This is a genomic window from Kocuria sp. CPCC 205263 (assembly GCF_040981075.1).
GTDB lineage: Bacteria > Actinomycetota > Actinomycetes > Actinomycetales > Micrococcaceae > Kocuria > Kocuria rosea.
In genome coordinates, this window is record NZ_JAVKPV010000009.1 from 1 (window position 1) to 115,343 (window position 115,343).

The following is a 115,343-nucleotide window of genomic DNA, read 5'->3' on the forward strand; positions in this document are numbered from 1 at the left end:
AACCAATCAACCGAATAAAACATCCGGTATCAACAAACATGGCACACTATTGAGTTCTCAAACAACAGACCGATCAGCCGTGTCTCGCTTGACACCTTGCTGCCGGAGTGCTCTGCAACCTTAGCCCTTCCGGTCGACCCCGGTCAATCTCAGGTGAACTCTTGGTTACCTGATCGTGACGGTGCCGCCTTCCGGCGTAGCTCACAATCTCCCATCCTAACACTTTTCCGTCCCCGTGCAACTCGCTGGCTGCTCGGCTGGGACCGTTCGGTGGGGGATGCCGCCCCGTGGATCTCCCGGAGGAGTTCCTCGCCGCGACGACTTGGACGAAGTTACTCGGTTTCCGCGGCCCGTGCAAACCGGCCTCCCGGACCCACCGCCGTCGCCCGCCGGCGGTTTCTCCGGGCGCCCCGCGTCCCGGTCCCGGGACGGCGGAAGGGCCCGGATCCGAGGATCCGGGCCCTTCCCGTGACTTCGGCCGGCTCCCTCGGGAACGGCCGGGGCCGGCTCAGTGCTCGGCCGGCTTGAGGTACAGGACGGCGAGCGGCGGGACGGTCAGCTCGACCGAGGCGGGGTTGCCGTTGTGGGCGCCCTCGGTGGCGGTGACCTTGCCGAGGTTGCCCACGCCGGAACCGCCGAAGAGCTCGGAGTCCGTGTTGAGCGCCTCGACCCACTCCCCCGCCCACGGCAGGCCCAGCCGGAAGTTCTCGTGCGGGTTGCCGGCGAAGTTCGCCACGCACACGAGCGGGTTGCCCTGCTCGTCCCAGCGCGTGAAGGAGAGCGTGTTGCGCCCGGCGTCGGCCGCGTCGATCCACTCGAACCCCGCGGGGTTGTTGTCCCGCTCGTACAGCGCGGGGGTCTCCCGGTAGATCCCGTTGAGGGTGCGGACCAGCTCCTGGACGCCCTTGTGCGGCGGGGTCTCCGAGAGCCACCAGTCGAGGCCGTGCTCCTGGGACCACTCGGACTCCTGGGCGTACTCCGTGCCCATGAAGATCAGCTGCTTGCCGGGGTGGGCCCACATGAACGCCAGGTAGGCGCGGACGTTGGCGAGCTGCTGCCACCGGTCGCCCGGCATCTTGCGCAGGAGGGAGCCCTTGCCGTAGACGACCTCGTCATGGGAGATCGGGAGCAGGAAGTTCTCCGAAAACGCGTAGACCAGTGAGAACGTGAGCTTGTTGTGGTGGTAGTACCGGTTGACCGGGTCCTCTGCCATGTACTCGAGGGTGTCGTTCATCCACCCCATGTTCCACTTGAGCCCAAAGCCCAGCCCGTCGGCGTCGGTCGGCCGGGTCACGCCCGGGTAGGACGTCGACTCCTCGGCGATCATGACGATCCCCGGGGTGCGCTTGTACGCGGTGGCGTTGGCCTCCTTGAGGAACGCGATCGCCTCGAGATTCTCGCGGCCGCCGAAGACGTTGGGCTCCCACTCCCCCTCGTTGCGCGAGTAGTCCAGGTAGAGCATGGACGCGACCGCGTCCACGCGCAGGCCGTCCACGTGGAACTCCTCGAGCCAGTAGGAGGCGTTGGCCACCAGGAAGTTCCGGACCTCGTTGCGGCCGTAGTCGGGGATCAGCGTCCCCCAGTCCTTGTGCTCGCCGCGGCGGGGGTCGGCGTGCTCGTACAGGGGCTCGCCGTCGAAGCGGGCCAGCGCCCACTCGTCCTTCGGGAAGTGGCCCGGGACCCAGTCCACGATCACGCCGATGCCAGCCTGGTGCAGCTTGTCCACGAGGTAGCGGAACTCGTCCGGGCTGCCGAAGCGGGAGGACGGCGCGAAGTAGGACGTCACCTGGTAGCCCCAGGACCCGCCGAACGGGTGCTCGGCCACCGGCATGAACTCCACGTGGGTGAAGCCCTGCCAGGTAAGGTACTCGACGAGCTCCTTCGCGAGGTCCTTGTAGCCCAGGCCCTTGCGCCACGAGCCGATGTGCAGCTCATAGACGCTCATGGGCGCGTTGTGCGGATCGGTCGCCGCCCGGCGCGCCATCCAGGCGTCGTCCTGGAACTCGTAGTCGGACTCGAAGACGCGGGACGCGGTGGACGGCGGCACCTCGGTGCCGAAGGCCATGGGGTCCGCCTTCTCGCGCCAGCCGCCGTCCCGGCCGAGGATGCGGAACTTGTAGGTGGCGCCGGAGCCCAGGCCCGGGACGAAGATCTCCCACACGCCCGAGGAGCCGAGGGAGCGCATGGCGTGCTCGCTGCCGTCCCAGCCGTTGAAGTCGCCGATGACCCGCACCGCCTGGGCGTTGGGGGCCCACACGGCGAAGGCCACGCCGGTGATGTCGCCCATCGCGGAGGGGTAGCGGCGCACGTGCGCGCCGAGGACGGTCCACAGCGTCTCGTGGCGGCCCTCGCCGATGAGGTGGAGGTCCAGCTCGCCGAGGGTCGGCCCGAAGCGGTACGGGTCGTCCAGCCGCTGCGGCTCCAGGTCCCGGTAGGTCACGTCCAAGCGGTAGTCGGGGATCCGGCCCGGCTCGTGCGCGGGGACCACGCCCGTGAAGATGCCGCCCCACTCGTGCTCGAGCTCGAAGGTGCCGTCCTGCGTCACGACCGCGACCGCGGTCGCGAACCGGCGCAGCGTGCGCACGGTGACGCTGCCGTCCGGGTTCAGGTGGGCGCCCAGGACGCCGTGCGGGTCGTGGTGGCGGCCCTCGGACACGGCGGCCAGCACGTGCTCGGCCACGTGCACCGGTCCCGCAGGGGCCACGTCGTGGCCGGCCGGGACGGCGCGGGACTTCTGGACGGGGTCGGATCGGTCCTGCGGAGTGCTGGCGCTCACTGCGTCCTCGATTTCCGTTCCCGCTGCCGCAGGGATGAGCCGCGCGGAGCGGGAGCTGTCGTCGTCGTGGTCGGTGCCGGGGGCGGGGTCCGCACCGGCGGTATCAGGGTTCACGCTACGCGACCGGAGGCTCTCCAGTGAACGGCGAACCGCCGCTGCCGGGACGTCCACCCAGTCGGGGCGGTTGCGCTGCTCGTAGACGACCTCGTACAGGGCCTTGTCCAGCCACAGCGCCTGGAACAGCGGGGAACCGCGGTCCACCGGGTGCCCGGCGCCCTGCTCGTAGCCGGCCAGGAACGCGTCGCCGGCGCGCCGGCCCCACGCCTCGGCGTCCGCCGCGCCGGCACGGGCGCCGAAGGCGGCAGCGTAGTCGAAGGAGCGCAGCATGCCGACCACGTCGCGCAGGGCGACGTCCGGCCGGGTGCGCTCCTCGATGGCGCGCAGGGGCTCCCCCTCGAAGTCGAGCACTTTGAACTGCCCGTCCTCGGTCTGCAGGACCTGGCCCAGGTGGTAGTCGCCGTGGATGCGCTGCAGCGGGGGCAGCTCCGGCACGTCGCCGAGGGAGGTGATCAGCTGGTCGAGGGCGGCCGAGTGCTCCGAGAACAGGGAGCCGGTCTCCGTGCGGGCCCAGCGCAGGCGTCCGCCGAGGTCGTTCAGGAGGCGGGCGCGGGCGTCGTCGTCGGGGGCGTCCGCGCCGAACGCGCGGCCCAGGTCGCGGTGCACGCGCGCGGTGGTGCGGCCCAGTTCGCGGGCCTCCTCGGAGAAGTCCGTGCCCTGCTCCGCGGCCTCGACGGCCCGGCCCCACGCGTCGGCGGAGCCGGCGAGGAACTCGGTGGCCACGGCCAGCTGGCCCTGCACGGTGCTCAGCCCGGTGCGCCAGCGGGCGTCGAGCCACCCGAAGGTGCTCGGCACCGCGGGGCAGCCGAGCGCGGTGAGCTCGCGGCCCACCTCCACGTCCGGGTTGTCGCCCTCCCCCAGCACGCGGAAGAACTTCACGATCACGGCGTCGGCGTCCGCCCGGCCCGCGGGCGGGGTGAGGATCACCGAGGAGTTCGACTGCTCGCTCGAGATCACGCGGACCTGCGCGGGCGTCTCGACCGCGTAGGGGACGCGCAGCACGTCGGCGTGCGCGCCCGTCACGGTCAGCCCGAGCGGGCCGGAGCTGAGCGGCTCCGCGCGCTGCATGAGCCCCAGGACCGGTCCGACGAACGCCGGGTCCCCGACCCCGTCGTAGACCCAGGGTCCGGCCACGGCGTCCTCCGCACCGGGCAGCGGCAGCCCGGTGCGGTGGGCCACGGCACGGCCGGCGCGGGCGGCCCGGTCCCGGAGGAAGCGCGCGGCCCGGCGCGGGGTGGCGGTCTCCTCCGCCGGGACCCCCGTCCCGGCGTCCTCGGCCGCGGCGGGCGCCAGCTCGCCGACGAGGAAGCGCTCGGCGCCCGCCAGGGGCGCGGCGCGGAAGCTCAGCGGCACCTGGAGCAGCTCGGTGCGCGCCCCCTCCGAGGCCTCGACCAGCAGGAGCCGGGCGCCGGCGCCCTCCTGGTCCGGCAGCGCCAGCTGGGCGACGACCCGCAGCTCCGTGCCCGCACCGCCGTCCGCGAAGGGGAACCACCGCTGCCGCGGCAGCCACCGGCGCAGGAGGTCGAGGAGCTCGTCGGGGTGCTGGTCGGTCATGGGATCGGGTCCTTCCGGGACGGGCGAGGAGGTGGCCGGACGCGCGGACGCGCTCAGGACTTGGTGGCGGTGATGATCGGCATGGCCGTGGTCTGGGGGGACGTGCCGTCGTCACGGGGAGCGGCCCGGAGGCGCAGCCAGAAGAAGTCCTGGCTGCCGAGGGTGATGCGGTACTCCCCGGCCTCGTCCACCTCGCCGAACAGGTCGCCGCCGAAGAGCTCGCGCAGCCCGCGGCCCGCGAACTGGGGCAGGCGGATCCGGGCGCACGCCGGGGTGTGCGCGAGGTTGAACAGGCACAGCACGGTCTCGCCGCGTCCGTCGTCGGCCTCCTCGTCGGGGAGCACGCGCAGGAACGCGAGCACGGAGTCGTGGTCCGTCTCCACGCCGACGTACGAGCCGAGGCCGAACGCCGGGTGCGCCTTGCGCACCGCGAGCATCTGACGCATCCAGTGCAGCAGGGACGACGACGACGCCAGCTGCGCCTCCACGTTGACCTGGTTGTAGTGGTAGACCAGCGACTGCACCACGGGCAGGTACAGCTTGCCCGGGTCCGCCTTGGAGAACCCGGCGTTGCGGTCCGGGGTCCACTGCATGGGGGTGCGGGACGCGTCGCGGTCGTCGAGCCAGATGTTGTCGCCCATCCCGATCTCGTCCCCGTAGTACAGGAACGGGCTGCCCGGCAGGGACAGGAGCAGGGCGTGGATCAGTTCGATCTCGGCCCGCGAGTTGTCCAGCAGGGGGGCCAGGCGGCGGCGGATGCCCACGTTGGCGCGCATGCGGGAGTCGGGGGCGTACCAGCCGAGCATCGCCTGGCGCTCCTCGGTGGTCACCATCTCGAGGGTCAGCTCGTCGTGGTTGCGCAGGAACGTGCCCCACTGGGTGCCGCGCGGGATGTCCGGCGTCTCCCGCATGGTCTCCACGATCGGGGCGGCCTTCTGGTCCCGCAGCGCGTAGAAGATCCGCGGCATGATCGGGAAGTGGAAGCACATGTGGCACTCGGGGTCCTGCTCGCTGCCGAAGTACTCCACCACCTCGTGCGGCATCTGGTTCGCCTCGGCGATCACCACGCGCCCCGGGTACTGGTCGTCGATCATGCGCCGCAGCTCGACCAGGAAGTCGTGGGTGCCGGGGAGGTTCTCGCAGTTGGTCCCCTCCTCCTCGATCAGGTACGGGATCGCGTCGGCCCGGAAGCCGTCGATGCCCATGTCGAGCCAGAACTTCACCACATCGTGGACGGCTTCCACCACGGCGGGGTTCTCGAAGTTGAGGTCCGGCTGGTGGGAGAAGAAGCGGTGCCAGAAGAACTGCCGGCGGATCGGGTCGAACGTCCAGTTCGACTCCTCGGTGTCCACGAAGATGATCCGGGCGTCCTGGTACAGCTCGTCCGTGTCCGACCAGACGTAGAAGTCGCCGTAGGGCCCTTCGGGGTCCTCGCGGGAGGCCTGGAACCACGGGTGCTGGTCGCTCGTGTGGTTGAGCGGGAGGTCGATGATCACCCGCAGGCCGCGGGCGTGCGCCTCGGCCACGAGGCGCTTGAAGTCGCTGATCGTGCCGAACTCGTCGAGCACCGAGTAGTAGTCCGAGATGTCGTAGCCGCCGTCGCGCAGCGGGGACTCGAAGAACGGCGGCAGCCAGAGGCAGTCGATGCCCAGCCACTGCAGGTAGTCGAGCTTGTCGATCAGGCCGGAGAAGTCGCCGGAGCCGTCACCGTTGGCGTCGGAGAACGCCCGGACGAGCACCTCGTAGAACACCGCTTTGCGGAACCAGTCGGGGTCGTGGGAGATGCCGGGGGCGTTGAGCGAGTACGGCGAGATGCTCATGCGGGGGTGCCGCCTTTCGGACAGGTGGGTCGGAGGCCATCGGTGCTTGCGGAGGGGGCCCTCCCGGGGACGTCGCCCGGGAGGGCCCCGACGGGGTGCGGTCGAGCCCCTACTTGACGTTGCGGCGGACGTGCAGGACGTGCGCGGGGTCGTAGTGCGGGTCCAGGCGCACGTAGTTGTGCGTGCCCCACTTCCAGGAGTTCCCGCTGAGCAGGTCGTCCACCCAGAAGCTGCCGTCCTCGTTGAAGTCCGCGTCGTCCAGGCCCAGGGACTCCAGGTCCAGCCACACGGTGCCCTCCCGGGTCGCGTGCGGGTCCACGTTCACGACCACGATCACCGTGTCCTTGTAGCTCGAGCCCCCGTGCCGGACGGTCTTCGTCCTCGAGAAGGCGACCAGGGCGTCGTCGGACGTGGACTGCACCGTCAGGTTCTGCAGGTCGCCGAACGCGGCGTGCCGGCGCCGGATCTCGTTGAGCCGCGTGAGGTACGGGGCGAGGGACTCGCCGCGCTCCTCGGCGCGGGCGAAGTCGCGGGGCCGGTACTCGTACTTCTCGTTGTCGACGTACTCCTCGGCGCCGGCCCGGGCCACGTGCTCGTAGAGCTCGTAGCCGGCGTAGACGCCCCAGAGGGGCGAGCCGGTGGCGGCCAGGACGGCACGGATCTTGAAGGCCGCGGGCCCGCCGAACTGCAGGTACTCGGTGAGGATGTCGGGGGTGTTGACGAAGAAGTTCGGCCGGTACACCGCCGAGGTCTCGTGGCTGATCTCCTCGAGGTACTCCTCGATCTCCTTCTTGGTGTTGCGCCAGGTGAAGTACGAGTAGGACTGCTGGAAGCCGACCCGGGCGAGGCCCTGCATCATGGCCGGGCGGGTGAACGCCTCGGCCAGGAACACGACGTCGGGGTGCTTGGCGTTGACCGTGCCGATCAGCCACTCCCAGAACCACAGGGGCTTGGTGTGCGGGTTGTCGACCCGGAAGATCTTCACCCCGTGGGAGATCCACAGCTCCACGATCCGCAGCACCTCGAGGGACAGGCCCTCGGGGTCGTTGTCGAAGTTGATCGGGTAGATGTCCTGGTACTTCTTCGGCGGGTTCTCCGCGTACGCGATGGAGCCGTCGGCGCGGGTCGTGAACCACTCCGGGTGCGCGGTGACCCACGGGTGGTCCGGGGAGGCCTGCAGGGCGAGGTCCAGGGCCACCTCGAGGCCCAGGTCACCGGCACGGGCCACGAAGCCGTCGAAGTCCTCAAACGAGCCGAGGTCCGGGTGGATCGTGTCGTGCCCGCCCTCGGGGGCGCCGATGGCCCACGGGGACCCCGGGTCCTGCGGACCGGCCACCAGGGTGTTGTTCGGGCCCTTGCGGTGCGCCGTGCCGATCGGGTGGATCGGGGGCAGGTAGATGACGTCGAAGCACATGGCCGCGACACGGTCGAGGCTCTCGGCGGCGGTCCGGAAGGTGCCGGAGGCCCACGTGCCGGACTCGACGTCGAAGACGGCACCCTCGGAGCGGGGGAAGAACTCGTACCAGGACCCGCGGCCGGCGGCGGCGCGCTCGACCTTCAGCGGGTAGCGGCGGCTCTCGGTCACGAGGTCGCGCAGCGGCCGCTCGGCGACCACGGCCAGGACCTCGGCGGAGGTGCCGGCCTCGAGCCGGTGCTCGGCGGGCAGCTCACCGTTGCCGAGCGTGCGGGAGACCGCGCGGAACAGCTCGGCGTCGGAGTCCGGGCGGCCCGGCTCCGCGGCGGCGCGGTCGAAGAGCACGACGCCCTCGGCCATCATGAGGTCGACGTCCTGGCCGACCCCCACCTTGATCTCGGCGGCGTGGCGCCACGTCTCGAACAGGTCGCCCCAGCCCTCCACGGCGAAGGTCCAGGCGCCCTCGGACGCCGGCGTCAGCCACGCCTCGTAGCGGTCGGTGCCGGGGGTGGTGAGGCGCATCGGCACGCGCTCGGCCTCCGCGCCCTGCGGGTCGTACAGCACCGCGGTCACACCCAGGGCGTCGTGGCCCTCGCGGAACACGGTGGCGCCCACGCGGATCGACTCGCCCGGCACGGCCTTCGCCGGGAAGCGGCCGTCCTCGACCACGGGGCTCACGCCGACGACCGGGATCCGGCCGTAGACGAGGTCCTCGCGGGAGAACGCCGAGCCGGCGGCCTTCCGGCGCGTGGTCGTCGACTTCCGCGGCGTGGTGGCCTTCTTGGCGGTGGCCGTCCTCGTGCCGGCGGCCTTGGCCGCGGGCGTCCCGGCGGGCGACTTCGCCGCGGCCGTCCTGGCCGTGGACGTCCGCTTGGCACGCGTCTTGGGCTCCGCCGCGGGGACGACGGCGATGCCGGGCTCGTCGGCCACGGGCGCCGTGACCTCGGGCTCCGGGGCCTTCCGGGCGGTGGACGCTCTGCGCCGCGCCGGTGCCTTCTTCGCGGGCTGCTCGGCCGGCGCCGCGGCGGCACCGGTCCCGGCACCGGGAAGGGCGGGCGTCGTCGTCGTCGAGGGGTCGGGGGCGGGCGCGCCGGCCGGGCTCGAGGCCGGGTCGGACGGGGGCGGCGTGTTGGCTTGGCTCACCTGGACCACGTTAGCGACAAACCCGGCGATCGTTAAGCCCGCTGTCGAACCGTGGGACGGTGTCGCCGTCCCGGTGTCCCGGCCCCGGTCGGGCGGTGCGGCGCGCCGGGGGAAGGATGGGCGGCGGCACCGCCGTCCGGCGCCGCCGCACCGGTAGTCTGACGGCGTGAAGGCAATCCGTAGATTCACCGTGCGCACCGTGCTGCCGGAGTCCATCGCCCCTCTGAGCCGACTTGCGAGGAACCTTCGCTGGTCCTGGCACCGGCCCACCGAACAGCTGTTCGCCGAGCTGAACCCGCAGGCCTGGGACGCGGTCCACGGGGACCCCGTCAAGCTCCTCGGCTCCCTCACCCGGGAGGAGATCCAGCAGATCGCCCAGGACCCGGCCACGGTGCGCCGGATCGAGGAGCTGGACGCCGATCTCGAGCGCTACCTCACCGACGACCTGTGGTACCAGAAGACGCAGGCGGAGGACGCCCCGCGGTCCATCGCCTACTTCTCCGCCGAGTACGGTGTCACCTCCGTGCTCCCCCAGTACTCGGGCGGGCTGGGGATCCTCGCCGGCGACCACCTCAAGAGCGCCTCGGACCTCGGCGTGCCGGTGGTGGGCGTCGGCCTGTTCTACCAGCACGGCTACTTCAAGCAGTCCCTGTCCCGCGACGCGTGGCAGCAGGAGTCCTACCCTGTCCTCGACCCGGACGGCATGCCCCTGACGTTGCTGCGGGAGGAGGACGGGAGCCCGGTCCGGATCACCCTGCCCCTACCCAACGGCCGCTCCCTGTCCGCCCACATCTGGCGGGCCGACGTCGGCCGCGTCCCCCTGCTGCTGCTCGACTCCGACATCCCGGACAACGACGACCACGCCCGCAACGTCACGGACCGCCTCTACGGCGGCGGCGGCGACCACCGGCTCCAGCAGGAGCTGCTCCTCGGGATGGGCGGGATCCGGGCGCTGCGGGCCTTCTCCCGGCTGACCGGGGCGCCCGCCCCGGAGGTCTTCCACTGCAACGAGGGCCACGCCGGGTTCCTGGGCGTCGAGCGGATCGCGGAGCTCATGGACCCGGCGGACGGGACCGAGCCGATGACGTGGGACGAGGCCCTGACCGCGGTGCGCTCGGCCACCGTGTTCACGACCCACACCCCGGTGCCCGCGGGCATCGACCGGTTCGAGCAGGCGCAGATCGAGCACTTCCTCAACGCGGGTCTCGCCCCGTCCGTGCCCACGGCCAAGATCCTGTCCCTGGGCGCCGAGGACTACGACGGCGGCGACCCCTCCAAGTTCAACATGGCGGTCATGGGGCTGCGCCTGGCGCAGCGGGCCAACGGGGTGGCCAAGCTGCACGGCGTGGTCTCCCGGGGCATGTTCCAGGGGCTGTGGCCGGGCTTCGACGTCGACGAGGTGCCGATCGGCTCGATCACCAACGGCGTGCACGTCATGACCTGGATCGACCCGCGCATGGCGGAGCTGGCCCTCGACCCGATGGGCTCGGACCTGAACCGGGCCGCGCGGTGGCGCCGGATCTACGGCGCCGACGACGCCGAGCTGTGGGCCGTCCGACGGGAGCTGCGCACCCGCCTGGTGGAGGACGTCCGGGCCCGGCTGCGGGCGTCGTGGAAGAAGCGCGGTCTCGCGGACGCCGAGCTGGGCTGGACCGACTCGGTTCTCGACCCGGGCGTGCTCACGATCGGCTTCGCCCGCCGGGTGCCCACCTACAAGCGGCTCACGCTCATGCTGCGGGACCCGCAGCGGCTCAAGCGGATCCTGCTGGACCCGGAGCACCCCGTCCAGCTCGTGGTCGCCGGGAAGTCCCACCCGGCCGACGAGCAGGGCAAGCGCCTGATCCAGGACCTCGTGCGCTTCACGGACGACCCGGAGGTGCGCCACCGGATCGTGTTCCTCCCCAACTACGACATCGCTATGGCCCGGACCCTCTTCCCGGGCTGCGACGTGTGGCTGAACAACCCGCTGCGCCCGCTCGAGGCGTGCGGCACGTCCGGGATGAAGGCCGCCCTCAACGGCGGGCTGAACCTCTCGGTGCTCGACGGCTGGTGGGACGAGATGTACGACGGCCAGAACGGCTGGGCCATCCCGACCGCCGACGAGGGCGCGCACCCGGACGAGCGCGACGACATCGAGGCCGCCGCCCTCTATGAGCTCATCGAGAACCACGTGGCCCCGCGGTTCTACGGCGAGACGGCGGAGGGCTCGGACCCGAACACCGACGGCGTGCCCCACCAGTGGCTGGCCATGGTCAAGCACACCCTCGCGACGCTGGGCCCGCAGGTCTCCGCCAAGCGCATGCTCGAGGACTACGTGCGGCACCTCTACGTCCCGGCCGCCGTCTCGGGCCGCCGGGCGGCGCTGGACGGCCACGCGGCCGCCCGGGCGAAGTCCCGGTGGGTCGGGCGCGTGCGCCAGGCGTGGGGCCAGGTGTCGGTGGAGCACGTGGACGCCGAGGGCGTGGCCCAGGAGCCGCAGATCGGGGACGAGCTCACGGTGTGCGCCTACGTGTCCCTCGGCTCGCTGAGCCCGGAGGACGTGTGCGCGGAGATCGGGTACGGCCGGGTCTCGGAGACGGACCACATCCACGAGCGCAAGTACGCGGGCCTGAGCCCCGTCGACGACCTCGGCGGGGGGCGGCACAAGTTCTGCGGCACGATCACCGTGGACCGCTCGGGCCCGTTCGGCTACACCGTCCGGTTGCTGCCCGCCCACCCCGAGCTCGCCGACAAGGCCGAGCTGGGACTGGTGACCAACGCCTGAGCCGCCGGCGCCGCGCGGCCCACAGGAGGGGCCGCCGCGGCTCGGCGCACCGGATGGCTCAGCGCACCGGGACCCTCAGCGCACCCGGGTGCTCAGAGCACCCGGAAGAGCGTCACCGAGCCGGCGGGCACGCCCTGCGCCTGGCCCGCCCGGTAGCGCGCCCCGTAGCGTCCGTGCAGCACGGAGGCCGTGCTGTGCACCAGGGAGTAGACGCCGTCGGCCTTCTCGAGGGGGTGCCCCTGCTCGCCCGGCCGCAGGAGCTCCGCGAGGTTCGGGAAGATGATCGCCATGTCGGCGCTCGCGCCGTTGACCACCATGAGCCCCGCCACCCGGCCGCCGCGGGACCCGATCAGCACCTGGATGGTCCGGGCCCCGGGGGTCTGCCAGCCGGTGGCGGTCATGGCCGACCCGTCGGGGCCGAACCAGTGCATCATCACCTCGTCGGGGCGGGTCGGGAAGTGGGACGGCTGCCCCGACAGGAACTCCCCCCGCACGGCCACCAGGGAGCGGGTGGCCGCGAGCATGGCGCGGTCCGCCGGTGTGAGCCGCCAGTCCACCCAGGACAGCTCGTTGTCCTGGCAGTAGGCGTTGTTGTTGCCGCGCTGGGTGCGGCCGAACTCGTCCCCGGCCGTGATCATGGGCACGCCCTGGGAGAAGAGCAGGGTAGCCATGACGTTGCGCATGGTCTGGGCCCGGTCGGCCCGGATCCGCACGTCGCGCGCCGGGCCCTCCACCCCGTGGTTCCACGAGTGGTTGTCGTTGGTCCCGTCCCGGTTCTTCTCCAGGTTGTCCTGGTTGTGCTTGTTGTCGTAGGAGACGAGATCCGCCAGGGTGAAGCCGTCGTGGGCGGTCACGAAGTTCACGGACGCCAGGGCGCTGCGCCCGGAGGCTGCGAACATGTCCGAGGAGCCGGCGAGCGCCCCGGCGAGCCGGGCGGCGTTGCCCCCGTCCCCGCCGAGGCTCATGCTGCGCGGGCCGGTGAGCCAGAAGTCGCGGACGGTGTCCCGGAAGCGGTCGTTCCAGTCGGCCCACCCCTCGGGGAAGTGACCGGTCTGCCAGCCGCCCATGCCCACGTCCCAGGGCTCGGCGATGAGCTTCGTCCCGAACAGGGCGGGGTCCGCGCCGACGGCCACGAGGAAGGGGTGGTTGCGGGTGAAGCGGTGGCGCTCGTCCCGGGCCAGCTCGGGGGCGAGGTCGAAGCGGAAGCCGTCCACGTGGCAGCGCTCCACCCAGTAGCGCAGGGAGTCCAGCGCCATCTGCACCACCCGCGGGTTGCCGAAGTTCACGGAGTTGCCGCACCCCGTGACATCCACGTAGCGGCCGTCCTCGCCGTGGCGGTAGTAGGCCTCGTCGCCGAGTCCCCGCCAGCAGTAGGCGGGCTCCTCCTGGCCGGCCTCCGCGGTGTGGTTGTAGACGACGTCGAGGTAGACCTCGAGCCCCGCGCGGTGCAGCTCCCGGACCATCGCCTTGAACTCGTCCAGCACGCCCTGCGGTCCCCGGGCGCGGGCGGCCTCGGTCGCGTAGCCGGCGTGTGGGGCGAAGAAGCCCAGGGTGTTGTAGCCCCAGTAGTTGCTCAGCCCGAGGGACGTGAGGTGCGGCTCGTCCAGGTGGGCGTGCACGGGCAGGAGCTCGACGGCCGTGACGCCCAGGGACGTGAGGTACCCGGTCATCGCGGGGTGCGCGAGCCCGGCGTACGTGCCCCGCAGCTCCTCCGGGACGTCCGGGTGCAGGGCGGTCAGGCCCTTGACGTGCGCCTCGTAGACGACGGTGTCCCGCCACGGGGTGGCCGGACGGCGGTCCTCGTCCCAGTCGAAGTCCTGCTGGACGACCACGGAGACGTAGCGGCCCCCGTAGGCGTCGGGGCCGGGATCGACGACGCCGGGCGGCGGTGCGACGCGGCGCAGCCCCTTGCCGTAGGGGTCGAGCAGGATCTGCTGGGCGACCGGGTCCGGGGAGCGGTGGCGGGAGGCGACCGGCGAGTCGGCGGGCACGAACCCGTACTCCGTGCCGGCGGGCAGGGCCGGGGCCTCGTCCCGGTGCCGCAGGTAGTCGAAGCCCGTCTCCGAGAGCCGCTGCTGCTCGGCCGGCGGGATCGTCCCGTGGTGCACGCCGCCGGTGCGGCCGGTGAGCCGCCGCCGCTGCCAGCGGCCGCCGGGCAGGCGGAAGACGATGTCCAGGTCGGGGATCCCCGGGGCGTAGACCGCCACGTTCGCGCTGCCGTCGCGCTCGGGAGAGGGGTGGACCCCGAGGGGGTAGGGGTGGGAGACGTACGGCCGACCGGTGTCCTGCCGCCGGGGCTCAGGAACCAGCACGGCGTCGCGACACCTCGTACAGGGTGATGCCCACGGCCATCGAGGCGTTGAGCGACTCCATCGTGGAGTCGATGGGGATGGAGACGACCTGGTCGCAGTTCTCGGTGACCAGCCGGGACAGGCCCTTGCCCTCCGAGCCGACCACGATGACGAGCGGCTCGGTGGCCAGCTCGAGGCCGGGCAGCTCGACGTCGCCGCCGCCGTCGAGGCCGACCACGAAGTAGCCCATGGCCTTGAGCTCCTCGAGGGTGCGGTTGAGGTTGGCCGCCTTGGTGACGGGCACGCGGGCCGCGGCGCCGGCGCTGGTCTTCCAGGCGGAGGCCGTGACGCCCACGGACCGGCGCTCGGGCACGATCACGGCGTTGCCGGAGAACGCGGAGACGCTGCGGATGATGGCGCCGAGGTTGCGGGGGTCGGTGATCCCGTCGAGGGCGACCATCAGCGGGGGACGGCGGATGTGCCGCTTCTCCCACTGGGTCATGAACTTCCGGGCGGCCTCCACGGCGTCCTGGTACTCGTAGGCCGGCACCTGCAGAGCCACGCCCTGGTGCACGGCGTCGCTGGTGAGCCGGTCGAGCTCGCCCTTGGAGGCCTCGAGGATCGTGATCCCGCGCTCGGCGCAGAGCTGCAGGATCTCGCGCACGCGGTCGTCGACGTCGATCTTGCTCGCCGCGTACAGGGCCTTGGCGGGGATGTCCGCGCGCAGCGCCTCGACCACGGAGTTCCGCCCGGTGACGAGGTCCTCCTGGACCTTGCCGCGGGTGCGGGCCGGGGAGCGGCCGCCCTGGCCCTGTCGCCGCTCGGCGGCATTCTTCATCTTGTGCGCCTTGTGGTACGGGCGGTCCTCGGCCTTGGGGGTGGGGCCCCGGCCCTCGAGGGCCTTGCGGCCGTGGCCGCCGGTGCCGACCAGCGGGCCCTTCTTGTTCTTTCGGATCGCGCCGGGACGCTTGGGGGCTGGCATGGGTTCCTCTGTTCGGTCGTGGTGGGTGGGGCGGGCCGGTCAGGCCACGGACCAGGTGGATCCGCCGGCGGCGTCGCGCACCGCGACGCCGGCGGCGGCGAGCTCGTCCCGGAGGGCGTCGGCCCGGGCCCAGTCCTTGGCGGCGCGGGCCTGGTCGCGCTGGGCCAGCAGCGAGCGCACGAGGGCGTCGAGGGCCGCGTGCTCGGCGGCGTTCCCGGCGGCGTCCCCGAGGTCCATGAGCGCGGTCAGGCCGAGGACGTCGGTCATGGCGCGCACCGCCCGGGCGGGCGCGGCGGCGTCCAGGCCGTCGGCGAGCGCGGAGTTGCCGGCGCGGACGGTCTCGTGCAGGACGGCGAGGGCCTGGGGCACGTTGAGGTCGTCGTCCATGGCGTCGCCGAAGGCGGGCGGCACGTCCCCGGCCGTCCCGTCGAGGTCGGCGCCGGTTTCCCGGGCCGCGCGCAGGAAGGACTCGACCCGTTCGACCGCGGCCGTGGCCTCGGCGAGGGAGGTGGGCCGGTAGTCCAGCACGGAGCGGTAGTGGGCCTGGCCGAGGTAGTAGCGCACGGCCAGCGGCCGGGCCTCGGCGAGCATCTCCGCCGGGGAGACGGTGTTGCCGATCGACTTGGACATCTTCTCGCCCGCGTAGGTGACCAGCCCGTTGTGCAGCCAGAGCGTCGCGAACCGCTGCCCGGCCGCCGCCGACTGGGCCAGCTCGTTCTCGTGGTGGGGGAAGCGCAGGTCCAGTCCGCCGCCGTGGATGTCGAAGTGCTCGCCGAGGTACTTCGCGGCCATGGCCGAGCACTCGAGGTGCCAGCCGGGCCGGCCGGCGCCCCAGGGCGAGTCCCAGCGGGCGGTCTCGGGCTCCCCCGCCTTGTGCCCCTTCCACAGAGCGAAGTCGCGGGGGTCCCGCTTGCCGCGGGGGTCGGCGTCGGGGGCGTCCTGCATGTCGTCGACCGACTGGTGGGTGAGCTCGCCGTAGCGCTCCCAGGAGCGGACGTCGAAGTAGACGTCCCCGGAGCCGTCCGGCGCCGGGTAGGCGTGCCCGGCGTCGACGAGGGTGCGGATTAGGGCGTGCATCTCGGGGACGTGGCCCGTGGCGCGCGGCTCGTAGGTGGGCCGGCCGACGCCGATGGCGTCGTAGGCGGCGTTGAACGCCTGCTCGAACCGGTAGGCGAGCGCCCACCACGGCTCGCGGGGGTGGTCGCCGGCGTAGTCGGGGGCGAAGGACGCGGCCGAGTTCGCGAGGATCTTGTCGTCGATGTCGGTGACGTTGCGCACGGTGGTGACCCGGTAGCCGCGGTGGGCGAGCCACCGGGCGAGCTGGTCGAAGACCAGGGCCGAGCGGACGTGGCCGATGTGCGGCATGCCCTGGACGGTGGCGCCGCAGTAGTACAGACGGGCCTCGCCGGGGTGGGCGGGCGCGAAGTCCCGCACGGTCGCGGTGGCGGTGTCGTAGAAGCGCAGAGTCACACGGCCCATCATAAGGGCGGGCGGTGGCGCCCCGGTCAGGCCCGGCGCGCGTCCGCGGGCACGACCAGCGCGGTGGCCACGGCCGCGAGTCCCTCCCCGCGGCCCGTGAGCCCGAGCCGGTCGGAGGTCGTGGCGCTGACCGTGACGGGCGCGCCGGCCGCGCCGGTGAGCACGGACTCGGCCTCGGCCCGCCGCGGCGCGAACCGCGGCCGGTTCCCGATCAGCTGCACGGCCACGTTGCCGATCTCGAAGCCGGCCTCCCGCACGATCCGGGCCGCCTCCGCGAGGATCCGCGCCCCGGACGCGCCCTCCAGCTCGGGGCGGTCCACACCGAAGTTGGCGCCCAGGTCGCCCGTGCCGGAGGCCGAGAACAGGGCGTCGGCGGCGGCGTGGGCCACGACGTCCCCGTCCGAGTGCCCGGCGAGACCGCGCTCCCCCGGCCACTCGAGGCCCGCGACCCACAGCGGGGTGCCCTCGGGTCCGAAGGCGTGGACGTCGACGGCGATGCCGGTGCGGGGCAGGATCACGGGTCAGGGCTCCTCGGGGTCGAGCAGGTCGGGGTCGGGGGAAGGAGCGGCGGTGACGGGCACCGCCGCGTCCGCGCCCGGTGCGCGGCCGCGCAGGACGGCCTCGGCCAGCACCAGGTCGAGCGGACGGGTGATCTTGAAGGCGTGCTCGTGTCCGGGCACCGTCAGCACGGCGGTCCCCGGGGCGTGCGCCTCCACGAGGGAGGCGTCGTCGGTGACGGACCCGGGGTCCGTCCCGGCCTCCGCGGCGGCGCGGTTCACCGACCGGAGCAGGGCGAGGTCGAAGCCCTGCGGGGTCTGCACCGCGCGCAGCACCGTGCGGTCCACGGTGCCGAGCGATCGTCCGGCGTCGTCGACCCGGCGCATCGTGTCCGCCACGGGCAGCACGGGGACCACGGCGCGCTCCCCGGCGCGCAGCCGGTCCACGACGGTGCGGAAGACCCCGGGCGGGGTGAGGCAGCGGGCGGCGTCGTGGACGAGCACCGCGGTGCAGGCGGGCTCGGACCGCGCGAGCTCGGTCAGCGCCTCGCGCACGGACTCCGCGCGGGAGGCTCCGCCGGTCACGGGTCGCGCGCCGTGCGCCCGGGCGGTCGCGGAGAGCTCGACGTCCCCGGCCGGGACGGTCACCAGCACGGGCCCGGTCAGCCCGGCGCACCGGATGCCCCGCAGCGCGTGCTCCAGGAGGGGGCGGCCGTCGAGGACCACCAGGGCCTTGGGGATGCCGTGCCCGAGTCGTGTGCCGGAGCCCGCCGCCACGACGACGACGGCGAACCCGCCCTCCGGGGAGGGCGGGTTCGCCGTGGTGGACCGTGGTGCGTTCCCGCTCACGGGTCGGTCAGGACGCCAGGATGTCGTCGAGGCGCTTCTCGGCCTCTTCCTCGTCGATCTTCTTGGCGAGCGCCAGCTCGGAGGTGAGGATCTGGCGGGCCTTCGTCAGCATCCGCTTCTCCCCCGCCGAGAGCCCGCGGTCGCGGTCGCGGCGCCAGAGGTCGCGCACGACCTCGGCGACCTTGAGCACGTCCCCGGAGGCGAGCTTCTCGAGGTTGGCCTTGTAGCGCCGGGACCAGTTGCTGGCCTCCTCGGTGTCCTTCGCCTGCAGGACCGAGATGACCTTCTTGAGCCCGTCCTCGTCGACGACGTCGCGCACGCCCACCAGGTCGACGTTCTCCGCGGGTACCTCGATCACCAGATCCCCCTGGGTCACCTTGAGCTTGAGATACATCTTCTCTTCGCCCTTGACGGTGCGGGTCTTGATTTCCTCGATGGTCGCCGCGCCGTGGTGCGGGTAGACAACCGTCTCGCCAACCTCAAAAACCATATGGAAATACCCCTTTCAGAACTCCCATTCTAACACGGTGTAGGATTCGCCGATCCGGGGCGGGCGGGGACTGGGGGCCCGTCGATGCGGACGATCCGTCGGCAAACGGATAAGCTGGTCGGGACATCGTCCTGAGCTCCCGAGGAGTACGCGCCGTGAAGATCGCCGCCCGCCAGAAGCTGCGTCGCGCAGGCCTGAGTGCCGCCGCCGCGGCCGCCCTGCTGACCACCGCCGGATGCGCCTACATCAACCCGCCGGCCACGACCATGGTGTACTCGCCCGCGGACGGCATCGTGGAGCAGGTCGGGGACGTGAAGCTGGCCAACGTGCTGATCGTGGCCACCGGCGCCGACGAGGAGGGTCGCGTGCTGGGGACCCTGGTGAACGACGGCGACCAGGAGGTCACGCTGTCGATGGACGTCGACGGCGCCACCGCCGAGGTGCAGATCCCGGCCGGCGGCACCGTGGATCTCGACCAGGACGACCCGGTCGTGACCGTGGACCGTGCCGGCGCCGAGCCGGGTCTCATGGTCGAGACCGAGTTCATCGCCGGCGGCGAGTCCCTCACCGAGCGGGTCCCGGTCCTGGACCACACCTTCCCCCGCTACGCCGAGTTCGTCCCCGGCGGCGCGCCGAGCACCCCGGCGAACCCCTCCAACACGCCCGTGCCCGTCGAGGAGATGGTGGGCCAGGAGAGCGGCCACTGACGAGTCCCACCGGCGCGCACGAGCGGAAGGGCCCGGAACCCCTCGGGGTTCCGGGCCCTTCCGTCTGCCGGGGCGCCGGCTCAGCCCTCGAACTTGTAGCCCAGGCCCCGCACCGTCACGAGGTGCCGCGGGGTGGAGGGATCGGGCTCGATCTTGGCGCGCAGGCGCTTGACGTGGACGTCGAGGGTCTTGGTGTCCCCCACGTAGTCCGAGCCCCAGACCCGGTCGATGAGCTGCCCTCGGGTCAGCACGCGCCCGGCGTTGCGCAGCAGCATCTCCAGCAGCTCGAACTCCTTGAGCGGCATGGCCACCCGCTCCCCGTGCACGCTGACCACGTGCCGCTCGATGTCCATCCGCACGGGACCGGCCTGCACGGTCGCCGAGACGAGCTCCTCGGGCTCCCCCTGCCGGCGCAGGACCGCTCGGATCCGGGCCACGAGCTCCCGGGACGAGTACGGCTTGGTGACGTAGTCGTCGGCGCCGAGCTCGAGCCCGACCACCTTGTCGATCTCGGCGTCCTTGGCCGTGAGCATGATGATCGGCACGGAGGAGCGCTGCCGCACCTGCCGGCACACCTCGGTGCCGGACAGCCCGGGGAGCATGAGGTCCAGCAGCATCAGGTCGGCCCCGGACCGGTCGAACTCCGCCACGGCGTCCACGCCGTTGTCGACGACCTCCACCTCGAACCCCTCCTTCCCCAGCAGGTAGGAGAGCGGGTCGCTGAGGGACTCCTCGTCCTCGACGATCAGGATGCGGGTCACTGTCGGTCCTCCGTGCTCCCGGCGCGCGCCGCGGGGGCGGCGGGCCGTGGGGTCGATGCGTCTGGGCGGGGTGGTGCCTGCTGCGGCACCGGGCGGGCGGTCGCGCCGGGGGCCGGCTGCGCGGTCCCCCCGGGGTCGTCGGCGCCCTCGATCTGGGGGATGCTGAGGGTGAACGTGGAGCCGCGGCCCGGCTGCGACCACAGGGTGGCCTCGCCGCCGTGCTGGGACATGACGTGCTTGACGATGCTCAGTCCGAGCCCGGTGCCGCCCGTCCGGCGGGAGCGGGCCGCGTCCACGCGGTAGAAGCGCTCGAAGATCCGGTCCTGCTCGTCCTCGGGGATGCCCGGGCCCTGGTCGGTCACCGAGATCTGGGCCATCCCGTCCCGCTCCCGGACGCCGACGCCCACGCGGGTGCCCTCCGGGGAGTAGTGCACCGCGTTGTCGATGAGGTTGCGCAGCGCGGTGACGAGCAGGTCGGGGTCGCCGAACACGGGCCGGGTGACGCGCCCGCCCACCGCGATCTCGATGCCCTTGTTCTCGGCCGGGAACCGGTTGCGGTCCACGGCGTCGGCGATCACCTGGTTGAGGTCCACGGGCCGGCCCTCGGTGACCACGTCCGCGCCCTGCAGGCGGGAGAGCTCGATGATGTCCTGGACGAGGGCGGTCAGCCGGGCGGACTCCTTGTGCAGGCGCTGGGCGAAGCGGCGCACGGCCTCCTCGTCCTCGGCCGCGTCCTCGATCGCCTCGGCGAGCAGCCCGATCGCCCCCACGGGGGTCTTCAGCTCGTGCGAGACGTTGGCGACGAAGTCGTTGCGGATCGACTGCGCCCGGACGATCTCCGTCTGGTCGTCGGCGAGCAGCAGGATGTACTCCTCCGCGATGGGGGCCACCCGGACGTCGAGCACCACCGCGCCCGTCTGGAACGGTCCGCGGGACAGCTCGACCCGCCGCTCCTCGATCACGCCGCTGCGCCGGGCCCGGCGGATCATCTCGAGCATCTGCTCGTGCACCACGGTGTGCCCGCGGACCAGTCCGAAGGCGTAGGCGGCCGGGGAGGCGCGCACCACGCCGTCGACCCCGTCCACCACCACGTAGGCGCGGCCGATCACCGCGAGCACGTCCGCGGTGCCGTCGGGCAGCGTGGGCTCCTGGACGTCGGCGCGGGCGCGGCGGCCCCGTCCGCTCGCCCGGAGGGCGATCAGACCGCTCACCCCGAGGGCGAAGCCGAGCAGACCCGCGGCGACGGCGATGGCAGTTGGACTCACGGAACCAGCTTAGGCACTCGGGGGCGCGGGGACCCCGCGCCGGGCGTCACGGGCTACAGGTTCAACCAACGTTCATCCTAAGATGAGCGAAAGTTCACTCCTGGCTGTGACGGTGGCGGCGGGTGTGCTCGCACCCGGCCCCCACGTCATCCGTCCCGCTCCGCGCCGCACCCCGGCTGCGGCTGCCGCGGACGCCGCCGCATCTCGAAAGGACGCATTCGTGCGCAAGGTTTTCCAGGCAGAACTCCACCAGGTCGGCGAGGAGCTCATCCAGATCGCGACCCTGGTGCGCGAGGCCCTCGCCCGCGCCAAGGACGCGCTCCTCGACGCGGACATCCAGCTCGCCGAGGAGGTCATCTCCAACGACGCCCGGATCGACTTCCTGCAGAACGACCTCGACGAGCGCTCGATCGACATCCTCGCGCTGCAGAGCCCCGTGGCCTCGGACCTGCGGATGATCGTGGGCGCGCTGCGGATGAGCGCCTCCCTGGAGCGTGCCGGCGACCTCGCCCGGCACCTGGCCCAGGCCGTGCGCATCCGCTATCCCGAGCCGGTCATCCCCGAGCCGCTCGTGGGGACGTTCACCCGGATGTTCGACCTCGACCTGCAGATCCTGGACCGGGTCATCCAGGTGCTCCAGACCCGGGACCTCTCCCTCGCCGACGACATCTACTCGCTCAAGGGCGAGGTCAACCAGCTGCACCAGTCCGTCTTCGACGCGCTCGCCGCGCCGAGCTGGGACTCGTCGGTGCCCACCGCCGTGGACGTCACCCTGTGCTCCCGCTACCTCGAGCGCATCGGGGACCACGGGGTCTCGGTGACCCGCAAGGTCTCCTACCTGGTGACCGGGGACTGGGTCCCGGCCAGCTCCGACCGCCCCACCGGCCACGGCCACGTGGGCCGCGACGGGGGCGAGTGAGCCCCCGCCCGGGCGCCGGCCGAGCCTAGCCCGGGCACAGGACAGGGGCCGGGTCCACCAGCACGGTGGACCCGGCCCCTGTCCGTGGGCGGGAGCCTGCCCGGGCTATTTCTTGCCCTGGTTGGCGACCGCCTGGATCGAGCTCGCGGCGGCCTCGGGGTCGAGGTACTCGCCGCCGGCCACGAGCGGGCGGAGGTTCTCGTCGAGCTCGTAGTAGAGCGGGATGCCCGTGGGGATGTTCAGCGCCGCGATGTCCTCGTCCGAGATGCCGTCGAGGTGCTTCACCAGGGCGCGCAGGGAGTTGCCGTGGGCCGCGACGATGACGGTCCGGCCGGCCTGCAGGTCGGGGACGATCTCCTGCTCCCAGTACGGCATGAAGCGGTCCAGGACGTCCTTGAGGCACTCCGTGCGGGGCGCGTCCGGCACGTCCGCGTAGCGGGGGTCGCCGGCCTGCGAGAACTCGGACGAGTCCTCCAGCTCGGGCGGCGGGACGTCGTAGGATCGGCGCCAGGTCATGAACTGATCGTCGCCGTACTCGTCGCGGACCTGGGTCTTGTCCTTGCCCTGCAACGCACCGTAGTGGCGCTCGTTGAGCCGCCACGACCGCTTCACGGGGATCCAGTGCCGGTCCGCCCGGTCCAGTGCGAGGTGGGCGGTGGTGATCGCCCGGCGCAGGAGCGAGGTGTGCAGGACGTCCGGGGCGATCCCCTTCTCGACGAGCAGCTCACCGCCGCGGACGGCCTCCTCCCGCCCCTTCTCGGTCAGGTCCACGTCCACCCACCCGGTGAACAGGTTCTTCTCGTTCCAGTCGGACTGTCCGTGCCGGAGCAGGACGAGCTTGTGCGGTGCTGATTCGGTAGCCATGGGGCCATTCTTCCACCCGGGCGGCGGCGCGGGACAAGCCGGCGTCACGGGCGCCCCGTGTCGCGGGGCCGGGCGCCGCGCGCCCCGGGACCGGCGGTCACCAGTTGTTGGGACCCTTGGACTCCAGCCCCACGGCCGGGCGGACGTCGGCCAGGTAGACCCCCACGGCCGTGCCCGCGATGAGCAGGACGAACAGGCTGGGCCGCAGCAGCATCAGCGTGAAGACCGTGAACGCGAGGGAGCCGCCCGTGAGCGCGAGCCAGAAGCCCTTCGTGCGCTTGAAGGCGCGCTGGAACTGCACCGGCGCCTTGGTCAGGCAGTCCACGAAGGCCCACACGGCCAGGCCGGCGACGACCAGCGCCAGCGCGATGTCGATGAAGCGCACGAGTAAGAAGACCCAGGGAATGTCCACGCCGCCCAGCCTACCGGTCGATCCCGCACAGGACGCGGTCGAGGTCCTCCCAGAGGTCCTCGACGTTCTCGATGCCCACCGACAGGCGCAGCAGCGTCTCCGGGACGCTGGGCGGCTCCTCGTGGTGCCGCCGCCGCCGCTCGATCAGCGACTCCACCCCGCCGAGCGAGGTCGCGGGGGTCCACACGCGCAGGGCGTCCACGGCCGCCTCGACGGCGGCGACGTCCCCCGCGGGCACGATCGCCACGATCGAGCCGAAGCCGTCCATCTGCGCGGCGGCACGCTCGTGCCCGGGGTCCCCGGGCAGGCCCGGGTAGCGGACCTCGCGCACGGCCGGGTGCTGCTGGAGGCGGCGGGCGAGCTCTCCGGCGGTGGCCGCGGAGCGCTCGACCCGCACCGCCAGGGTGCGCATCCCCCGCAGCGCGAGCCACGCCTCGAACGGGCCCGGGACCGCGCCGTGCAGGGAGCGGTGCCCCTGCAGCCGGGCCCGCAGGGCAGGATCGGAGGTGACGGCGGCCCCCAGGACGACGTCGGAGTGCCCCGCCAGGTACTTGGTCACGGAGTGCACCACGATGTCGGCGCCGTGCTCGAGCGGGCGCTGCAGCAGCGGGGTGGCGAAGGTGTTGTCCACGCACGTGAGCACGCCGCGCTCGCGCGCCGCCGCGAGCAGCGCGGGGAGGTCGGCGACCTCCAGCATGGGGTTGGTGGGGCTCTCGAGCCAGAGCAGGTCGGCGGCGTCGAGGGCGGCCACGACGCCCTCGGTGTCCGTGACGTCGACGGTCTGCACGGTGAGCAGACCGCGGGACTCGAGGTCCGCGGCCAGCGCAAGGGAGCCCTGGTAGCTGTGCCGGGGCAGCACCAGGCGGCCGCCCGCCGGGACGAGCGAGAGCACCGACGCGACGGCGGCGAGCCCCGAGGCGTAGGCCAGCCCGGGGAGCTCCGCCCGCTCGAGCCGCGCCAGCACGTCCTCGAGGTCCTCCCACGTGGGGTTGGTGAAGCGCCCGTAGGTGCGGTCCTCGGCGTCGAGCCCGCCGGAGCCCCGGTAGGTGGAGGTCAGGACGATGGAGGGCCCGACCGGCGCGTCGTGCTCCGGTGCGGGCCGCCCGCCCGCGACCAGCACGGTGTCCGGGCGGAGGTCGGTGGAGCCGTGGGCGGGCGGGGTCTCGGAGCGCGCAGTCATGACCCCAGGCTATCGGCCCGCGGCGTCCCCAGCCGCGCGCGCACCGGCGGCGCCGTCCGCGCGGGTGGCTAGGCTGGGACCGTGACCTCCCGACCGGCCCCCGCCCCGCCGCCCGCCTCCGCCGCGGTGCCCTCCCCTGCGCCGTCCGGGCGCGGGCTCTTCGTGGTGTTCGAGGGCGGGGACGGCGCCGGGAAGTCCACCCAGGTCGGCCGGCTCGTGGACGCCCTGCGCGCCGAGGGGCACGACACCCTGCGCACCCGGGAGCCCGGGGGGACCCCGCTGGGCGAGAGAGTGCGCGAGCTCGTGCTGGACCCGGCGCACGGGCCCGTCGACGCCCGCGCCGAGGCCCTGCTCTTCGCCGCGGCCCGTGCCGCCCACGTCGCCCAGCTCATCCGCCCCGCGCTCGCCGCCGGGCGGACCGTGGTCTGCGACCGGTTCGCCGACTCCTCCGCCGCCTACCAGGGCGCCGGGCGCGGCCTCGGCCTGGACCGCGTCGCGGAGCTCAACGAGTGGGCCACGGCCGGGCTCGTCCCGGACCTCACCGTGCTGCTCGACGTCCCGGCCGGCACGGGGCGGACCCGCCGGGAAGCCCGTGACGGCACCGCGGGCGACCGCCTGGAGACCGAGCCCGACGCCTTCCACGACGCGAACCGGGCGGCGTTCCTTGAGCTCGCCGGCCGGGCGCCGGAGCGCTACCTGGTGCTCGACGCCACCCGGCCGGCCGGGGAGCTCGCGGCCGCCGTGCGCGAGCGCCTCACCGGGCTCGCCCGCTCCGCCCGGGCCGCGGAGGTGGGCGCGTGAGCGTGTGGGACCAGCTGCTGGGCCAGGACGCCGTGGTGGCGCAGCTGCGGCGCGCCGCCCAGGAGGAGCGGCCCACCCACGCCTGGCTGTTCACCGGTCCGCCCGGCTCGGGGCGCTCCAACGCGGCACTCGCGTTCGCCGCGGCCCTGCTGTGCGAGCAGGAGGACCCGGCCGAGCGCGGGTGCGGGCAGTGCCACGCGTGCCGCACGGTCCTGGCCAGCTCGCACGCGGACCTCACCCACTTCGTCACGGAGAACCCGCAGATCACCATCGAGGAGGCCCGCGAGCTCGTGGTCCGCGCCCAGGACCGGCCTTCGGTGGGCCGCTGGCGCGTCATGGTGGTCGAGGACGCCGACCGCATGGCGGAGCGCACCTCGAACGTGATGCTCAAGGCCATCGAGGAGCCCCCGCCCAACACCATCTGGCTGCTGTGCGCCCCGAGCCCGATGGACGTGCTCGTGACCATCCGCTCCCGCTGCCGTCCGGCCACGCTGAAGGTGCCCGCCGTGGCGGACGTGGCCGAGCTGCTGATCCGCCGGCACGGGGTGCCCCGGCAGCGTGCGGAGGAGAGCGCCCGGCTGGCGCAGTCCCACGTGGGGATCGCGAAGCGGCTCGCCCTCTACGACGACGCCCGCACCCGGCGGCAGGAGGTCGTGTCCATGCCGCTGAAGCTCTCCGGGGTGCCGGACGCCGTGCGCGCCGCGGACCGGCTGCACAAGATCGCCGTGGAGGAGTCCCAGGCGGACGCCGAGTCCCGCAACGAGGCGGAGCGCAAGCAGCTGCTCGTGGCCCTGGGCGCGCCGGAGTCCGGACGGGTGCCGCCGGCCATCCGCGGCGCCCTCAACCGGCTCGAGGCCGACCAGAAGCGCCGGTCCCGGCGGATCCAGACGGACACCCTCGACCGCTTCCTTATCGACCTCACCACCTTCTACCGGGACGTCCTGACCCTCCAGCTGCGCACGGGCTCCGCCCTGGTCAACGAGCACCTGGCCCAGCAGCTGCGGGACCACGCGTCCAACTCGACCCCCGAGCGGACGCTGCACCGCATCGACGTGATCAGCCGGACCCGGGACCGGATCCGCACCAACGTCAGCGCGCAGCTGGCCTTCGAGGCCATGGCCGTCTCCCTGCTCTGACCCCGCCCCCGACCCCCATCCCCCCACCCCCTCGAGGAGCCCCATGACCCGCCGCGCCGCCCCTTCACGCCGCGCCCTCCTGCCCGTCACGGCCGCACTGGCCGCGACCGGCCTGCTCCTGAGCGGCTGCTCGTCCCTCGGGGCCGGCGCCACGGGCGAGCCGACCTCCGGGGGCGCCACCGGCGCCGTTGTCGAGGGCACCCCCGAGGAGCTCCAGCGCTACTACACGCAGACCGTCGCCTGGGAGGACTGCACGTTCGAGGTGGAGACCAACGGCGCGCAGGACGACCTCCAGTGCGCCGACGTCGAGGTGCCCCTCGACTACGCCGACCCCGGCGGGGCGACCACCACCGTGGTGATGTCCCGCCTGCCCGCCGAGGGGGACGCCCGCGGCAGCCTGCTCCTCAACCCCGGCGGGCCCGGCGCCTCCGGGGTGGACGCGATGCTCTACGCGCAGTACACGGTCACCGGCGACGTGCGCGAGGCCTACGACGTCGTGGGCTTCGACCCTCGCGGGGTGAGCCGCTCCGAGGGCATCGAGTGCCTCGACGACGCGGAGCTGGACGCCTGGCGCGCCGAGCCGATGTTCGACCCCCGGGAGCAGCCGGTCGAGCAGATCCAGGAGGAGTACGAGCAGCTCGGCGCCGCGTGCGTGCAGGACTCCGGCGAGCTCGTGGCGCAGATGGACACCGTGAGCGCCGCCCGGGACATGGACGTGCTCCGGGCCGTGCTCGGCGACGAGCGGACGACCTACCTGGGCTTCTCCTACGGCACCCACCTGGGCGCGGTGTACGCCGACCTGTTCCCCGACCGGGTCGGCCGGCTCGTGCTCGACGGCGGCGTGGACCCCACCCTGAGCGACATGGAGGCCACCGCCGACCAGGCCGAGGGCTTCGAGGACAACCTGCGACACTGGGTGCAGCGGTGCCAGTTCGAGATCCGGGACTGCGTGGTGGCCGACGTCTCCACGGACGAGGCGATGACCCGGATCCAGGAGCTCATCGCCTCGGTCGAGGAGGAGACCGTGACCGCCGCCGACGGCCGGCGGGTCACCGCCACCAACGTGGTCGAGGGCATCCTGGGCCCCCTCTACGCGACCACCGGCTACGAGACGCTCAACGAGTCCCTGGGCGCCGCCTTCGACGGCGACTTCTCCCCGCTGCTCGCCCAGTCGGACGCCACGCACGGGCGCGACGCCGAGGGCCGGTACACGAGCAACACCACCATGGCGTTCACGGCCGTCAACTGCCTCGACCGGCCCGACGGGACGGTCACGGCGGAGCAGATGGCCCAGCACCAGGAGGAGCTCGAGCGGGTCGCCCCGACCTTCGGCCCGTACCTCGGCTACGGCGACGCCGCGTGCCAGGGATGGCCGGTCGACCCGGCAGGCCTGCCGGAGCCGCTCGACGCCGCCGGCGCCGATCCCGTCCTCGTGGTGGGCACCACCCACGACCCCGCGACCCCCTACCACTGGTCCGAGGCCCTCGTGGAGCAGCTCGACAGCGCCCGGCTGCTGACCTACGACAGCTACGGCCACACCGCCTACACGGCCGGCAACCGTTGCGTGCAGAACGCCGTGGACGCCTACCTCCTGGAGGGCGAGCTCCCCGCGGAGGGGACGACCTGCTCCTGATCCGCCGCGACCCGGGCGACCGGTGCCGGCGCGGTGGGCGTCAGCTCGCGCCGGGCACCGGCGTGCGGAGGAGTCCGGGGAGGTCCCGGACCGAGTCGACCACCACGTGGGCGCCGGCCGCGCGCAGGGACGCGGCGTCGTGCGCGCCCGTGCGGACGCCGACGACCGCTGCGGAGCCGGCCCGCAGACCGGCTTGCACGTCCGCCGCGGTGTCCCCCACGACCATGACCCGGCGGACGTCGCCGAGATCGAGCGCCAGCACGGCGGTGAGCACCATGTCCGGCCAGGGCCGTCCGCGCCCCGCGTCCGAGGGACACAGGCTGAGATCGGCAAGGCCCGTCCAACCGAGCTGCTCGAGGAGCGTGTTCAGGCTGTGCCGGTTGTAGCCGGTGGCCAGGCAGACCCGCAGGCCCGCCTCGCGCAGGGCCGTGACGGCCTGCTCCGCGCCCTCCACAGGGGTGACGCCCTCGGTGGCCAGCAGCTCGTCGAGGTGGCGCTCGAAGTCCCGGACCGCCTGCCGTGCCCGGTGCGGGTCGCTCGCGAACAGCTGCTCGAGCACGCCCGCCTTCGACTGGCCCAGCGTGTCCCGGACGTGGTGGAGCATCCGCCGGAACCGCTCCGAGCCGGGGTCGACGCCGAGACCGGTCACGGTGCGCTCGAAGGCCCGCTCCATGATCCCGTTGTCGTGGAACACGGTCCCGGACATGTCCAGGAAGGCCAGCTCGAGATCCGGCGCGATGCCGCCGTCCGGTGTGCGCACTGAGCTGCTCCTGTTCCGGGCGGACCGCAGCGGCCGGCCCCGTCGTCGTGTCCGACCATGCTGCGCTCCCGCCCCGCGGGCCGGTAAGGCCGGGGAGCCGAAGAGCCGGTGAACTCCCGGGGAACGCCCGCACCGCACCCGGCCCCGCCGATTGGGGACGCCCCCGCGCTCTCTGCTACAGTTTCACCTGCACTGAGGCCGTCCCGGACGGCCGCGTGCACGCCTCCTTAGCTCAGTCGGTAGAGCGTTTCACTCGTAATGAAAAGGTCGTCGGTTCGATTCCGACAGGAGGCTCCGACCGGAGCAGGCTCCGGACCCCCTGGGTCCGGAGCCTTCGTCGTCCCGCTCCGAGCTCGTCCCGCCCCGCCGCCGGCCCCCACCCGCCGAACCCCGCGACGGGCGGCGCGGACCGGCCGTCACAGTCGCGTCCCGCCTGGTCACAGTCGTGTTCGGCGGGTGGGGCCCGCCGTACGCTGAGGCTGTTCCGGGCGACCGGCCACCACGGACGACTTTGGCGGTGCACCATGCAATTCCGTTCCCGACACCTGCTCTGCGCACTCGTCCTGGCCGGAGCAGCGCTGACCGTTCCGGCCTGCGGCGCCTCTCCCGGCTCGTTCCCGAGCCCGCCCGCCTCGGACCCGTCCGGGTCCGCGAACCCGTCGGGCTCCGCAGCTCCGTCCGGCTCCGCGGTCCCCTCCCCGAGCGAGTCCGGCGACCCTCCGGTCTCGCGCATCCTGACCTGGCTGCGGATCGGACCCAACGGGGAGGGCACCCCGCTGTGGTACGACCCCCTGAAGGACGGGGACTGCGGCGACGAGCAGCTGCTCGCGTCCCGGGGCCAGCCCATCCCGCGGGCCGGCGCCCTCCTGTGCGAGGCCGCCACGACCAACGACCCCGAGCTGTGGCGGCAGGGCGAGGAAGCCCTGGCCACCGCTCCCGCCCCCGGCAGCTGCTGGGAGGAGGAGACCGTGGCGGGCCTGCGGCGGCTGGTCGAGTTCCACCGCCGGGCGCCGGAGGCGGTCCCCGAGCTCCGGGTCCCAGACGGCACGGCCTGCCCCCTCGTCCTGGAGAGCCTCGTCTCCCCCCTGGCCCCCGGGCTGGAGGGTCTGGAGATCCCCGTCTCCACCTGCGGGGGCGCCCCGGTCTTCCTGCAGGGCAATCTCGAGTGGATGCCGCCCGAGGGCATCCGCGCCGTGACGGTGGGCGCCACGGAGGTGCCGGTGCAGCAGGGCAACGGGAGCCTGTTCTTCCGCGCCCCTCCGTCCGACGTGACCGGCCACGTCCCGGTGTCCGTCACGGACGCGGACTGGCCCGTCGGCGGCCTGGCCCACCTCGTCTACGAGGTGCCGGCGACCGCCTGCCCCGGTCCGCCGACGGCCGGCCCGGCTCCGACCGGCACACCGGCTCCGTCGCCCACGCCGTAGGCGCTCCGGTGGCGGAGGAGAGTCCGGTCACGCCCCCGCTCTGGACGCGCCTGGTCCAGGCGGTCTCGGAGCTGGGCATCTCTGTCGGCCTGCTCACGGCCCTGCTCGTCTACTACGGCTGGGTCCGCGCCGGCGCCCAGGCCCGGGCGATGGGCCTGGACGTGCACCTCTTCGGCTACACCACCCAGGACTACCTGCTGCTGAGCATCAGCTCCCTGTACGGAATCCTCTTCTGGATCGCAGTGGCCCTCCTCGCCGGGCTGTGGGCGGACCGCCTGGTCCGCGAGCGCGTCGACGCCCGCGTCCGGGCGTCCGGGAGCGCGCAGGTGGCGCGGTGGGCGCGCCGGGGGACGTGGCTCTTCATCGGGCTGGCCGTCGCCGGGTGGCTCCTGGAGCGCACCGTTCGGGACAGCAGGGAGGCCTGGATCCTCCCCTTCGTCATGGCGCTGTGCGTCCTGGGCGCCGCGTGGGCCGCCGGGCTCCGGCGGCGCGTCACGGCGCGGGACCGGCCGCCCACCGCGCCGCGCGGCCAGCTCCTGGGCGCCGCCGCGCTGGTGTCGGTGGTCGGCCTCCTGGTCTTCTGGGGCACGACCGCCGCGGCCGAGGAGACGGGGCGGCTCATGGCGCACGCGCTGCAGAAGGACCGGGAGGATCTGCCACAGGCGGTCGTCTACAGCGAGGAGCCGTTGCACGTGGGTCTCCCCGGGGTCGGCACGGAGCAGATGGGCACGCCGGACGATCCGCTCCACCGCTACGACGGTCTACGGCTGCTCACGGTGCGCGGCGGCCGGTACTTCCTGCTGCCCAAGGACTGGACCGTCGAGCGCAGCACGGTCCTGGTGCTGCCCGACGACGGCTCCGTCCGGCTCGAGTACAGCCGCTGAGCCGCCCCGCGCCGCCCGGGCGCCGTCCTCCGCGCCGCTCTCCGCGCCGGCCGGTCCGGCCGCGGGCAGGCTCAGGGTGAAGACGGTCCCCTCCCCCGGCGCGCTCTCGCAGCGGATGGTGCCGCCGTGGCGCTCGACGATCTCGTGCACGACCGCCAGGCCCAGGCCCAGACCCGGGATGGCGCTCATCCGGGCGTTGCTGCTGCGGAAGAACCGGCCGAACACGTGCTCGGCGTCCTCAGGGCGCATCCCCATGCCGCGGTCCGCCACCTGCACCTGCACGGTCGCCCCGGCCCGAGCCACCCGGACCGTCACCGGCCCGCCGCCCGGGGAGTACTTGATGGCGTTCGAGAGCAGGTTGTCGAGCACCTGCCCCAGGCGCACGGGGTCGCAGAGCAGCACGAGGCGGGGCGGGGCGTCGACCCGCAGGTCCACCCCCGCCTCCGCGGCCCGAAGCCCGGCCGCCGCGACGGACTGCTGGACCACCTGAACGAGGTCGGCCTCCGCCGTCTGCAGCGCCAGCACGGGGCCCGCGGTGCGGAGGAGGTCCTCGACCAGGACGAGCAGCTGGTCGGCGTTGCGCTCGACGACCTCCAGCCCGGAGCGGACGTGCCCGGGGAGCCGTTCGTCCATGGCCAGGAGCTCGGTGTAGCCGCGGATGGACGTCAGGGGCGTGCGCAGCTCGTGGGAGACGCCGGCCACGAAGTCGTCCTTGGCCTGCAGCGCCGCCACCAGCTCGGTCACGTCGTTGAACGACAGGACGGAGCCCTCGACCCCGCCGTCCTCGTCCCGGAGCACGCGGGCGGACACGGAGAGCACCCGCTGCAGGGGCGGCTCCCCCGCCCAGACCAGGGCGTCGGAGAAGGACTCGCCGCGGATCGCGCGGCGGGCGGGACGCCGGTCCACGGGCAGCGGCGTCCCGTCCGCGTCCGCGTAGACCCGCAGGTCCGCCTCGGCGCCGTCCCGCACCCCCTCGGGCAGCGAGAGCTCGTGGATCCGGTGCTGGCGGCGGTTCATGAGGATGTCGTGGCCGTGCTCGTCGATCGCCAGCACGCCCACGTCCACCGTGTCCAGGACGGTGTTCAGCAGCCGTTCCCGCTGCGCAGTCACGCCCAGCAGCCGGCGCAGCTCAGCGTCCTTGGCCTCGAGCTCGGCGTTCTGGCGCTCCATGCTGTTCGACAGCACCTGGACGGTGAGCCCGATGCCCAGCAGCATGACCGGGATCAGCAGCGGGGCCGTCAGCAGCTGTGCGCTCAGCGGCCGGGGCGGGACGAGGAGCGGGACCCACACCATGGCGAGGGTCAGGACGAACCCCAGCGGGGCGGACGCCCGGGGCAGCCGCCCGGAGCCGGTGAGCCAGATGACGGGGAACGCGGCCATGACGCCCACCCCGGTCACCGTGCTCAGCGTGCCCTCCCGCAGCAGGGTGATCGGGACGAAGTCCAGGACCGGGACGGCCAGGAACGCCCCGTAGGGCAGCCGGTCCCACGGCACCAGCACGCACAGGGCCGTCAGCGCCACCGTGAGCGCCAGGGCCAGCTGCACCCGCAGGTCGCCCCGCAGCGGCTCGTGGACCACCCAGATCCCGGCGACGAGGACGACGGTCGTGACGAACAGCGGCAGCTGGCTGAGGAGCACGCGCCGGCGCATCGACAGCTCGTGGAAGCTGATCCGGTCGAGGGAGAGGACGGTGAGCAAGCGGTCCACGGGAGAACTCTTCCGACTGGGTGCGTCACCCTCGGGGGGTCGGGATGACAATTGCAAAGAATAGCGGCTTAATGGGTCCATGACCCCCTCCCCCCAGGGTCGCCGTGCCGTCGTGATCGAAGACCACGACGACATCCGCAACCTCCTCGCCCAGACCATCGGCATGCGCGGCTTCACCGTGACGACCGCCGCGACCGGCCTCGAGGGCATCGAGGCCGTGCGCCGCGACGGCGCCGACCTCATCACCCTGGACCTCAGCCTCCCCGACCTCGACGGGCTGGAGGTCTGCCGGCGGGTCCGGCAGTTCTCGGACGCCTACCTGCTCATGGTCACGGCGCGCCCGGGCGAGATCGACCGGCTGGAGGGCCTCGAGCGCGGGGCGGACGACTACATCAGCAAGCCGTTCAGCCCCCGGGAGCTGCAGGCCAGGATCGAGGCGATGTTCCGCCGGCCGCGCGCCCGGGCGGAGCAGGCCGACGCCGAGGAGCTGCGCCGCGCGGCCGAGGTCCAGCGCAGCCTGCTGCCCGCCGCCGCCCCGTCCGTGCCCGGCTACGACGTGGCCGGGGCGTGCCGGCCGTCCCGCAGCGTGGGCGGGGACTTCTTCGACTGGTACACGACCGAGGGCGGACTCCAGGTCTCGCTGGCCGACGCCATGGGCAAGGGCATGGGGGCCGCGCTCATCGCCGCCACCGTGCGCGCCGTGCTGCGCTCCGCGGCCGGGCAGCCGGACATGGCGCAGGCCTTCGGCGACACCTGCCGGCACCTCGAGCACGACCTCGCCCACTCCGACTCCTTCGTCACGCTCTTCCACGCCCGCCTGGACACGGCCGACGGGGTCGTGGAGTACGTCGACGCGGGCCACGGGCTGGGACTGCACGTGCGCGCGGACGGGATCGACCGGCTGCGCCCGGGCGGCCCCCCGGTGGGGGCGGTGCCCGGGACGCAGTGGGTGCCCGGCCGGATCGTGCTCGCGCCCGGCGACGCCCTCGTCGTGGTCAGCGACGGCCTCCTCGACGCGTACGAGGACGTCGACGACGCCGTGCGGGCGGTCGCGGACGTGGTCTCCCGCCACGAGGACGCCTCCTCCGCCTGCACCGCGGTCCTCGACCTCGCCGGCGAGGAGACCCGGACCGACGACGTCACCGCCGTGGTCGTCCGCCGCCTGGCCGCCCCGTGAACCGCTTCCTCGTCCGGCTCCTGGTCGTCCTGACCCTCCTGCTGGGCGTCAACTACATCGCCTGGCGCTGGCTCGAGTCGCTGAACTGGTCTGCGTGGTGGATCGCCGTTCCCCTGGTGCTCGCCGAGACGTACAGCCTGATCGACGTCTCGCTCTTCGGGCTCACCGTCTGGCGGCTCCGGCGGCGCGGGGAGGCCGGCGCCCCGCCCGCGGGCGCCACCGTGGACGTGTTCATCACGACCTACGACGAGCCCCTCGACCTCGTGATGGGCACCGCCCTGGCGGCGCAGGCGATCCGGCACCCGCACAGCACGTGGATCCTCGACGACGGGGCCCGCCCCGAGCTCGAGGCGCTCGCCGCCGAGCACGGGCTGGGCTACCTGACGCGCAGCGAGGACTGGACCGACCGGCCGCGCCACGCCAAGGCCGGCAACCTCAACAACGCCCTGATGCTCACCCAGGGCGAGTTCCTGCTGATCCTCGACGCCGACCAGGTCCCGGCCCCGGAGATCCTGGACCGGACCCTGGGCTGGTTCAACGACCGCAGGGTGGCGCTCGTGCAGACGCCGCAGTGGTTCGTCAACGTGCCGGACCACGATCCGCTCGGCAGCCAGGCCCCCCTGTTCTACGGCCCCATCCAGCAGGGCAAGGACGGCTGGAACGCCGCATTCTTCTGCGGCTCCAACGCGATCCTGCGCCGCGAGGCGCTCATGCAGCTCGGCCTCTCCGGCTACGTCCAGGAGGTCGAGCAGGACGTGAAGGAATCCCTCGCCCGCACCCGGGCCGCCCTGCGAAGGGCGCGACGGTCCCCGGAGGCCGCGAACCCCGTCGTCGCCGGCATGCTCGACGACGTCGAGGCCGCCACCGAGCGGGCCCGCGCCGAGCTGAAGGCCGGCGCCCCCCTGACCGAGCTGACCTACCGCCTGCAGCGCGAGGTGGACGCGGCGGCCCGGCGCACCGTCACGCAGGACTTCTCCCAGATCGAGGCGGACCTCGCCTCGATCGCCGCCCTGGACCTGCCCCCCGAGGACGGCATGGTCTGGCCGGACGAGCTCGCCTCCGCCGTGGACCGGATGTCCCGCCGCGACCTGTCCCCGCTGGCCGCCGTGGAACCGGTGCGGGAGGTGCTCGAGGCGGTCTCCGTGGACCGGCCCGGCGAGGCCCAGCCGGTGATGCCGCTGGCGACGATCTCGGTCACCGAGGACATGGCCACCGCGATGCGCCTGCACGGCCTGGGCTGGCGCAGCGTCTACCACCACGAGGTCCTCGCCCACGGCCTGGCCCCCGAGGACCTGAAGACCATGCTCACCCAGCGCCTGCGCTGGGCGCAGGGCACGGTGCAGGTGCTGCTCCGGGAGAACCCCTTGCTGCAGCGCCGGCTGGGGTGGGGCCAGCGGCTCATGTACTTCGCCACGATGTGGAGCTACCTGTCCGGCTTCGCGGCCGTCGTCTACTTCGCCGCGCCCATCGTGTACCTGGTGCTGGGCATCCTCCCCGTCACGAGCCTCAGCTGGGACTTCTTCGTCCGCTTTATCCCCTTCATGGTGGTGAACCAGCTGCTGTTCCTCGTGGTGGGCCGGGGCATCCCCACCTGGCGCGGCCAGCAGTACAGCCTGGCGCTGTTCCCCATCTGGATCAGGGCGTGCACCACGGCCGCCCGCAACGTCTGGTTCGGCCGCCCCCTCGGCTTCGCCGTCACGCCCAAGGTGCGGCAGGACGCCGGCCCGGCCTGGCACCTCATCCGCCCCCAGCTGGTGGTGATGGGGCTGCTGGCCGCGGCCCTCCTGGTGGGGACCGCCCGGCTGGCGGTGGGGCTGAACGAACCGGTGGGAACCCTGGTCAACGTGGCCTGGGTCGCCTTCGACCTGGTGGTGCTGAGCGTGCTCGTCACCGCCGCGAGATACACGGGCTTCGAGCCCGAGGAGAGGAGTGCCGATGCAGTTCACGATTGAGCAGAAGCCGAGGTTCGCCCACATCACGGGCACCGGACGGCTCAACATGGTGGGAGCGCCCAAGCTCCGGGAGGTCGTGGCGAAGGTCGTCGACGAGGGCAGCAACCACGTGGTGGTCGACCTCGGCGGCACCGAGTTCATGGACTCGTCCGGTCTGGGCGCCCTCATCGGGTGCCTCAAGCTGGCCCGCCAGGCCGGCGGCGACCTGCGGATCGCGAACGTCCGCCCCCAGGTCCGCATGGTCCTCGAGCTCACCAGCATGCACCGCGTCCTGACCCCCTACGACACCGCCGACGCGGCCTTCGCCGATGACTGAGCCCACGGCCCGCCGCTCGCGCCGGGGCCCGGCCACCGCCCTGACGGTGGACGCCCTGCACGAGGACCTGGACGCGCTGTGGGCGGAGGCCGCGTTCGTGCCCGAGACCGACCGGATGGCCTTCACGCTCGCGGTCGTGGAGGCGGCCGGCAACGTGGTGGTGCACGCGGTGCCCGCGGCGGAGGACCCGATCGAGCTCTCCGTGGACCTGGTCGCGGACCCCCACCGGCTGGAGGCGAGGATCTACGAGATCGGCGCCGCACCGGCGCAGGTCGACCTCACGGGGGCCATGGCGCAGGAGCACCGCGAGTCCGGCCGCGGGCTCGCCCTGATCCAGGCGCTGGTCAGCCGGGTGGTGTTCGAGCGGCACGGGGACACGAACGTCTGGAAGCTGTGCCGGGTGTGCGGCCGGGACGAGGTGTAGCGCCCTCGGGGACGCGCTGAACCCGCGTCCGGCCGGGGCGGACGTCCCCTGATTTGCGGATGCAAAGTGTCCGCCGTGGTGCCTAGACTTTGGTCCAGGACAACACGTCAGGGGGCTCACGTTGTCACCGAGAACACTCGTTCAGGGGCCGGTCGGGCGCCCCGCCGCAGGGGGACGTCAGCGGCGGGACGCACGCCGGGCACGCCGAGAGAAGTCGTCATGATCGCCGCGATCATTCCCGCCCATGACGAGGCGGCCCGCGTCGAGCACGCGGTCGTCTCCCTCCACCGCCAGACCCGTCCGCCGGAGCGCATCCTCGTCATGTCGGACGACTCCACCGACGCCACCGTCGAGGTCGCCCTGCACGCCGGCGCCGAGGTCCTGCTCACCGTCGACAACCGGCACCACCGTGCCGGGGCGCTCAACCAGGCCCTGGACACCGTCCGGATGGAGCCGGACGACCTGGTGCTGGTCCTCGACCCCGGCGTCCGGCTGCCGCCGGGCTTCCTGGCCCGCGCCCTGGCCGCCCTCCGGGACCGCAACGTGGGCGCCGTCTCCGCCCGGTCCACTGCCGTGGGGGGCCCGGCCGCGCTGATCCGCTGGCAGGCGCTCGAGGACGTCCACCGGTCGTTCGGCCGCTACTGCGACGAGGGCGCCGTGACCGGCCAGACGCGTCTCGCCCTCGACCTGGAGGCCGTCGGCTGGCGCCTCTGCCCGCCGCTGGAGGCCGAGGAGGACGTGCCCGTCCCGGTCGAGCACCTCGCGCCCGTCCCGGTCGAGCGCGTCGTGCCCGTCCCGGTCGAGGTCCTCCGCGCGGAGCCGGCGGCCGCGTGATCCGCCGCCCGGCCCGCCGGGACGCTCAGTCTCAGTCGCGGACGGCGCGGCCCACGAGGACGGCCGCCGCGCCCGCGAGGACCGTGGTGGTCAGGCACCCGATCGGCAGGGGCAGGCAGCAACCGCCCACCGTGACGTTCGTGCCGCGGCGCGTCCGGGTGGAGTACCCGGGGAAGGGGAGCATCCGGAAGCCGGAGCGGCGCCCGTACCCCCCGCCCCGGTGGCCGGACAGGTCGTAGCCCGGGCCGAAGCGGCCGGGGCCTCCGCGGCCGGGTCGGCCGAGGGGCGAGCGGGACCAGCGGGCGTCGAACTCGCCGTCGGCCGCGCGGTAGTCGAATCCGGAGGAGGTCATGCCACCCATCAAACCATCAGCAGGCTGTCGGGTCCACCCTGTCACCGCCGGGAACGGGCTCAGCCGCGCCGCAGCAGCTCCTCGGCGCGCTCCACGTGCTCCCGCACCGCCTCGGCCCGGCGGACGACCGCGTCCAGCCGGTGGGCCGAGGACTCCTCGTCGGCCCGCACGAACCGGGCCATGGTGAGGGCCTCCGCCGCCTGGGCCATCGCGTTGCCGGCCCGGGAGAGCTCACGGTGGACGTCGTTGAGGTAGCCGCCCGGGGAGGCCGGGATGTCGTGGCTGCTGCTCGGCGCCGTGCGCTGCGCCGCCGCGCACACGGCCCGCACCTCCGGCAGCAGATCGGCGAGCGCGTTGGCGGTGGGCACCACGGACTGCGCGAGCGTCTTGTCCGGGAGGCTCTCGAGGATCTGGTGGAAGCGGTCCAGACCCCGGCGGAACCGGTCGTGGGCACGGCGCCACACGCCCAGACCGAGCTCGGCCTCGTCACGGCGAGCGGCGCGGTAGTCGCGCAGGAATGCCACGGGCGGTCCTTTCGAGTGGAGACAGTCCATCCTACGGCGGCCCGGCCCGCCCTCCGTGCGCGCGGAGGGCGGGCCGGGCGGGGCCCGACGACGCGCCGGGACCGGGCCGTCCGCGGCCGTGCCGAGGGGTGCGCTCAGGGGACGAGCAGGACCTTGCCGATGTGCGTGCCGGAGTCGAAGTACTCGTGCGCCCGCGCGACCTCGTCCAGGGGGAACGTGCGGTCCACGACCGGGCGGACGGCCCCGGACTCGACGTGGGGCCACACGTGCTCCCGCACGGCGGCCATGATGCGGGTCTTCTCCGCCACGGGCCGCGGCCGCAGCGTGGTGCCGATCACGGCGGCCCGCTTGGCCATGAGCTTGCCGAGGTCCAGCTCCCCCGTGCGCCCGCCCTGGGTGGCGATGACCGCGATCCGGCCGTTGGTGGCCAGCGCGTCCAGGTTGCGCCCCAGGTAGGAGCCGCCCACGACGTCGAGCACGATGTCGGCGCCGTGCCCGTCCGTGAGCTCCCGCACGCGCGCCACGAAGTCCTCCTGCCGGTAGTCGATCGCCTCGGCGCCGAGCCGCCGTGCGGCGTCGGCCTTGTCCGGGCTGCCGACCGTGGTGAGCACGCGCAGGCCGAGGGCCCGGCACATCTGGAGGGCGTTGGTGCCGATCCCGCCGGTGCCGCCGTGCACCAGGACCGTCTCGCCCTCGCGGGCGGCGGCGGCCATGAAGACGTTGGAGAACACCGTGGCGCACACCTCCGGCAGGCCGGCGGCGGCGACGAGGTCCACCCCGGCGGGCGCGGGCAGGACCTGGCCGGCCGGGGCGACGACCTCCTCGGCGTAGCCCCCGGAGTCCAGGAGGGCGACGACCTCGTCGCCGGGGGCGAACCCGGCGCCGGCGGGCACCTCGGGGCCGAGCTCCTGCACCGTGCCCGAGACCTCGAGGCCGAAGACGGTCGACGCCCCGGGCGGGACCGGGTACCTGCCCAGCCGCTGCATGACGTCGGCCCGGTTGATCCCGGCGGCCCGGACCCGGATCCGCACCCCGTCGGGTGTGAGCTCCGGGGCGGGGACCTCGGCGACGGCGAGGACGTCCGGTCCGCCGGGGGTGGTCTCGAGCACTGCGCGCATGGTGGGGCCTTCCGGTCGGGGGCGACGGTCGCTCCCATTGTGTCGCGGGGCGGGCACCCGGTCACCCGGCGTCGGCCCGTGGCGAACCGGGGGACGCCGGCGCCGCCCTCAGCGGATCGAGGCGTAGGCGTCGAGGGCGCGTCCGCGGCTGGCCGGCAGGTCCACGACCGGCTCGGGGTAGCCCACCGACGGGCCGAGCAGTCCGGGCTCGTGCGGGTCCACGCCCGCGTCGCCGGCCAGCTCGGGGATCCAGCGGCGGATGTAGCGGGCCTCGGGGTCGAACTTCCGGCCCTGGGTCAGCGGGTTGAAGATCCGGAAGAACGGGCTCGCGTCCGCGCCGGAGCCCGCGACCCACTGCCAGTTCCCGGGCCCGCTCGCCGGCTCGGCGTCCACGAGCGTCTCCCAGAACCACTGCTCCCCCACCCGCCAGTCGACCAGCAGGTTCTTGGTGAGCAGGGACCCGGCGACCATCCGGACCCGGTTGTGCATCCACCCCGTGGCCCGCAGCTGCCGCATGCCCGCGTCCACGAGCGGGAAGCCGGTGCGCCCCTCCTGCCAGGCCCGGACGTCGCCGGCGGCCTCCGCCCGGTCCCGCCACGGGAACGCGTCGAAGGCCGGGCGGACGTGGCGCACGTGCAGGTCCGGCACCTGGTGGAGCAGGTGCCAGTTGAACTCCCGCCAGCCCAGCTCGGCCAGGAACTTCTCCAGCCCCGGGCTGCTCCCCCGCTCGGACCGGTGCCGGACGGCCGCGTCCCAGACCGCGAAAGGGCTGATCTCGCCCCACCGCAGGTGCGGGGAGAGCCGGCTGGTGCCGTCCCGGTCCGGCCGGTCGTGGCCCTCGGCGTAGTCCTCGACGCGGTCCAGGAAGTCGTCCAGCCGCTCCCACGCGGCCGCCTCCCCGGGCGTCCACACCGCGGCCAGCCCGGCCGCGCGCTCCGGGGACGGCAACAGGTCCCAGTCGTCCTGGTCCTCGGTGCCGGCGGCCGCCGCCACCGCCGCGGCGGCCCCCCGGCCCGGCCCGGGCACGGGGAGCGGCTGCCGGATCTCCAGCCCCCGGAGCGCCTTCCAGAAGGGGGTGAACACCTTGTACGGGCCGCCGGCGCCGGTGCGCAGGGTCCACGGCTCGTGCAGCAGCGCGGCCTGGAACGAGTGCGCCTCCACCCCGTGCTCGGCGCACCACTGCTTCACCCCGGCGTCCACGGCGAGCTCGGGCCCGCCGTAGCGGCGGTTCCAGGTGATGCCGCCCGCCCCCGTGCGCTCGAGGACCTCGGGGAGCACGGTCCCGGCGGGACCGCGGCGCAGCACCAGGGGGATGCCCAGCTCCCGGAGCGACTCCCGCAGGGACCGCAGCGACCCGTCCAGCCACCACTTCGCGGCCGTGCCGAGGGGCCGGACCCCCTCGGACTCCTGGTCCAGGACGCAGAGGGCGACCACCGCGCCGCGCCGGCACGCGGCGTCGAGGGCGGGGTGGTCCGTGACGCGCAGATCGTCCCGGAACCACACGATCGTCGTCGTCCCGCGGTCGGGGCTCTCGGGTGCGTCCACGCGCTCACCCTACCGGGGCTTTGGCGGCGTTCCGGGCGCCGTGGAAGAATGGGCGACGCGCTCCGCCGCCCCCGCCGGGGACCGGGCGGGCGCGGGGAAGGTTGTCCGAGCGGCCTAAGGAGCCGGTCTTGAAAACCGGTGTGCGGTGACCCCGTACCAAGGGTTCAAATCCCTTACCTTCCGCCTTCGCACGAGGCCCCCACCGCGAACCGGCCGGTGGGGGCCTCGGCCCGTCCCGGGGCCGGAGAAATGTCGCGGTGTCGTGGTCCGCCGTTCACCTCTGCGTGCTGAAATGGGGACAACGCACCGCCGCATCCCCCGGAGGACCCCCATGGCGCCCCAGAAGCACCGTCCTGCCCTGCTCGCCGCGCTCGCCGCCGGCGCCGTGGTCACCTCGACCGGTCTGGTCCTCCCCGCGGCGTCCGCCGAGGGGACGGCGCCCCCGCCGGCTCCCGCCGCGGGAGCGACCGCGGCCGGGGAGACGGCCGTCGAGCTGCTCTACTTCAACGACTACCACGGCCGGCTCTCCTCCGACCCCCTCCTCTTCGCGGGCGCGATCGAGCAGCTGCGCGCGGAGAACGAGGACGGCACGCTGCTGCTGTCCGGCGGGGACAACGTGGGCGCCTCCGAGTACGTCTCGGCCGTGCAGCAGGACGACCCCACGCTCGACGTGCTCGACGCGCTCGAGCTCGACGCCTCCGCCGTGGGCAACCACGAGTTCGACCGGGGTGCGGACGACCTGACCGGCCGCATCACCGAGCGCGCCGACTTCCCCTACCTGGCGGCCAACGTCACCGGCCCAGACGGCGAGCTCGTCACCGAGGCGTCCGCGACGTTCGACGTCGAGGGCGTGCGCGTGGGCGTGGTCGGCGCCGTCACCCAGCAGACCGCCACGCTCGTCTCGCCCGGCGCGATCGAGGGCATCACCTTCGGCGACCCCGTGGAGGCCGTCAACGCCGAGGCCGAGCGGCTCGAGGCGGACGGGGCGGACGTCGTGGTGGCCGTCTACCACGAGGGCGCCGCCGACGCGGCCGACGCCCTCGGCGACCGGCTGGTGACCGGCACCAGCGCGACCGTGGACGTGGTGCTCAACGGGCACACCCACCAGGTCTACGACGAGGGCGTCGACGTGGACGGCGACGGCGACCTCGACCGCGCGGTCCTGCAGGCCGGCTCGTACGGCGGCAGCCTCGGGCGGATCTCCCTGAGCTACGACGAGGCCGCCGACGACGTCGACCTCACCACCGGCGTGCTGGCCGTCGACGAGGTCGTCACCGCGACCGAGGAGGAGCTGGTCGCCCGGTATCCGCGCGTCGCGGAGGTCGCCGGGATCGTCGCGGACGCCGAGGCGGTGGCCCTGGAGCGGGGCAGCACCCCGGTCGGCGAGATCACCGGGGACATCACCACCGCCTACGGTCTGCGGGACGGCGTGCAGGCCCGCGACGACCGCGGCGCCGAGTCGAGCCTCGGCAACCTGGTCGCCGAATCCATCCGCGACAGCCTGGACGGGTCGGACGGCGTGCAGATCGGCCTCATCAACCCCGGCGGCCTGCGCGCCGACCTCCTCTGGGCGGACGACCCCGACCAGGCCATCGACGGCGAGCGCGACGGCGTGGTGACGGAGTCCGAGGCCAACCAGGTGATGCCCTTCGCCAACAACCTCAACACCGTGACCCTCACCGGCGAGCAGTTCGAGCGGGTCCTCGAGCAGCAGTGGCAGCCCGAGGGATCGTCCCGGCCGTACCTGCAGCTGGGCCTGTCCGAGAACGTGTCCTACACCTTCGACGCCGCCCGCCCGGCCGGTGAGCGGATCACCTCGATCACGGTCGACGGGCAGCCCGTCGACCCGGCCGCCGAGTACGTGATCGGCTCGGTGTCCTTCCTGGTGGAGGGCGGCGACAACTTCACCGCCCTGACCGAGGGCACCGACGTCACCGACACCGGCCGGATCGACCGCGACGCCTGGATGGAGTACCTCGCCGCCCGCTCCGCCGACGCCCCGATCGCCCCGGAGTTCGACCGCCGGTCCGTGTCGCTCGGCGACGCGGCCGCCGAGGCCTGCACGGTGGAGTTCGAGGTCGCGCAGCTCGACATGACCTCCCTGGGCGCCCCGGCCACCACGGAGGTCTCCGTGCGCGAGGGCGGGCCGGAGGGCACCGAGATCGGCACCGCGGCCGTCGCCGAGGGCGCGGCCACGGTCGCCGTGGACGCCTCCGCCCTGGCCGAGGGCGCCCCGGTGTGGCTCGTCGCCGCGCCCTCCGGCACCCGGGTCCGCGTCCCGGAGCAGGTCCTGGCCCTGGCCGAGGGCTGCGCGCCGGTCCCGGCCCCCACGGACGGGACGGGCGAAGAGCCCGCCCCGGCCCCGGAGCCCGGGGCCGGCACCCCGCCGGTGGAGCTGGCGATCCGGGAGATCCAGGGCACTGGGGACGTCTCGCCGGTGGCGGGGCAGGCGGTGACCACCCGCGGCGTCGTCACCGCCGTCTACGCCACCGGCGGGCTCAACGGCTACTACGTGCAGACGCCCGGCACCGGCGGCGACCTCGACCCGGCCGCCCACGACGCCTCTGACGGGGTGTTCGTGCACTCCCCCGACACCGCCGCTGCCGCGCAGCCGGGACAGTTCGTGGAGGTCACCGGCGAGGTTGCCGAGCACCACGGCCAGACCCAGCTCCGCGTGCGGACCGACGGGCTGACCGTCCTCGACGAGCCGGCCGGTACGGTCGAGCCCGCCGCCGTCGGCTGGCCCGCCGGCGAGGCCGAGCGCGAGGACCTCGAAGGCATGCTCCTGGACCCGGCCGGCGCGTTCGTGGTCACCGACAACCACGACCTCAACCGCTACGGGGAGATCGGCCTGGCCGCGGGCACCACGCCGCTGGTGCAGCCCACCGCCGTCGGCGTGCCCGGCTCGCCGGAGGCCGCCGCCCAGGCCGCCGACAACGCCGCCCGCGGCGTGCTGCTCGACGACGGCGCCACGACCAACTACGGCAACTTCGCCAACGCCGACACTGCGCTGCCGTACCTCTCGCCCGAGACCCCAATGCGGATCGGCGCCCCCGTGGAGTTCGTGGCCCCGGTGGTGCTCGGATACGGGTTCGACGAGTGGCGCCTCCAGCCCACAACCCACCTCACCGGCGACAACGCCAGGAATTCACCGATCGTGGCCGAGAACACCCGCACCGCCGCCCCCGAGGACGTCGGCGGGACCGTGCAGCTGGCCACGTTCAACGTGCTGAACTACTTCACCACCACCGGCGAGGAGCTCACCGGCTGCAATTACTACACCGACCGCGCCGGGGACCCGATCACCGTCCGCGGCGGCTGCGAGGTCCGCGGGGCGGCCGAGGACGAGGACCTTCAGCGCCAACAGGCCAAGATCGTCGCCGCCGTCAACGCCCTGGACGCCGAGGTCGTCTCCCTGGAGGAGATCGAGAACTCCGCGAAGTTCGGCAAGGACCGGGACCAAGCCCTGTCCGAGCTCGTCGACGCCCTCAACGCCGCCGCCGGCTCCGCGATCTGGGCGTACGTGCCGTCACCGGCCCAGCGGCCCGCCGTCGGGGACGAGGACGTCATCCGCACCGCGTTCATCTACCAGCCGGCCGCGCTCGGGACCGTGGGCGAGTCCGTGATCCTGCAGGACGAGGAGAACTTCGACAACGCCCGTGAGCCGCTGGCCCAGACGTTCCGTCCCGCCGGCGGGGACGCGGGCGAGGACTTCACGGTGATCGTCAACCACTTCAAGTCCAAGGGCTCCGCCCCCTCCACCGGCCCCAACGCGGACGCCGGGGACGGCGCCGGCGGCTGGAACGCCGACCGCACCGCCCAGGCCCAGGCCCTGGTGGCCTTCGCCGAGCGGCTGAAGTCCACGCAGGGCACCGACCGGGTCCTCCTGACCGGTGACTTCAACTCCTACGACCAGGAGGACCCCATGCGGGTCCTGCACGACGCCGGCTACACGAACCTGGCGCCGGCGGGCGAGCACTCCTACGCCTACGGCGGGATGGTTGGCTCCCTCGACCACGTCCTGGCGTCCCCCGCCGCGGCCGGGACCGTCACGGGTTCGGACATCTGGGAGATCAACGCCCACGAGTCGGTGGGCCTGGAGTACAGCCGGCACAACCACAACGTGGTCGACCTCTACGCGGCCGACCCGTACCGGGCCTCCGACCACAACCCGGAGATCGTCGGCCTGGCCCTCGCCGGCGCCGAGCCCGCCGGCCCGCAGAAGCCGGGCAGGGGCAACTCCGGCGAGCACCCCGGCAAGGGCCTCCGGGAGCACGCCGACGACCGGGCCCGCGAGGTCCTGCACCGCCGCTTCGGCTGACCCGGCCGCGGCGCGCCTGCCCCGGTGCCCCGAGGTCAGTCGCGTGCCGGGGCCGGGCCCAGCACCGCCGCGGCGATGCGGTCGGCGTCCGCCAGGGTCCGGGCACCCAGCTCCGCGGACGCCCCGGCCTCCGCGGCGATCGCCACGCCCCACTGGACGGCCGAGAGCTGCAGGCCGAGCACGAGGACGCCGGGCTCCACGCCGCCGTCGACGCGCACGGCCCGGTACGGGGGCCGGGTGACGTCCAGCCCGGTGCCGGGCACGGTCGCGACGCCGTCCCGGGTCTCCATGGCCCGGACCCGCACCAGGCCCTCCCGGTGCATCGCGGACAGCAGCGGGGAGATGTTGCGCCGGACGTCGTTGGGCGGGGACATGGCCTCCACGAGGTGCTCGGCGCGGAAGGGCTCGTCCTTGACCCAGGGGGAGCTCGCCACGAACCGGCCCTCCTCCTCGTCCACGAGGAACTGCGGGTCCGGGCCCAGGAAGCGCACCACGCCGGCACGGGCCAGCGCCGCCAGCTGCTGGGTCCGCAGCACCGGCGGCCCGGAGGCGAGGCCCTCCACGAAGGGTTCGAACGTGCGGCGCAGCTCGTCGGTCCAGGAGGCGTCGCTGATCCCGAGGTCCGCCAGCACGGCCTTGAGCACGGTGCGCGCGGCGTTGAGCGAGGCGACGGCCATCTGCAGCGGGTCGTCCTCGCCGGCCAGCGCGCCGTGCACGTCCCGGTCCAGGTGGTGGACCAGGGCCGCCGCGTACTCGTCGTGGGACCCGAAGCTGAGCCCCTCGAAGGGGCGGGCCAGCCGGAGGGCGTTGAGCTGCCGTCCCGGGACCACCGCGGACGCAATGAGCCGCTCGGCCCGGGAGGTCCAGGGCCCCTCCGGGTGGTCGTCGCCGGTGCCGAGCACGGCGTCGAAGCGCGCCAGGAACTCCTGCGGGTCGGTCTCGAAGGCGTCCGGGGCGGTCCGTGCCAGGACGGAGTAGTAGTTCCACTGGGCGTCCTTGCGGATCAGCGGATAGAGGTCCGTCTCGAAGGACAGCGGACCCTCCGCCCGCGCCGCGAGCTCCCGCACGGCGTCGAAGGTGAAGAACCGGGTGACGAGGGAGCCGGCGTAGTAGCCCTCGAGCACCGCCTTGGAGCGGTACGGGGCGCCGCGGCGGGAGCCGGCCACGATCACGGGCTCCCGCCCCGAGGGGTGGTAGACGTAGCGCTCCCCGTCCTGGGTGTAGATCCCGCCGCGGCCCTCGGTGACCTGGGCCAGGACGTCGCAGAAGTTCAGGCCCATGCCGCGCACCAGCACGGTCCGCCCGGCGGGCAGGTCGTCCCAGTGCGCGTCGGCGGGCACGGCGGGCGGCCAGTAGGTCAGCCCGAGCTCGGCGGCGCCGTCCACGAGCTCCCGCTGGTCGGGGCGCAGGTCGGCGTCGAGGTGGCCCAGGGCGAGCACCACGGCGTCCGCCGGGAGGTTCTGCCCGCCGCTGATCTCCACGTCGTAGCGGTGCCGGGCGTGCTCCCGCACGTGCACGCCCACGGCCTCGGCCCGGTGCACGGCGAGCTGCACGGTGGCGGGGAGGGCGTCCTGCAGCGTGCGGAAGACCCAGGAGAGGTAGACCCCGTACATCCGCCGGGAGGGATAGGACTGGGGCGTCATCCGGGTCAGGTGCGCGGCGTCGTCGGGGTCCACGGCGATGGTCCCCGCCACGGCGGACAGCCGCCAGTGCTCGAAGCTCATGTTCCGCAGCGGCTCGAGCGGGTCCACGGGCAGCACGCCGTCGTCGGCGATCACCGTGGGGAACACCGAGGGCGTGTTCATGAGGTACAGCGGGGACTGGTTCGTCCGCCACACGTGCCCCGGACCGGGCGGGAAGGGGTCGACGACGTCGATGCGCACCCGGGCGCCCGAGGCCGCCGCACGGGCCGCGAGCCGCTCCACGACCGACAGCCCGCGCGGGCCCGCCCCGATCACCGTGACTCGTCGTTCGGAACCTGGCCTGCCCGTTGCGCTCATGGCCCTCAGGATATCGACCCGCCCGCCGGGCCACGGGCCCGGGGCTGCGCCTACGATGGCGGACATGACCGAGACCGCGCAGACCGCCGCCCGCCCGACCGCCGAGCAGCCGCACGACGAGAACCTGTGGCTGGAGGAGATCACGGGGGACGCGCCCCTGGAGTGGGTCGCCGGGCAGAACGCCCGCACCCTGGCGGCGCTCGAGAGCCCGCGGCTGCGCCGCCTCGAGGCCGACGTGCTCGCGGTCATGGACTCGACCGAGCGGATCCCCATGGTCGCCAAGCACGGGCCGCACTACTACAACTTCTGGCGCGACGCCGAGCACCCCCGCGGCGTCTTCCGCCGCACCACGTGGGAGTCCTGGCTCGGCGAGGACACCGAGTGGGAGGTCCTGCTCGACGTCGACGCGCTGGCCGCCGAGGAGGGCGTCGACTGGGTCTGGGGCGGGGCCCGGCTGCTGCGCCCGCAGTACACCGGCGGGCGGCACCGGCGGGCGCTGCTCAGCCTCTCCCCCGACGGCGGCGACGCGAAGCGGGTGCGCGAGTTCGACCTCGACGAGCGCCGGTTCGTGCCTGGCGGCTTCGACGTCCCCACGGCGAAGTCCACCGTGACGTGGGTGGACGCCGACACCCTGCACGTGGGCTCCGACTTCGGCCCCGGCTCGATGACCACGTCCTCCTATCCCCGCACCGTGCGCGTCCTGTGCCGCGGGCAGGACCTCGCCGAGGCCCGGCAGGTGTTCGAGGTGGCCGAGGACCACGTGCAGGCCGTGCTCGTGCGGGACCACACGCCGGGCTTCGTCCGGGACGTGGCCGTGGACGTGGTCGACTTCTTCGCCTCCCGGACCTACCTGGTGCGCGAGGAGGAGCTCGTGCACGTCGACGTCCCCGACTCGGTGACGGTGGACCTGCACCGGCAGTGGCTGCTGCTGCGCCCGCAGGAGGAGCTCGAGCTGGACGGGACCGTGCACCCGGCCGGGTCCCTGCTCGTGGCCGAGCTCGAGGCGTTCCTGGCCGGGGACCGCTCCGTGACCGCCGTGTTCGTCCCGGACGCGCGCACGTCGCTGCAGTCCTGGTCCTGGACGGCCGACCGGCTGATCCTCAACCTGCTGCGGGACGTCTCCTCGGTGGTCCGCGTCTCCGAGCCGGGCCCGTGGACCTCGTCCGAGCTGCCCGGGGCGCCGGCCCTGCACAGCGTGGACGCCTACGCCGTCGACGACGAGGACCCGGAGGCGGGCAACGACTACTGGCTCGTGGCGACCGGCTTCCTCACCCCGACCACCGTGTCCCGCGGCACCCTCCCGGTCCGCGGCGGGGCGACGGCCCCGCCGCGGGTGGCGAGGACCGCCCCCGCGTTCTTCGACGCGTCCGGGCTCTCGGTCGAGCAGCACTTCGCGGTCTCGGCGGACGGCACCCGGGTGCCCTACTTCCAGGTGGGTCCCGCCGACCCGGTCCTCGACGGGGGGAACCCGACGCTGCTCTCCGGCTACGGGGGCTTCGAGGTCTCCCGGACCCCCGCCTACTCCGGGGCCCTCGGGCGGTCCTGGCTGACCCGCACCGACGACGCCGGGCGGTCCGGGATCTACGTCCTCGCCAACATCCGCGGCGGCGGGGAGTACGGCCCCGCGTGGCACCGGGCCGCCCTGCAGGGGAACCGGCACCGGGCGTACGAGGACTTCGCGGCCGTCGCGGCGGACCTGCAGGCCCGCGGGGTGTGCACCCGGGGAACGCTCGCGTGCTCGGGCGGCTCCAACGGCGGGCTGCTCGTGGGCAACATGCTCACCGGGCACCCCGAGCTGTTCGGGGCGGTCTCCTGCGGGGTGCCGCTGCTGGACATGCGCCGCTACACGAAGCTGTCCGCGGGCTACTCCTGGATCGCGGAGTACGGCGACCCGGACGACCCGGAGCAGTGGGAGTCCGTCCGCACGTTCTCGCCGTACCACCTGCTGGAGGAGGGGCGGGACTACCCGGACGTCCTGTTCTGGACCGCCACGAGCGACGACCGCGTGGGTCCCGTCCAGGCGCGCAAGGCCGCCGCGCGGATGCTCGGCATGGGCTACGAGAACGTGTGGTTCTACGAGGCCACCGAGGGCGGGCACGCGGGCGCGGGCGACAACAAGCAGGCCGCCCGCCTGCACGCGCTGTCCCACGAGTTCCTCTGGACGGCGCTGCACCGGGGCTGAGCCCCGGCGCGGGTCAGCGGCGCTCGCGGTCCGGGACGGCCCAGCCCATCAGGAGGGACACCACCCCGATGATCAGGGTGGCGAGCACCGCCGTCCAGAGGAAGGAGTCGATCTCGAGCCGCAGCGGCGTGAAGGAGCTCAGCCAGGACGTCAGCCACAGCATCGCCGCGTTGACCACGATGGCGAACAGCCCCAGCGTGAGGCAGGTGATCGGCAGGGACAGGATCGTCAGCACGGGCCGCACGACCGCGTTCACGGCGCCGAAGACCAGGCCGACGAACAGGTAGGCCAGGACCGACGCCGTGGTCTCGCCCCCGACGGCCGAGACGACGGACGGGTCCGCCGCGATGCCCATCCCGGGCAGGATCCAGGCGGCCACCCAGATGGCGAGCGCGTTGACGAGGACACGGAGCAGGAAGGACATGGCCCCATCCTGTCAGGAACGGCGGGTGACGGCGGCCCAGCCCACGAGCGCGGCCGCGCCGCACAGCGCCAGGCCCAGGGTGAGGGCGATCCGCCCCGTGTCCACGGCGGGACGCCACGTGACGCTGTCCCCCCGGACCACGTACACCCCGGCCGGCTCGGCGTGCACGCCGTAGCCCACGCCCGATCCGCTGCCCGAGCTGTCCTTCTCCTCGCCCGAGCCCCCGCCACCGCCGCCCCAGCCCCTGACGCGGGCCACGGGCACGACCGTGGTGCCGTGCACCTCGTACGCCTCGCCGAAGACCCGGCGCACCGTCACGGCGTCGACGGCCTCCTCAAGGACGGAGCGGTCCGTGAGCCCGGCGCGCCAGGCGGGGGCGGGGCGGGGCGCACCGGGTGCGGCGGGCGTGGTCTGCGGACGGTCCTGCTCCGGCATGGTGGCCTCCTGGGCTCGGGCGCCGGCGGCGCGCTGAGCCCCAGTGTAGGAAGCCGCTGGCCCTCGGTCACGGGGCGGCCGCAGATGACGGGCGGCGCCGGACGCGGGCCCGGAACGCGAAACACCCCGGACCGCGGGATCAGGGCTTGATCGTCCAGGACCCGTCCGCCGTGACCTCGACCAGACCGGGCCCCGGATAGGTCACGCGGCCCGAGTAGCGTCCGATGCGGTTGACCAGGAGGTCGTCCATCCCGTTGTCGGCATAGGACCACATCGCGAAATTGCTGCTGCCACTGTGGGTGAGGTGCCGGCTGGAGTTGCCGCCCGTGTACCGGAAGACGGAGTCTCCCTTGCCGGAAACCGCTCGGCCGGCGCCGTACGCGGGCAGGGTCCTGGTCGACTTGACCGTGATGGTCCAGGGGCCCTCGGCCGTGATCTCGAGCCGCGTGGTCCTGTTCCCCCAGTCGAATTCGTCCAGCAGGGTGGTGCCGGAGTACGAACCGATGGCGTTGGCCAGGAGATCGGTGTCCCCGTACGCGGAGTCCAGGCCCCAGACCACGAAGTTCCCCGAGCCGCTGTACGACGACTGGACCGCGGCCACGGACTTGAGACCGTCGGGCTTGGCGATGCTGATGACCGCGTCGCCGTTGCCCCGGTAGGTCCTGGTGCCGGTGGGCGCGGGCTTCTTGGACGGATCTGTCCACGTGATGACGCCGCCCTGGAAGCGCTGGGCCTTCCCGGTGGGCGTGGTGTACTCACCGCTCGTCGGGTACCCGTATCTGCCGTTCTCCCAGCCGGTGCCGGCCCATGTCCGCTGGATGGCACCCTTCGTGGCGTGGGCACCCGTCCGGGAGGACCAGTGGATCGCCCCTCCCCGGAAGGACTGGTACGCACCGCCGGTCTTGAGACGCCGCTCGTTGTTGACGGGCTGCCCGAGGAAGCTCTTGCTGCCGCCGAGACTCTTCCACTTCGCTCCGATGGCCCCGGTCACACGGAACTGCGCCGTGAGGAGAACTTGGCTCTGCGGGGCACCGGCAGGAACCGCGTGGGCGGGAACGGCTGCCAGGCCGAGGCCTGTCGTAGAGACGAGGGCCGCTGTCAGAACAGCAACGGCGCGGCGGCGGGCGGGGACGGACATACGGGGCCTCCGAACAGCGATGAATGAATGCAAAACGGATGCTACTCGACCGTAGGGTCCGGTCTCGGCCGCTTCCTCCTGCCGGCACCAATGTGACGAAGGGCTGCCACCGCGTCCGGTCATCCACCGCCCGGGAGGCCGCAAATGGCCCCGGAACGCCAAACACCCCGGACCGCGGGTCCGGGGTGTTTCCGACGTCCTGGGACGTCACGAGCGCGGAGACGGGGGGATTTGAACCCCCGGTCGAGTTTAACCCCGACCCTTCATTAGCAGTGAAGTCCATTCGGCCGCTCTGGCACGTCTCCATCCGTGGCCCACCACGCGGGTGGACAACACGGGCCAGCTTAAGGGAGGACCGGGCACGGGGTCAAAGCCGACGGCGTCCGCGCCGCCCCGCGAGCACCGAGCGGTAGAGCCGGTCGAGGTCCGCCCCGATCCGCTCGGACCCGTAGACCGAGCGGATCTCCGCCGCCATGGCCTCCGGGCCCAGCAGACCGGGATCCGCCACGACGTCGAGCACGGCGCCGCCGAAGGCCTCAGGGGTGCGCTCGGCCACGAGGCGCCCGTTGCCCGGGTGCACGAAGTCCCCCTGCCCGCCGAGGGCGCCCATGACCACCGGCCGGCCCGCGGCGAGGGCCTCGGCCGCCGCCACGCAGAACGTCTCGGACCGGCTGGGCAGCAGGAACACGTCGGCGGCGGCCAGGCGCCGCTGCACCTCGTCCGCCCCCACGCTGCCGAGGAGCTGCACGCGCTCCCCCACCCCGAGCCGGCGCGCCCGCTCCCGGACCTCCTGCTCGAGGCCGCCGGAGCCGCACCAGGTGAGGCGGACGTCGTGGCCGGCGTCGCGCAGCCATGCCACGGTGTCCACGGCCAGGAGGGGGTCCTTGATCTCGCGCAGGGCGCCGACCGCGACGAGCTCCAAAGTGTGCCCCCGCGGCGGGTCCGTGACGTGCGCGGCGTGGTCAACCACGTTGCCGATCCGCTCCACCCGCTCGGCCGGCGCGAAGCGGCGCAGCACGTCGCACATCATGGTGCTCACGCCGGTGACGCGGTCCGGGACGCGCAGGATCCGGCGGCTCCCGGCGAGGAGCCGCCACACGGGCCCGTTCTGCTCGGGGGTGAGCACGCCGTTCCAGTGCTCCGTGTGCACCCACGGGCGGCGTCCTGCGAGCGGCAGGCAGACGAGCGCCGCCGAGAAGGGCATGGTGTGCAGGACGTCCGCGCCGGTCAGGTGGCGGCGGAGCGCGGCGTACGCCCGCAGCAGCGTGAGCGGGCGCAGGGGGTGGAAGGGGACCCGGAGCACCGGCACCCCGTCCCACTCCTCCTGGACGGCCGGCCCGGTGCGCAGCAGCCGCAGGTGCAGCACCCGGACGTCGTGGTGGCGGGCGGCGGCGCGCACGTGCCGGGGGACGAACGGCGTCTCCCCGGGTCGCTCCGCCGACGGGTACCAGGTGCTGACGACGAGCACGCGCACGGCACTCAGCCCTTCCCCGCGCCGGTGCGGCCGGGGGCGGCGTCGGACGCGGTGCCGGACGGGGGGCCGGAGACGGTGCGGGACGGGGTGGGGGCGGCGATCATGGTGCCACCCTATCGGCGGGGCCACGGCCGGGGCGCTCCGGGCACCGCGCCGGGGCGCGAGTAGACTCGGGCGCGATGACCAGCCCAGCCCCCGGGTCGGCCGCCTGATGTCCCGGCTGCGCTCGATCCTCTTCCCGCCGCCCAACCACGCGAACACCGACAACCCCTTGGGGTCGGCGTTCGCGCTGACCGTGGTGGCCGTGCTCGTCCAGGGGCTGTCCCGCTTCGGCTACAGCGTCCTGGTGGGCAACCTGCTGGGCCAGGAGGCGCTCGCCGAGGTCAACCTGACCATCTCGCTGGCCCTGTTCCTCGTCCTGCTGTGGCCCCAGGCCTCGGGCACGGGGGCCGCCAAGTTCATCGCGATGGCCCGGGGCCGCCAGGACCCCGAGGGGCAGGCGGCGACGGCCTCCTTCACCGCGAGCAGCGCGTCCGCGGGCATGGCGCTGCTGTCCGTCTCGGCGGTGCTCTACGCCGCGTTCGCGCTCGAGCTCTCCTGGGGCTTCGCGGTCTCGGCCGGTCTGCTGGTGCTCTCCCTGTCGGCCTACAACTTCGTGCGCGGCGTCCGCACGGGCAACAACCAGTTCGTGACCACGACGGCGTGGGACACCATCAGCTCGTTCCTCACCCTCACCCTGCTGCTGCTGGTCCTGCTCGCCGGCTGGCACTGGGTCCTGCTGCTGCCCCTGATCCTCGGCTACACGGTCTACGCGCTGCCCTCCTGGCCCCGCCGCACCGGGGCGCGCCTCGACCCGGCGGTGCGCCGGGAGATCCTGGTCTTCACCGCGTGGGGATCGGCCCACCTGCTGGCGGCGAGCGGTCTGATGCAGCTGTCCCTGGTGATCGGCGACAGCTTCGCCACGAAGGCGGAGGTCGGCCTCTACGCCGCCGCGGTGTCCCTGGCCACCCCCGCCAGCATGCTGTCCGGGGCGATGCTCACCGCGCTGTCCCCCAGCGTGGCCCGCATGTACGCCGCCGGGGACACCGCGGGCCTGACCCGGCAGGTGGACACGATCCTGCGGACGATGGTCACGGTGTTCCTGCCGGTCTTCGGCGTGGGCGCCCTGTGGGCGGAGCCGGTGCTCCGGGTGGTCTACTTCGGGGACCCGGAGTTCGCGGAGGCGGAGCCGCTGCTGGTCCTGCTGTTCCTGGCCGTCTCGGCGACCAGCTTCAACGCCGCGAACGCCCGGCTCAACGGCACCGAGCCCTGGGGGGTCAAGGTGCTCGCCGCCGCCAACGGCCTGGGTCTGGTCGTGGGCGTGGTGACGATGCTCCTGCTGGGCCCGGAGCTCGGCATCACCGCCTCCGCGGTGGGCTACCTCGTGGGCTCGCTGCTGAGCGCGGTGCTGCCGCTGCTGGTGGTCTGGCGGCTCGACCGGATGCGGTGGGGCACGGTCCTGCTGCGGATCGTAGCCGGCTACGCGATGATCCTGGTCGCGCTGCAGGTGCTCGGCCCCGACTTCCGGGTGCTGCCGGCGCTCGGGGCGACCGCCGTGTTCCTCGCGGTCTGGGCCGGGCTCAGCGCCCGGGACCTGCGGCCCGCCCTGCGCGCCGCGGGCGCCCGGCTCCGCCGCTGAGCCGGCCCCCGCCCACCCGGCCCCCGCTCACCCGGCGGGCCGGGCCCGCTGCCCGAACTGCCGGTCGAACTGCTCCGCGAAGGCCGGGACCATCGTGACCACGTAGTCGCGGGGCATGTGGTTGTCGTCCATGTAGACCCAGCGGTTGCCGATCCGGGACGGGCACGTGCCGTCGGGGCAGATCCAGTCGCTCATGTCGAGACTGACGAAGTTCCCGTGCCGCCCCGTCAGCGCGTCGGCCGGGTTCTGCGGTGCCAGCTTCTGCGCCCGCGGCGGGTTGCACCGCTCGGCGTCCGGGCCGTCCTGCTCGATGCAGGTGACCATGTTGAAGGGGAACCGCGGGTTGTCCCGGATCCCGACCACCGTGATGCCCCGCTCGCCGAGGTCCGCCAGGACCTGCGCGAACCCGGGGGCGATCTGCTCGCCGGGCCCCTCGTCGGCGGTCACGGTGGACGTGGTGAGCACGACGTCGATCCCGTGGTCCTCGATGTACCGGTCGGTGAGCTCGATCAGCTCCTGGCACTCGGTGTTGTCGGTGGTCTCCACGGGCTGGAACCGGCAGGCGCCGCGGATGACGGAGACCAGGTTCCAGCCGCGGTCCTCGGCGACGCGCTGGAACGCCGGCAGCCACTGCTCGGCGTGGGAGTTGCCGATCACCATGGCGTCGACCTCGGCGTCCGGGTCGACCGGCAGGGTCGAGCAGGCCACCTTGTAGCCGTCGAACCACTCCTCCGTCGCGGCGTCGCAGGACTCCGGCAGCTCGGACCACTGCCCCTCGCGGACCAGCGGGTTCGGGATCGTGGGCACCTGCGGGTCCTGGTCCCAGGCGAGGTCCCCGGTCAGCACCGCGGCCCCCGGGTTCTCGAGCGCGGCCTGCTCCGCGGCCTCCTGGGCGTGCCGGTCGAGGACCAGCCGCGCCCCGGAGGCGGGGACCAGCACGAGGGCCACGCACAGCACCACGAGGCCGAGCTGGTGCAGGCTCGCGCGGGGTCCGGTGCAGGGCCGGAGGGGCCGCTCGACGAGCCGGTGCACCAGCACGCCCAGCACGATGCTCCCCAGGAGGATGAGCAGCCCGTGCCCCAGCGTGGCCTTGGCGCGGTCCGTGACCACCAGGTAGGTGACGAGCACCGGCCAGTGCACCAGGTAGACGGCGTAGGACGCCTCGCCCAGGACCAGCAGGGGCCGGCGGCTGAGCAGGGCGTCGGCCCCGCGGGGGTCGCCGGTGTGCCCGGCCAGGATCACCAGGGCCGCCCCGGTCAGCGGCCACAGCGCCGCCCAGCCCGGGAAGGAGCCCTGGACGTCGAGGACGAGTCCGCACACGGCGATGGCCACGAGCCCGGTCCAGCCCAGGAGGAGGCGCAGCGCGCCCGGCAGGGTGACGCCGCGCAGCACGGCCAGGGCCAGGAGGGAGCCGAGGGCGAACTCCCACAGCCGGGCGCGGGTGTCGAAGTAGGCGAAGGCCTGCTCGCTGCTCGTGGAGACCACCGAGAAGGCGAAGGAGGCGAGGAAGACGGCGCTGAACACGCCGGTGGCCACCGTGGTGACGGTCCACCGGGTGCGCCCGGCGATCAGCCCGCACAGCGCGAGGAGCAGGGGCCACAGCAGGAACACCTGGCCCTGCACGGACAGGGACCAGAAGTGCTGGAAAGGGCTGGCCCCGGAGGTGTCCGCGGCGTAGTAGTCGACCGCGTCGAGGGCGAGCACCCAGTTCTGGGAGTACAGCACCGTGGCCACTGCTTCCTCGATCGCGGCGTACCAGCGGTCGGACGGGAACAGCAGCCGCACCACGACGAGGGTGCCCAGGACCGTGACGACGACGGGGGGCAGCAGCCGCGAGAACGTCCTGGTCCAGTAGCGGCCCAGCTGCGGCCCCTTGCCGGCCTCGAGCCGCCGGACGAAGGAGAGCGTCATGAGGAACGCCGAGATGAACAGGAAGACGTCCACTCCGCCCGAGACCCCGCCGATCCACACGTGGTAGACGGCGACCAGGAGGACGGCCACGGTGCGCAGCCCCTGGACCTCGGGGCGGAAGCGGTGGGCGGGGGCGCCCGCCGGGGGCGCGGTGCTGTTCGCGACCCCGGGGGAAGGGTCGGCGGGGAGGAGGCGGCTCATGGAGTTCTCTCGTCGGGCGGGGGGTCGGACGACTGGCTCGGCACCATTGTCACACCGGACGGTGGCGTCTTCCGGTCACACCAGCAGGGACGCGGCCATGAACCGCAGCGGGGCCTCGCGGTGCAGGACCCTGCGCAGGTCGCGGGTGAGCAGCGTGCTGGGCCGGCCGAAGCGGCGGCGGGCGTCGTCGACCCGGAGCACGGCCTCCGCCGTGGCCCCCGGCCGGACCGCGAGGTCCAGGACCTCCCGGTCCGCGCGGGAGAGCACGGTGAGCGCGCGTGTCGACCAGTGCGAGCAGGCCGCGCACCTGGTCCGCGTCCTCCGGGGTCCAGCGCCCGGCCGCCGTCCGGGCGCGCACGGCGCCGAAGACCTGGACCCGGAGGATCTTGGCGGCGATCGCCGTCCGCTGCTCCGGGGCCAGCCCGGCGCACCAAGGACCGCCGAGCAGGTCGGTCGCCGCGGCGAGGTCGTCCGTCAGGGGGCGGGGCTCCGCACTGATCCGGTCGGCTGCCCCCTCCCGCAGCCGGTAGTGGGCGCCGCGGGGCGCGAGGTCGACCCGCCCCTCGCCGAACCAGGTGCGGGCCACCAGCTCCTGATCCTCCCCGGTGGCGTACCGGCCGTTGAAGCGGACCCCGTGGTCCACCAGCAGCTCCCGGCGGAGCAGCCCGAAGACGTGGGTGCGGTAGGCGAGCCGGTCCTTGACCGGCTCGAGGTCCGCGCGGCGGAAGGGCCGCGGCACGGGGGTGCGCACCGGCTGGCCGGAGTCCTTGACCAGGCGCGGGAGCACCGCCGCCGAGCCGTGGCGCTCGGCGGTCGCCGTCCAGGCCGCGAGGGCTCCCGGGGCGAGAGTGTCGTCGCTGTCCACGAAGGACACGTACCGGGCGCGGGAGCGCTCCAGGGCCAGGTTGCGGGGCCCGGCCGGGTTGGCGGTGCCGTCGAAGCACTCCACCAGCTCCACGAGCGGCCGGTGCTCGGCGGCGAGACGGTCGCGGATCAGCGCGGCCCCGACGTTGTGGCACACCACCGTGATGTGCACTCCGCCGTGGTCGCCGACCGGGAGCCCGCCGGCCAGCACGGAGCCGACGGCCCGGTCCACGGGCCGGGCGGGGGTGTGCACAGGAATGATGACGTCGACGAGCGGCGTGGGGGCAGAGGACACGCAGGCCAGCGTACAAGACCGCGCCGGGACGGCCCGCCCGGCGCGGTCCGCGCCTCAGCCCTGGGAGGCCAGGACGAACGGCAGCACGGGCCCGGAGCCCGCCCGGCGCAGCGCGCGGGCGGCCACGGCGAGCGTCCAGCGGCTGTCCACGAGGTCGTCGACCAGCAGCACCGGTCGCCCCCCGAGCCGGTCCAGCCCCTCCGCGAGCTCCGGGGGCACCCGGAACTTCTCCCACAGTGCCGCGAGGCGGTACGCGCTGTTGCCGCCGTGCCCGCCGGACGGGAAGCCCTCGGGGACGTCGAGCTCCCCCAGATAGGGCAGGTGCCCGACCTCGGCCATGCCCTCCGCCAGGGAGCGCACGAGCCGGGGGCGCGAGCGGGACGGGATCGAGACGACGGCCGCGGGCCGGTCCGACCAGCGCCACTCGGCGAGCACCTGGACGCACGCCCGGCCGAGGGCGGGGTCCACCGGTCCGTCGACCGGCGCGCCCTCCTCGTCGGTGCGGAACACCTCGCGCAGCCGGTTGCCCCAGCCGAGGTCCGTGAGCCGGGCGAGCGCCCGGCCCTCGGCGCAGCGCTCCTCCTCGGGGATCCGGCCCTTGACCTCGACCCCGAGGCGCGGCATCCCGGTGGGCCACTGGGCGCGCGGCTCCACCACGACGCCCACGCGGGTCAGGGCGGCTCCCGCGGAGTCGGTGGCGGACTCGTCGACGGTCGTGGGGTACCAGGGGCCGGCGCAGCTGTCGCAGCGCCCGCAGGGCTCGGCCGTGGCGTCGTCGAGCTGCCGGGCGAGGAACTCCATGCGGCACCCGGTGGTGCGCTCGTACTCGAGCATGGCGTTCTGCTCGGCCACCCGCGCCGCGGCGATCCGGCCGTAGCGCTCGGCGTCGTAGCGCCACGGCACGCCCGTGCTCTGCCAGCCGCCCTGCACGCGCTCCACCGCACCCTCGACGGCGAGCACCTTCAGGAGCAGCTCGAGCGGGCTGCGCCGGACGTCCACGCGGGACTCCAGCACGGCCACGGACAGGGCGCCGCCCGCGGCCCCCAGCTCGCCCAGGACGGCGGCGGCCTTCTGCTCGGTGGGCATCGACGAGGTGGCGAAGTACTCCCAGATCCGGCGGTCCTCGGTGCCCGGCAGCAGCAGGACGTCCGCGTTGTCCGTGGCGCGGCCCGCACGGCCCACCTGCTGGTAGTAGGCCACGGGCGAGGACGGCGCCCCCAGGTGCACCACGAAGCCGAGGTCCGGCTTGTCGAAGCCCATGCCGAGCGCGGAGGTGGCCACGAGGGCCTTGACCCTGTTCTCCTTGAGGGCGGCCTCGAGCTCCTCGCGCTCGCCCTGGTCGGTGCGCCCGGTGTAGGCGCGCACGGGGATCCCGGCGTCGGCGAGCGCCTGGGCGGTGTCCTCGGCGGCCCCCACGGTCAGCGCGTAGATGATCCCGCTGCCCGGGAGGGACCCGACGTGCTCGAGCAGCCAGGCGAGGCGGGCCGTGGCCGAGGGCAGGTCCAGCACGCCGAGGCGCAGGGACGCCCGGGAGAGCGGGCCGCGGAGGGTGAAGACCTCCCCCGTGCTGCTGCCGCCGGGCCGCACGCCCAGCTGCTCCTCGACGTCGGCGACCACGCGCTCGTTCGCGGTGGCGGTCGTGGCCAGGACGGGGACCTGCTCCGGGAGCCGGGCGATGAGGTCGCGGATGCGCCGGTAGTCGGGGCGGAAGTCGTGGCCCCAGTCGGAGATGCAGTGCGCCTCGTCCACCACGAGCAGCCCGAGCCGGGCGACCAGCTGCGGCAGCTGCTGCTCGCGGAACACGGGGTTGTTGAGCCGCTCCGGGGAGACCAGCAGGACGTCGAGCTCGTCGGCCTCCAGCTGCGTGGCAATCTGCCCCCACTCGGTGGCGTTGGCGGAGTTGATGGCCGCCGCCCGGACCCCCGCGCGGGCGGCGGCGGAGACCTGGTCCCGCATGAGGGCCAGCAGCGGGGAGACGATCAGGGTGGGCCCGCGGCCCCGGGCGCGCAGGAGCAGGGCGGAGAGGAAGTAGACCGCGGACTTGCCCCAGCCGGTCCGCTGCACCACCAGGGCCCGCCGGCCGCGTCCCACGAGGGCCTCGACCGCCTCGAACTGCCCGGGGTGGAAGGCGGCGTCCGGCCGGCCGGTGAGCGCGCGCAGCAGGTGGAGCGCGTCCTCGTGCAGGGCCGGGTCCGGCGCGGTGTCGTGGGCGGCGATGTCGTGGGCCGGGGAAGTCGTCATGGCCCCAGTCTTCCAGGGCCCCCCGACGCCGCCCGACCGGAGGGCGGGGCGTGCAGTGGCGACGGGGCCCGGACAGAACGATGCGCCCGCTGCCCATCCGTCGAACGGATGGCCCCCGCAGCGGGCGCATCGACCGGCCTGACGGCCGGTGGCGAGCAGAGACTCGCCTGGCGGGAGTACCGCCCCCCAGCGGTGCTCCCATTCGGTTCACCCCCCGATGAACCGGTTGCACCGGCACCCCCCGATGCCTGCGTGCACGCGGCCCATCCCCCGATGAACCGCAGTCGATCCGCCCCCCGGCGGATCGGTTGGTTCCGCCCCATCGGGTGAACCAATTGCCACCATGGTGGCAGGGTTTCTGTGACCTGTCACGGCCCGTGAAGTCACATTCGATCTGGGGGACATCCAGGCAGATTCATCTGTTTGCACTAGTCAACAAGAGGTCCCGTGGCGGCTTTTCGCTACCGGTGGGTACTCGGCGGCGGCGGGCGTGGCACGAAATGGGGACATCCGGGACCCTTGGCGTCCCCCGTTGGGTGCACGCCGAGCGCCGTGCGCGGCGTCACATTGCGGGCGCTCAGTCGCGCAGCCCCGGGAAGTCGGCCTCCGTGTACTCGACGCCGTACCCGTCGGCCCCGGGCGCCGCGGGGCCGGAGCGGTCCGCGGCCTCCTCCCGCTCGCGCAGCACCACCCGGCGGATCTTGCCGGAGATCGTCTTGGGCAGGTCCGTGAACTCCACCCGGCGCACCCGCTTGTAGGGGGCGAGGTTCTCCCGGGCGAAGCGCAGGATCTCCCCGGCGAGCTCCCGGGTGGGCTCCGCGCCGGCGGCGAGCACCAGGTAGGCCTTCGGCACCGCGTGCCGGACCGGGTCCGGCGCCGGGACCACGGCGGCCTCGGCCACCGCGGGGTGCTCGATGAGCACGGACTCCAGCTCGAACGGTGAGATCCGGTAGTCGGAGGCCTTGAACACGTCGTCGGTGCGGCCCACGTACGTGTAGACGCCGTGCTCGTCGCGGCGGGCGATGTCGCGCGTGTGGTACCAGCCGTCCTTGACGACCTCGGCCGTGCGCTCGGGCTCGTCGATGTAGCCGGCCATGATCCCGGGCGGGTCGTCGTCGACCCTCAGGCAGATCTCCCCCTCCTCGGCGGGCGCGCCCGTCTGCGGGTCGAAGAGGTCGACGACGAAGCCCGGCAGGGGCCGGCCCATGGCCCCCGGCACCACCGGCTGCCCGGGGGTGTTGGCGATCTGCAGCGTGGTCTCCGTCTGCCCGTAGCCGTCCCGGATGGTCACGCCCCACGCGTCCTGCACCCGGCGGATCACCTCGGGGTTGAGCGGCTCGCCGGCGGAGACGGCGGACGTCGGCGGGTCCTGCACACGGTGCAGGTCCGCCTGGATGAGCATCCGCCACACCGTGGGCGGCGCGCAGAAGCTCGTCACCCCGGCCCGGCCCATCTGCTCCAGGAGACCCGCCGCGTCGAAGCGGGACTGGTTGTGGATGAACACGGTGGCCTCCGCGATCCACGGGGCGAAGAAGTTGGACCACGAGTGCTTGCCCCACCCCGGCGAGGCGATGTTCAGGTGGACGTCCCCGGGGCGCAGGCCCATCCAGTAGACCGTGGACAGGTGCCCGAAGGAGTACGAGGCGTGGGTGTGCTCCACGAGCTTGGCCTGGGACGTGGTGCCGGAGGTGAAGTACAGCAGCAGGGGGTCGCGGGAGCGCGTGACGCCCTCCGGGACGAAGACGGGGTCCGCGGCCGCGGCCTGCTCGTACGGGTGCACGGGACGGCCGGGCAGCTGCGCGCGCGCCGCCTCGACCTCCGCGGCGGCGCCGACGACGACGAGCTCGTAGTCGCCGTCGACGCCCGCGAACTTGGGGGCGTTGGCGGCGTCCGTGACGACCCACGAGACCTTGCCGCGCTGCACACGGTCCAGCAGGTCGGCCGGGGGCATCATCACGGCGGTCGGGATCAGGGGCGCGCCCAGCTTCATGCCGGCGAGCTGGGTCTCCCACAGCTCGAGCTGGTTGCCGAGCATGAGCAGCACGCGGTCGCCGCGCCGCACCCCCAGGCCCCGCAGCCAGTTCGCGGTGCGGGCCGAGGACCCGGCGAGCTCCCGGAAGGTCCGCCGGAGCTCCGTGCCGTCCTCCTCGACGATCCACAGCGCGTCCCGGGCCCCGCGCTCCGGGTCCCGGGCGACGTGGTCGAACCAGTCCAGGGCGTAGTTGAAGTGCTCCATCCGGGGCCAGCGGAACTCCTCGCGGGCCCGGTCGTAGTCCTCGCGCAGCGCCAGGACGCGGTCCCGTGCCGCCTCGTACTGCTCGGAGACGCCGGGGGCGGCGTCGGACGTCGCACTGGTGGGGACCGGCTCGGCCATCGGGGACCTCCATGGTTGTCGCTGCGGGCCGGACGGAACCGTCCGGCGGGCCATTCCGTGCAGTCTAGTGCGGCGCTCCTCCTGCCGTCCGGGGCGGGCCCGGTGCCGGCTCTGGAAGGATGGGGGCCGCACCCCCGCCCGGAAGGAGCCCGTCTCGCCATGCTGTCCCCGGCACCCGACGTCCCGGTCCGCGCCGGCGCCCGCGAGTGGGCCGCCCTCGTGGTCCTGATGCTGCCGGTGCTGCTGATCTCGGTGGACAACACGGTGCTGAACTTCGCGCTGCCGGAGATCTCCCGCGAGCTGCGCCCCACCGGCACGCAGCTGCTGTGGATGGTGGACGCCTATCCGCTGGTGCTCGCCGGGCTGCTCGTGCCCATGGGCGCCCTCGGGGACCGGGTGGGCCGCCGCCGGCTGCTGCTGGTGGGCAGCACGGGCTTCGCGGCGGTGTCCGCGCTCGCCGCGTTCGCCCCGACCGGGGAGGCGCTCGTCGCCGCGCGGGCGCTGCTGGGCCTCTTCGGCTCGATGCTGATGCCCGCGACCCTGTCCCTGCTGCGCAACATCTTCCACGACCCGGCGCAGCGGCGGACGGCCATCGCGGTGTGGGCCACGGGCTTCTCGGCGGGCGGGATCCTGGGGCCGGTCGTGGGCGGGTTCCTGCTCCAGCACTTCTGGTGGGGCTCCGTGTTCCTCCTGGCGGTCCCGGTGCTGCTGCCGCTGTTGGTCCTGGCGCCGGTGCTGGTGCCGGAGTCCCGCAACCCGGCGCCGGGCCCGGTGGACGTGCCCAGCGCCGCCCTGGTCATGACCGCCATGGTGGCGCTGGTCCACGGCATCAAGGACCTCGGCGGCCACGGCCCGTCCGCCGGTGTGCTGGCCGCCGCGGTGCTGGCCGTGGCCGCCGGGGCGCTGTTCGTGCGCCGCCAGCTGCGCAGCCCGGTGCCGATGCTGGACCTGCGGCTGTTCCGCCACGCCCCGTTCACCGGCGGGCTGCTCAACAACCTGGTGGCCTCGACCACCTTCATCGGCTTCCTGTTCTTCGTCTCCCAGTACCTGCAGCTGGTGGAGGGCCTGCCGCCCTTGGAGGCGGGCCTGGCCCTGCTGCCGGGGGCCGTGGTCACGATCGTCTCGGGGCTGCTGGTGGTGCACGTGGTCGGCTTCGTGCCGCCCGCGCTCGTGCTCGGCGGCGGGCTGCTGGTCATGGCCTCGGGCTTCCTGCTCGTCCTACTCGGGGACCTCTCCGGCGGGCTCGTGCTCGTGGTGGCCCTCGTGGTCATCGGGCTGGGCTCCGGCGCGGCCCAGACGATCGCGGGGGACCTGATCCTCACCGAGGTGGCCCCCGAGCAGGCCGGCGCCGCCTCCGCGATCTCGGAGACCGCCTACGAGCTGGGGGCCGGGCTGGGCGTGGCCATCCTGGGCACGGCCGTGACCGCGACCTACGCCGCCCGGGTGGCGGTGCCGCCGGGCCTGGACCCCGGGCAGGCCGCCACCGCGTCCGAGACCCTTGGCGGGGCGGTCGACGTCGCCGCGGCCCTCGGCCCGGACGCGTCCGGGGAGCTGCTGGCCTCGTCCGTCGCGGCCTTCGAGGCCGGCGTGCACCTGTCCGCCGGGATCGGCGCCGCCCTGCTGGCCGGGACTGCCGTGGCCGTGGGCCTGCTGCTGCGCCGGGTCCCGCGGCTCCGGCGCCGGTAGCGGACCCGCTCAGTCGGCCGAGCGCATTCTGACGTGCTGCTCCACCCGGGCGAGGTCCCGGGGGTGGGGTGCGCCCTCGCGGAACCGGGCGAGCAGGACGTCGACGTGCTCGCGCGCCTGCCGCCGCACGGACGGGTGGACGCTCGCCGCCTCGATCCGGGCGGCGAGGTCCACGAGGGCCAGCAGGACGCTGACGTGCCCGGTGGCGTGCGGGCCGATCTGGTCGAACGGCATGTCCACGATCTCCTCGACCCCCACCGTCCCGTAGCGCAGCCGGTGCACGCCGTCGACCACCACCGTGTTCCCCGGGAGCGGGCGGGCCACGGCCGCGACGATCCCGGACGCGACCTCCTCGACGGCGTTGACCGCGGTGTAGGGGTCGTTGGTGCTCGGGGAGAGGGCGCGCACGGCGAGCTCCACGACCTGCTGCTCCGCGAAGCGGACGTCCTGGAGCGCCGAGCGCGAGTCGCCCACCCGCACGCAGCGCCGCAGCCGGTCCTCCAGCTCCCCGGCCCGGTGCGCGGGCCACACCCGGACCAGCGGCTCCTCCGCCAGGACGTGGTCGCCCACCCGCGGCACGAGCTCGAGGACGACGTCACCGGCCGCGGCGTGGTCCCGGAGCCGCCCGTAGTCGACGCCGACGACGTAGCCCACGCTGCCCGCCCGGACCTCTCCCCCGCCGCTGCGGCGCCCCGCGGTCCGGACCAGTTCCGCCGGCGTCTCCTCCGGGTGCCACCGCTCGATCACGTCCAGCAGGCGCCGGCGCGCGCCGTGGACGAGGGTGTCCACCTGCACGGAGTCCGCGATGTGGTGGATGAAGTACACGATCAGGGCGACGTCCGCGACCGCCAGCAGCACGCCGAGGTTGACCGCCACGTGCGGGACGAACGGCTGCGCGAGGTCGTCGGAGGCCGAGCGGATCGTGCGCAGGACCAGCAGCGAGTAGATGAAGGTGGACACGAGCACGCCCAGCACCACCTGGTTGCCGCGGTCCGCCATGAAGTTGCGCACCAGCCGGGGCCCGTACGTGGAGCTGGCCGTGGCGATCACCGAGATGGTGATGGAGAAGGCGGTCGCGGCCACGCCCAGCATCGACCCGCCGATCGCGGAGAGCATCGACCGGGACCCGTCGATGCCGACGGCGTAGACCCACGCGATCCACGGGGAGTCCAGGTCCTCGGGCAGCCACCGGTCCAGGGCCACCACGGACTGGGCCAGGACGACGGCGGCGAGCACGCACACGGCCGGCACGAACCAGAACTTGTCGAACACCCGGCGCCACGAGCCGGAGAGCTTGTCCATGCGCCCACCCTAGACCTGCCCCTCCCGGCGGTGGCGGTAGGCTGGGCGCCCGGACCCGCGCACCCGCGGGCGCGCCACCTCCCTGATGCCCCACCTGACCGCCCTCGAGGAGATCTCCCCATGCTCAACGCTTCGCGACCGCGCCGACGGACCGCCGAGGCGCAGGCCGCCCTCGACTCGATCACCCTCCGCTGACCGGCCGGGACGGGAGCACGGACGTGGGCGAGGTCCTCGACGTCGCCGTGGTGGGCGCCGGGCAGGCCGGACTGGCCGTGGGCTACCACCTCCGGCGCACAGGCCTGTCGTTCGCGCTGTTCGACGAGCAGGACGCGCCGGGCGGGGCGTGGCGGCACGTCTGGCCGACGCTGCGGCTCTTCTCCCCCGCCGCGTACTCGTCCCTGCCCGGGCACCCGATGCCGGACACGGCCGGGGCGGCCCCGGACGCCGCGCACGTGGTCGAGTACCTGTCCCGGTACGAGGAGCGCTACGGGCTGCCCGTCCGGCGACCGGTCCGGGCGCGGGCCGTGCGCCGTGACGGGGCGGGGTTCCGCCTGGTGATGGACGACGGCGAGCTGCGGGCGCGCGCCGTCGTGAGCGCCACCGGCACGTGGTCGCAGCCGTTCCGGCCTGCCCTCCCCGGGCAGCGGGAGTACCGCGGCGAGCAGGTGCACAGCGCCCACTACGAGGGGCCGGCGCGGTACCGCGGCCGCCGCGTGCTCGTGGTCGGCGGGGCGAACTCGGGGGCGCAGATCGCCGCCGAGCTCGCCGAGGTGTGCGAGCTGACGTGGTGCACCAACGCCCCGCCCCGCTACCTCCCCGACGAGGTCGACGGGCGCGAGCTGTTCCGCGTGGCCACGCTGCGCGCCCAGGCCCTCGCCGCGGGCCGGCCGGATCCCGGCGGGGTGGCGAGCCTCGGCGACGTGGTGGCCGTTCCCTCCGTGCGCCGCGCCCGCGACGCCGGGGTGCTCGACCCCCGGCTGATGTTCACGCGCTTCACCGCGCACGGCGTGGTCATGGCGGACGGCCGGGAGCAGCCCGTGGACGCCGTCGTCTGGTGCACCGGGTTCCGCCTTACCCTCCGGCACCTGCGGCCACTGCACCTGCGGGAGGACGACGGGCGGATCCGCACCGAGGGCACGGCCTCCACCCGGGTGCCCGGCCTGTACCTCGTGGGGTACGGGGACTGGACGGGCCCGGGATCGGCGACCCTCGTCGGTGTCGGCCGCTCGGCGCGGGACACGGTCGCGGCGGTGCGGAAGCGGCTCGCCGGCGGCTGGGACCAGCGCGCGGCCGCGCCCTAGACCGGGTCGTCGGGGCCGGTGTCCTCCTGGCGCCGGTCGCGCCGGACGAAGCGGACCACCCGGACGGCGATCACCCCGGCCCAGAGCAGCAGCAGCACGAACACGAAGGCGCTGAACACCCCGTCCTCCGAGGACCAGGTGAGCAGCTGGCCCGCGAGCAGCAGCACCGCGGTCGCGGAGAGCAGGATCAGCGCGGTGCGCTCGCTGCTTCGCTGGGACATAGCGGCTCCTGCCGGTCGGCGTCCTGGTCCCCGGATCCTCGCACATCCCGGACGGGTGCGTCCTGCCGGGCGCCGGTCCGGGAACGTCATCCGCCGCCCTTCCCTAGACACGGCGGGCCGCCGGGCTACCGTGGAGAGGTCCCCGACAGAGAGGCTCCCCGATGCGCCGCACCCTTCCCGCCGTGGCCCTGCTCGCGCTGACACTGACCGGGTGCGACGACCGGCCGGAGGAGGTGGCGAGCACCCCCGGTGCCTCCCCCACCTCCTTCAGTCCTCCTCCCCCGGTCACCGCCACGCCGACCCCGACGCCCGACGGTCTGCCCACGGATCCGGGCACCGGGTCCGCGGCTCCGGCCCCGGACCCGCCCGGCCCCGAGTCGGTCCCCACCCCCTCCGAGCAGCTCGACGGGCCGTAGCGCGGCCCGGGCGGGAGGACGTCGGCGTCCGGCCGGACAAAAGTGCAGGGGATGCCGACGGATGTCCACACCTCGATCCCTCGGCGACACGCGAGGGTCGCGGGCATCTCCGGGTGCTCACATGCATAAGCATGGGTATACCCCCTCTCCCTGGAAGGTTCCCCCATGTACGAGAACACCGCTCTCGTTCCCCGCCCCCGCTGGGCGACCCATCAGGAGCTGACCGACCCCGAGACGGTCACCAACTCGCGGGAGCTGCCCGCCCGGTCCCTCGCCGGCCCGTCGGCGGTCGCGCTCCTGGAGACCTGGGAGGTCATCACCACCGCGGACGGCTCCTACGCCCACCGTGACGGGCTCGTCCTGCACATCGGCCACGAGGCGTGGACCGTGGAGCAGGCAAGGGCCCTGCACGACCGCATCGGCGAGGCCCTCGCCCTGCTCGACCGGTAGCACCACCGGCGCCGCCGGGCGCCCCCGCGCACCGGGTCGCCCGCCGCGGGAGAGCAGAGAACCCCACCGGCCCCGGGCGCACCGGGAGCGATGGGGTTCTGTCGCGGGTGGGCCCCGTGGGGCTCGAACCCACGACCCATGGATTAAAAGTCCACTGCTCTACCAACTGAGCTAGAGGCCCGTGCTCCACCGGCGAGCGCGTGGCACGGCCGGTCCGGAGCGGGCACCACTCTACCGCACGGTCCCCCCGGGAGCCGGACGCCTAGAGTGGTGGGCAGTCCCGTGCCACCCATGCCGATTCGACCGGAGGACCGACCGTGCCGCACCCGAGCACCGAGGAAGAAGCACGCACGGAGACGGAGCTCTTCGGTCCGTCGGCCGTCACCGAGTACCTCGAGCAGGTGGTGGAGCAGCTGCGGGACGTCCGCGGCGGCGAGCCCAGCTCCTCCATCCCCGCCCTGGCCCAGGCCGACACCGAGCGCTTCGGCGTCGTCATCGCCACCGCGGACGGCCACGTGTACGAGGCCGGCAACACGCGGGACGAGTTCAGCATCCAGTCGATCTCCAAGGCGTTCACCTACGCGCTCGCCGTGTCCGACCTCGGAGCGGAGGCGGTGCACGCGAAGATGGACGTGGAGCCGAGCGGGGACGCCTACAACGAGATCTCCCTCCAGCCCGGCACCGGGCGCCCCGCCAACCCGATGATCAACGCCGGTGCGATCGCCTCCACGTGGCTCGTCCCCGACAGCGACCGCGACCTGCGCCGGGACCGGATCCGCGAGGCCTACTCGCGGTGCGCGGGCCGGGACCTGGCCATCAGTCCCGAGGTCCTCGCCCAGGAGCACGCCGCCGGGGACCGCAACCGCGCCCTCGGCTACCTCCTGGCCTCCGCCGGGATCATCGAGGGGGACCCGACCCAGGCCCTCGAGGACTACTTCGCCCAGTGCTCGGTGCTGATCACGTGCCGCGACCTCGCCCTGATGGGCGCGACCCTCGCCAACGCCGGCACCAACCCGCTGACCGGGGACGAGGTCTTCGACGTCGACACGGTCTCCCGGGTGCTGTCCGTGATGAGCTCCTGCGGCATGTACGACGACGCCGGCGAGTGGATGGTCCGGGTGGGCCTGCCCGCGAAGTCCGGGGTGGGCGGCGGCATCATCGCCGTCCTGCCCGGGGAGCTTGCCGTGGCGACCTTCTCCCCGGCCCTGGACCGGCACGGCAACAGCGTGCGCGGGGTGCTCGCCTGCGAGCGGCTCTCCCAGGACCTCGATCTGCACTTCACGCACACCGCCCGGGTGGCCCGCTCCACGGTGCGCGCCAGCTACCCGATCGACCAGTCCCCCTCCCTGGTCCGCCGCAACGCCGAGGCCGAGGCGGTGCTGGCCGACCACGGCAAGGACGCCGTCGTCGTGGAGCTCCAGGGCGACCTGCTGTTCACGGGCACGGAGACCGCGATCCGCACCGTCCGCGACGTCGCCTACGAGGCCTCGTACGTGGTGGTGGACATGCGCCGGGTGGACGTCATCGCGGAGTACGCGATGCCGCTCCTGGCCAAGACCCGGGCCGAGCTGCAGGCGGCGGGCCGCACCGTGGTGGCGGTGGCCACGGCCCCGGGCTTCGCCGGCTCCTTCGGGGGCGAGCCGCCGCTCGAGGTCTTCCCCAGCCGGGCCGCGGCCATCAAGTGGGTCGAGGACCGGCTGCTCGAGGAGCACGGCGGCCCGGAGTGCACCCCGTCCCGGGTGAAGCCCGTGGAGTCCGAGCTGTTCTCCCGGCTGGACCCCGAGGACGCCCGGGACCTCCGCGCCCGGACCGTCGAGCGGACGTGGGCGGCCGGGGAGAACATCCTGCGCACGGGGCAGAACTTCGCCGGCATCCACCTCATCGTCAGCGGCAGCGTGTCGATGTCCCTGCGCACGCCCACCGGTGAGCGCATCGAGCTGCAGGTCCTCGGCCCGGGGATGAGCTTCGGGGAGCTGGCCCTGGGCACCGGGAACAAGCAGCACGCGACCCTGAGCGCCGTCACCGACGTCACCGCGCGGGTGCTGCTCCCGCAGGCGCTCGCGGAGCTCGAGCAGGAGGAGCCCGCCCTGGGGCTGCGGCTGTGGAAGGCGCTGGCCCGGGACGGCTTCGAGCAGACCGACCAGCAGTGGCGGGACGCGGCCGTGCACGCCTCGACCAGCGACTGGTGAGCGCTCCGTGGCCCGCCGCGGGCCACGGCCGTACGCTGGAGGCATGAGCGACGCGCCCCGCCACCACAAGCCGGTGAAGTTCTCCCCGGAGCAGTTCGAAGCGCACGAGGGCGGCCCCGACCCGGCCCGCGTCTCCGAGGCGGCCCACCTCGCGGCCCACGCCCTGGTCTCCCGCGGGCGCGCCAGCGACGACCCCGAGATCAGCCGGCGGCTCATCGAGCTGACCGACGAGCAGGGCTTGGAAGGGATCGCCGAGATGTGGGCCGAGGCCCCGGCGGTGTCCCTGCCCGGGGCCCTGTGGCGGCTCTACGCCCTGCGGGCGGGGGTGCGGAAGGACCCGGTGCGGATGGGCCGCTACTTCGCGGCGGGACGGGGCACCGCGCAGGTCTCGCACGTGGTGGCCGGCGTCGCGGAACCTCCCGGGGCGGAGGAGATCACCTCGATGGCGGACGCGATCCTCACCGGGGCGTTCAACGGGGAGTTCGACATCGCCCTGGACCGGTTCGCGGCCTTCTGCCGCGTGATCGCCCTCGGCCGGATCCGGCTGGCGGACACCGGGCAGATTCCGGTCGTCGACCCGGACGCTGCGCGGGCGCCGAGCACCGTGGCCCTCACCCAGCGGCTCGAGCGGACCGCGGAGGAGCTCGAGGCCGCGGCGCACCAGTGGCGCCGCGGCCACCTCGACTGAGCCCCGCCGTCCGGGCGTCCGGAGGTCCCGCCGTGCGGGAGACCACAGCCGCGGGACTTGGCCCCACGGGCACGTCGACTACCATGGAAGCCAGGTGCCGGGCCGCGGCAGCCCCGGGCTCCATCACATAGCCGCCACGAGCGGCCTTCCGCCGAGAGGCGCTCCCGGTCCGGCACCGCCCCCTTCCTCCTTCCGGGACCACGGGCCGCCCCCGGGCCGCCCGACGGCCCCATGTACAGTGGGATCCGCCGTGCTCCGCGGCGCAGGTCACGACGCCCAGGACGGTCAACACATGGCGCTTCGCATCTTCCCGGAGGACGAGCTGGTCCTGGACCTGCTGGCCGACATGTCGGGACAGGTGACGGAGACCGTGCGGCTCCTGTCCGAGCTGATGGGCTCCCCCGAAGCCGACCCGGCGACCCTCGACGCGATCCGCGAGTGCGAGGCCCGCTCCACCGACCTGTACTTCTCCGTGATGACCACGCTGCGCTCCACGTTCGTGATCCCCATCCCCCGGCAGGACGTCTACATCCTGGGCCACTGGCTCAACAAGGCCGCGGAGGAGCTGCTGGCGGTCGCGGAGGTGCACGTCGCCTACGCCCTCAGCCGGCCGCCCTCGTACGCCACGGACCAGCTCGGGGTGATCGAGCGGATGTCCGAGCTGACCACCCGGGCGATGCGCGACCTCGGCAGCCTCCAGGGCCTGGACGACTACTGGTACGAGATGCTCCGGCTGGGCAAGCAGTCCGAGCGCATCTACCAGCGGCACATGGGCCACCTGCTCGAGAACCACAAGGCGATCCCCGCGATGCGGCGCGAGCGCGCCATCCGGCGCTTCGCCGGGGCCGCCCAGGCCCTGGTGCGGGTCTCGACCGAGGTGGGCCGCATCGTCGTGGCGGAGTCCTGAGCCCGTGCTGACGGCCCTGACAGTCCTCGGGATCGTCCTGGCCGTGACGCACACCGTCGTCAACGGTTTCCACGACGCCCCCAACGCCCTCGCCCTGCCGGTGCGCTTCCGTGCGCTCACGCCCCGGGTGGGCCTGGTGTTCACCGCCCTCGTCAACGTCGCCGGCGTGTGGGCCGCCGCGTACCTGCTCGCGGACTGGGTCATCACGGGCGTCCCCGTGCCGCACAGCGTGGTGGGCTCCGCGACGATCGTCTGCGCCCTGGTGACCACGATCGGCTGGAACCTGCTCACGTGGCGGTGGGGCATGCCCAGCTCCTCGACCACGGCACTGGCCGGCGGACTGCTGGGCGCCCTGCTGGGCGCCCGCGCCGTGGGGCTCTCGGCGGTGAACCCGCTCACGGCCACGGCCTTCTACCAGGTCGTCGTGCCCCTGGTGCTGGCGCCGCTGGTCGCCTACGCCGCGGCCTGGGTGCTCGTGGTCCCCCTGTTGCACCTGCTGCGGCACTCGGAGCCGGACGCCACCACGTTCCGCTCCCGGCTGGTCCTGGCCATCGGGGCGGCGGCCGTCTCCTTCGGGCACGGCATCCACCACGGCCGCCGGGCCGTCTGGGTCCTCGCCACGCTGCTGCTGTGCGCCGGCCTCCAGGACCCGCTGAGGGGCGGGGCCGGCCCGTGGCTGTTCCTGCTCGTGGCGGCCGGACTGGCCGTGGGCACCCTGTTCGGGGCCTGGCGGATCGCCTACACCCTGTCCTCCCGGATGATCACGATCGACCCGTTCCGCGGCGCGGTGGCCCAGGGCGTGGCCGGGTCCCTGCTGTTCCTGGGCGGGACGCTGATCCCCGTGTCGATGTCCACGTCCCAGACCACGGCCGCCGCAATCCTGGGCGCGGGACGGCAGCAGCGCTTCCACACGGTCAACGTCCGGGTGGTGCGGCGGGTCCTGCTGGTGTGGGCCCTCACTGTGCCGGCCTGCGGCGTGATCTCCGGGACGCTCCTGCTCGCCCTCTCGCCGCTGCTCTAGACGCCGCAGCGGCGCCGCCGCGGGCCCCGGGCCGCCGGCCCCGGAGCATTGCCTGCCGGGGCCGGCGCACCGACGACGACGGGCACCGGTCGCCCCCCGCGGAGGTAACCGGTGCCCGTCGTCGTCGGTGCCGGGACGGCTCAGCCGAAGCGGCCGGAGACGTAGTCCTCCGTCTGCTTCTCCGTGGGGTTGCTGAAGATCTCGGTCGTGGGGCCGTACTCGATGAGCTTGCCCGGCTTGCCGGTGCCGGCGATGTTGAAGAAGGCGGTCCGGTCCGACACGCGCGAGGCCTGCTGCATGTTGTGGGTCACGATGACCACGGTGTACTCCTCCTTGAGCTCACTGATCAGGTCCTCGATCGCCAGCGTAGAGATCGGGTCGAGAGCGGAGCAGGGCTCGTCCATGAGGATGACCTCGGGCTTCACGGCGATCGCCCGTGCGATGCACAGACGCTGCTGCTGGCCGCCGGACAGGCCCGAACCGGGCTTGTCGAGGCGGTCCTTGACCTCGTTCCAGAGGTTCGCCCCCTGGAGCGACCCCTCCACGAGGTCGTCGGCGTCGGAGCGGGAGATCCGCTTGCTGTTGAGCTTCACCCCGGCGAGCACGTTGTCGCGGATGGACATGGTGGGGAACGGGTTGGGCCGCTGGAAGACCATTCCGATCATCGAGCGCACCAGGACCGGGTCCACCCCGGGGCCGTAGAGGTTCTCGCCGTCCAGGAGGACATTGCCCTCTGCCCGGGCACCGGGGATCACCTCGTGCATCCGGTTGAGGGTGCGCAGGAGGGTCGACTTGCCGCAGCCGGAGGGGCCGATGAACGCGGTCACCGACCGGGCGTCGATCCCCATGCTGACGTCGTCGACGGCCAGGAAGTCGCCGTAGTAGACATTGAGGTTCTCGACGTCGATTCGCTTGGACATGTGTGTTCCTTGCTACTTTCTCGCGGAGGTGCGTGCGGGAGGTCCGGTGGGAGGGCAGCGGCGCGTCAGCGGCCGGCGGTCTTGGGCGCGAAAGCCCGCGCGACGAGCCGGGCGAGGAGGTTGAGCAGCATCACGATCAGGATGAGGATCAGCGCCGCCGCCCACGCGCGCTGCTGCGAGGGATCCGGGTTGGTGGGTGAGGTGGGAGTGAGGATCTGGTAGTAGATGAACGTCGGCAGCGTGGTCATCCACCCGGAGAACGAGTTCCAGTTGATGGCGGTCGCGAAGCCGGCGGTGACGAGCAACGGAGCGGTCTCGCCGATCACCCTGGCGATCGCCAGGGTCACGCCGGAGGCGATGCCGGAGATCGCGGTGGGGATCACCACCTTGAGGATCGTCCGCCACTTGCGCACCCCCAGGGCGTAGGCCGCCTCGCGGAGCTCGTTGGGGACGATCTTCAGCATCTCCTCGGTGTTCTTCACCACCGTGGGGATCATCAGCACCGTCAGCGCGACCGCCGCGACGAAGCCGAAGCGGGTGGAGGGGCCGAACAGGAGGCCGAAGAGGGCCGCGGCGAACAAGCCCGCCACGATGGAGGGGATGCCCGTCATGACGTCCACGAAGAACGTGATCGACTTCCCGAGCCAACCGCCCTTCGAGTACTCCACGAGGTAGATGGCCGTCAGCAGGCCGATCGGCACCGACATGAGCGTGGCCCAGAAGGTGATCGAGACGGTGCCCACGATCGCGTGGTAGGCACCGCCGAGCACGGGGCCATCGCCTGCGGCCGCCGCGTTGTCGGTGGCTCCCGTCACCCCGTTCATGGAAGTGAGCAACAGGTTCGAGTTCAGCCCCGGCACGCCGTTGGCCAGCACCGTCCAGACCACGGAGACCAGCGGGACCACTGCCAGGAGGAACGCCGCGTGCACCAGGTAGGTCATCAAGGAGTCCGCCCCCTTGCGCCCGCCCTCGACAGCGGTCACGGCGATCGGGGCGGCCACCAGGAACAGGACGGCGGCGAAGACGGCCCACAGGATGGAGGAGAAACCGACGAGTGCCGCGAGGGCGGCGCCCGCGATCAGCGCGGCCACCGCGATGACCGGAACGAGCCACTTCGGCTTCTGGTTGCGCGTCAGACGGGGACGGCGGCCTGCGGGGCTCGGCGACGAGGTCGGCTGACGGAGAGATGCGGTCGACATCAGTTGGCTCCCGAGAATTCCTTGTAGCGGGCGATGATGGCGCGGGCGATCATGTTCACGATGAGGGTGATGAGGAACAGGACGAGACCGGCCGCGATGAGCTCGGACAGCCGCAGCCCGTAGGCCTCCGGGAAGTTGAGCGCGATCTCGGCGGCGATGGTCTGGTTGCCGGACTGCACGAGTGAGGCCGTCAGCGGACCGCCTGAGAGGACCAGGGCCACTGCCATGGTCTCCCCGAGAGCCCGGCCCAGGGCCAGCATCACCGAGGAGATGATGCCGGGGCGCGCGAACGGCAGGACGGTCATCCGGATCATCTCCCACCGCGTGGCGCCCAGGGCCAGCGCCGCCTCCTCGTGCAGCTTGGGCGTCTGGATGAAGATCTCCCGGGACATCGCCGTGATGATCGGCAGGATCATGATGGCCAGCACGATGCCGACCGTGAGCATGGTCTTGCCGGTCTGCGAGGCGGGGCCGGAGAACATCGGGATGAAGCCCAGGTTCGTGGTGAGCCACGCGTAGAAGGGCACGAGCGCGGATGCAAGGACCGTGGTGCCCCAGGCTCCGTAGATCACGGAGGGAATGGCGGCCAGCAGGTCGATGACGTAGCCCACTGGCTTGGCGATCCGTGCCGGCGCGTAGTGGGAGATGTACAGGGCCACCAGCACGCCGATCGGGGTGGCGATCACCAGGGCGATGACGGCCGCGATCACCGTGCCGATGATGAGGGGCCAGATGTAGGACCAGAAGCCGGCCCCGCCCGAGATGTCCTCGGCGGGCGCCTGGAAGGTGGGCAGCGCCTCCAGGAAGAGGAACAGCGCGACGGCGGCCAGCGAGGCGAGGATCAGGATGCCCGCGCCGAGACTGAACCCCGCGAAGATCGAGTCGCCGGCCCGGCCGCCGGCCGCTTCGCCCTCGGCGAGCGCGGTGGGCTCCTGGGTGGTGAGGGTGGTGGACATGTCGTGCGCCCCTTCGGTGGCCTGGAACGAGCTGCGCCGGACGGGATCGGTCCCGGCGCCGGGATCGGGTGATGCGCCTCACGGGGAGGACGCCCCACACAGAAAGGTCCCGTTCGGTGCAGGCACGAGCATCAGGAGCCCGGGCCCGCACCGAACGGGATCAACAGGAGGAGATCAGCCGGCGACCGTGATCTGGTCGAGCGCCTCCTGCGCGGAGGTGCGCAGGCTCTCGGACATCGGAGCCGAGCCGGCGGCGTCGGCGGCAGTTTGCTGGCCCTCCTCGCTGATGACGTACTCGCCGAACGCCTTCGCGAGGTCGGCGGTCTCCTGGGAGTCGTACTGCGAGCAGAACAGGTGGTAGGACACGAGCACGATCGGGTAGGCCCCGGACTCGGTGGTGTCCCGCTCCAGGTCCATCGCCATGTCGTACTCGGCGCGACCCTCGACCGGAGTGGAGGACTCGACAGCGGTCGAGGCGGCCTCCGGGGAGTAGTTCACGAACTCCTCGCCGACGCCCACGGCGACGGTGCCGAGGTCGCCCACGGCGGAGGCGTCGGAGTAGGTGATCGCACCTTCGGTGGCGTTGGTGGACTGGACCACGCCGGCGGTGCCCTTGTTGTTCTCGGCCGCCCACTGGGAGGGCCAGTTGCCGGAGACCTCCTCGGTCCACACCTCGGGGGCGGCCGCGGCCAGGTACTCCTGGAAGTTCTCGGTGGTGCCGGACTCGTCGTTGCGGTGGACCACGGTGATCGCCGTGTCCGGCAGGTCGGCGTCGGGGTTCTGCTCGGCGATCGCGGGGTCGTTCCACTCGGTGATCTCGCCGGTGAAGACCTGGGCGATGGTCTCCCCGTCCATGTTCAGGGTGTCCACGCCGGGCAGGTTGAATGCCACGGCGATCGGGGAGATGTAGGCCGGGATGTGGAAGCCGCCGTCGGGCCCGCAGACCTCCTGTGATGCCGCGTACTCCTCGTCGTCGAGGTAGGCGTCGGTGCCGGCGAAGTCCGCACCGCCGGCGGTGAAGGCCTCGCGCCCGGCCCCGGAGCCGTCCGGGGAGTACTGCACCTGAGCCTCGGGGTTGGCGCTCTGGAAGCCGTCCTGCCAGGCCGTCATCGCGGCCTGCTGGGAGGAGGCGCCGATTCCGGTCAGCGTGCCGGAGACGCCGGCGCCGGCGGCGGAGGTCTCGGTGGATCCGGAGTCTTCGCCCGTGGCGTTGTCCGAACCGCACGCGGTGAGTGCGAGCGAGCCGATGGCCAGGACGGCTGCGGAACGGCCGAGGTGGGAAACCTTCACTTGAATAGCCCCTTCAGATCACGGTGGTGCCCCGTCGAAGGGGCCGTCGTTCGATGTGGCGCCGGAAGAGTTCCGGGCCGGTGCGAGAGGCGGATCTGCGGTGCGACCGCGGACCTCTCACCCAGAGACGCTAGGGAGCGCAGGTGGCCAGATTGACGTGTGAAGGTGAACGGAGGGTGAACACGGGCGGCGTCTCCGGGGCAGAGTCGCACATCTCACACCACGTGCGGACGGATCCCGGCCCGGCGCGGGGGCTCCTGCCCGCGCGCCGGCGGTCCCGAGCGGCTCGCCTAGGATGGCCCCATGCAGCCAGGCAACCGTGCGCGAGCCGCGGCCCGCGCGGTGCGCAGCCGCACCCGGATCGGTGTGACGCGGGTCCGGACGGGCCTGCTCCAGAGCTTCCAGATCACGGTCGCCAGCGTCGGCGCCTACCTGATCGCGGAGCAGCTGCTGGGCCACTCCGGGCCCATCTTCGCGGCCACCGCGGCCCTCGTGGCCCTCGGCTTCGCCAAGGACGGGCTGCGCTACCGGCGGGTCCTCGAGGTCTCGATCGGTTGCACCCTCGGCATCGCCGTGGGGGACACGCTGATCCACGTCCTGGGCACGGGCGTCTGGCAGGCCGGCGTGGTCCTGATGACCTCGATCCTGCTCGCCCGCTTCCTGGACAACGGCACGCTGTTCACCACTCAGATGGGGCTGCAGTCGGTGCTCGTGGTCCTGCTGCCGCCGTCCCAGGACGGGGTCTTCGCGCGGTCCACGGACGCGGTCGTGGGCGGGCTGTGCGCCCTGGCCATGGCCTACTTCGTGCCCACGGACCCGCGGAGCCAGCCGCGCCAGGGCCTGCGGGCGCTCGTCGACGAGTTCTCCGGGGTGCTCCGGGAGGCGAGCCGGGCCATGGAGGACTACGACGCCACCGCCGCCTGGCACGCCCTCGTGCGTGCCCGGCAGACCCAGCCGCTCGTGGACTCGGTGACGTCCGGGCTGAAGTCAGCCCTCGAGATCGCCACGGCCTCGCCGCTCTACCGCGGCCGCCGCGCGGAGATCGAGGGGATCGCCCACTCCATCCGCTACCTGGACCTCGCCGTGCGCAACGCCCGGGTTCTCGCCCGCCGCCTCGCCTCCGTGCTCAACCACGTGACGCTCTCCGACGAGGCCGTGGCCGCCATGAGCGCCGCCCTCGAGGACCTCGCGGACGCCGTCGTCACCCTGGGCAACGCACTCGCGGTGGCCTCCCCCGGCTCCCGGGAGAGCTACCTGCGCCAGGCCCGCAACGAGCTGGCGAACGTGGCCGGGCGCCTGCACCCCGGGCAGATGGGGGTGCGCACCATGGAGGGCGAGACCCTGGTGCTGGACATGCGCCCGATGGTCGTGGACCTGCTGGAGGCGGCCGGGATGACGCACGACGAGGCACGGGACCAGCTTCCCCGGCTCGAGGGCTGGGACCGCGCCTGAGCGCGGCCCCGGCCGCCCCCGCAGGGCAGGCCGGTCACGGTCGGAGCTGGTCCCAGAGGGCCCGCACGCGCGCGTCGACGGCGTCGACGATCTCCCGGACCCCCTCCGGGCTCTCCCGGGAGGGGTCGGCGATGCCCCAGTCCAGGTACCGCTTGCCCGGGTACACCGGGCAGGCGTCCCCGCAGCCCATGGTGATCACGTAGTCGGCCGCCCGCACCACGTCGTCGGTCAGCGGCTTGGGGTACGCCCCGGACAGGTCGATCCCGCGCTCCGCGAGCTCCTTCACCACGAGTGGGTGGATCTCGGAGCCCGGCAGGGAGCCGGCCGAGCGGACCTCCACGCCGTCCCCGGCGTAGTGCCCCAGCAGGGCCGCGGCGATCTGGGAGCGGCCGATGTTGTGCACGCACACGAACAGCACCTGCGGGACCGGGGAGTCGATCCTGCCCTGGGACTGGGCGAGGGCCCTGAGCCGGTCGTCGGCGAAGTGCCCGGCCAGGGTGGCCAGGTGGGTGCGGAGCCGCGCGGTGCGCGAGAGCGTCGTGTAGGACTCGAACACGTAGCGCTCGACCGTCTCCGGGGAGAAGATCCCCTCGTAGCGCCCGGCCAGGTGCACGGCGGTGCGCTGGAGGACGTGGGTGTCCAGGTTCTCGGCGGGCTGGGTCATGACCGGCCGTCCTGCTGGGTGTTCTCGCCGGGCAGCAGCTCCGCGATCAGCTGCTGGATCCGGGCCCTGATCTCGTCCCGGATGGGGCGCACGGACTCCACGCCCTTCCCGGCCGGGTCGGCCAGTGCCCAGTCCTCGTACCGCTTGCCGGGGTAGAACGGGCACGCGTCCCCGCAGCCCATGGTGATGACCACGTCGGAGTCCTGCACGGCCTCGTCGGTGAGGACCTTGGGGGTCTCGGCGCTCATGTCGATGCCCTCCTCGGCCATCGCCGCCACGGCGGCCGGGTTCACGGAGTCCGCCGGCGCGGAGCCGGCCGAGCGCACCTCGATGCGCCCCCGGGAGAGGTGGGTGAGGTAGGCGGCGGCCATCTGGGAGCGTCCGGCGTTGTGCACGCACACGAACAGGACGCTGGGCTTGGTGGTCTCGGGGCTCATGGGGCGGTTGTCCGTTCTGTCGGTGGGAGGACGGGGGTCGGGTGCGTCAGGTCCGGACCGGGGCGGGGCCGGCGAGCCGGGCCAGGGCGGTCTCGCCCACGGGCTCCTCGGCCAGCAGCGGGATCACGGCGGTCCGCGGGGACCGGTCCTGGACGGCGCGGATCTGCTCGAGCTCGGCGCGGGCCCGCTCCTGCAGGAACGCGGAGCCGGGGGCGGCGGCGGCCACGGAATGGTTGACCACCCACGCCCAGGGGTGCAGGTCGGCCCGCTCCAGGTCCTCCTGCAGCCGGGTCGTCTCCAGCACGGGCGTGGTCTCCGCCAGGGTGACCAGCACCAGCTTGGTCAGCTCCGGGTCCTGCAGCCGCATCAGCGGGGTGGCGTAGGAGAACCCCTCGCCCATGTTGCGGGCGATCTCCCGGTGGTAGGAGCCGGTGGCGTCCAGCAGCAGGAGGGTGTGCCCGGTGGGGGCGGTGTCCATGACCACGAAGCGGCGGCGGGACTCGTTGACCGCCTGGGAGAACTCGTGGAAGACCGCGACCTCCTCGGTGCACGGGGACAGCAGGTCCTCGGACAGCTGCGCCCGCCCGGTCTCGTCCAGGTTCCTGCCCTTGGACGCCAGGACCCGGCCGCGGTAGGCGGCGACGGCCTGCTCGGGGTCGATCCGGGAGACGGTGAGGTGCTCGACCTCCCCGGCCAGGGTCTCGGAGAGGTGGGCCGCCGGATCGGTGGTGGTCAGGTGGACGTCGTGACCGCGGTGGGCCAGGGCCACGGCGACGGCCGCGGCGACAGTGGTCTTGCCGACCCCGCCCTTGCCCATGCACATCACCAGCCCGTGGTCCTGGGCGGCGAGCTCGTCCACCAGGCGGTCCAGTCCCGGCAGGTCGAGCTCCGCGGGCGGGGCGCACGGCGCCGGCTCCGGGGCGTCGTGGTCGAGCAGGGACCGCAGGGCGTCCAGCCCCACCATGTTCTGCGGTCGCAGGGCCACCTCGTCCCGCGGCAGGCCGGCGAGGACCGGGGGCAGCCCGGCGAGGGCGGCCTGCTCCCGGGCCCGCACCGCGACGACGAGGGGGTCCTCGCCGGCCGGCATCAGGCCGTTGAGCACGAGGTGCTGCTCGGCCATCCCGATCCGCGCGAGCTCCTTGTGCGTGCGGGCGACCTCCGCCAGGCCGGACTCCTGGGCGCGGGCCACCAGCACCAGCCGGGTCCGGGCGGGGTCGGCCAGGGCCGCCACGGCGGCGGCGTACGTGCTGCGCTGCTTCTCCAGCCCCGAGAGCGGGCCCAGGCATGAGGCGTCACCCTTGCCGGCGTCGAGGAAGGAGGTCCAGTCCCCGGGCAGCTGCAGGAGCCGGATGGTGTGGCCGGTGGGGGCGGTGTCGAACAGGACGTGGTCGTGGCGCTCGCCGATCGTGCCGTCGGCCAGGATCCCCGTGAACTCGTTGAAGGACGCGATCTCGGTGGTGCACGACCCGGAGAGCTGCTCGGTGATCGAGGCGATCTCCGCCTCGGGCAGCAGCCCGCGGACCGGGCCGACGATCTTCTCCCGGTAGGCCGCCGCGGCCTGCTCCGGGTCCATCTCCAGCGCCTCCAGGCCGGGGACCCCGGGAACCGGAGTGATCGTGCTGCCGATGCGCACCCCGAACACCTGGCCCACGTTGGAGGCCGGGTCCGTGCTCACCAGCAGCACCCTCCGGCCCGCACCGGCCAGGTGCACGGCGGCGGCGCAGGCGATCGAGGTCTTGCCCACGCCGCCCTTGCCCGTGAAGAACAGGAACCGTGGGGCGTGGTCGAGGAAGTTCATCGTGCTCGCTTTCCGCAGGAGGGCGTGGCCGGTCGTCGCGGGTTCAGCAGCAGCCGGTGGGGCCGCAGCACCCGGTGTCGTCCGGAGCGGCCGCGGCGCTCAGCCCCAGGTCCGGGCGCGGCCCGGCCGCCGGGACCGCGGCGCTCAGACCGGCCAGGGACTCCAGGCGGGACCGGTCCGGGTAGGCGCCGGTGGCCACGGTGACCCCGTCCACCAGCACCAGGGGCAGTCCGGCGGAGCCGGCCACGCGCAGGAAGTCGCTGACCACCGGCGTGCCGGCGAACGCCTGGGGGTCGTTGGCGAGGTTGTGCCGGGAGATGTCCACCCCGCGGGAGCGCAGGTGCTCGAGGTCCGCGGTGAACTCGACCAGGGCCTGGTCCACGTCGGGACCGCACACGCCGGTGCTGCAGCACAGGGCCGGTTCGAACACCTCGATCCGGGGCCCGGGGGCGGCCGTCAGCTCGTCCAGCAGCCGCCGGACCCGGGCGTCGATGTCGTCGCGGACCAGGCGCATCCGCTCCGCACCCTCGATGCCGCGGGCGGAGGGCTCGTCGGTGTGCCAGGTCTCGATCGTGCCGGTCATCCCCTCGACCGGCTCGACCCTCGCCTCATCGCCCAGCACGACCACCCGGTCGACGGAGCGCAGCAGCTCGGGGTCGATGGGCTTCGGCGTTCCGGAGGACATGTCCGCACCGACCTCGGCGACCACCTCGGCGGACAGCGCGTTGATCTTGGTGCCCGGCGTGGTGCCGGCGGAGTGGACCTCCACGGCACCTGCGGCGTGCCGGTCCATGAGGGCGGCGGCCATCTGGGACTTGCCGCCGTTCTTGGCGCACACGAACAGGACGGAGGGCGTGGTGCTGGTCATCGGGACTCCTGGGTCGGGGAGGGCGGGCAGCGGCACGGCCGGACGGGAAGGCCGGTGGCGGGGACGGTCAGCGGGTGGGGACGGTGCGGTCGCCGGGGAAGAGTGTGCGCCCGGCCCACAGGGACACGTACACGAGGCCGACCAGGACGGGGACCTCGATGAGCGGGCCAACCACGCCCGCCAGGGCCTGTCCGGAGGTGACCCCGAAGGTGCCGATGGCCACGGCGATGGCGAGCTCGAAGTTGTTGCCGGCGGCGGTGAACGCCACGGTGGTGGACTTCGCGTAGTTCAGTCCCAGCGCCCGGGAGGCCAGCAGGGCCACCCCGAACATGAGGGAGAAGTAGACGACCAGGGGCAGGGCGATCCGGGCCACGTCCCAGGGGTTCGAGGTGATGGCCTCGCCCTGCAGGGCGAAGAGCAGCACGATGGTGAACAGCAGGCCGTACAGGGCCCAGGGCCCGAGCTTGGGCAGGAACGTGCCCTCGTACCACTCCCGGCCCCTGGCCTTCTCGCCGAGGGCGCGGGTGAGGAACCCGGCCACCAGCGGGATGCCGAGGAACACCAGCACCGAGACGACGATGGACCACACGGAGAACTCCGCCGAGGTGGTGGGCAGGCCCAGCCAGGCGGGCAGGACCTGGAGGTAGAACCAGCCCAGGGCGCCGAAGGCGATGACCTGGAACACGGAGTTGATCGCCACGAGCACGGCCGCCGCCTCGCGGTCGCCGCAGGCGAGGTCGTTCCAGATCAGGACCATCGCGATGCAGCGGGCCAGGCCCACGATGATCAGCCCGGTCCGGTACTCCGGCAGATCGGGGAGGAAGATCCAGGCCAGGGCGAACATCAGGGCCGGGCCCACGATCCAGTTCAGCGCCAGGGACGCGCCCATGAGGCGCCGGTCGGCGGCGATGCGGCGGGTCTCGTCGTAGCGGACCTTGGCCAGCACCGGGTACATCATCACCAGCAGCCCGATCGCGATGGGCACGGACACCTCGCCGATCCGCACGGCCTCCAGGGCGGTGTTCAGACCGGGGACGAAGCGGCCCAGCAGGAGGCCGGCGACCATGGCGAGCAGGATCCAGACGGGCAGCCAGCGATCGAGAAAGGGCAGGTCCTTCATCACGCCCTGAGGGGCGGGGGCGGTGGTGGTGCTCATGGGCGGGCGGACCTCTTCACATCGACGGGCATCTATCCCGCACAGTACGGGTCGCATCGACAGCCGTCAATGTACGATGGGGGGATGACTCTCGCTCCGGACCTCGACAGCACGGCCGATGCCGGGACCGCCGGCCGGTGCGCCCCCGGCGCACCGGCCACGGAGTGCTGCTCGCTCTCGGGCGGGCCCATGGCCCACGACGACGCCCGGCGCGTGGCGGGCCTGCTCAAGGCCCTGGCCGACCCCACCCGGCTGCGCCTGCTCTCCCACGTGGCCGCCCAGGGCTGCGACACCGTGTGCGTGTGCAGCCTCACGGACGACCTCGGCATCAGCCAGCCCACGGTCAGCCACCACATGAAGAAGCTCGTCGAGGCCGGGCTGCTCACCCGTGAGCAGCGGGGCAAGTGGGCGCACTACTCCGTGGTGCCCGGGGCGTTCGCGGAGCTGCGCGCCTTCCTCGACCTGCGCTGAGCCGGCCGCGGCGCTTGGGCCGTCCGAGGCGGCGGCTAGCCTGGACGCCATGAGCACCCGCACCCGCCGCAACTCCCCCGCCTACCGCTGCACCGAGTGCGGCTGGAGCACCGCCAAGTGGGTGGGCCGCTGCGGGGAGTGCCAGGCGTGGGGCACGGTCGAGGAGATCGGCGAGCACAAGGCCCGCACCACGGCCGCCCGGTCGATCGCCGAGCCCGCCCGTCCCATCGCCCAGGTGGACGCCACGGTGGCGGCCTCCGCGCCCACCGGGGTGCCCGAGCTGGACCGGGTCCTCGGCGGCGGACTGGTCCCCGGCGCGGTCGTGCTGATGGCCGGCGAGCCCGGGGTCGGGAAGTCGACCCTGCTGCTCGACGTCGCCGCCCGCTTCGCGGAGGGCGCGGGCGAGGGCACCCGCGACGTCCTCTACGTCACGGGCGAGGAGTCCGCGGCGCAGGTGAAGCTGCGCGCGGACCGGATCGACGCCGTGGCGCCCACCCTGTACCTCACCGCCGAGACGGACCTGGCCACGGCGCTGGGTCACATCGAGAAGATCTCCCCCCGCCTGCTCGTGGTCGACTCCGTGCAGACGCTGGCCAGCGCCGAGGTCGAGGGCTCCGCGGGCGGGGTGACGCAGGTCCGGGAGGTCGCGGCCTCCCTGATCGCCGCGGCCAAGAAGCGGAACATGACCACGCTGCTCGTGGGGCACGTGACCAAGGACGGATCCATCGCCGGGCCGCGGCTGCTCGAGCACCTGGTGGACGTCGTGTGCCAGTTCGAGGGCGAGAAGCACTCCCGGATCCGGCTGCTGCGGGCCGTGAAGAACCGCTACGGCCCCACGGACGAGGTCGGCTGCTTCGACCTCACCGAGACCGGGATCACGAGCGTGGAGGACCCCTCGGGCCTGTTCGTCTCCCGCACGGCCCTGCCCGTCTCCGGCACGTGCCTCACGGTGACCCTGGAGGGCCGCCGGCCCCTGCTCGCCGAGGTGCAGGCGCTGCTGGACCGCTCCTCCACCGCCCAGCCCCGGCGGGCCACCGCCGGCCTGGACTCCCAGCGGGTCGCCATGCTGCTCGCCGTGCTGCAGCGGCGGGCCGGCGTGAACCTGGCCGGGCTGGACTGCTACGTCTCCACGGTCGGCGGGGTGAAGCTCACGGAGCCGTCCACCGATCTCGCCGTGGCCATGGCGCTGGCCTCGGCCGCGCAGGACCGGCCCCTGCCGCAGCGCCTGGTGTGCTTCGGGGAGGTGGGCCTGGCCGGCGAGGTGCGGCCCGTCCCGGGCATCGGGCGCCGCATCCAGGAGGTCGCCCGGCTGGGCTTCACCCACGCGGTCGTGCCCGCGAGCCCCACCGGCCCGGGCCCCGTCCCGGCGGGGTTCACCGTCCGGGAGGTGACCACCATCAGCGACGCCATGGAGCTGCTCTTCCCCCGGTCCGCCGCCGCGCCCGCCCGGAACCGGCAGACCGCCGCGGCCGTATGATGTGACCGTGGCGAAGACCCCTGAGAACGCACTGCGCAAGACGCTGGCCCGCATCGCACCCGGCACCGAACTGCGCACCGGTCTCGAGCGGATCCTGCGCGGGCGCACGGGCGGGCTGCTCGTGCTCGGCTTCGACCGCTCCGTCGAGGCCATCTGCTCCGGCGGCTTCGACATCGACACCGACTGCACCGCGCCCAGGTTGCGGGAGCTGGCCAAGATGGACGGCGCCATCATCTGCGACCGGGACGCCACCCGCATCCTCAAGGCCGGGGTGCAGCTCGTCCCCGACGCCTCGATCGGCACCACGGAGTCCGGCACCCGGCACCGCTCCGCGGAGCGCACCGCCAAGGAGACCGGGGTGCCGGTGATATCCGTGAGCCAGTCCATGAGCGTCATCACGATCTACGTGGGCGAGACCCGGTACGCCATCGAGGGCTCCCAGTCGATCATGGCCCGCGCCAACCAGGCCCTGCAGACCCTCGAGCACTACAGCCACCGGATGGAGCAGGTGCTCGGCAACCTGTCCTCGCTCGAGATCGAGGCGTCCGTGACGGTGCGGGACGTGGCCCTGACCCTCCAGCGCATGGAGATGGTCCGGCGGATCTCCTCCGAGATCGGCTGGTACGTGCTCGAGCTCGGCGTGGACGGGCGGCTCATCGCGCTGCAGCTCGAGGAGCTCACCGCGGGCACCGGCCCGGGGCCGGACGTGGTGCTGCGCGACTACCTGCCCGACGGCACCCCCGCGGAGGGCATCGAGGAGGGTCTGGGGCGGCTCGCCGAGCTCACGCCCGCGGAGCTCATCGACCTGCAGCGGATCGCGGTGTCGGTGGGTCTCGTCGAGCCGCAGGGCAGCCTCGAGACGGACCTGCACCCGCACGGCTACCGGCTGCTGGAGGGCATCAAGTCGATGCCGCGGGCGGTCGCCAACCGGCTGGTGCGCCAGTTCGACGGCCTGCAGTCGCTGATGGCCGCCAACCTGGAGGACCTCAAGGCGGTCGAGGGCATCGGCGAGCAGCGGGCCCGCACTGTGCGCGAGTCCCTCTCCCGGATGGCCGAGACCAGCCTGCTCGAACGCTTCATGTGAGCCGCGCGCGGCGCGCTCACTCCAGGACGAACGGCACGGGCTCCGCGGTGCGCTCCCCGAGGGACGTCACGAGACGGTAGTACCCGGCCTGGGCCTCGCCCCCCGCCTCCGCGCAGCCCTCGGCGGTGCGCAGGCGGTTCCACGTCAGCCGGGCGACCTCCTCCTGTCCGGGCTCGACCGTCACCTCCGCGTCCTCGGAGCCGGCCTGGCAGTGCCTGCTGTCGAAGACGGTGTCCGCCCCCGAGGTCACCTCGTAGACCATCTGGGACGTGCCCGCGTTGACGCGGCAGGGGTCCTCCCCGGTGTTCTCCAGGGTCAGCTCGAGGACCGGCTCGACGTCCTCCAGGTAGCTCTCCCGGTCCGTCGACGCCCGCACGGCGAGGTCGGGGCCGCACTCCTGGACCGGCCCCTCCGTGGCGGGCGCGGACGCGGATCCGGACGCCGACGCGCTCTCGTCCGGCCGCGGCGTGAAGTCCGCGAAGGGCTCCTCCGAAGCCGCGGCGGCCGAGGCGGTGGCGGCCTCCGGCGCCGGGACGTCGTCCGTCTCCCCGGAGCCGAGCATGCCTGCGACGGCGGAGACCAGTCCCACCGCCACGAGCACGAGCAGCACGCCCGCCGCGAGGGCAGCCACGAGCCGGCGGCGCCGGTACACCTCGGGGCTCAAGCGCCGGGATCCGGGGTCGCGGGGAGCTCGTCCGTCGTCGTCGTGACCGTTCCCCGACCGTCCGTGGGGGGTGCTCCCGGAACCCTTCTGCGCCATGCTCCCAGGCTACAGTGGACTGCGATGAGCTCCCCGCACACTGCCCCGACCGCCGCCGCGGAGCCCGCTCCGCCGGGCCTGCACCGGGCCGTGACCGACTGGTTCGACGCCGCCGCCCGGGACCTGCCGTGGCGGGACCCGTCCTGCTCCCCGTGGGGGGTCATGGTCAGCGAGTTCATGCTCCAGCAGACGCCCGTGGTGCGCGTGCTGCCCGTGTGGCGGGCGTGGATGCAGCGCTGGCCGCGGCCCGCGGACCTCGCGGCGGAGAGCACCGGGGAGGCCGTGCGCGCCTGGGGCCGGCTCGGCTATCCGCGGCGGGCCCTGCGGCTGCACGCGGCCGCCGTCGAGATCACCGAGCACCACGGGGGCCGGGTGCCGGCCGCGCACGAGCTGCTGCTGGCCCTGCCCGGGGTGGGCACCTACACGGCCGCCGCGATCGCGGTCTTCGCCTTCGGCGACCGGCAGACCGTGGTGGACACGAACATCCGCCGCGTGCACGCCCGGGTGGTCACGGGACGGGCCCTGCCCTCGCGGTCGCTGACCGCCGCGGAGCTGCGCCTCGCGGAGGAGCTGATGCCCGCCGACGACGCCCTGGCCGTGCGCTGGAACCAGGCCGTGATGGAGCTCGGCGCCCTCGTCTGCACGGCCCGCTCCCCACACTGCGAGCAGTGCCCGGTGCGGGACGCGTGCGCGTGGGTCGCCGCGGGCCGGCCCGCGCCCGTCGAGGCGCCCCGCGGCCAGACCTGGCACGGCACGGACCGCCAGGTCCGCGGGGCGATCATGGCCGTGCTGCGGGCCGGGTCCGCGCCGGTGCCGGCGCCCTCCCTCACGGGGCCAGTGGACGTCGCCACGGGCGCGGGCCTGGCGCCGGAGGCCCTGCGGGCCCTGGACGCCCTGCACGGGCTGGGCGCCTCGGAGGAGCAGCGCCGGCGCGCCCTGGACGGGCTGGTGCGGGACGGGCTGGCCGCCGCAGGACCGGCCGGGGTCAGTCTTCCGGGCTGAGCTCGAGCAGCATCCGGGTGTTGCCGAGGGTGTTGGGCTTCACCCGGGCGAGGTCCAGGTACTCGGCGACGCCCTCGTCGTGCGAGCGCAGCAGCTCGGCGAACACGTCGGGGTGCACCTGGTTCTGGTTGGGCATGACCTCGAAGCCGTGCCGGCTGAAGAAGTCGACCTCGAAGGTCAGGCAGAACACGCGCGAGACCCCCACGGCGCGGGCCCGCTCGATCAGCCCGGCCAGCAGGGTGTGCCCCACCCCGCGGCCTCGCCACTCGTCGGAGGTGGCCAGGGTGCGGACCTCGCCCAGGTCCTCCCACATCACGTGCAGGGCGCCGCAGCCGACGAGTCCGGCCTGCTCGTCGCCGACCGCCTCCACCACCAGGAACTCCTGGATGCCCTCGTAGTAGGCGACCGTGTCCTTGTTGATCAGCACCCCGGCGCGCGCCAGCGGGGCCACGAGGTCCTTGATGGCGGGGACGTCGGAGGTGCGGGCGGGTCGCAGGCGCAGGTCGGTCACGACCCCCAGTGTACGCTTGCGAACTCCGCCGGCCCGCCGGAGCCGCCCTCCGCGACCGTCCCCACTTGGGCGGACGCCGAGGGGCCCGCCGCGCGGATGCGCGACGGGCCCCTCGGTCGGTGCCGGGCCGGCTCAGCCCTCGGAGCGGTTCTCACCGTCGCCGCGGGCGACGTCGACGTCCTCGAGGCCGCCCATCGGGTCGACCATGCCGTCGCCCGTGAGATCGGACATCGGGGTGGAGGAGAAGGTCAGCTTCTCCGCGTCCCCCTCGCCCTCGGTGCCAACGAAGATCTTCTCCCCGGTGCTGATCTCTCCGAAGAGGATCTTCTCGGACAGCTGGTCCTCGATCTCCCGCTGCATGGTGCGGCGCAGCGGTCGGGCGCCCATGGACGGGTCGTAGCCCTTGCGGCTGACCCACCGCTTCGCGGCGTCGGAGAGCTCGATCGACATGCCCTGGTCGCGCAACCGCTCCTGCAGCCGGGCCACGAACAGGTCCACGATCTGCACGATCTCGTTCTCGGTGAGCTGCGGGAAGACGATGATCTCGTCCACGCGGTTGAGGAACTCGGGCCGGAAGTGCTCCTTGAGCTCGTCCTGCACCTTCGCCTGCATGCGCTCGTAGTTGGACGCGGGGTCCACGCCGGTCTGGAAGCCGACGGGGACGGCACGAGAGATGTCCTTGGTGCCCAGGTTCGTGGTCATGATGATCACGGTGTTCTTGAAGTCCACCACGCGGCCCTGCGAGTCGGTCAGGCGACCGTCCTCGAGGATCTGCAGCAGCGAGTTGAACAGGTCCTGGTGCGCCTTCTCGACCTCGTCGAAGAGCACCACCGAGAACGGCTTGCGGCGCACCTTCTCGGTGAGCTGGCCGCCCTCCTCGTAGCCCACGTAGCCCGGAGGGGCGCCGAAGAGCCGGGAGACGGTGTGCTTCTCCTGGTACTCGGACATGTCCAGGGTGATGAGGGCGTCCTCGTCCCCGAACAGGAACTCCGCGAGCGCCTTCGCGAGCTCGGTCTTGCCGACGCCCGTGGGCCCGGCGAAGATGAACGACCCGCCCGGGCGCTTGGGGTCCTTCAGGCCCGCACGGGTGCGGCGCATCGACCGGGAGAGCGCCTTGATGGCGTCGTCCTGGCCGATGATGCGCTTGTGCAGCTCGTCCTCCATGTGCAGGAGACGGCCCGTCTCCTCCTCGGTGAGCTTGTAGACGGGCACGCCGGTGGAGGCGGAGAGGACGTCGGAGATGACCTCGGGGGTCACCTCGGCGAGCTCGTCGCCGCCCTCGCGCCAGGCACGGTCCTTGTCGTCCCGCTCGGCGATGAGCTTCTGCTCCGTGTCGCGCAGCGAGGCGGCCTTCTCGTAGTCCTGGCCGTCGATCGCGGCCTCCTTGAGCCGCTTGACCTCGACGATGCGGTCGTCGAGCTCCTTGATCTCCGGCGGGGCGGTCATCCGCTTGATGCGCAAGCGCGCACCGGCCTCGTCGATCAGGTCGATCGCCTTGTCCGGCAGGAACCGGTCGGAGACGTACCGGGCGGCCAGGTGCACCGCGGCCTCGAGGGCGTCGTCCGAGATCGAGACGCGGTGGTGCGCCTCGTACTTGTCGCGCAGGCCCTTGAGGATCTCCACGGCGTGCGCCTCGGAGGGCTCGTCCACCTGGATCGGCTGGAAGCGGCGCTCGAGGGCCGCGTCCTTCTCGATGTGCTTGCGGTACTCGTCGAGGGTCGTGGCGCCGATCGTCTGCAGCTCGCCCCGGGCCAGCATGGGCTTGAGGATCGAGGCGGCGTCGATCGCGCCCTCGGCCGCGCCGGCGCCCACGAGGGTGTGGATCTCGTCGATGAACAGGATGATGTCCCCGCGGGTGCGGATCTCCTTGAGCACCTTCTTGAGCCGCTCCTCGAAGTCGCCGCGGTAGCGGGAACCCGCCACCAGGGACCCGAGGTCCAGGGTGTAGAGGTGCTTGTCCTTGAGCGTCTCCGGGACGTCGCCGCGCACGATGGCCTGGGCCAGGCCCTCGACCACCGCGGTCTTGCCCACGCCGGGCTCGCCGATCAGCACCGGGTTGTTCTTGGTGCGCCGGGAGAGGATCTGCATGACCCGCTCCATCTCGCGGAACCGTCCGATGACGGGGTCCAGCTTGCCCTCGCGGGCGGCCGCGGTGAGGTTGCGGCCGAACTGGTCCAGCACGGCCGAGCCCGCGGGCGTGCCCTCGGACTGCCCGGCCGAGCGCACGCCGGCACCCTCCTTCTCGGGGGTGCCCCCGCCCTGGTAGCCGGAGATCAGCTCCAGCACGGTGGAGCGCACCTTCTGGGGCTCCGCGCCGAGCTTGGTCAGCACCTGCGCCGCCACGCCCTCGCCCGCGCGGATGATGCCCAGCAGGATGTGCTCGGTGCCGATGTAGTTGTGTCCGAGCTGGAGGGCCTCGCGCAACGAGAGCTCGAGGACCTTCTTGGCCCGGGGGGTGAAGGGGATGTGCCCGGACGGGGCCTGCTGGCCCGGTCCGATGATGTCCTGGACCTGCTCGCGGGCGCCGGTGAGGGTGATGCCCATCGAGTCGAGCGCCTTGGCGGCCACTCCCTCGCCCTCGTGGATCAGCCCGAGCAGCAGGTGCTCGGTGCCGATGTAGTTGTGGTTGAGCATCCTGGCCTCTTCCTGGGCCAGCACCACGACCCGGCGGGCGCGGTCGGTGAAGCGTTCGAACATGGATACTCCTCAGTCGATGTCTGCACCCGATGCTACGCACCCGAGGGGGTGATCGGGGGGCTGTTCGCCACCGGCGAGAAGACCGGGGGGCCGGGGCGCGGGCCGTCCCCGGAACAGCCCGGGGGAAATGCCGGTGTTCGCGTCCGCACCGGCAAAGGCGCAGGTCATCAAAAGAATGCGGGGGCATTTCGTGCCCGGCACTCCTGGCGACCAATAGGGGCCCGGACCCGGCGGAAGGAAAAGGAAAGGAGAGACCGGCGGACCGGTCCCTCCTCTATTCCGCCGGACGCGGAACGCGCGCTCTTATTTGTGGGCGTCGTAGTACGCCTTCTGCACGTCCTGGTGAATACGGCCGCGGTCGGAGACCGGGTGGCCGTTCTCGCGGGCCCACTGCCGGATGGCGGCGGTGTCCGGGTTGGACTTCCCGGTGGGCCGGGCCTGCTTGGGCGCCTGCTTGCTCTGGGCGCGCCGGGCCTTGGCGATGAAGGGCCGCACGGCGTCGCGCAGCTTGGCGGCGTTCTCCTCGGAGAGATCGATCTCGTACTGCGCGCCGTCGAGGCCGAAGCGCACGGTCTCCTCCGCGGGCCCGCCGTCGAGGTCGTCCTCGAGAATGATCTGCACGGTCTGTGCCATAACTGGAACTCTCCTCCGCCTTTCGGCGCTCGTCTCTGCCCGGCCGCGCCGAGAGCGGCGCTTCCTGAGGCGGTGCTGATTCCCCCGTGTGATACCGGATGATCCTGATCGTGAATTCCGGAGAACTCCGACGGACCTGAACACCCGGCGTCATCGAGTTTATCCTACAATTACCGGGCGGAATTCAACAGCACGAAAAGGCGGACAAACCGGACGCCAATTCGAATTCATCCGAAAGACGGTGCGGCGGGGGCCGGGAGCTCAGCGCTCCGTCCGGCGGCCGCGGCGCGGGGAGGGACCGAACGGCAGGTCCTCGCCGTCACGTTGCTTGAGCTCCTCGTACCAGCGCTCGGCGTCCTCCTGCGAGCGGGACTCGACGGCGCGCTCCGTGCGGTCGCCGCGGAAGATCCAGCGGAGGATGAACCAGAAGATGATGCCGATGCTGATCGAGGGCAGCAGGACAGCGATGTATTCCATGGGTGCGATTCTCCTGGGGAGATCTGGGCGGAGGCTGGGGACGGCGGGGGCCGCGGCACGGCCGCGGCCCGGGCTCAGTCCTGCTCGGGTTTCATGAGGGGGAACAGGATGGTCTCCCGGATCCCCAGGTCGGTGAAGAGCATGATGAGCCGGTCCAGGCCCAGGCCCAGCCCGCCCATGGGCGGGGCGCCGTGCTCGAGGGCGCGCAGGAAGTCCTCGTCCAGCCGCATGGCCTCGTCGTCGCCGGCCGCGGCCCGGTGGGACTGCTCGGTGAGCCGCTCGCGCTGGACCACGGGGTCGATCAGCTCGGAGAACGCCGTGCCGCGCTCCATCCCCCCGATGATCAGGTCCCACGCCTCGATCAGGCCGTGCTCGGATCGGTGCTGGCGGGCGAGCGGCTGCGCCGAGGGCGGGTAGTCGCACACGAAGGTCGGCTGGACCAGGGTGGGCTCCACGATCTCGCCGAACAGCTCGAGCACGTACTTCTCCGCGTCCCACATCGGGCCGACTGGGACCTCGTGCTCCTCGGCGATCCGGTGCAGCGTCTCCACGGGGGTCTCCGGGGTGATCCGCTGCCCCACGGCCTCGGAGAGGGCGGGGTAGACGGACAGCCAGCGCCACTCCCCGCGCAGGTCGATCGTGCCCTTGTCCGTCTCGATGGTGTCGACGCCCAGGGCGTCGGCGCACGCGAGGATGATCTCCTTGATCCGCTCGGCCATCGTGAACTGGTCGGCGTAGGCCTCGTAGGCCTCCAGGGTGGTGAACTCGGGGCTGTGCGAGGAGTCGACGCCCTCGTTGCGGAAGACCCGCCCGATCTCGAAGACCCGCTCGATCCCGCCGACCACGGCGCGCTTGAGGTAGAGCTCCGTGGCGATGCGCAGGGTCATGTCCTGGTCGAACGCGTTGAGGTGCGTCTCGAACGGCCGGGCCGTGGCCCCGCCGTGCACGAGCTGCAGGATCGGCGTCTCGATCTCCACGTAGCCGCGCTCCACCAGGACGTTGCGCACCGTCTGGATGATCCGCGCCCGCTGCACGACGACGTCGCGGGCCTCGGGCCGGACGATGAGGTCGAGGTAGCGCCGGCGCACCCGGGTCTCCTCGCTGAGCTCGTTGTGCAGCGTGGGCAGGGGCCGGATCGCCTTGGACGCCATGGACCAGGCGTCGGCCATCACCGAGAGCTCGCCGCGGCGGGAGGCGATCACCTCGCCGTGCACGGCCACGAAGTCGCCGAGGTCCACGAGGGACTTCCACTCGCCCAGGGACTCCTCCCCCACCTTCGCCAGGGAGAGCATCACCTGCAGGCGGGTGCCGTCCCCCTCCTGGAGGGTGGCGAAGCACAGCTTGCCGGTGTTGCGCACGAAGACCACGCGCCCGGCCACGCCGACGAACTGCCCGGTCTCCTCGCCGGGCTCGAGGTGGCCGTGGGCCTCCCGCACCTCGGCGAGGGTGTGCGTGCGCTCCACGCCCACGGGGTAGGCCTCCCGGCCCGACTCGAGGAGCCGGGCGCGCTTGGCGAGGCGGAACTGCATCTGGTCCGAGAGCTCGGCCTGGTCGGCCTCTGCCTGGGCGGTCGGGGAGGTGTTCTGCGCGTTGGTCACAGTTGTCCAGGATAACGGGGAGGGTCAAATCCCGGCCGGGTCGTTGACAGCACGAGGTTGTCGATCAGCCGGGTGCCGCCCACGTGGGCGGCCACGAGGGCGAGGGCGCCGGGCGCCGGCTCGACCGGCGCCAGGGTGCGGGGGTCGACGACGACGAGGTAGTCGAGCCGGACCCGGTCCTCGGCGTCGATCCGCCGCCGGGCGGCCTCGAGCTCCAGCTCCCCGGCGGCGAGCGCCCGCAGGGTGCGCGGGAGCACGAGCGCGGAGCGGCGCTGCGCGGCGTCGAGGTAGCGGTTGCGGGAGGACAGGGCCAGCCCGTCGTCGTCGCGCACGATGGGCACGGGTCGGACGGTGACGGGCAGGTCGAAGTCGGCGACCATCCGGCGCACGAGGAGCAGCTGCTGGGCGTCCTTCTCCCCGAAGTACGCCCGGAACGCGGCCGGCCCGGGCGGGGCGGTGATGTTGAGGAGCTTGTTGACCACGGTCAGGGCGCCGTCGAAGTGGCCGGGGCGGCTCGCGCCGTCGAGCACGGCGCCGAGCCGGCCGGAGGTGACGCGCACGAGGGGCTCCCCGTCCGGGTACATCTCCGCCGTCGACGGGGCGAAGACCAGATCCGCGCCGAACCGGCCGAGCAGCTCGACGTCGGCCTCGAGGGTGCGCGGATAGCGCTCGAAGTCCTCGTCCGGGCCGAACTGCAGCGGGTTCACGAAGACCGAGACCGCGACCACGGTGTTCTCCTGCCGGGCGAGGCGCACCAGGTGGCCGTGCCCCTCGTGCAGGGCGCCCATGGTGGGCACGAGGCCCAGCGACGCCCGCTCCCGGGCCGCGCCGAGCCGGTCGGCCAGCGCGGCCCGGAACTCCTCGATGCCCCGGCAGACGCGGGGGACGCCGGTGGAGGCGCCGGTGGGGTCGCTCACGGGGTCTCCTTCCCGCCGGTGCTGCGGGGGCCGCCGGTGCCGTCGGTGCCTTGGGTGAGCTCGAGGGCGGCGAGCACGGCGTCGTAGCGCGGCCGGTCGAGCAGGCCGCGGTCCAGGGCGCGGCGGGCGGTGACGCGGGCCAGGTCCAGGTAGGCGAGCAGGACGTCGTCGCCCCCGTGGCCGTGGGCGTACTCGTCGAGGGCGTCCCGGTGGGCGGCCACGGTCCCGGCGTCGCCGCGGGCCACGGGTCCCGTGAGCGCCGACTCCCCCGCGGCCAGGGCGTTGTCCAGGGTCGCGCGCAGCAGGGGCCCCACCATCCGGTCGGGGCGCTCGACGCCGATGTCGCGGAGCACCTGCATGGACTGTCCGGCGACGGTCATCAGGTGGTTGGCGCCGTGGGCGAGGGCCGCGTGGTAGAGCGGGCGGTCGGCCTCCGCGACGACCACCGGCTCGGCGCCCATCTCGACCACCAGCGCCTGGGCGATGGGCAGCACCGGTCCCGGGGCCGTGATCCCGAACGAACAGTCGCTCAGCCGGGCCAGGTCCAGGCTCATGCCCGTGAAGGTCATGGCCGGGTGGATCGCGAGCGGGATCGCCCCGAGCCGGCGTGCCGGATCCAGGACGCCGGTGCCCCAGCGGCCCGCGGTGTGCACCACGAGCTGCCCGGCCTGCCACAGCCCGGCGTCGGCGAGGCCCTGCACGAGCCCGGGCAGCTCGTCGTCGGGCACGGCGAGCAGCACGAGCTCGGCGCGTTCGAGCACGGACGGGACCTCGAGGACGGGCACGCCGGGCAGGAGGGCCTCGGCCCGGTCCCGGCTGGCCTCGGAGACGGCGTTGACGCCGACGACGGCGTGGCCGGCGGCACGCAGCGCGGCGCCCAGGACGGCGCCCACCTTCCCGGCGCTGACGACCCCGACCCCGAGGCGTCCCGGGCGGTCGGACGGGTGGCTCATGGTCTCTCCTGGCGGGGGGTCTGGGGGTGGCTCGGGCCGTCGGCCAGTCTACGGGCCCCGGCCGCGTGCACCGCCTGGGCCGCGGCGAGCGCCCGGGCGTCCCCGGCGTCGAGGTGCGGGACCGCCACGCTCACGGGGCCCGGCGTGGAGTGCAGCTGGACGTCGGCGAGCCCCAGGGCCCGCTCGAGCGGGCCCTGGCTCACGGCCACCGACTGGGTCTTCTCGTGCGGTAGCACGGCGGTGCGCCGGCTCAGCCGCCCGGACCGGACCGCGAGGACGTCCTCGGTCGCGGCGAAGCCGGTCCGGCGGTGCACGAGGGGGTCGAGCCACCGGGCCCGGCGCGGAGAGGTGGTGAACCGGCCCTGCGCGCCCAGGCCGTGCAGGCCCTCCCGCAGCAGCGCGGCGAGGTCACCGTCCCGGGCGCCGGGCAGCGCGAGGTGCAGGACCTGGTGAACCTGGGGCAGGGTGCCGACGGGCAGCAGGGTCGAGCGCATGGCGTCGCCCTCCCCCGCCGCGGGCCCGTAGCCGGCCACGTTGACCCGCACCCGGTACCAGCCGAAGGGCCGCCAGAGCAGCGGCTGGTCCACGCCCACCGCCTGGATCCGCCCCGCCGGGACGGTCTGGGAGCGGACGCTGAACAGGCCGTAGCGGACGCGCATGCCCTCGGGGACGCGCAGCAGCCGGAAGTGGTAGCCCTGCTCGACCCGGCGGTAGGAGACGGCCCCGAAGCTGATCAGCCCGGGCAGCCAGGCGGCGAGCATCGCTGGGGCGGCACGGGGGTCCACCAGCAGGGCGGCCGGTGCGGCGGCCAGCAGCACGGCCAGGGCGACCGACGAGCCCGAGGCGAGCACGGAGCCGATCAGCCGCGGCACCGGCACGCCGAGCACCGGGCGCTCCTGGTCCCCGGTGACCGCCCAGGGGGCCGGTCGCCGCACGGGCGCGCCGGGCGCCGCGCCGGGCGCCGGGGCGGTGCGGTCCTGACCCGGGGCGGCCAGCCCGAGCCGGCCCAGCAGCTCCCCGCGCAGCACGCGGGCCTGGGGGTGGGTGAGGTAGGACAGGGACACCGCGGACTGCCCGGCGTCGGCCACCTCGAACTTCAGCTCCGCCAGCCCCAGCAGCCGGGGCAGGAACGGGCGGTGGATGTCGATGGCCTGCACCCGGTCCAGCCGGGCCTGACGCTCCTGCCGGAAGAGCACCCCGGAGCGGATCCGCACGTGCTCCGGGGTCACCTGGTAGCGGGTGAACCACCAGGAGACCAGCACGGCCGCGGCGAACACGAGGAGCACGACCGTCACGAGCCCGGCCAGCACCCACCAGAAGACGGCGCCCATCCGGGCCGGGTCGAAGTCCTGGGGCGGCACGGCGTCCCCGCGGCCGAGGAAGGCGTTGAGGAAGTCGTCGAGGAGGATGTTGACGAAGGCGCCCGCGATCACGACCATCGCGAGCCATCCCTTGACCACCGGGGTCAGCGGGTGGACACGGTGCCACTGCGGGGCCGCCGCGGGGGCGGGGGCAGCGCTCACAGGCCCGCCAGGAGGGCCTCGCCGCGCGCGGTGAGCCGCTCGCGCAGCCGGGACGCCTCGGCGTGCTCCACTCCGGGGATCTCGGCGTGGCTGCCCACGGCGGCGGTGTGCAGCTTCACGGTGGCCAGGCCGAAGCTGCGCTGCAGCGGGGAGACCGACACGTCCACGTACTGCATCCGGCCGTAGGGGATGACCGTGACCCGCTGGTAGAGCAGGCCGCGCCGCACGAGCAGGTCCTCGCCGCGCTCGGCGTAGCCGATCGCCCGGACCCGCCGCGGGGCCAGGAGCACGGAGAGCAGCCCGGCCGCCAGGACGGCCGCGGGCGGCAGCAGCAGCAGGCCTAGGGGGGCGCCGGACCAGACACCCGTGGCCGCCAGCACCGCCGGCCAGCCGAGGGCGGCGAGCCAGAAGAGGGTGCTGAGGAGGGTGGAGAGCACCACCACGGAGAGGTGCTTGGGCGAGACCCGGGTCCAGGCCAGTCCCTCGGGGTCGATCGCGGGGTTGCTCAGGGGCACCCGGTCACCGGGCGTCCCCGCCACGGGGCCGCCGACGGGCTCGTGGGCGGATCTCTCGGGCATAACCACCTTCTCCCTCGGGAAGCTCCTTCTGCCGCCCCCTACGGTACTCGGCGCCCTCCTCCGCGTCGGGATCGTCCGGCGGCAGCTTGCAGAAGCCCTCCACGATCCAGCCCACCACCACGAGCACGAGCCCGGCCCCGGCGTGCACCAGGCTGGCCCACAGCGGGCCCTGCTCGGAGCGCACGGACACCAGCGCGAGCTGCTCGACGGCCACGGCGGCGTGCCAGCCGGTCAGCATCGCCCCCGCCCAGGCCACCGCCTGCGCGCCGGCCGCGGTGCGGGCGGCCACGAGCGGGTCGAAGCGCTCCGGGTGCGCCCCGTCCTGGTGCCGCTTGACCCGCACGCCCAGCACCAACAGGGCCGCGGCCACGGCGGCGAGGGCCGCGAGCGAGGCCCACGGCAGGATCAGCAGCGGCCCGCCCGCGCCCGTGGACAGCCGGTTGGCGGTCCAGCCGACGGCGCCGGCGGCGGCGGCGCACATCAGCAGCGCCGGGACCGTGAGCACGTGCACGGCGGCTCCCCCTCAGTCCCCGTCCCCGCCGGGGGCGGGGTCCTCGGGCAGCAGGGGGATCGTGTCCGGCCCCAGGCCGCCGAGGTCCGCCGCCCGGCGGGCCAGCTCGGCGACGCTGCGCCCCTCGAGCGTCGCGCCGGGGTCCATGAGCGCCCAGGGCACGAGCACGAACGCGCGGGTGCCGGCGCGCAGGTGGGGCACGGTGAGGTCCGGCTCGTCCAGGCGCAGGTTGCCATAGACCACGATGTCGACGTCGAGGGTGCGCGGGCCCCAGCGCTGCGTCCGGGTCCGGTGGTGGCGCTCCTCCACCTCCTGGCACGCCCGCAGCAGCCCGAAGGGGCTCAGCTCGGTCTCCACCTCGACGACCGCGTTCAGGTAGTCCCCCTGGCCAGCCGGTCCGCCGACCGGCCGGGAGCGCACGATGGGCGAGGCGCGGACCAGCGTGATCCGTGGGTGGGCGGCCAGCTCGAGGGCGGCGCCGCGGAGGGTGGCCTCCCGGTCGCCGAGGTTGGCGCCGAGGGCGAGGACGGCCCGGGTGCCCACCTCAGCGCTCCCGGTAGATCGTGACGGAGACGTCGGAGAACGTCACCTCGATGGGCGCCTTGGGCTTGTGCACCGTGACCTCCACCGCGTCGAGCGGGAAGCGGGCGAGCAGCCGCCGGGCGACCTGGTCGGCGAGGGTCTCGAGCAGGTTGACGCTGGGACCGATGACGATGTCCCGCACCTCCTCGGCGACCTCGCCGTAGTGGGCGGTCATGGCGACGTCGTCCGAGGCCCCCGCCGCGGCCAGGTCCAGGTACATGACGAGGTCCACGAAGAAGGGCTGGCCGCTGCGCTTCTCCTGGTCGAAGACCCCGTGGTAGCCCACGGCGCCGATGCCCAGGAGGTTGATCCGGTCCCGGCGGTCGGGGGCCCGGGTGGTGGACACCGGGACGTGCTGGCGGCCCGCCCGGTCCCCGGCGCGCATCCGGGCGGCGTCCGCGTCCTCGCGCGGCATGCGGTTCACCGGTCCGCTCCGGAGGACGCCGCCGGCAGCACGCCGGCGTCGGCGGCGGGGCGCAGCAGGGGCGGCTCCACACCGCGCCAGGCGTGCGCGGCGGCCACGGCGTCGGCGCTCGGGCGCACGGCGTGGACGCGCACGCACCACGCGCCCGCGTGGGCGGACAGCGCGCTGATCGCGGCCGTCGCCGCGTCCCGCCCGGCCGCCGGGCGCGGCGCGCCGTCCTGCTCGAGCAGGGTGCCGAGGAAGCGCTTGCGGGACGCCGCCACGAGCACCTTGTGGCCGGTGGCCGTGAAGCGCGGCAGCGCCCGGAGCAGCTCCCAGTTCTGCGCCCCGCGCTTGTCGAAGCCCAGCCCGGGGTCCAGGACCAGCTTCTCGGGGGCCAGGCCGGCGGCCAGGCAGCGCTCCGTCAGCGCCTCGAGCTCTCCGAGCACCTCCCCGGCCACGTCGTCGTAGACGGCCCGGGAGTCCTGCATGTCGGGCAGGCCGCGGGCGTGCATGAGGACATAGGGGGTCTGCCGCTCGGCGACCAGGTCGATCATGTCCTGGCTCGCGCGCAGCCCCGAGACGTCGTTGACGATGTGCGCCCCGGCGTCCAGGACGGCCTCGGCGGTCCCGGCGTGGAGGGTGTCGACGCTGAGCACCGCGCCCGCGGCGGCGAGGGCCTCGACCACGGGCAGGATCCGGCGCCGCTCCTCGGCGGGGTCGATCCGCTCGGAGCCGGGCCGGGTGGACTCGCCCCCGACGTCGACGATGTCGGCGCCCTCGGCGAGCATGCGCAGCCCGTGCGCGATCGCGGCCTCGTGCCCGGCGTGCTCGCCGCCGTCGCTGAAGGAGTCGGGGGTGACGTTGAGGATGCCCATGACCAGCGTGCGCCCGGTGGGCAGGTTCTCGAAGGACCCCCAGCCGGAGGGCCGGTGCGCGGGGTCGGTGCGGAGGGGAGTCGTCATGTGCTCAGCGCCCCAGGATGAGGCTCATCGCCTCGGCGCGGGTGGCGGGCTCGCGCAGCTGTCCGCGCACGGCCGAGGTGACGGTCTTGGCGCCAGGCTTGCGCACCCCGCGCATGGACATGCACAGGTGCTCGCACTCGACCACCACGATCACCCCGGCCGGCTGGAGGTGCTCCACGATCGCCTCCACCACCTGGGTGGTCAGCCGCTCCTGGACCTGGGGCCGGCGGGCGAAGAGGTCCACGAGGCGGGCGAGCTTGCTCAGGCCGGTGACCATCCCGTCGTGGCCGGGGATGTAGCCCACGTGGGCGTGCCCGTGGAACGGGACGAGGTGGTGCTCGCAGGTCGAGTAGAAGGGGATGTCCTTGACGAGGACCATCTCTGAGTGGCCGATGTCGAAGGTCGTCCCGAGGATCTCGGCGGGGTCCTGGTGCAGGCCCGCGAACATCTCCGCGTACGCCCGCGCCACGCGCCCCGGGGTGCCCTGCAGGCCGTCCCGGTCCGGGTCCTCGCCGATCGCCAGCAGCAGCTCGCGCACGGCCGCCGCGACGCGCGGCTGGTCGACCGCCCCGGCGCCGGCCTCCAGCGCGGGGGCGGGGTCGGGGTACGGCGGGTCGAACGCCTCCGCGCGCAGGTCGTGCGCGCTCGTCTGCTTCGTGCGGGCCTCGTGGGGCAACGCGCCCTCCTTCGGGATCTGCCGGTGCGGCGGGGTCTGCCGGACGGGACGGGAGTCAGCGGACGCGACCGGCTGTCGCTCCATCCTAGGCCCGGCTCAGTCCGTGCCGGCCCCCGGGGCGCGCTCCGCGGAGGGCCCGGTGGTGCTCGAGGAGCTTGCCCCCTCCCCCGACGGCACCGAGTGCCCGCGCTCCGGGACCTCGAGGGGGTGCTCCGGCTTCGCGGCGGCCGCCTGGTCCTGCGGGGCCAGGGTCGCGGGGTCCTGGGCGTGCAGCCGCCGGGCCTCCTCGCGCTCGGCCTGCGTGACCACGGGCGGGTCCTCGGAGAGCGGCCGGGTGTCCTTGGACAGCCACACGGGCCGCAGGTCCCGCTTGCGGATGTCGTGGAAGAGGTCCGCGATCTGCGCCTCGTTGAGCGTCTCCTTCTCGAGCAGCTCGAGGGCGAGCCGGTCGAGGACGGGACGGTTGTCCATGAGGATCGCGTGCGCCTCGTCGTGGGCCTGGTCCAGCAGGGCCCGCACCTCCTCGTCGACGATCGCGGCGGTGCGCTCGGAGTACTCCCGGCCCGAGCCGGCGGCGTCCCGGCCGAGGAACGGCTCGGAGCTGTCCCCGCCCAGCTTGATCGAGCCCACGCGGGCGCTCATGCCGTACTGGGTGACCATCTTGCGGGCCGTGTCGGTGGCCTTCTGGATGTCGTTGGACGCGCCGGTGGACGGGTCCCGGAACACGATCTCCTCCGCCGCGCGCCCGCCCATGGCGTAGGCCATCTGGTCGAGCAGCTCGTTGCGGGTGGTCGAGTACTTGTCGTCCATGGGCATGACCATGGTGTAGCCCAGGGCCCGGCCGCGGGGCAGGATGGTGATCTTCGTGACCGGGTCCGTGTTGCGCAGGGCCGCGGCCACGAGCGCGTGCCCGCCCTCGTGGTAGGCGGTGACCTTGCGCTCGAGCTCCTTCATGATCCGGCTGCGCTTCTGCGGACCGGCGATGACCCGGTCGATCGCCTCGTCCACGGCGCGGTCGTCGATGAGCTGGGCGTGGGAGCGGGCCGTCAGCAGCGCGGCCTCGTTCATCACGTTGGCGAGCTCGGCGCCCGTGAAGCCGGGGGTGCGCTTGGCCACCGCGGCGAGGTCCACGTTGTCCGCGAGCGGCTTGCCCTGCGAGTGCACCCGGAGGATCTGCAGGCGGCCCTTCATGTCGGGGGCCTCCACGCCGATCTGGCGGTCGAAGCGGCCCGGGCGCAGCAGCGCCGGGTCCAGGACGTCGGGGCGGTTGGTCGCGGCGATCAGGATGACGTTGGTGGTGGCGTCGAAGCCGTCCATCTCGACGAGCAGCTGGTTGAGGGTCTGCTCGCGCTCGTCGTTGCCGCCGCCCATGCCCGCGCCGCGCTGGCGGCCCACGGCGTCGATCTCGTCCACGAAGATGATGGCCGGCGCGTTCTCCTTGGCCTGCTGGAACAGGTCGCGGACCCGGGAGGCGCCCACGCCCACGAACATCTCGACGAAGTCGGAGCCGGAGATCGAGAAGAAGGGCACACCGGCCTCGCCGGCCACCGCCCGCGCGAGCAGGGTCTTGCCGGTGCCGGGCGGGCCGTAGAGCAGCACGCCCTTGGGCACCTTCGCGCCGAGGGCGGTGAAGCGCTCCCGCTCCACCAGGAACTGCTTGATCTCGTCGAGCTCCTGCACGGCCTCGTCCGCGCCGGCGACGTCGGCGAAGGTCACCGTGGGGTTGTCCTTGTCGAACATCTTGGCCCGCGAGCGGCCGAAGCGCATGACCTGGGACCCGCCGCCCTGCATCCGGGAGAACACGAACCAGAAGATGGCGAGAATGATCAGGAACGGCAGCATGAAGCCGAGGAGGCTGGTGAACCAGTTCGACTCGACGGGCTGGTCCGTGAACCCCTGGAGGTCCGCCGCGTTCATCGCGTCGACGACCTCTTCCCCGCGCGGGGTGACGTAGTAGAACTCGACGCTGCGCCCGAGGTCCCGGCCGTCGAGGGAGAGGTCCTCCTCCAGCTGGAGCTCGACCTTCTGCTGGCCGTCGTAGATCTTCGCCTCGGCGACCTGGCCCTCGCGGAGCAGCTGCAGGCCGACGTTGGTGTCCACGCGCCCGGAGGAGCCTGTGGTGAGCGTGCCCACCAGGGGGAAGAGGATCAGAGCGGCCAGCAGGACCCAGAACCAGGGTCCTCTGAAGAAGTTGTTGGGTTTTTTCGCCGTGGCCAAGCCGCTGATCCTCCCGTGGATGGTTGTCCGGGCCCCCTCGAGCCCGGGCCCGCCCAGGGCCGGGGGTCCAGGGGACGCAGACCTACAATGTACAGCGCGGACTCGGGGTCGAGCCCCGGACGGGCCGGGAGTTCCCTGTCAGCGGACACCCGGCCCGGCAACCGCCGCGGCGCACGCCCGCCCGGGGCGCCGGCTCACTCGTAGACGTGCGGCGCCAGGGTCGCGATGCAGTCGAGGTTGCGGTACTTCTCGGCGTAGTCGAGCCCGTAGCCCACCACGAACTCGTTGGGGATGTCCCAGCCCACGTACTTGACGTCGATGGAGGTTTTCGCGGCCTCGGGCTTGCGCAGCAGGGCGCAGATCTCCACCGAGGCCGTGCCGCGGGACTCGAGGTTGGCGCGCAGCCAGGACAGGGTCAGGCCCGAGTCGATGATGTCCTCGACGATGAGCACGTCCCGCCCCGTGAGGTCCGTGTCCAGGTCCTTCAGGATGCGGACCACGCCCGAGGACTTGGTCCCCGAGCCGTAGGAGGACACGGCCATCCAGTCCATGGGGTACTGGCCCTGGAGCGCCCGGCACAGGTCGGCCATGACCATCACCGCGCCCTTGAGCACGCCCACGAGCAGGACGTCCCGGCCCCGGTAGTCGGCGTCCACGGCGGCCGCCAGCTCGGCGATCCTCGTGTCGATGTCTTCCTTGCTGTACAGGACCTCGGTGAGATCCCCCTGGACGTCCTCAGCCTTCACGGCGCTCCTCGGGTGATGCGAATGCGGGTCGGGTGGCGCTCGCGGGCCGCGGGTGGACGAGCTCCAGGTGCCCCGGGCCACGGCTGCCCGCCGTCGGGCGGCGGCGCCACACCGACACCTTACCCGCCATCTGCACGGGCCCCGCGGCCCCGTGCCCCGCGGCGAACTCGTCCAGCGCGCCGAGCCGCTCGTAGGCCGGGGTCTGCCCGCCGGCGGCGACCACTGCCGCCGACAGGGCGCGGCGGCGCAGCGCGGGGTGTGCGGCCCGCACCGTGGCGAGGTCCAGGGCCAGGGAGCCGGGCAGCTCCGGGGCGGCGGCGCGGGCGCGCTCGAGCAGCTCCCCCGCGGCGCCGTCGAGGTAGTCCGCGTCGGGGCCGAGGATCGCGGCGGACCGGGCCAGGGCACGGGCCAGGCCGGGTCCGAGCTCGTCCTCCAGCAGCGGGAGCACGCGGTGGCGGACCCGGGAGCGCATCAGGGTGGTGTCCCGGTTCGTGGGGTCGTGCCAGGGCTCGAGCTGCTCGGCGGCGCAGATTTCCAGGGTCTGCGTGCGGGAGAGGTCGAGGAACGGACGGAGGTAGGTGACGCCGTCGAGCTCGCGCACGGGGGGCATCCCGGCCAGCGAACGGGTGCCGGAGCCGCGGGCGAGGCCCAGCAGGACGGACTCCGCCTGGTCGTCCAGGGTGTGCCCGAGCAGCACGGCGTCGGCGCCCGTGCGCCCCACGACCTCCGCGATGCCCGCGTAGCGGGCGGTGCGGGCCGCCATCTCGGGACCGCCCGCGTCCCGGCGCACGGTCACGGCCGTGACGACGACGGGCGCCAGCCCGGTCTGCTCGAGCGTGCGGGCGGCGCGGGCCGCGACCGCCGCGGAGTCCTCCTGGAGGCCGTGGTCGACCACCACGGCGCCCACGCGCAGCGTGCCGCGCCGGGCGAAGTGGGCCGCGGCGGCGGCCAGCGCGAGGGAGTCGGGCCCGCCGCTGCAGGCCACCAGCACGAGCGGGGGCTCCGCGGAGGTCCGGGGGACGTGCTGCCGGACGGTGTCGAGCACACGGCGCCGCCCCGCGGCGACGTCCGGGGATAGTCGGCCGCGGCGGGCGAACTGGGTCACCGGCGGGCGTCCTCGCGGTCGCTCGCGGCCTGCTGGTTCTGCGACTCCCGCACGGCCAGGCGCACGACCTTGGCGAGGGTCGGGGCGGTCTCGCCGAGCAGGTCCAGGGCGGCCTCGAGCTCCTGTCGCGGGACCACGTGGGCGAGGGCCGCCACGGCGTTGGTCTCGCTGTGGATGCCGGCCTGGATCTGCGTGGTTGACAGCACGGGCTGCGAGGCCTCGACCGCGGCGAGGACCTCCTCGATGTCCGGGGTGCCGATGCGCTGCTCCAGCATCACCAGGCGCTCGTAGACGGCCGGGTTTCCGATCTTGATCCGGCGGCCGCTGTTGAGCTGCGACAGCATGGGGGCGGAGAGGCCGAGGACCTCGGCCAGCCGCCGCTGCGTGATGCCGTAGGCCTGGACGACCGTGCCGAAACGCTCCGATAGGGGCTGGCCGTACAGCTTGACCTGCTGTTCGATATTCTCTGTGCTCACGTAAAGATTTTGTCACACAAAGGTGATCCGGCCTACCGCGTGTCGCGCTGTGACCGAGGTCTTCGGGACGGGGCGCCCCACTCCTAATGTGTATGAATCTGCATGTCAAACGGGGGTGCGTGGTGTCTACCACATCCCGGGCGCCTCCGGGGCGGGGAGGGGCCGGCGGAGCGGTGCGCCCGGGCCCAGCACGCGCTCGATCCAGCGCTCCGGGGCGTGGATCTCGGCTTCCGTGGGCAGGTGCTCCGGGGCCTCCCAGATCCGGTTGAACGACTCCAGCCCCACGGTCCCCACCACGGTCGTGACGAACCGCTGGCCGTCGCTGTACTGGCGCATCTTCGCGTCCATCCCGAGCAGGCGCCGGACGAAGCGGTCGAGGCTGCCCTGGAGCTCGGAGCGCCGCTCGAAGCGCCGCCGGATCGTCTTCACGGAGGGCACCACGGAGGCGTCCACCCCGTCCATCACGAAGTTCGCGTGCCCTTCGAGCAGGCTCATCACGGCGGTGAGGTGGGAGAGCACCTCCCGCTCCCGCCGCCCCATGAGCAGGCCCACCACGCCGAGGGAGGCCCGGGGCTCCTCCGCCCCCGCGCCGCGCCCGGGCAGGGAGCGGACCGCCTCCGTGAGCCTCGCCCCGAGGGTCTCGGCGTGCCCCATGAGGGAGTCGGCGAGCTCGTTGATCTGCTCGATCATGTGCTCGCGCAGCCACGGGGCCGCGGCGAACTGGACGCGGTGGGTCTGCTCGTGGAGGCAGACCCACAGCCGGAAGTCCTCCGGCTCGACGTTGAGCTCCCGCTCGACCGTGAGGATATTGGGCGCGACGAGCATCAGCCGCCCGCCGGGGTGCCGTTGCGCGGCCACGGCGGAGACCAGACCGGCGTACGGGTCGTACTGGCCCAGGACCTTCGCGGAGAGGAACCCGAGCACCGCCGCCATCTCCATGGCGGTGGCCGTGCCGCCGAGGGCGGTGGCGGCCGCGCCGAACTGCTCCGGGCGGCGCCGGCGCAGGGCCTCGACCGCCGGCTCCATGAGTACCTCGAAGGCCTGGGCGTTGGCCTTCGACCACCCGGCGCGGTCCACGACCAGCACGGTGGAGTCCCGCAGGTCCCGCGCCGCCTCGAGCCCGGTGATCCGGTGGACGTGGTCCACGGACGCCTCGGCGTGGCGGCGCATGGAGGCCACGGCCGTCTGCATGGCCCGGGCGGACATCTTCGGCCCCGGCGGCGTGAGCCGGGCGGCGGCGGAGGCCGCGAGGCCCCACCGGACGATCCCGGGCGCGTCCGTCTCCGGCGGTCGTTGTGCTGCGCTCATGGCCTCATGCAACCACACGCGCCTGGGAGCACCCGGCGCGGGCCGTCACAGGAGGACCAGGGCCGCCACCGCGCGGTCCACGGCGTCCCGGGCGGCGGCGGGGTCGGCGACCTCGTTGAGCACCACGGAGAACGTCAGCAGCCGCCCCCCGTCCGTGCTGACGTGCCCGCTGAGGGCGACCACGGAGTTCAGCGTGCCCGTCTTCGCCCGCGCCAGGCCTCGCCCGGGGCGCTCGGCGTCGTCGTCGAACCGACCGGTGAGGGTCCCGCTGCCGCCGGCCACCGGGAGCGCCCGGGCGCCGGGGGTCAGCACCCCCGTGGGATCGGTGACCATGGCCCGCACGACCTGCTCGAGCGCGCGGGCGGGGATCCGGTTGCGCAGGGACATCCCGGACGCGTCGGAGATCACGGTGCCCGACGCCGGGACGCCGTGCGCCTCGAGCGCCGCGGCCGCGGCGGCACGGCCGCCGGAGATGCTCGCGGGCCGGTCCGCGGCCCGGGCCGCGAGCCGCGAGAGGACCTCGGCGAGGTGGTTGTCGGAGTCCTGCAGCATGAGCTCGGCCTGCTCGGCGAGGGTCGCGGACTCGACGGCGGCCAGCTCGGCCGCGCCCTCGGGCGCCCGGCCGGGCGCGACCCCGGGGACGGAGGGCGCCCCGCCCCCGGGGAGCCGGGCCGCGAGCTCGGCCGCGAAGACCTCGGCGACGTCCTGCGCCGCGTCCACGGGCCGCTCCGCCGACGGCCCCTCCCCCGCGGGCACGCGGTGGGACCAGAACGCCATGGGCGCGACCGGCCCGATCTGCCCCGCCGCGACGTCCCCCGCGGCCCAGTCCTCGTTGACGTCCGGTCCGGCGAACAGGCTCGCGTCCCACCGCACGGCGGTGGGCCCGGCCGCCCCGCGCTCGGCGAGCGCCTCGGCCGTCGCCTGCGCCAGGGTCCGGATCCCGGCCCGGCCCAGCACGGCGTCCGGGTCGGAGCCCCCCGGGCTCAGCAGGGTGTCCCCGCCGGCCACCAGCACCACCGTGCCCGGCTCCGGCCCCTCGACCACCGTGGTGCGCAGGCGCCGGCCGGGGTCGGCGTGGGTGAGCAGGGACAGCGCCGTGACGAGCTTCTGGTTGGAGGCCGGGACCAGGGGCGCGTCCGCGTCCCGCTCGAGCAGCGGCTCCCCGGTGAGGGCGTCGGCCACGAGGACGGAGCGCCGTCCGGCGGCGGCGCCGGCGAGCACGGGCTCCACCGCCGCGGCCACCTCGTCGGCGCCGGGCACGGGGGCGGCCGGGTCGGGGGGCACGGCCCCGGCGGGGGCGGGCGCCTCCGCTGGGAGAACGCGGGCCGCCGGGAGGTCGTCCCCGCCCAGGCCCAGCGCGGGGGCCCAGTGAGGGTGCAGCCAGCCCGCCACGCCCACGCAGCCGGCGGCGAGCAGCGCCGTCAGGGCGCGGTGACCGGGGCCCGGACGGGCCCGCGGCCGCCGTCGCCCGGCGGGGGGACCGTGGCGTCGGGGACTGCTCATGCCCCCATTGTGGCCCGACCCGCGGCGCCGCGGCGGCTCCGACGCCGGCTCCGGGGCGGCGCCGCGGCGCCCCGGGCGCGGCCCCGTGGCGGGCCGGACGGTTACCGCCGCCCGCGGGGCCGCCGCTATCGTGGGTGTCGGATCTGCCCCACCCCGCACGGGTGGTGCGGCCGCGCTCGGCCGCTGTCAGCCCTTTCCGGCCCTTCCGGGCCCATCCAGCACGAGGAGAAGCACCATGGAGTTGGACGTCACCATCGAGATCCCCCGGGGATCGCGCGTCAAGTACGAGATCGACCACGAGACCGGCCGCCTTCGCCTGGACCGCGTCCTGTTCACGTCGATGCAGTACCCCGCGCACTACGGCTACTTCGAGGACAGCCTGGGCGAGGACGGCGACCCCCTGGACGCCCTCGTGCTCCTGGACTTCGAGATCGTCCCGGGCGTGCTCGTGGAGTCGCGCCCCATCGCCGTGTTCAACATGAACGACGAGGCCGGCGGGGACGCGAAGATCCTGTGCGTGTCCACGGACAAGCGCTACGACCACATCCAGGGTCTCGACGACATCGACGAGTACAAGCTCAAGGAGATCCAGCACTTCTTCGAGCGCTACAAGGACCTCGAGCCCAACAAGTGGGTCAAGGGCGAGGGCTGGGAGGGCCGGGAGACCGCCGAGCGCCTCGTCGAGGAGGCCCGCGAGCGCTTCGAGCAGTCCCACTACGACTCGGCCGCCGAGGCCGAGGAGAAGGCCGCGTCCACCGACTGAGCGGACGGGCACGCGCGGGGGCCGGGGACCGGAGGGGTCCCCGGCCCCCGCGCGTTCCGGGCCCCGGGCCCGCCCCGGGTCGGCGCGTGACGTGCGCCCTACAGGGATTCCATGAATTTCGTTATATTGGGATCGGCCGGCTCAGCCGGCCCGACGGCCCCAGGATGCATCCCCCCATCGGCATCCGGGCCGCCGACCGGGATCGAGGTCGCCGGAGCGCACCCGCGAGGTGCCCGGTGGCGGCGGGGGTCCCCCCACCCGCGCCGCATCCCATCGACCTCTCCCGGTCCATCCCGGCGGGCCGGTCACCGGCCCCCGGGAGTCGGCCGGCAGGTCCGAGGACCTGCCGGCCGATCCCCGTCCTGCGCTGCCGGTCCCGCCCTGCTTGTGACGTCCGGTCCCTGTGGTTCGATGGACGCGGACCCGGGACGGACCCGGCGCCGTCGGAAGGATGCGCATGTTCCTGCTGGGCCCCGAGGCGGACCTCGTCTTCTCCGCGAGCGACCTGGTGCGCGCGGCCGAGTGCCCCTACGCGAGCCTGTGCGTCCTGGACGAGAAGCTGGGGCGGGCGCCCCGCCGGGCCCCGGAGCGGGACGCGATGCTCGCCCGCACGGCCGAGCTGGGCGACGCCCACGAGCACCGGGTCCTGGCCGCGCACCTGGCGGCGTTCGGCCCCTGGGACGCGGCGACCGGACGGGGCGTGCACGAGGTCGTCCCGGCCCGGCGGATGGACCGGGACGAGCTGACCGCCAAGCACGCCGAGTCCCTGGACGCCCTGCACGCGGGCGCCGACGTGGTCTTCCAGGCCTCCTTCTTCGACGGCGCCTTCCACGGCCGCGCCGACTTCCTCGTCCGCCGCCCGGACGGCGCGTACGCGGTGCACGACACCAAGCTCGCCCGGCACGCCAAGGTCACCGCCCTGCTCCAGCTCGCCGCCTACGCCGACCAGCTCGAGCGGGCCGGGGTGGACGTGGCCCCCGAGGTCACCCTGGTCCTCGGCGACCAGCGGGAGGCGGTCTTCCCCGTCTCCGAGCACCTGGCGGTCTACCGCGAGCGCCGGGAGCGGTTCGTCGCGGCCGCCGCCGCGCACCGAGCGCGGACCGGGCCCGTGGACTGGCAGGACGACGACGTCGCCCGCTGCGGCCGGTGCGAGCACTGCGCCCGGGCCGTCGCCGAGCACCGGGACCTGCTGCTGACGGCGGGGCTGTCCGTGCGGGTGCGCCGCACGCTGCGCGACCGGCACGGCGTGCGCACCGTCGACGAGCTCGCGCTGCTGGAGGACCGGCGGCTCCCCGCCGCGCTGCGGCGGCTGCGGGACCAGGCGGCCATGCAGACCGGCCGGGGCGGGGAGGACGGCTCGGTCGAGTACCGGAAGGACGGGGGGACTCGCCGGGTCGCCTACCGGGTCACCGCCACGGACCCCGTGCGGCGGCTGCCCGCCCCGGACGCCGGGGACGTGTTCTTCGACTTCGAGGGCGACCCGCTGTGGCAGGACCCGGGGGACCCGACGTCCTGGGGGCTCGAGTACCTGTTCGGCGTCGTGGAGCAGCCCCCGGAGCCCGGCGCCGCCCCCGTCCTCCGGCCGTTCTGGGCGCACTCCCGGGCTCAGGAGCGGGACGCGCTCCGGGCGTTCCTCGACTACGTGGCCGAACGGCGCCGGCGCTTCCCCGGCATGCACGTCTACCACTACGCCGACTACGAGAAGGCGGCCCTGCGCCGGCTCTCGCTCGTGCACGCGGTGGGCGAGGACGCCGTGGACGAGCTGCTGCGCGAGAACGTGCTGGTGGACCTCTACGACACCGTGCGGGGAAGCCTGCGGCTGTCGGAGAGCTCGTACTCCATCAAGAAGCTGGAGCCGCTCTACATGGGCGAGCACCTGCGCACCGGGGACGTCGTGGACGCCGGTGCGTCGGTGGTCGCCTACGCCGACTGGTGCACGGCCCGGGCGGCCGGGCGGGAGGAGGACGCGGCGCGGCTGCTGGCCGGGATAGCCGACTACAACGCCTACGACTGCCTCTCGACCCTGCGGCTGCGGGACTGGCTGCTGGGTCTCGCCGGGATCTCCCCGGACCCGGCGGACCACCCGCCGCGCCCCGCCCAGGAGCGGCTCGAGCTGCCCGAGGAGCTGCCGGACGCCGGGATGACCGGTGCCGAGCAGCGCCTGCACGAGCACCTGGACGACCCGTCCGCGCGGGACGCCCTGACCGAGGAGCAGCGCACGGCCGTCGCGATGGTCGCCTACGCCACCGGCTACCATCGGCGCGAGCGCAAGCAGTACTGGTGGTCCCACTTCGACCGCCTCGAGGGCCCCGTGGAGGACTGGGAGGACACCCGCGACGTGTTCGTGGTCCGGCGCGCGGAGGTCCTGGAGGACTGGGCGAAGGACCCGGGCAAACGCAGCAGCGCCGCACCCACCCGGCTCCTGCGCCTCGCGGGCCGGTTCGGCGAGGGCTCCACCCCTCGACCCGGCACCGCCGGGCTGTTCCTGATGTACGGGGCCCCCGTGCCCGCGCACCTGGCCGAGGACGCCGCCCCGCGCGGCAGCGGCCGCGCCGGGGACTGGACCGCCGCGCTCGAGGACGTCGAGGAGCACGAGGACGGCACGGCGGTGCTCACCGTGCGCGAACGGCTGAAGAAGCCGCGGGACGCCCCGGCCCCCGAGCCCTGGGCGGAGCTGCCGATCGCACTGGGCCCGGCCCAGCCGATCGCCACCCGCTCCCTCGAGGAGTCCCTGCAGACCCTCGCCGCGCGCACGGCCGACGCCCTGCCGGAGCTCCCGCGGCAGCCCGGCCTGGAGCTGCTGCAGCGCCGGGCGCCGCGGCCCGCGGACGGGAGCCCCCTGCCCCGCCCGTACGACGGCCCCGACGGCACGATCGACGCCGTGGTGCGGGCCCTGCGCTCGCTCGACCGCAGCTTCCTCGCCGTCCAGGGGCCCCCGGGCAGCGGCAAGACGTTCCTCGGCTCCCACGTGATCGGCCGTCTCGTGGAGGCCGGGTGGCGGATTGGCGTGGTGGCGCAGTCCCACGCCGTCGTCGAGAACCTCCTCACCGGGGTGCTCGAGAAGGGCGGGGTCGCCCCCGAGCGCGTCGGCAAGAAGCCGCCCTCGGGCCGCCCCGCGGACCGGGAGGCGCCGTGGCGCGAGGTCCCGGGGAAGGACTTCGCCGCGTTCCTGGCGGACGGCGGCGCTGTGGTGGGCGGCACCGCGTGGGACTTCTCCAACGCCAAGCACCTCGAGGACGAGGCCCTGGACCTGCTCGTGGTCGACGAGGCCGGGCAGTACTCGCTGGCCAACACCCTGGCCGTGTCCCGGGCCGCGCGGCGCCTGCTGCTGCTGGGCGACCCGCAGCAGCTGCCGCAGGTCTCGCAGGGCACCCACCCCCTGCCCGTGGACGAGTCGGCGCTGGGCTGGCTCTCCCACGGCTCGCCCACCCTGCCCGCCGAGCACGGCTACTTCCTGGACCGCACCTGGCGGATGCACCCGGCCCTGTGCGAACCGGTCTCCGAGCTCTCCTACGCCGGGCGGCTCGGGTCCGCCCCGGCCGCGGGCCGCCGAGAGCTCACCGGCGTGGCCCCGGGCCTGCGCACCTGCTACGTCGAGCACACCGGCAACCGCACGGCCTCCCCCGAGGAGGCCCGGCGCGTCGTGGAGCTGGTGCACGAGTTCGCCGGGACGCCGTGGCGCTCCGGCCCGGGGGCGCCCCCCGTGCCGCTGGCGCCCGAGGACGTGCTCGTGGTGGCCGCGTACAACGCCCAGGTCGAGCTGATCAGCCGGGAGCTCGCCGCCGCGGGCCTGCGGGACGAGGACGGCGGCGGGGTGCGGGTGGGCACCGTCGACCGGTTCCAGGGCCAGGAGGCCCCCGTCGTCATCGTGTCGATGGCCGCCTCCGCCGCCGACGGCCCCCGCGGGATGGAGTTCCTGCTCTCTCCCAACCGGCTCAACGTGGCGGTCTCCCGGGGGCAGTGGTGCGCCGTGGTGGTGCGCTCCCCCGCCCTCACGGACTACCTGCCCGCCACCCCGGAGGCGCTGCAGGTGCTCGGCCGCTTCACGCGGCTGTGCCGCCGCGGACGGCCCGCGGGACTGCCGTGAGCACCGAGCGTGTGCCCTACGTCCTGCACTTCGAGTCCAGGACGGTGGTGCTCGGTGAGCCGGCCCACCTGGAGGAGCTGGACGCCCTGCTGCGGCGCGCCGACGTCCGGACCCGCCCCACCTACTGGCACGGCATGCGCCAGGACGATCCTGGGGCGGCGCTCAACAGCGTGGGCACCGACCTCACCGCGGAGCAGTTTTGGGACCGCGTGGACGCCGGGGCGTTCGCCGCCGCCCGGTGGCCCGTGGACCTCGACGGCCCGCTCTACCTCCCGGCGCCGCCCGCGTGGCTGCAGCGGGCCCGGGCGTGGGAGTACGACCCCCTGGCGCCGGCCCTGGGCGCGGCGGCACCGGGCGGGTGGCTGCGCGCCCCGGGCTGGGCCGGGACCGAGAACAACGACGCCGGGGCGGCCGTGGGACTGCTCCAGCTGACCGACCCGGACTCCTTCTGGGTGCTCGGCTCCGACGCCGACCTGGCGGAGGTCGCCGCCACGGCCAAGGAGCTGGCCCCGTTCCGGCAGGGCTTCGACCGGCTCACCGCCTACTTCGGCCCCGACGACCGCATCGGCTGCCTGCGCCTGCCGGTGGTGTGCCGGGAGCCCCTCGAGGACGAGCTCATCGTGCAGGGGGTCGACATCGAGCCGCGGTTCTGGGAGTGAGTCCCCGCCGCGCCCCCGCTCCCCCGCGGTCCCTGTGCCCGATACTGGGACCGTGTACGTCGTGACCCTGGACCAGCGCCGCCGCGAGGCGGGCGACCTCGTGCCGGGCCTCCTGCGCCGCCTCGCGGACCTCGAGACCGTGGTGCCGTTCCAACGCGCCCGGGCGCACGCGGTGCAGGGCATCACCGCCGATCCCGGCGCCGCGGTCGCGGCCGCGCTCGCCGGTCTGCGCGGATCGGCCTGGAGCGTGGGGGTCGGGGTGGGGCCGGTCCGGCTCGAGACGGCGACCGACCCGGAGGGCCGGACGGGTCTGCGCGCCGACGGCCCCGGGACGGCGCACGCGCGCGCCGCCGCCGAGGCCGCCGCGGGCCGGGTGCCGGTGCGCGTGGTCGCCGAGGACGCGCCGGCCGCGGCGCAGGCGCAGGCCGTGCTGCGGCTGCTGGGCCGGATCGTGGCGGAGCGCAGCGACGCGGAGTGGCGCGTGGTCGACCTGCTCGTGCCGGGGGCCCGCGGCCAGCAGAAGGCCGTGGCCGCCGAGCTCGGCATCTCCCCGCAGGCGGTCTCCAAGGCCGTGGCCCGCTCCCTGTGGCAGGAGGAGCAGGACGCCCGGCCCGCGGCGGCCCGGCTGCTGGGCCTGTGCGAGCCGGCCCAGGGCGGCCCGGCCGGCGGGGCTCAGGGCTCGACGATGAACCCCTCGGAGAGCATCCACTCGTAGGCGACGTCGGCCGGGTCCCGCCCCTCGACGTCCACCTGCCGGTTGAGCTCCTGCATCACGTCGTCGGTGAGCGCCGCGGCGATCGGCTCCAGGACCTGCTCGAGCGCGGGGAACTCGTCCAGCAGCTCCGTGCTGAACACCGGGGCGGCGTTGTAGGCGGGGAAGAACTGCCGGTCGTCCTCGAGGACGGTGAGGTCGAGCGCCGGGATGCGGCCGTCCGTGGAGAAGACCTCGCCGATGTTGCACTCCCCGCTGTCCGTGGCCGAGTAGATGGCGCCGGTGTCGTAGATGCCGATGTTGCCCTCGGGCACCTCGCTGCCGCGGTCCAGGTCGTAGTGGGCCAGCAGCGGGGTGAGACCGTCGCTGCGGGAGTTGAACTCCGACTCCACGCAGAACGTCCGCTCCGCCACCGGCAGCTTCGCGATGTCGGAGACCGTCTCCAGGTCGTTGGCCTCGGCGTACTCGGAGCGCACGGCCATGGCATAGGTGTTGTTCAGGGCCGCCGGCGCGCCCCACGTCAGCCCGTTGGCGAGGTCCGCGTCGTGCACCGCCTGCCACTGCTCCTGCTGGTCCGGGATGCCGGTCTCCTCGCCCATGTACGTCAGCCACGCGGTGC

94 protein-coding genes, 4 tRNA genes and 1 pseudogene (1 of these 99 running past the window's edge) are annotated in these 115,343 nt (G+C 73.7%); 34 read left to right on the plus strand and 65 right to left on the minus strand.

The window, feature by feature from the left end; all coding sequences use genetic code 11:
* Positions 1 to 508 precede the first annotated feature (508 nt).
* The 3 genes from glgB to RF647_RS14210 all read right to left on the minus strand — a co-directional run bounded on the left by glgB (position 509) and on the right by RF647_RS14210 (position 8,833).
* Complete coding sequence (gene glgB / locus RF647_RS14200) at positions 509 to 4,447, minus strand: 1,4-alpha-glucan branching protein GlgB (RefSeq protein WP_368812281.1); 3,939 nt, start codon at positions 4,445 to 4,447, stop codon at positions 509 to 511.
* Positions 4,448 to 4,500: 53 nt separating this feature from the next.
* Positions 4,501 to 6,267 carry a maltose alpha-D-glucosyltransferase gene (gene treS, locus RF647_RS14205; protein ID WP_017831955.1) on the minus strand — a complete coding sequence of 589 codons (1,767 nt, stop codon included), beginning with the start codon at positions 6,265 to 6,267 and terminating at the stop codon, positions 4,501 to 4,503.
* 109 nt (positions 6,268 to 6,376) lie between these two features.
* Complete coding sequence (locus RF647_RS14210; RefSeq protein ID WP_368812282.1) at positions 6,377 to 8,833, minus strand: maltotransferase domain-containing protein; 2,457 nt, start codon at positions 8,831 to 8,833, stop codon at positions 6,377 to 6,379.
* Between the two features lie 157 nt (positions 8,834 to 8,990).
* Between RF647_RS14210 and glgP the strand changes: the two genes are divergently transcribed.
* Positions 8,991 to 11,588, plus strand: coding sequence for an alpha-glucan family phosphorylase (glgP, locus tag RF647_RS14215; RefSeq protein ID WP_368812283.1), 2,598 nt, complete (start codon positions 8,991 to 8,993; stop codon positions 11,586 to 11,588).
* Between the two features lie 92 nt (positions 11,589 to 11,680).
* On the opposite strand, the gene glgX is transcribed toward glgP, so the two are convergent.
* From glgX to RF647_RS14245, 6 genes are read right to left on the minus strand one after another with little or no spacing between them, the layout of a single operon-like run.
* Positions 11,681 to 13,900 carry a glycogen debranching protein GlgX gene (gene glgX, locus RF647_RS14220; RefSeq protein ID WP_368812284.1) on the minus strand — a complete coding sequence of 740 codons (2,220 nt, stop codon included), beginning with the start codon at positions 13,898 to 13,900 and terminating at the stop codon, positions 11,681 to 11,683.
* Complete coding sequence (gene rlmB / locus RF647_RS14225) at positions 13,887 to 14,861, minus strand: 23S rRNA (guanosine(2251)-2'-O)-methyltransferase RlmB (RefSeq protein WP_368812285.1); 975 nt, start codon at positions 14,859 to 14,861, stop codon at positions 13,887 to 13,889. Before rlmB ends, glgX begins: the two co-directional genes overlap by 14 nt.
* 39 nt (positions 14,862 to 14,900) lie before the next feature.
* A complete protein-coding gene (gene cysS, locus RF647_RS14230; RefSeq protein ID WP_368812286.1) occupies positions 14,901 to 16,331 on the minus strand; it encodes a cysteine--tRNA ligase in 1,431 nt (476 codons plus the stop codon).
* Between the two features lie 35 nt (positions 16,332 to 16,366).
* Positions 16,367 to 16,858: a 2-C-methyl-D-erythritol 2,4-cyclodiphosphate synthase gene (gene ispF / locus RF647_RS14235; protein ID WP_368812287.1), complete on the minus strand. Its 492-nt coding sequence runs from the start codon at positions 16,856 to 16,858 to the stop codon at positions 16,367 to 16,369.
* 3 nt (positions 16,859 to 16,861) lie between these two features.
* On the minus strand, positions 16,862 to 17,686 hold the full coding sequence (gene ispD / locus RF647_RS14240; RefSeq protein ID WP_368812288.1) for a 2-C-methyl-D-erythritol 4-phosphate cytidylyltransferase: 825 nt from the start codon (positions 17,684 to 17,686) through the stop codon (positions 16,862 to 16,864).
* A gap of 7 nt (positions 17,687 to 17,693) precedes the next feature.
* Positions 17,694 to 18,176, minus strand: coding sequence for a CarD family transcriptional regulator (locus tag RF647_RS14245; RefSeq protein ID WP_017831963.1), 483 nt, complete (start codon positions 18,174 to 18,176; stop codon positions 17,694 to 17,696).
* A 155-nt stretch (positions 18,177 to 18,331) separates the two neighbouring features.
* Between RF647_RS14245 and RF647_RS14250 the strand changes: the two genes are divergently transcribed.
* Positions 18,332 to 18,883, plus strand: a complete 552-nt coding sequence (locus RF647_RS14250) for a hypothetical protein (protein ID WP_368812289.1) — start codon at positions 18,332 to 18,334, stop codon at positions 18,881 to 18,883.
* 80 nt (positions 18,884 to 18,963) lie between these two features.
* Here RF647_RS14250 and RF647_RS14255 read toward each other — a convergent pair whose 3' ends face one another.
* Together RF647_RS14255 and RF647_RS14260 are read right to left on the minus strand one after the other, a co-directional pair.
* Positions 18,964 to 19,644, minus strand: a complete 681-nt coding sequence (locus tag RF647_RS14255) for a response regulator transcription factor (protein WP_284562677.1) — start codon at positions 19,642 to 19,644, stop codon at positions 18,964 to 18,966.
* The gene (locus RF647_RS14260; protein WP_368812290.1) at positions 19,641 to 20,909 is read right to left on the minus strand and encodes a sensor histidine kinase; all 1,269 of its coding nucleotides are present in this window, start codon (positions 20,907 to 20,909) and stop codon (positions 19,641 to 19,643) included. Before RF647_RS14260 ends, RF647_RS14255 begins: the two co-directional genes overlap by 4 nt.
* A gap of 220 nt (positions 20,910 to 21,129) precedes the next feature.
* On the opposite strand from RF647_RS14260, the gene phoU reads away from it, so the two are divergent.
* Positions 21,130 to 21,828: a phosphate signaling complex protein PhoU gene (phoU, locus tag RF647_RS14265; protein WP_368812291.1), complete on the plus strand. Its 699-nt coding sequence runs from the start codon at positions 21,130 to 21,132 to the stop codon at positions 21,826 to 21,828.
* Positions 21,829 to 21,933: 105 nt separating this feature from the next.
* Here phoU and RF647_RS14270 read toward each other — a convergent pair whose 3' ends face one another.
* The 3 genes from RF647_RS14270 to RF647_RS14280 all read right to left on the minus strand — a co-directional run bounded on the left by RF647_RS14270 (position 21,934) and on the right by RF647_RS14280 (position 24,284).
* Entirely contained in the window at positions 21,934 to 22,692 is a 759-nt protein-coding gene (locus RF647_RS14270; RefSeq protein ID WP_368812292.1) for a phosphoglyceromutase, read from the minus strand.
* Between the two features lie 97 nt (positions 22,693 to 22,789).
* On the minus strand, positions 22,790 to 23,104 hold the full coding sequence (locus RF647_RS14275) for a DUF2516 family protein (protein ID WP_229587767.1): 315 nt from the start codon (positions 23,102 to 23,104) through the stop codon (positions 22,790 to 22,792).
* Positions 23,105 to 23,114: 10 nt separating this feature from the next.
* Complete coding sequence (locus RF647_RS14280; RefSeq protein ID WP_368812293.1) at positions 23,115 to 24,284, minus strand: PLP-dependent aspartate aminotransferase family protein; 1,170 nt, start codon at positions 24,282 to 24,284, stop codon at positions 23,115 to 23,117.
* A gap of 126 nt (positions 24,285 to 24,410) precedes the next feature.
* Here RF647_RS14280 and tmk point away from each other — a divergent pair, with 126 nt between their 5' ends.
* The 3 genes from tmk to RF647_RS14295 are packed head-to-tail and all read left to right on the plus strand — an operon-like array spanning position 24,411 to position 27,854.
* Positions 24,411 to 25,085: a dTMP kinase gene (gene tmk / locus RF647_RS14285; RefSeq protein WP_368812359.1), complete on the plus strand. Its 675-nt coding sequence runs from the start codon at positions 24,411 to 24,413 to the stop codon at positions 25,083 to 25,085.
* A complete protein-coding gene (locus RF647_RS14290; RefSeq protein ID WP_368812294.1) occupies positions 25,082 to 26,221 on the plus strand; it encodes a DNA polymerase III subunit delta' in 1,140 nt (379 codons plus the stop codon). The genes tmk and RF647_RS14290 overlap by 4 nt, the downstream gene beginning before the upstream one ends.
* 43 nt (positions 26,222 to 26,264) lie before the next feature.
* Positions 26,265 to 27,854 carry an alpha/beta hydrolase gene (locus RF647_RS14295; protein WP_368812295.1) on the plus strand — a complete coding sequence of 530 codons (1,590 nt, stop codon included), beginning with the start codon at positions 26,265 to 26,267 and terminating at the stop codon, positions 27,852 to 27,854.
* A gap of 40 nt (positions 27,855 to 27,894) precedes the next feature.
* On the opposite strand, the gene RF647_RS14300 is transcribed toward RF647_RS14295, so the two are convergent.
* On the minus strand, positions 27,895 to 28,614 hold the full coding sequence (locus RF647_RS14300) for an HAD-IA family hydrolase (protein ID WP_368812296.1): 720 nt from the start codon (positions 28,612 to 28,614) through the stop codon (positions 27,895 to 27,897).
* A gap of 221 nt (positions 28,615 to 28,835) precedes the next feature.
* On the opposite strand from RF647_RS14300, the gene RF647_RS14305 reads away from it, so the two are divergent.
* Positions 28,836 to 28,908, plus strand: a tRNA-Thr gene (locus RF647_RS14305).
* A gap of 230 nt (positions 28,909 to 29,138) precedes the next feature.
* Positions 29,139 to 30,038 (plus strand): hypothetical protein, encoded by a 900-nt coding sequence (locus tag RF647_RS14310; protein WP_368812297.1) that lies wholly within the window; start codon positions 29,139 to 29,141, stop codon positions 30,036 to 30,038.
* Positions 30,039 to 30,799: 761 nt separating this feature from the next.
* Here RF647_RS14310 and RF647_RS14315 read toward each other — a convergent pair.
* Positions 30,800 to 32,629, minus strand: a complete 1,830-nt coding sequence (locus tag RF647_RS14315; RefSeq protein WP_368812298.1) for a sensor histidine kinase — start codon at positions 32,627 to 32,629, stop codon at positions 30,800 to 30,802.
* Positions 32,630 to 32,708: 79 nt separating this feature from the next.
* On the opposite strand from RF647_RS14315, the gene RF647_RS14320 reads away from it, so the two are divergent.
* From RF647_RS14320 to RF647_RS14340, 5 genes are all read left to right on the plus strand, one after another.
* On the plus strand, positions 32,709 to 33,806 hold the full coding sequence (locus RF647_RS14320) for a PP2C family protein-serine/threonine phosphatase (protein ID WP_368812299.1): 1,098 nt from the start codon (positions 32,709 to 32,711) through the stop codon (positions 33,804 to 33,806).
* Positions 33,803 to 35,758 carry a glycosyltransferase family 2 protein gene (locus RF647_RS14325; RefSeq protein ID WP_095650897.1) on the plus strand — a complete coding sequence of 652 codons (1,956 nt, stop codon included), beginning with the start codon at positions 33,803 to 33,805 and terminating at the stop codon, positions 35,756 to 35,758. Before RF647_RS14320 ends, RF647_RS14325 begins: the two co-directional genes overlap by 4 nt.
* Positions 35,742 to 36,074: an STAS domain-containing protein gene (locus RF647_RS14330; RefSeq protein WP_017831980.1), complete on the plus strand. Its 333-nt coding sequence runs from the start codon at positions 35,742 to 35,744 to the stop codon at positions 36,072 to 36,074. Before RF647_RS14325 ends, RF647_RS14330 begins: the two co-directional genes overlap by 17 nt.
* Positions 36,067 to 36,498, plus strand: coding sequence for an ATP-binding protein (locus RF647_RS14335; protein WP_368812300.1), 432 nt, complete (start codon positions 36,067 to 36,069; stop codon positions 36,496 to 36,498). The genes RF647_RS14330 and RF647_RS14335 overlap by 8 nt, the downstream gene beginning before the upstream one ends.
* Before the next feature lie 219 nt (positions 36,499 to 36,717).
* Positions 36,718 to 37,332, plus strand: a complete 615-nt coding sequence (locus RF647_RS14340) for a glycosyltransferase family 2 protein (RefSeq protein WP_368812301.1) — start codon at positions 36,718 to 36,720, stop codon at positions 37,330 to 37,332.
* A 31-nt stretch (positions 37,333 to 37,363) separates the two neighbouring features.
* Here the strand turns inward: RF647_RS14340 and RF647_RS14345 are convergent, their stop codons facing one another.
* From RF647_RS14345 to RF647_RS14360, 4 genes are all read right to left on the minus strand, one after another.
* Positions 37,364 to 37,684 carry a hypothetical protein gene (locus RF647_RS14345; RefSeq protein WP_368812302.1) on the minus strand — a complete coding sequence of 107 codons (321 nt, stop codon included), beginning with the start codon at positions 37,682 to 37,684 and terminating at the stop codon, positions 37,364 to 37,366.
* A gap of 59 nt (positions 37,685 to 37,743) precedes the next feature.
* Positions 37,744 to 38,208, minus strand: a complete 465-nt coding sequence (locus RF647_RS14350; protein ID WP_017831984.1) for a hypothetical protein — start codon at positions 38,206 to 38,208, stop codon at positions 37,744 to 37,746.
* A gap of 134 nt (positions 38,209 to 38,342) precedes the next feature.
* Positions 38,343 to 39,326: an NAD(P)H-quinone oxidoreductase gene (locus tag RF647_RS14355; protein WP_368812303.1), complete on the minus strand. Its 984-nt coding sequence runs from the start codon at positions 39,324 to 39,326 to the stop codon at positions 38,343 to 38,345.
* 108 nt (positions 39,327 to 39,434) lie between these two features.
* On the minus strand, positions 39,435 to 40,871 hold the full coding sequence (locus RF647_RS14360) for a deoxyribodipyrimidine photo-lyase (protein WP_368812304.1): 1,437 nt from the start codon (positions 40,869 to 40,871) through the stop codon (positions 39,435 to 39,437).
* Between the two features lie 95 nt (positions 40,872 to 40,966).
* On the opposite strand from RF647_RS14360, the gene RF647_RS14365 reads away from it, so the two are divergent.
* Both RF647_RS14365 and RF647_RS14370 read left to right on the plus strand, forming a co-directional pair.
* Positions 40,967 to 41,054, plus strand: a tRNA-Ser gene (locus tag RF647_RS14365).
* A 148-nt stretch (positions 41,055 to 41,202) separates the two neighbouring features.
* Positions 41,203 to 45,192, plus strand: coding sequence for an ExeM/NucH family extracellular endonuclease (locus tag RF647_RS14370; RefSeq protein ID WP_368812305.1), 3,990 nt, complete (start codon positions 41,203 to 41,205; stop codon positions 45,190 to 45,192).
* Between the two features lie 35 nt (positions 45,193 to 45,227).
* Here RF647_RS14370 and RF647_RS14375 read toward each other — a convergent pair whose 3' ends face one another.
* Positions 45,228 to 47,192 (minus strand): FAD/NAD(P)-binding protein, encoded by a 1,965-nt coding sequence (locus RF647_RS14375; protein WP_368812306.1) that lies wholly within the window; start codon positions 47,190 to 47,192, stop codon positions 45,228 to 45,230.
* Positions 47,193 to 47,256: 64 nt separating this feature from the next.
* Here RF647_RS14375 and RF647_RS14380 point away from each other — a divergent pair, with 64 nt between their 5' ends.
* Positions 47,257 to 49,374, plus strand: coding sequence for a prolyl oligopeptidase family protein (locus tag RF647_RS14380; RefSeq protein WP_368812307.1), 2,118 nt, complete (start codon positions 47,257 to 47,259; stop codon positions 49,372 to 49,374).
* A gap of 13 nt (positions 49,375 to 49,387) precedes the next feature.
* On the opposite strand, the gene RF647_RS14385 is transcribed toward RF647_RS14380, so the two are convergent.
* The 5 genes from RF647_RS14385 to RF647_RS14405 form a co-directional block, all read right to left on the minus strand.
* Positions 49,388 to 49,798, minus strand: a complete 411-nt coding sequence (locus RF647_RS14385) for a phage holin family protein (protein WP_017831991.1) — start codon at positions 49,796 to 49,798, stop codon at positions 49,388 to 49,390.
* A 12-nt stretch (positions 49,799 to 49,810) separates the two neighbouring features.
* The gene (locus RF647_RS14390) at positions 49,811 to 50,233 is read right to left on the minus strand and encodes a spore germination protein GerW family protein (RefSeq protein ID WP_368812308.1); all 423 of its coding nucleotides are present in this window, start codon (positions 50,231 to 50,233) and stop codon (positions 49,811 to 49,813) included.
* 139 nt (positions 50,234 to 50,372) lie between these two features.
* Positions 50,373 to 51,224 carry an LGFP repeat-containing protein gene (locus RF647_RS14395; protein ID WP_368812309.1) on the minus strand — a complete coding sequence of 284 codons (852 nt, stop codon included), beginning with the start codon at positions 51,222 to 51,224 and terminating at the stop codon, positions 50,373 to 50,375.
* 363 nt (positions 51,225 to 51,587) lie between these two features.
* Positions 51,588 to 51,676: transfer RNA gene (locus RF647_RS14400), tRNA-Ser, on the minus strand.
* Between the two features lie 62 nt (positions 51,677 to 51,738).
* Positions 51,739 to 52,845 (minus strand): glycosyltransferase, encoded by a 1,107-nt coding sequence (locus RF647_RS14405; RefSeq protein WP_368812310.1) that lies wholly within the window; start codon positions 52,843 to 52,845, stop codon positions 51,739 to 51,741.
* A 211-nt stretch (positions 52,846 to 53,056) separates the two neighbouring features.
* Between RF647_RS14405 and RF647_RS14410 the strand changes: the two genes are divergently transcribed.
* A complete protein-coding gene (locus tag RF647_RS14410; RefSeq protein WP_368812311.1) occupies positions 53,057 to 54,523 on the plus strand; it encodes a lipopolysaccharide biosynthesis protein in 1,467 nt (488 codons plus the stop codon).
* Between the two features lie 27 nt (positions 54,524 to 54,550).
* On the opposite strand, the gene RF647_RS14415 is transcribed toward RF647_RS14410, so the two are convergent.
* The 4 genes from RF647_RS14415 to RF647_RS14430 form a co-directional block, all read right to left on the minus strand.
* Positions 54,551 to 56,635: an acyltransferase family protein gene (locus RF647_RS14415; RefSeq protein WP_368812312.1), complete on the minus strand. Its 2,085-nt coding sequence runs from the start codon at positions 56,633 to 56,635 to the stop codon at positions 54,551 to 54,553.
* Positions 56,636 to 56,684: 49 nt separating this feature from the next.
* Positions 56,685 to 57,794, minus strand: coding sequence for a glycosyltransferase family 2 protein (locus tag RF647_RS14420; RefSeq protein WP_368812313.1), 1,110 nt, complete (start codon positions 57,792 to 57,794; stop codon positions 56,685 to 56,687).
* A gap of 54 nt (positions 57,795 to 57,848) precedes the next feature.
* Positions 57,849 to 60,035, minus strand: a complete 2,187-nt coding sequence (locus RF647_RS14425) for an ATP-dependent DNA helicase RecQ (RefSeq protein ID WP_368812314.1) — start codon at positions 60,033 to 60,035, stop codon at positions 57,849 to 57,851.
* A 577-nt stretch (positions 60,036 to 60,612) separates the two neighbouring features.
* A complete protein-coding gene (locus RF647_RS14430) occupies positions 60,613 to 62,409 on the minus strand; it encodes an AMP-binding protein (protein ID WP_368812315.1) in 1,797 nt (598 codons plus the stop codon).
* A gap of 159 nt (positions 62,410 to 62,568) precedes the next feature.
* On the opposite strand from RF647_RS14430, the gene RF647_RS14435 reads away from it, so the two are divergent.
* On the plus strand, positions 62,569 to 64,095 hold the full coding sequence (locus RF647_RS14435) for an MFS transporter (RefSeq protein WP_368812316.1): 1,527 nt from the start codon (positions 62,569 to 62,571) through the stop codon (positions 64,093 to 64,095).
* A gap of 9 nt (positions 64,096 to 64,104) precedes the next feature.
* Here RF647_RS14435 and RF647_RS14440 read toward each other — a convergent pair whose 3' ends face one another.
* The gene (locus RF647_RS14440; RefSeq protein WP_368812317.1) at positions 64,105 to 65,397 is read right to left on the minus strand and encodes a DUF2254 domain-containing protein; all 1,293 of its coding nucleotides are present in this window, start codon (positions 65,395 to 65,397) and stop codon (positions 64,105 to 64,107) included.
* Between the two features lie 218 nt (positions 65,398 to 65,615).
* On the opposite strand from RF647_RS14440, the gene RF647_RS14445 reads away from it, so the two are divergent.
* Positions 65,616 to 66,698, plus strand: coding sequence for an ArsO family NAD(P)H-dependent flavin-containing monooxygenase (locus tag RF647_RS14445; RefSeq protein WP_368812318.1), 1,083 nt, complete (start codon positions 65,616 to 65,618; stop codon positions 66,696 to 66,698).
* Here RF647_RS14445 and RF647_RS14450 read toward each other — a convergent pair.
* A complete protein-coding gene (locus tag RF647_RS14450; RefSeq protein ID WP_368812319.1) occupies positions 66,695 to 66,919 on the minus strand; it encodes a hypothetical protein in 225 nt (74 codons plus the stop codon). The genes RF647_RS14445 and RF647_RS14450 overlap by 4 nt on opposite strands.
* 161 nt (positions 66,920 to 67,080) lie before the next feature.
* On the opposite strand from RF647_RS14450, the gene RF647_RS14455 reads away from it, so the two are divergent.
* Both RF647_RS14455 and RF647_RS14460 read left to right on the plus strand, forming a co-directional pair.
* On the plus strand, positions 67,081 to 67,335 hold the full coding sequence (locus tag RF647_RS14455; protein WP_035926085.1) for a hypothetical protein: 255 nt from the start codon (positions 67,081 to 67,083) through the stop codon (positions 67,333 to 67,335).
* A 165-nt stretch (positions 67,336 to 67,500) separates the two neighbouring features.
* Positions 67,501 to 67,785, plus strand: a complete 285-nt coding sequence (locus tag RF647_RS14460) for a hypothetical protein (protein ID WP_035926082.1) — start codon at positions 67,501 to 67,503, stop codon at positions 67,783 to 67,785.
* 108 nt (positions 67,786 to 67,893) lie between these two features.
* Here the strand turns inward: RF647_RS14460 and RF647_RS14465 are convergent.
* Positions 67,894 to 67,966: transfer RNA gene (locus RF647_RS14465), tRNA-Lys, on the minus strand.
* 136 nt (positions 67,967 to 68,102) lie between these two features.
* On the opposite strand from RF647_RS14465, the gene glsA reads away from it, so the two are divergent.
* The 4 genes from glsA (at position 68,103) to RF647_RS14485 (ending at position 72,590) form a co-directional block, all read left to right on the plus strand.
* A complete protein-coding gene (gene glsA / locus RF647_RS14470; protein ID WP_368812320.1) occupies positions 68,103 to 69,974 on the plus strand; it encodes a glutaminase A in 1,872 nt (623 codons plus the stop codon).
* 43 nt (positions 69,975 to 70,017) lie between these two features.
* Positions 70,018 to 70,662: a hypothetical protein gene (locus tag RF647_RS14475; RefSeq protein WP_368812321.1), complete on the plus strand. Its 645-nt coding sequence runs from the start codon at positions 70,018 to 70,020 to the stop codon at positions 70,660 to 70,662.
* 292 nt (positions 70,663 to 70,954) lie between these two features.
* Complete coding sequence (locus tag RF647_RS14480; RefSeq protein ID WP_368812322.1) at positions 70,955 to 71,569, plus strand: DUF47 domain-containing protein; 615 nt, start codon at positions 70,955 to 70,957, stop codon at positions 71,567 to 71,569.
* A 4-nt stretch (positions 71,570 to 71,573) separates the two neighbouring features.
* A complete protein-coding gene (locus tag RF647_RS14485; protein ID WP_368812323.1) occupies positions 71,574 to 72,590 on the plus strand; it encodes an anion permease in 1,017 nt (338 codons plus the stop codon).
* 140 nt (positions 72,591 to 72,730) lie between these two features.
* On the opposite strand, the gene pstB is transcribed toward RF647_RS14485, so the two are convergent.
* The 4 genes from pstB to pstS all read right to left on the minus strand — a co-directional run bounded on the left by pstB (position 72,731) and on the right by pstS (position 76,955).
* The gene (gene pstB / locus RF647_RS14490) at positions 72,731 to 73,510 is read right to left on the minus strand and encodes a phosphate ABC transporter ATP-binding protein PstB (protein ID WP_368812324.1); all 780 of its coding nucleotides are present in this window, start codon (positions 73,508 to 73,510) and stop codon (positions 72,731 to 72,733) included.
* 65 nt (positions 73,511 to 73,575) lie between these two features.
* Entirely contained in the window at positions 73,576 to 74,709 is a 1,134-nt protein-coding gene (gene pstA, locus RF647_RS14495; protein WP_368812325.1) for a phosphate ABC transporter permease PstA, read from the minus strand.
* Positions 74,709 to 75,665 (minus strand): phosphate ABC transporter permease subunit PstC, encoded by a 957-nt coding sequence (gene pstC, locus RF647_RS14500; RefSeq protein ID WP_368812326.1) that lies wholly within the window; start codon positions 75,663 to 75,665, stop codon positions 74,709 to 74,711. Before pstC ends, pstA begins: the two co-directional genes overlap by 1 nt.
* 174 nt (positions 75,666 to 75,839) lie before the next feature.
* Complete coding sequence (gene pstS / locus RF647_RS14505) at positions 75,840 to 76,955, minus strand: phosphate ABC transporter substrate-binding protein PstS (RefSeq protein ID WP_368812327.1); 1,116 nt, start codon at positions 76,953 to 76,955, stop codon at positions 75,840 to 75,842.
* A 303-nt stretch (positions 76,956 to 77,258) separates the two neighbouring features.
* Between pstS and RF647_RS14510 the strand changes: the two genes are divergently transcribed.
* Positions 77,259 to 78,407: an aromatic acid exporter family protein gene (locus tag RF647_RS14510; RefSeq protein ID WP_133411169.1), complete on the plus strand. Its 1,149-nt coding sequence runs from the start codon at positions 77,259 to 77,261 to the stop codon at positions 78,405 to 78,407.
* 34 nt (positions 78,408 to 78,441) lie between these two features.
* Here RF647_RS14510 and RF647_RS14515 read toward each other — a convergent pair whose 3' ends face one another.
* The 6 genes and pseudogenes from RF647_RS14515 to arsB form a co-directional block, all read right to left on the minus strand.
* Entirely contained in the window at positions 78,442 to 79,071 is a 630-nt protein-coding gene (locus tag RF647_RS14515; RefSeq protein ID WP_368812328.1) for a low molecular weight phosphatase family protein, read from the minus strand.
* Positions 79,068 to 79,508: an arsenate reductase ArsC gene (locus RF647_RS14520; protein WP_368812329.1), complete on the minus strand. Its 441-nt coding sequence runs from the start codon at positions 79,506 to 79,508 to the stop codon at positions 79,068 to 79,070. The genes RF647_RS14515 and RF647_RS14520 overlap by 4 nt, the downstream gene beginning before the upstream one ends.
* Before the next feature lie 46 nt (positions 79,509 to 79,554).
* Positions 79,555 to 81,306 (minus strand): arsenical pump-driving ATPase, encoded by a 1,752-nt coding sequence (arsA, locus tag RF647_RS14525; RefSeq protein WP_368812330.1) that lies wholly within the window; start codon positions 81,304 to 81,306, stop codon positions 79,555 to 79,557.
* A 43-nt stretch (positions 81,307 to 81,349) separates the two neighbouring features.
* Positions 81,350 to 81,736 (minus strand): arsenite efflux transporter metallochaperone ArsD, encoded by a 387-nt coding sequence (gene arsD / locus RF647_RS14530; RefSeq protein WP_368812360.1) that lies wholly within the window; start codon positions 81,734 to 81,736, stop codon positions 81,350 to 81,352.
* 24 nt (positions 81,737 to 81,760) lie between these two features.
* Positions 81,761 to 82,174, minus strand: a pseudogene (locus RF647_RS14535) (low molecular weight phosphatase family protein); the annotation flags it as partial.
* A 67-nt stretch (positions 82,175 to 82,241) separates the two neighbouring features.
* Entirely contained in the window at positions 82,242 to 83,330 is a 1,089-nt protein-coding gene (arsB, locus tag RF647_RS14540) for an ACR3 family arsenite efflux transporter (protein WP_368812331.1), read from the minus strand.
* An 84-nt stretch (positions 83,331 to 83,414) separates the two neighbouring features.
* On the opposite strand from arsB, the gene RF647_RS14545 reads away from it, so the two are divergent.
* Genes RF647_RS14545 through disA form a run of 3 tightly spaced genes read left to right on the plus strand, consistent with a single transcriptional unit; the run spans position 83,415 to position 86,362 of the window.
* Positions 83,415 to 83,801 (plus strand): ArsR/SmtB family transcription factor, encoded by a 387-nt coding sequence (locus RF647_RS14545; RefSeq protein WP_368812332.1) that lies wholly within the window; start codon positions 83,415 to 83,417, stop codon positions 83,799 to 83,801.
* A gap of 49 nt (positions 83,802 to 83,850) precedes the next feature.
* Positions 83,851 to 85,278 (plus strand): DNA repair protein RadA, encoded by a 1,428-nt coding sequence (gene radA, locus RF647_RS14550; protein ID WP_095650876.1) that lies wholly within the window; start codon positions 83,851 to 83,853, stop codon positions 85,276 to 85,278.
* Positions 85,279 to 85,285: 7 nt separating this feature from the next.
* Positions 85,286 to 86,362 carry a DNA integrity scanning diadenylate cyclase DisA gene (gene disA / locus RF647_RS14555; RefSeq protein WP_133411176.1) on the plus strand — a complete coding sequence of 359 codons (1,077 nt, stop codon included), beginning with the start codon at positions 85,286 to 85,288 and terminating at the stop codon, positions 86,360 to 86,362.
* Positions 86,363 to 86,378: 16 nt separating this feature from the next.
* On the opposite strand, the gene RF647_RS14560 is transcribed toward disA, so the two are convergent.
* Positions 86,379 to 87,026: a hypothetical protein gene (locus RF647_RS14560; RefSeq protein ID WP_368812333.1), complete on the minus strand. Its 648-nt coding sequence runs from the start codon at positions 87,024 to 87,026 to the stop codon at positions 86,379 to 86,381.
* Between the two features lie 120 nt (positions 87,027 to 87,146).
* On the opposite strand from RF647_RS14560, the gene RF647_RS14565 reads away from it, so the two are divergent.
* Positions 87,147 to 88,124: an A/G-specific adenine glycosylase gene (locus RF647_RS14565; protein WP_368812334.1), complete on the plus strand. Its 978-nt coding sequence runs from the start codon at positions 87,147 to 87,149 to the stop codon at positions 88,122 to 88,124.
* Here the strand turns inward: RF647_RS14565 and RF647_RS14570 are convergent.
* The 20 genes from RF647_RS14570 to dacB all read right to left on the minus strand — a co-directional run bounded on the left by RF647_RS14570 (position 88,108) and on the right by dacB (position 108,503).
* Complete coding sequence (locus RF647_RS14570) at positions 88,108 to 88,635, minus strand: amino-acid N-acetyltransferase (protein WP_368812335.1); 528 nt, start codon at positions 88,633 to 88,635, stop codon at positions 88,108 to 88,110. The two genes, RF647_RS14565 and RF647_RS14570, sit on opposite strands and share 17 nt — an antisense overlap.
* 132 nt (positions 88,636 to 88,767) lie before the next feature.
* The gene (locus RF647_RS14575; RefSeq protein ID WP_133411179.1) at positions 88,768 to 91,332 is read right to left on the minus strand and encodes an ATP-dependent Clp protease ATP-binding subunit; all 2,565 of its coding nucleotides are present in this window, start codon (positions 91,330 to 91,332) and stop codon (positions 88,768 to 88,770) included.
* Positions 91,333 to 91,635: 303 nt separating this feature from the next.
* Entirely contained in the window at positions 91,636 to 91,965 is a 330-nt protein-coding gene (locus tag RF647_RS14580) for an Lsr2 family protein (RefSeq protein WP_368812336.1), read from the minus strand.
* 261 nt (positions 91,966 to 92,226) lie between these two features.
* Positions 92,227 to 92,442: a hypothetical protein gene (locus RF647_RS14585; RefSeq protein ID WP_133411181.1), complete on the minus strand. Its 216-nt coding sequence runs from the start codon at positions 92,440 to 92,442 to the stop codon at positions 92,227 to 92,229.
* Positions 92,443 to 92,516: 74 nt separating this feature from the next.
* Positions 92,517 to 94,040 (minus strand): lysine--tRNA ligase, encoded by a 1,524-nt coding sequence (lysS, locus tag RF647_RS14590; RefSeq protein ID WP_368812337.1) that lies wholly within the window; start codon positions 94,038 to 94,040, stop codon positions 92,517 to 92,519.
* A complete protein-coding gene (gene panC / locus RF647_RS14595) occupies positions 94,037 to 94,957 on the minus strand; it encodes a pantoate--beta-alanine ligase (RefSeq protein WP_368812338.1) in 921 nt (306 codons plus the stop codon). The genes lysS and panC overlap by 4 nt, the downstream gene beginning before the upstream one ends.
* Positions 94,954 to 95,910, minus strand: coding sequence for a Rossmann-like and DUF2520 domain-containing protein (locus RF647_RS14600; RefSeq protein WP_368812339.1), 957 nt, complete (start codon positions 95,908 to 95,910; stop codon positions 94,954 to 94,956). The genes panC and RF647_RS14600 overlap by 4 nt, the downstream gene beginning before the upstream one ends.
* The gene (locus tag RF647_RS14605; protein WP_368812340.1) at positions 95,907 to 97,433 is read right to left on the minus strand and encodes a PH domain-containing protein; all 1,527 of its coding nucleotides are present in this window, start codon (positions 97,431 to 97,433) and stop codon (positions 95,907 to 95,909) included. The genes RF647_RS14600 and RF647_RS14605 overlap by 4 nt, the downstream gene beginning before the upstream one ends.
* Positions 97,430 to 97,942 (minus strand): PH domain-containing protein, encoded by a 513-nt coding sequence (locus tag RF647_RS14610; protein ID WP_031282261.1) that lies wholly within the window; start codon positions 97,940 to 97,942, stop codon positions 97,430 to 97,432. The genes RF647_RS14605 and RF647_RS14610 overlap by 4 nt, the downstream gene beginning before the upstream one ends.
* Positions 97,943 to 97,952: 10 nt before the next feature.
* On the minus strand, positions 97,953 to 98,522 hold the full coding sequence (locus tag RF647_RS14615; RefSeq protein WP_133411186.1) for a DUF3180 domain-containing protein: 570 nt from the start codon (positions 98,520 to 98,522) through the stop codon (positions 97,953 to 97,955).
* A 12-nt stretch (positions 98,523 to 98,534) separates the two neighbouring features.
* Positions 98,535 to 99,065 carry a 2-amino-4-hydroxy-6-hydroxymethyldihydropteridine diphosphokinase gene (folK, locus tag RF647_RS14620; protein WP_368812341.1) on the minus strand — a complete coding sequence of 177 codons (531 nt, stop codon included), beginning with the start codon at positions 99,063 to 99,065 and terminating at the stop codon, positions 98,535 to 98,537.
* Position 99,066: 1 nt separating this feature from the next.
* Positions 99,067 to 99,528 (minus strand): dihydroneopterin aldolase, encoded by a 462-nt coding sequence (gene folB / locus RF647_RS14625; protein ID WP_368812342.1) that lies wholly within the window; start codon positions 99,526 to 99,528, stop codon positions 99,067 to 99,069.
* The gene (folP, locus tag RF647_RS14630) at positions 99,525 to 100,472 is read right to left on the minus strand and encodes a dihydropteroate synthase (RefSeq protein WP_368812343.1); all 948 of its coding nucleotides are present in this window, start codon (positions 100,470 to 100,472) and stop codon (positions 99,525 to 99,527) included. The genes folB and folP overlap by 4 nt, the downstream gene beginning before the upstream one ends.
* 4 nt (positions 100,473 to 100,476) lie before the next feature.
* Positions 100,477 to 101,232, minus strand: a complete 756-nt coding sequence (gene folE / locus RF647_RS14635) for a GTP cyclohydrolase I FolE (protein WP_095650869.1) — start codon at positions 101,230 to 101,232, stop codon at positions 100,477 to 100,479.
* Positions 101,233 to 101,244: 12 nt separating this feature from the next.
* Entirely contained in the window at positions 101,245 to 103,365 is a 2,121-nt protein-coding gene (ftsH, locus tag RF647_RS14640) for an ATP-dependent zinc metalloprotease FtsH (protein WP_368812344.1), read from the minus strand.
* A gap of 194 nt (positions 103,366 to 103,559) precedes the next feature.
* Positions 103,560 to 104,111, minus strand: a complete 552-nt coding sequence (gene hpt, locus RF647_RS14645; RefSeq protein WP_017832038.1) for a hypoxanthine phosphoribosyltransferase — start codon at positions 104,109 to 104,111, stop codon at positions 103,560 to 103,562.
* Positions 104,101 to 105,216 carry a tRNA lysidine(34) synthetase TilS gene (gene tilS / locus RF647_RS14650; protein ID WP_368812345.1) on the minus strand — a complete coding sequence of 372 codons (1,116 nt, stop codon included), beginning with the start codon at positions 105,214 to 105,216 and terminating at the stop codon, positions 104,101 to 104,103. The genes hpt and tilS overlap by 11 nt, the downstream gene beginning before the upstream one ends.
* Positions 105,213 to 105,692: a hypothetical protein gene (locus RF647_RS14655; RefSeq protein ID WP_035926022.1), complete on the minus strand. Its 480-nt coding sequence runs from the start codon at positions 105,690 to 105,692 to the stop codon at positions 105,213 to 105,215. The genes tilS and RF647_RS14655 overlap by 4 nt, the downstream gene beginning before the upstream one ends.
* Before the next feature lie 126 nt (positions 105,693 to 105,818).
* The gene (locus RF647_RS14660) at positions 105,819 to 107,000 is read right to left on the minus strand and encodes a zinc-dependent metalloprotease (RefSeq protein WP_368812346.1); all 1,182 of its coding nucleotides are present in this window, start codon (positions 106,998 to 107,000) and stop codon (positions 105,819 to 105,821) included.
* 45 nt (positions 107,001 to 107,045) lie between these two features.
* The gene (gene dacB / locus RF647_RS14665; protein WP_368812347.1) at positions 107,046 to 108,503 is read right to left on the minus strand and encodes a D-alanyl-D-alanine carboxypeptidase/D-alanyl-D-alanine-endopeptidase; all 1,458 of its coding nucleotides are present in this window, start codon (positions 108,501 to 108,503) and stop codon (positions 107,046 to 107,048) included.
* A 235-nt stretch (positions 108,504 to 108,738) separates the two neighbouring features.
* Here dacB and RF647_RS14670 point away from each other — a divergent pair, with 235 nt between their 5' ends.
* From RF647_RS14670 to RF647_RS14685, 4 genes are all read left to right on the plus strand, one after another.
* Positions 108,739 to 109,266: an inorganic diphosphatase gene (locus tag RF647_RS14670; RefSeq protein WP_133411193.1), complete on the plus strand. Its 528-nt coding sequence runs from the start codon at positions 108,739 to 108,741 to the stop codon at positions 109,264 to 109,266.
* A gap of 457 nt (positions 109,267 to 109,723) precedes the next feature.
* Positions 109,724 to 113,353 carry a TM0106 family RecB-like putative nuclease gene (locus tag RF647_RS14675; protein WP_368812348.1) on the plus strand — a complete coding sequence of 1,210 codons (3,630 nt, stop codon included), beginning with the start codon at positions 109,724 to 109,726 and terminating at the stop codon, positions 113,351 to 113,353.
* On the plus strand, positions 113,350 to 114,012 hold the full coding sequence (locus tag RF647_RS14680; RefSeq protein WP_368796934.1) for a hypothetical protein: 663 nt from the start codon (positions 113,350 to 113,352) through the stop codon (positions 114,010 to 114,012). The genes RF647_RS14675 and RF647_RS14680 overlap by 4 nt, the downstream gene beginning before the upstream one ends.
* A gap of 52 nt (positions 114,013 to 114,064) precedes the next feature.
* Entirely contained in the window at positions 114,065 to 114,727 is a 663-nt protein-coding gene (locus RF647_RS14685; protein ID WP_368812349.1) for a hypothetical protein, read from the plus strand.
* On the opposite strand, the gene RF647_RS14690 is transcribed toward RF647_RS14685, so the two are convergent.
* Positions 114,685 to 115,343, minus strand: the 3' portion of a protein-coding gene (locus tag RF647_RS14690; protein ID WP_368812350.1) for a glycine betaine ABC transporter substrate-binding protein. Its footprint extends 319 nt past the window's final position; 659 of the gene's 978 nt are visible here — the last part of the coding sequence; its start codon lies off the right edge, out of view — the gene reads right to left on this strand; its stop codon occupies positions 114,685 to 114,687. The genes RF647_RS14685 and RF647_RS14690 overlap by 43 nt on opposite strands.

Coding starts and splice junctions, on each gene's coding strand:
- glgB (WP_368812281.1), bottom strand. CDS start 4,447: ATGACCGACCAGCACCCCGACGAGCTCCTCGACCTCCTGCGCCGGTGG.
- treS (WP_017831955.1), bottom strand. CDS start 6,267: ATGAGCATCTCGCCGTACTCGCTCAACGCCCCCGGCATCTCCCACGAC.
- rlmB (WP_368812285.1), bottom strand. CDS start 14,861: ATGCCAGCCCCCAAGCGTCCCGGCGCGATCCGAAAGAACAAGAAGGGC.
- RF647_RS14245 (WP_017831963.1), bottom strand. CDS start 18,176: ATGGTTTTTGAGGTTGGCGAGACGGTTGTCTACCCGCACCACGGCGCG.
- RF647_RS14270 (WP_368812292.1), bottom strand. CDS start 22,692: ATGGCTACCGAATCAGCACCGCACAAGCTCGTCCTGCTCCGGCACGGA.
- RF647_RS14280 (WP_368812293.1), bottom strand. CDS start 24,284: ATGACTGCGCGCTCCGAGACCCCGCCCGCCCACGGCTCCACCGACCTC.
- RF647_RS14295 (WP_368812295.1), top strand. CDS start 26,265: ATGACCCGCCGCGCCGCCCCTTCACGCCGCGCCCTCCTGCCCGTCACG.
- RF647_RS14310 (WP_368812297.1), top strand. CDS start 29,139: ATGCAATTCCGTTCCCGACACCTGCTCTGCGCACTCGTCCTGGCCGGA.
- RF647_RS14320 (WP_368812299.1), top strand. CDS start 32,709: ATGACCCCCTCCCCCCAGGGTCGCCGTGCCGTCGTGATCGAAGACCAC.
- RF647_RS14330 (WP_017831980.1), top strand. CDS start 35,742: ATGCAGTTCACGATTGAGCAGAAGCCGAGGTTCGCCCACATCACGGGC.
- RF647_RS14335 (WP_368812300.1), top strand. CDS start 36,067: ATGACTGAGCCCACGGCCCGCCGCTCGCGCCGGGGCCCGGCCACCGCC.
- RF647_RS14340 (WP_368812301.1), top strand. CDS start 36,718: ATGATCGCCGCGATCATTCCCGCCCATGACGAGGCGGCCCGCGTCGAG.
- RF647_RS14345 (WP_368812302.1), bottom strand. CDS start 37,684: ATGACCTCCTCCGGATTCGACTACCGCGCGGCCGACGGCGAGTTCGAC.
- RF647_RS14355 (WP_368812303.1), bottom strand. CDS start 39,326: ATGCGCGCAGTGCTCGAGACCACCCCCGGCGGACCGGACGTCCTCGCC.
- RF647_RS14370 (WP_368812305.1), top strand. CDS start 41,203: ATGGCGCCCCAGAAGCACCGTCCTGCCCTGCTCGCCGCGCTCGCCGCC.
- RF647_RS14375 (WP_368812306.1), bottom strand. CDS start 47,192: ATGAGCGCAACGGGCAGGCCAGGTTCCGAACGACGAGTCACGGTGATC.
- RF647_RS14380 (WP_368812307.1), top strand. CDS start 47,257: ATGACCGAGACCGCGCAGACCGCCGCCCGCCCGACCGCCGAGCAGCCG.
- RF647_RS14385 (WP_017831991.1), bottom strand. CDS start 49,798: ATGTCCTTCCTGCTCCGTGTCCTCGTCAACGCGCTCGCCATCTGGGTG.
- RF647_RS14390 (WP_368812308.1), bottom strand. CDS start 50,233: ATGCCGGAGCAGGACCGTCCGCAGACCACGCCCGCCGCACCCGGTGCG.
- RF647_RS14410 (WP_368812311.1), top strand. CDS start 53,057: ATGTCCCGGCTGCGCTCGATCCTCTTCCCGCCGCCCAACCACGCGAAC.
- RF647_RS14415 (WP_368812312.1), bottom strand. CDS start 56,635: ATGAGCCGCCTCCTCCCCGCCGACCCTTCCCCCGGGGTCGCGAACAGC.
- RF647_RS14425 (WP_368812314.1), bottom strand. CDS start 60,035: ATGACGACTTCCCCGGCCCACGACATCGCCGCCCACGACACCGCGCCG.
- RF647_RS14430 (WP_368812315.1), bottom strand. CDS start 62,409: ATGGCCGAGCCGGTCCCCACCAGTGCGACGTCCGACGCCGCCCCCGGC.
- RF647_RS14435 (WP_368812316.1), top strand. CDS start 62,569: ATGCTGTCCCCGGCACCCGACGTCCCGGTCCGCGCCGGCGCCCGCGAG.
- RF647_RS14440 (WP_368812317.1), bottom strand. CDS start 65,397: ATGGACAAGCTCTCCGGCTCGTGGCGCCGGGTGTTCGACAAGTTCTGG.
- RF647_RS14450 (WP_368812319.1), bottom strand. CDS start 66,919: ATGTCCCAGCGAAGCAGCGAGCGCACCGCGCTGATCCTGCTCTCCGCG.
- RF647_RS14455 (WP_035926085.1), top strand. CDS start 67,081: ATGCGCCGCACCCTTCCCGCCGTGGCCCTGCTCGCGCTGACACTGACC.
- RF647_RS14460 (WP_035926082.1), top strand. CDS start 67,501: ATGTACGAGAACACCGCTCTCGTTCCCCGCCCCCGCTGGGCGACCCAT.
- RF647_RS14475 (WP_368812321.1), top strand. CDS start 70,018: ATGAGCGACGCGCCCCGCCACCACAAGCCGGTGAAGTTCTCCCCGGAG.
- RF647_RS14480 (WP_368812322.1), top strand. CDS start 70,955: ATGGCGCTTCGCATCTTCCCGGAGGACGAGCTGGTCCTGGACCTGCTG.
- pstB (WP_368812324.1), bottom strand. CDS start 73,510: ATGTCCAAGCGAATCGACGTCGAGAACCTCAATGTCTACTACGGCGAC.
- pstA (WP_368812325.1), bottom strand. CDS start 74,709: ATGTCGACCGCATCTCTCCGTCAGCCGACCTCGTCGCCGAGCCCCGCA.
- pstC (WP_368812326.1), bottom strand. CDS start 75,665: ATGTCCACCACCCTCACCACCCAGGAGCCCACCGCGCTCGCCGAGGGC.
- RF647_RS14510 (WP_133411169.1), top strand. CDS start 77,259: ATGCAGCCAGGCAACCGTGCGCGAGCCGCGGCCCGCGCGGTGCGCAGC.
- RF647_RS14515 (WP_368812328.1), bottom strand. CDS start 79,071: ATGACCCAGCCCGCCGAGAACCTGGACACCCACGTCCTCCAGCGCACC.
- RF647_RS14520 (WP_368812329.1), bottom strand. CDS start 79,508: ATGAGCCCCGAGACCACCAAGCCCAGCGTCCTGTTCGTGTGCGTGCAC.
- arsA (WP_368812330.1), bottom strand. CDS start 81,306: ATGAACTTCCTCGACCACGCCCCACGGTTCCTGTTCTTCACGGGCAAG.
- arsB (WP_368812331.1), bottom strand. CDS start 83,330: ATGAGCACCACCACCGCCCCCGCCCCTCAGGGCGTGATGAAGGACCTG.
- RF647_RS14545 (WP_368812332.1), top strand. CDS start 83,415: ATGACTCTCGCTCCGGACCTCGACAGCACGGCCGATGCCGGGACCGCC.
- radA (WP_095650876.1), top strand. CDS start 83,851: ATGAGCACCCGCACCCGCCGCAACTCCCCCGCCTACCGCTGCACCGAG.
- RF647_RS14565 (WP_368812334.1), top strand. CDS start 87,147: ATGAGCTCCCCGCACACTGCCCCGACCGCCGCCGCGGAGCCCGCTCCG.
- RF647_RS14575 (WP_133411179.1), bottom strand. CDS start 91,332: ATGTTCGAACGCTTCACCGACCGCGCCCGCCGGGTCGTGGTGCTGGCC.
- RF647_RS14580 (WP_368812336.1), bottom strand. CDS start 91,965: ATGGCACAGACCGTGCAGATCATTCTCGAGGACGACCTCGACGGCGGG.
- RF647_RS14585 (WP_133411181.1), bottom strand. CDS start 92,442: ATGGAATACATCGCTGTCCTGCTGCCCTCGATCAGCATCGGCATCATC.
- RF647_RS14600 (WP_368812339.1), bottom strand. CDS start 95,910: ATGAGCCACCCGTCCGACCGCCCGGGACGCCTCGGGGTCGGGGTCGTC.
- folP (WP_368812343.1), bottom strand. CDS start 100,472: ATGACGACTCCCCTCCGCACCGACCCCGCGCACCGGCCCTCCGGCTGG.
- folE (WP_095650869.1), bottom strand. CDS start 101,232: ATGGAGCGACAGCCGGTCGCGTCCGCTGACTCCCGTCCCGTCCGGCAG.
- RF647_RS14660 (WP_368812346.1), bottom strand. CDS start 107,000: ATGAGCGCAGCACAACGACCGCCGGAGACGGACGCGCCCGGGATCGTC.
- dacB (WP_368812347.1), bottom strand. CDS start 108,503: ATGAGCAGTCCCCGACGCCACGGTCCCCCCGCCGGGCGACGGCGGCCG.
- RF647_RS14670 (WP_133411193.1), top strand. CDS start 108,739: ATGGAGTTGGACGTCACCATCGAGATCCCCCGGGGATCGCGCGTCAAG.
- RF647_RS14675 (WP_368812348.1), top strand. CDS start 109,724: ATGTTCCTGCTGGGCCCCGAGGCGGACCTCGTCTTCTCCGCGAGCGAC.